Consider the following 115,343-nt stretch of genomic DNA (forward strand, 5'->3'; position numbering starts at 1 on the left):
CTATCCCGCTCCGGCGCCCTCGGACGCCGACGACGCGATGGCCCGCGCCACCCGGTGGCGCGCCGTCGTCACCAGTGACATGCCCCCGGCGGCCCGCCGCGCCGCCTTGCGCGTGCACAACGGGTACGTCCGACTATGGGAGCGGATGAGCAGTGCCGGTCTCTGAGCCCTCGGACGTACCGACGGCCGACACTCCCGACGCGGCAGGTTCGGCGTCGGGCACCGGAACCGCCCGATCCGCCGAACCCGGCTCACCGGCCGACGGTGGTCCCGCCGTGGACGCCGGAACTGTGCGCGCCCTCTCGCCGGAGGCCGAGGCGGTGGTGGCGCGGTGGAATCCGCAAGGTTTGGCGCTGCTGGGTGCGGTGCACGGTTCCGGCGCCGCGAGGACGGTCACGGTGATCGGTCCCGCAGATATCAACACCACACTGCTGCGAACCGAGCTGGCCCGGTTCGAGCCGCGCATCACATTGTCCGAGCCGATTCCCGACGCGCGTGCGGCCGTGGCGACGACCTCGCCGTCCATCGGCGCGCTGTCGGCGCCGGCGCTGGTTCTGCTCGACGCGGGCACCACCATCGGCGCGGACCTGCTGGAGATGATCGGCAGGATGCGCGCGGACGGGACGCGCGTTCTGCTGGCCATGAACGGCATCCACGCCTACCAGGACTGGCGTGCGGTGCGGGCGCGGAACCTGGAGCTGCTGGCCGCCCAGGGCGCCGCCGAGCTGAACATCGTGCCGGTCTCAGCGCGGCTCGCCGCGGCGGCGCGCACGGCGGGCGACGCCGGGCTGCTCGATCGCTCCGGTCTCGGTGCCCTGCACGCGGAGTTGACCGCGGCGAGCTCGGGCGCCGCGCCGACCGGCGATCGGTTGGCCACGGTCACCGGCCGAGTCCTGGCCGATACGCGCCAGCGAGTGATCGAGCAGGTGGCCGCGCTGCGCTCCGGCGCCGAACTGGCACGGCTGCGCGAGGAACGTGCGGTGCTGCTCGCGGGCCGTGACGGCGGACGCGCCACCGCCATGTCCACCCTGCGCGGGCAGTTGCAGCTGGCGCGGGTCGACCTGATGACCGATATCGGCGCGCGGATTCGCGCACTGCACACCGCGGCTCGCGCCGAGTTGGATCGCGTGCGTCCCGCCCAGCTTCGCGGCTATCCCGACCGGCTCCAGCAGGCCGTGACCGAGCTGACCGGTGCTGTCGACCACACCATCGACCACCGCTTGGCCCAACTCGGGGATCGGATCGAAGACGTGGACCGCGCTGTGCCACCGCGACGGCGTGATCCGGCTCCGCGGGTAGGGCCGGATCCGGAGCCGAGGCACCGGGGTGTCGAAGATCACCTTATGATCGCGCTCGGCGCGTCGGCGGGTGTCGGCATCGGTCGCCTGCTGGTTGCTCCGCTGGCGCTGGTGCCCGCGCTCGATGTCGCGAGCGTCCCGGTCACCCTGCTACTCGGCGGTAGCGTTGCGGCCTGGGTGGTTCGTGCCCGCGGGCAGCTGGCCGATCGAGCGCACATCCGGCAATGGGTGGCCGACGCGTTGGTCAATGTGAAAGCCCAGCTCGAGCAGCGGATGGCGACCACGCTCGTGGAAACCGAGACCGCTTTGGCCGATAACGTGGTGCAGGCAAGCACCGCGCGAATGGTGGAAACCGATCGTCGCGTCGCCGAACTGGAGGTGAAGCTGCGCCGGATGGCGGCCGAACAGCCCGGTCAACTCGCCGCATGCGAGCGGGATATCCGGATCCTCGACCGCTGGATCTCACCTGTTGAAACGAGCGACCAATTGGGTACATAGTGAGGAACCCGATGCCGTACGGGTCGTCACATGGCGTTAACCTCTATTCAGGAACTTGGGCGTTCCGCTGAGTCCTGATCTGCCGCCCGGCTGGGCGCGCTGACGACCGGTCGGAGCGGGCGCCTTCCCGCCAACGGTGGCGCTGGGTGCATTCGCGCTGGTCATGGGCCTCGGGCCAGGCGGCGAAGCATCGAGTGGCCGCCCATCTCAGGAGAGTTTTCATGACGTCAGCGACCATTCCTGGTCTTCGTGGATCCGACGGCAAGGCGCCGACCGAGCACAGCGAACTACTCGCCTGGGTACAAGAAGTCGCCGAACTCACCCAGCCGGATCGAGTGGTGTGGGCGGACGGCTCGGACGAGGAATGGGACCGGCTGACCAAGCAGCTCGTCGCGGCGGGAACGTTCAAGCGCTTGGATGAGAAGAAGAAGCCGAACTCCTTCCTCGCCCTTTCCGACCCCTCCGACGTGGCCCGGGTGGAGTCCCGCACGTACATCTGTTCCAAGACCGAGGCCGACGCGGGCCCGACCAACAACTGGGTCGACCCGGCGGAGATGCGCGCCACGATGACCGAGCTGTACCGCGGTTCGATGAAGGGCCGCACCATGTACGTGGTGCCGTTCTGCATGGGCCCGCTGGGCGCCGAGGACCCGAAGCTGGGCGTGGAGATCACCGACTCCGAGTACGTCGTCGTGTCGATGCGCGTGATGACCCGCATGGGCGCCGCCGCGCTGGAGAAGCTGGGCGACGACCGCCCGTTCGTGAAGGCGCTGCACTCCGTGGGCGCGCCGCTGGCCGAGGGCCAGGCCGACGTGCCGTGGCCGTGCAACGACACCAAGTACATCACCCACTTCCCCGAAGACCGGGAGATCTGGAGCTACGGCTCCGGCTACGGCGGCAACGCGCTGCTGGGCAAGAAGTGCTACTCGCTGCGAATCGCCTCGGCGATGGCCCATGACGAGGGCTGGCTCGCCGAGCACATGCTGATCCTGAAGCTGATCTCCCCGGAGAACAAGGCCTACTACATCGCCGCCGCGTTCCCGAGCGCCTGCGGCAAGACCAACCTCGCGATGATCCAGCCGACCGTGCCGGGCTGGCGCGCCGAGACCCTGGGTGACGACATCGCCTGGATGCGCTTCGGCAAGGACGGCCGCCTGTACGCGGTGAACCCGGAGTACGGCTTCTTCGGCGTCGCGCCGGGCACCAACCGCAGCTCCAACCCGAACGCCATGGCCACCATGGAGGCGGGCAACACGGTCTACACCAACGTCGCGATGACCGACAACGGCGACGTGTGGTGGGAGGGCTTGGAGGGCGAGCCCGATCACTTGATCGACTGGAAGGGCAACGACTGGTACCACCGGGAGACCGAGACGCTCGCCGCCCATCCGAACTCGCGCTACTGCACGCCGATGGCGCAGTGCCCGATCCTGGCCCCCGAGTGGGACGACCCGCAGGGTGTGCCGATCTCGGCGATCCTGTTCGGCGGTCGCCGCAAGACCACGGTTCCGCTGGTCACCGAGTCCTTCGACTGGCAGCACGGCGTGTTCATGGGCGCGACGCTGTCCTCCGAGCAGACCGCGGCCGCCGAGGGCAAGGTCGGCACGGTGCGCCGCGACCCGATGGCCATGCTGCCGTTCATGGGCTACCACGTCGGTGACTACCTGGGCCACTGGATCAACGTGGGCAAGAACGCCGACGCGGCCAAGCTGCCGAAGATCTTCTACGTCAACTGGTTCCGCCGCGGCGACGACGGCCGCTTCCTGTGGCCCGGCTTCGGGGAGAACTCCCGCGTGCTGGAGTGGATCATCGGCCGCATCGAAGGTTCCGCCGAGGCGGAGGAGACCGCGATCGGCAACGTGCCGACCGCCGCGCACCTCGACCTGGACGGTCTGGACGTCGAGCCCAAGGACGTCGACGAGGCGCTCGCGGTGAACGCCGACGACTGGCGCAAAGAGATCCCGCTGATCGAAGAGTGGTTCGAGTTCGTAGGCGACAAGCTGCCTTCCGGCGTGCGCGACGAGTTCGAGGCGCTCAAGCAGCGTCTGGGCTGACACTCCACCAAAACTAGCACCGCCCGCACCATCTGGCCGATGGTGCGGGCGTTTTGCTTGCGCGCCAAGCCTTTTCCCGCTTCCGAAGCCTGGCTTTCGCTGGGCGGCGCTATTCGTCGAACGGTGCCATCCGGACCATCGTCAGGAAGCCCGCGCCGTTGAGCCAGCGCACCCTGCCCTCCGGCACGGCCTTCGTCTCCGCCTCGAATGCGGCGATCACGTGCCGTTTGAGGTCGTGGCGCGGGTGCCGTCGCAGCAGGTCGGCGACCCAGTCCCGGTCCAGTTCCGCCAGCCGCGCGCCGATCACGTCCACCGATGCGCCCGCGGAGACGAAGCCCCCGGGGTCGCTGAGATCATCCGCGACCCCGGGCGTGATGTGGGCGGCGATGGCCGCGCCGATTGCGTCGGCACGTGCGGGGTCGGCGCCGGCTTCCCGAGCGAACGCGGCGGCACGCTCCCCGCCGGTGACCGCGAAACACCGTCCCGGCGTTGGGTGTTCGAGCTGGAGGTCGTGCAGCAGGCACGAGACGTAGACGAGTTCGTCGTCATAGGTGGCGCCGTCGAGATCGGCCAGGACTCGTCCGAAATAGTAGGTGCGCAGCGAATGATGCAGCACGTGCGGGGAAAGCGATTCGCGCGCTTCGGTTTCCGCCGCCACGGCCAGCGCGGAATCGGGCAGCCGCAGACCGGCGAAGTCCAATTTGCCGCGTCCGCGCCGACCCAGCGCGAGGCGGACCCGGTTGGGCACCGTGGCGGGAAGCGTTCGCGCCGTCTCGACGGCCAGTCTGCGGCGTTGCTCCTTGGTCAGAGCGCCACCGGTGCGGGTGGCCCATTCCCAGTCGAGGCCCGTTGGTGCGGCCACGGCGTTCTCCTTCGTCGTCGAAACTCGCTGCGCGCTTCAGTCAAGCGCGCACCATGGCCCGTGACGAGTGGCAGAAATGACAGTAATACTCGGATTCATGCCAAACTGGTGCGTGATGAAGAAAGTGGTCGCACTCGCGCTGGACGGCGTCATGGCCTTCGACCTGGCCTCCGCCGTGCAGGCGTTCCGGCACGGACCGGGTAAGACCGGCGAGCCGCGCGGGTTCGAGATGCGCACGTGCGGACTGCGCCCGGGACCGGTGTGGACGCCCAACGGCTTCGAATTGCGGGTGGAACACGGGCTCGCGGCGCTCGAGGAGGCCGATATCGTCGTCGTTCCCGGGATCGGCATTCCGACACTGCCCACTCCGCGGGAGGCGCTCACCGCGCTGCGCGATGCGGCGGAACGCGGCGCGACGCTGGTGAGCATCTGCGTCGGCGCGTTCATCCTCGCCGAGGCGGGTCTGCTGGACGGGCGGCCCGCCACTACGCACTGGGCCTACTGCGACGAGTTCGCCGAGCTGTATCCCGGGGTGAAAGTGGACCCGACGGCGCTGTATGTGGACGACGGCGACGTGCTCACGTCGGCGGGCCTCTCGGCCGGTCTCGACCTGTGTCTGCACATCGTCCGCAGGGAACTCGGCGCGCATGCGGCGGCGGAGCTGGCCAGGTGGAACGTCACTTCGCCGCACCGGGAAGGCGGTCAGGCGCAATACATTCCGGAGGGACCCAGCGCTCGCGGTGCCGATGGCGGCCTCGCCGCCACGCTGGCCTGGGCAGTCGCCGAACCGGCTGCGGCGGTGGATGTTTCGGCGCTCGCCGCGCACGCGCTGATGAGCGAGCGCACGTTCATCCGCCGGTTCAAAGCGGAGGTGGGCACCACGCCGCGTCGCTGGCTCGACGCCCAGCGCACCGCACGTGCCCGCGAGCTACTGGAAACTACCCGTTTGCCGGTCGAAGTCGTCGCGGCCGAGGCGGGATTCGGCAGCGTCACCGCCCTGCGGGTGCATCTGCGTGCGGCGACGGGCGCAACGCCGGCCGCGTATCGCCGGTCATTGGGTCGGTGACCAGGACTCGACTCAGCGGTTCTGTGCGAATGGGATTGTGGCGCAGTTTAATCGGATCCCCAAGTGAAGGTTTTTGACACGCATTGCTTCCGCGTAATCCGTCACGGCCGGGCGTAGGTTACTGAATTCACTTGATCCAGTAGGTTTATCAACCGGCACAATGGGGTAAGAATCTTGTTGAGAGATCTTATGTAGTCGTAGCTTATGCTTGAAGTGTTGTTCCTGCTACATACACCGCCCTGATTACTGGCGGTTAACTGATCGACTGACCTACTTCCCTATCGACATCGGACCGCGATCCCGCGGTGCACGGCGAGATCGAGGCGCGAGAGAGGCGGTTGGAGCATGGCCGATCTGGAGACGACGGCGTCCATTCCCCGGATGGGTGCCGAATTCGAGTTCGCGACCGCGAGCACGCCGCTGCGCCGGGCCGCGGGACGGCTGCGGTCGGTGCTGCCGCCAGGGTGGCGCGTCGAGATCGTCGACGCGCCGACCTGGCTCGGCGACCGTGCGCCCGTACTCCGGGTGGTCATGCCGCCGGACTGATCACCCGGTCCAGCCGAGTGGCATGAGCAGCGACTTCTGCTCGCAGAAGGAATCGAGGCCCTCCGGGCCGTTCTCCCGTCCGAGTCCGGAGGCCTTGTAGCCACCGAACGGCGAGCTCGGGTCGAACGCGTACCAGTTGATCGCGTAGGTGCCGGTGCGCACCCGCGCCGCGATCTCGGCGCCGTGCTCGATGTCGGTGGTCCACACCGAACCCGCGAGGCCGTAGACCGAGTCATTGGCGATCGCCACGGCCTCGTCCTCGGTCTCGTACGGGATGACCGACAGCACGGGGCCGAAGATCTCCTCCTGGGCGATGGTGGACTTGTTGTCCACGTCGGCGAAGATCGTCGGCTCGACGAACCAGCCGCGACCCAGCCCCTCCGGCCGGCCACCGCCGAGCGCCAGCCGCGCGCCCTCGGCCTTGCCCTTGGCGATGTATCCCTCCACCCGGTCGCGCTGGCGTTCGGAGATCAGTGGGCCCAACTGCACGGTGGGGTCGCTAGGGTCGCCGACCTTCATCGTCCGCACATGGTCGACCAGCGCGTCGAGGATTTCGTCGTACCGGCTGCGCGGGGCGAGGATGCGCGTCTGCGCGACGCAGCCCTGCCCGCTGTTCATCAGGCCGGAGAACGCGAGCACCGGGATGCCGGCCGCGAGGTCCATGTCGGGCAACAGAATCGCCGCGGACTTGCCACCCAGCTCGAGCGAGACGCTCTTGAGCTGTCCGGTGGCGATCGCGCCGATCTTCCTGCCGACCGCGGTGCTTCCGGTGAAGGTCACCTTGTCCACGCCGGGGTGCGAGACGAGGTACTCGGCCGCGTCGGGCTCGGCGGGCAGCACCGAGAGCACGCCTTCGGGCAGCCCGGCCTCGGTGAAGATGTCCGCGAGCATATTGGCCGTGATCGGTGTCAGCGGGGCCGGCTTCAGCACCACGGTGCAACCTGCCAGCAGGGCCGGAGCGAGCTTGTTGGCCGCGAGGAACAGCGGGACGTTCCACGCGGTCACCGCGGCGACGACGCCGCGCGGCTCGCGGGTCACCCGCGTGGTGCCGAATCCGCCGACCCGCGTTTCGCGCCAGGGGAAGGACTCGGCCAGGGCGGCGTAGGCGTCCAGCGCGGCGACCGCGGGGATCTGGTTGAGCGTCATGGCGATCATCTGCGGCGCGCCGACCTCGGCGGTCAGCGCGGCCAGCAGGTCGGCGGAACGCTGCTCGATCAGCCGTGCGGCCCGGGTGAGCACCGCGGCACGCTCCTGCGGTGGCGTTGCCGGCCACGGGCCGTGGTCGAAGGCGTGCCTGGCCGCGGCGACCGCGGCGTCGACGTCGGCCCGGCTCACCGCGGGTACGCTGCCCACCGGCTCGACCGTGACCGGCGAGATGACCTGGAGGCGCTCGGCGGTGGCTGGCGCGGTCCAGCGCCCGCCGATGAACAAGCTGTCGTAATGCATGAGAACACGTTACAGTTTGCCCCGAATTTTGTCTGTAACGTGTTCCAGTTTTGCCTCCGCTCGACACCCTCGTGAGTGTGAATTCCGACCTCTCGGTTCGCTTTTCGCCGAACGCACTATTGCGTTCTGTTGCTGGAAAGGTCATGCTGTAGCGACAGATCAGCTCGCTCCATTCACCAACCGTTACCGCAAACTGGGGAGTCCGAGTCATGGCGGTGCAAGTGATCGGCCGGTCGCTGATGACCAGTGATCAAACCGAGCATCAGGCGAAGTGTGTCGGCAGCGGAGGATGGGTGGTCTCCTTCCTACCCGGCCGTACCCTGACAATCGAGCAGGCAACCGCGGCTATGCAGGCCGCCGAGGCGGTCGCCGCAGTCGGGATGCTCGCCGATCTGGTCGGTCTCACCACACTGGAAACCGTCGGGTTGGCCATGCGGGAGTCGCCGTGGAGCGAGCCCGTGCACGCACCGTGCGGTAAGCGGCACTGGCGTCGCGGATGGCTGGAGCCTTAGTTCAGCTAACTTTTAGTTGCCACAACGACCAGATTGCTCACGAGTAACTCGCGCACCACTGGTATCCGCACCAGCCACCAGGCCCAGCGCGGGTGATACCGTGGGAAGACCGTGTGGACTTCGGCTGGAGTGCCCGCCGCCCAGCGCAATCCGTCCGCGGCGCGCACCGCGAACAGCGACCTGCCGAACCGGTTCTTGGGTTCCCGCCCGTGCTTGCGCCGATACCGGCGCGCGGCGTACTCACCACCGAGGTAGTGCCACGGCCCGGTCTCGTGCCCGCCGAACGGGCCGTGCCACACCGTGTACGAGAGCACGATCAGTCCACCCGGCCTGGTCACCCGCACCATCTCGTCGGCCATCAACCACGGCTTCGAGACGTGCTCGGCGACGTTCGACGAGAAGCAGATGTCGACCGCGTCGTCGCGGAACGGCAGCGCCATCCCGGACCCGCGAACGGCACCGGCCACCGAACGGCCCGCCGCGTGCATTTCCGACGGGTCCGGCTCCACCGGGATATAGCGCGCTCCGGTGCGGATGAACTCGTCCGCGAAGTACCCCGGTCCGCCCCCGACGTCGAGAATCGTCGCGCCGTCCAGCGACCGGCCGGTGAGGTCGTCGTAGAAGTCGGCGATCATGGCCGCGCTGTCGGCGGCCAGACCGCCGTAGAACAGCGCCGGATCGGTCTGCTCGAACCGGAAACTGCCGAGCAGCCGCAGCGACCGCCGTAGCGTCGCCCGCTGGGCGAACCGGGGCGAGCTGCTGCGCGCGGGCGTTGTTTCGGCTTTGAGCACGGCGCCGAGTTTCGCACAACCCCGATGGTCGGCGTACTGGGCGGGTGCTCGGTTAGGGTGTAGCGCGACATCCGACGTTCCCACCGGGACCGACCGAGAGAAGCTCCACCGTGCGCGAAGTCCTCCTGCTCTGCTGGCGTGACACCGGACACCCGCAGGGCGGCGGCAGCGAGCGGTACCTCGAGCAGGTCGGCGCGCAGCTCGCGGCGCGCGGGGTCAAAGTAACCCTGCGCACGGCCCGTTATCCGGGGGCGGCACGGCGGGAACACGTCGACGGCATCGACATCAGCCGGGCGGGTGGCCGCTACACCGTGTATCCTCAGGCGCTGGCCGCGCTCCTGCTCGCGCGGATCGGACTCGGCCCGCTGCGCGGCGTGCGCCCGGACGCGGTGATCGATACCCAGAACGGCATTCCCTTCTTCGCCTCCGTCGTCACCCGGGCGCCGTCGGTGGTGCTGGTGCACCACGGCCACCGCGAGCAGTGGCCGGTGGCTGGTCGGCTGGTCGGCCGGATCGGCTGGTGGATCGAATCCCGGCTGTCGCCGCGCGTGCACCGGGACAATCAGTATCTGACCGTGTCACTGCCTTCGGCCGAGGAACTGGCCATGCTCGGGGTCGACCGTTCGCGAATCGCGGTGGTTCGCAATGGAGCTGAACCGGTTCCACTCGACGCGCCCACGGGAGCCGCGGAAATGCGGACCGGCGCGCCGACCGTCGTGGTGCTCTCCCGCCTGGTGCCGCACAAGCAGATCGAGGACGCGCTCGCCGCCGTCGCCCGGCTACGCGGCCGCATCCCGGGGCTGCGTCTCGACGTGATCGGCGACGGCTGGTGGGCCGCCAATCTGAAGGACAATGCCCGAGACCTCGGCATTGCCGACGCCGTCACTTTCCACGGCCACGTGGACGAACGCCGCAAACACGAACTGCTCGCCCGGGCGTGGGTGCACGTGCTGCCCTCGCGCAAGGAGGGGTGGGGACTCGCGGTGATCGAGGCCGCCCAGCACGGTGTGCCGACCGTCGGCTACCGGAGTTCGCGCGGGCTCACCGATTCCATCGTCGACGGCGCCACCGGCGTCCTGGTGGACGACGTCGCGCAATTGGCCGACACCGTCGGCGAGCTGCTGGAGGATCCGGCGGCGCGGACGGTCATGGGTGAGAAGGCCCGCGCCCGTGCCCGCGAGTTCTCCTGGGAGCAGACCGGAAACGGTGTCTATGCGGTGCTGGCGGCCGCTGCCCGCGGTGAGCACACCGCGGGCTTGATTGCGGCGCCGCCGGGCGACTGATCTCGTTTCCGGCGCTGGGTAGACCAGCCGCCACCGTGATGTGGCAATCGACTCGGCTCCGTGCGGACTGCGCTTGGCGGCTACACGTGTCTATGGCGATCAGTAACCCGGGGTCGCGCCGTTGAGCGGCGGTAAGTCCGGCCGGGGTTGCGTTGATCGAAGCTATCGCCGGATTTTCGCCCGGGATCGTGCACGCATACCGATAACGACGAGCGGCCCAGCGATAAGTATTGCGCCCCAAAGCGAATGGGCTGCATAGGCGAAGGCGCGCTGTTGTGTTGTCGATTCGCGTCGCTCGATGACGCCGGGCACGCGATACAGCGCGAGGTCGGCGTCCGCATAGGTCGGCTCGAGCTGGGCGAGGGTGGCCGCCGATTCGCCGAGGGGGCCGGGGGTCGTTCGTTCGACGAGCACCCAGCCGACGCCGAGGCGCGCCAGATCCACGGCCGGATCGCCGTGCAGCAGAAGGGCTTCCACTTGTCCGGCGCGGGCTCCTTCGCCGGATACGGTACGGCCATGCACCGGGAGCTCACCGGTCTGCAAGACGTCGCCGGGCAGCATTCGCGGCGCCGGGTCCAGTACCGGCGCGGCGCCGCTGTAGGGGAACTTACGGAACATCCCGCCTGGTAGTACCGCGATGTCGGTGGAATCGTCGACTCGTTCCGCGACCCGCTGCCACCCGTCCGGATAGCGCACGGCTCGAACCGCTGCGCCGACGCCCCAGGCGAGGTCGTAGAGCGGCAGCACGAGCAGCGCGACGAATACGGCTGCGATAGTGGATGTCACGGCCCGGTGCGCCGGCACGGGTTGGTCTGCTGCCGCAGGCTGGGTTGCGGAGAAGCATCCAGCCAGCACACCGCATCCGGCCGCGGCGCACAGCGCATAAGCGGGCATGGCCAAGGCCACGTACTTCTGGGTGTCGCGCAGCAAACCCGCGCCGGGCACGTGCGCGACCAGCCACTCCAGCGCATGCATGCCCCACGGCGTCGCGCCGAGCGTCGGAAACAGGACCGCGACGGCCGCGAGCAGCAGCAACATGCGGCGAACGTGGCGACTGTCCGGATCGTCATCGCCTTTCGCGACGGCACGCAGGCCCAGCGCGACGATCACGAGCAGCGCGACGGTGCCGATCGCGGCGAGCGGCGTGGTGCGCGAGTCCGGCACGGCCTCGGAGTTCCAGATTCCGCCCAGCCCGGCCACGCTGCCCAGCGTGCCGAGCCCGGGTTCGGCACGCGCGGCGAAGGATGCGATACCCGCGGGGTCGGAGGGCTCGCTGCCCGCGCCGGAGAGTGCGGTCGCCGTCAGCCACGGCGCCGACGCGGCCACCCAGAGGGCGACTGTCGCGGGGAGTTGCCGCACGCGGACGAGGGCGATTGCGGTGCAGCCGGCCAACAGCGCGCCGGTCGGCGTGAGGCCCGCCGCTGCCAACGCCACCGCCAGCGCCGCCCACGCGCCCGTCGCCCGGCTGTGCGCGGACGCGATCTGCCGAAGACCTCGGCGTTGTTCTGCCCCGTGGGTTGATGCGGTGCTGCGCAGGCGTCCGGTTGTATCGGCCGCTCGAGCGCTGTGCGGATGCCCTGGTCCAGCGGGTGTCGAGGTGCCTGCTGGCGATTCGAGCGTGTCGACTGGTTGGGCAGTGCTGGTTGGTCCGGCGTGTTCCGGTGGCTCGGCTGTGTCGGCCCAGGTGCCCATGCGCTTCCGCGCCGCGGCAGCGTATCGGAGCCGATAGGCGGCCAGCACCGTCCACGGCAGGGCGGCATAGCCGGTCAGCAGACTCCAGTGGCCCTGCAAAAGACGCTCGGCCACGAAAGGATTCCACAGCGCGACCGTGGCGGCGACCAGTTGTGCGCCGAGCGGCGCTCGCAGCAGTTCGCGCGCGAGGACCGAGCCCCCGTATGCCGCGGCCCACAGCGCGACGACCAGGATCGCCTTGACGATCAGCCCGCCGTCCATGATCGGCGACAGGACCGCGAGCAACGCGTCCTGCGGCACCGCCCGCGGCGCCGCATCGCCCAACCCGAGCGCCGAGTCGGTCGGATAGCTGCGCGGCGTGCTCACCGCATCCCGCAACAGCAGGTACCCCGGTCGCAGCAGCGGCCCGGCCACGAGCAGCGCCACAGCCGCGCTGTAACCCGCGGCCACCACTCGATCCCGACGGCTCACACCCACGCCTGAGCACTGTACGTCCCGGACACCGCCGGCGCGGAGCGGAGCGGAGAGCAGGACGTTCAGTTCGGTACGTCGCGCGGATGCTCGTCGCCGATCCTGCCGTTTCCCAGCATGGCGGTTCCGCCGTTGATCGGCGGGACTCGGCGTCGGCTGGGTGCTCGTCGCCTCTCGCGCGCCCGCTCGGCCGATCGGCGACGACCCTTGCTCAGCTCCAGCTGGCTTCCCCGGGCGCCGACCTGACACTGTATTGTGTGCCGAGCGTCCTCGAGTGCGGCGAGTTCAACGACAGTGCGGCCGGCCGCCCTCGCGCACGGAGGGCATGCGACAACAACTGCTTTCGTGAGCACATGGGTAACTCACCGGGTACGCCCAGAACAAGAGCGCAACCCGACGTAGGACCTGAACGCAAATCTTGCGTCACCCGACTGGTACGGCCTGAAGATTCGGAGAGGCGGGGGAGCGTGTCTGCTGTCCGTCGATTACTTGTGGTGGCGGATTTGACGTGGGTGACGGCCGGGGCGATGACCGCCAACGTCGCCGGATATCTGCTGCAACTGCTGGCTGGTCGATGGCTGGGGGTTACCGGGTACAGCGAGTTCGCGAGTCTGCTCGCGGTGCAGTTGCTGTGCGCGGTGCCCGCGCTGGCCTTGCAGAACGTGGTCGCCCGCGAGCTGGTCCGGGGTGCCGGTGCGGCGGCGCTGCGCGGGTTGCAGTGGCGGTGCGCGCTGATCGTCGCCGTGGTGGCGGCGGTGTTGGTGCCGCTGGTCTCCCTCACGCTGAACGTCGGGGTGGCCGCCACCGCGGCGGCACTGGGTGCCGCGCCCGCGCTGGTGCTCTTGTCCGGCGAGCAGGGGGTCTTGCAGGGAACCAAGCGGTTTCGGGCTCTGGGTGTGGTGCTCGGCGCGGCGGGAATCGCCCGGGTCGCGCCCGCCCTGGTGGTCTTGGCGTTGAGCGGCGGCGCCGCGCTCGCGTTGTGGGCCGCGGCCGGTGGGATCGCGGCGGCGGCGCTGCTGGCCAGGATGGTCGCCGGCTCGCCGTCCAAGCGGATCCGGGCCGGAATCGAGGCGGGCGCGGACGCGGCGGCCACGGGAGTGCTGCCGGTGCTGCTGGCCGCCCAGGTGCAAGCGGCACTGATGGCGCTGCAATCGGCGGACCTGATCGTGGTCCGGATCGTGCTCGACGACGTGGACGCCAGCCGCTACGCACTCGGCACCATCGCCACCAAGATCGCGTTCTGGCTGCCGCAGGCAGTTGGCGTGGTGCTGTATCCGCGGATGGCCCAGCCGACCCAGTCGGCGGGCGCGATCCGGGCCGCGCTGGCAGTGCTCAGCGGCATCGGTCTCGTCGCGGTGCTCGGGGCCGCGCTCGCCGCCCCGCTTGCCCCGTTGCTCGCGGGTGAGGACTACGCCCCGATTCAAGGCCTGCTGTGGCTGTTCGCGCTACACGGAGCGCTGCTGGCCGTGCTGCAGGGCGCGGTGCTCTCGGCCATCGCCGTCGACCGCACCTCGCTCGCGCTGGTCACCTGGCTGGGGCTGGCCGTCGAAGTCACGTTGATGTTGTCGCTGGCCCGCTCGGTCCCGGCCCTGATCACCACGGCTGTGTCCGTCGCGGCCGCTACCACGCTGCTGGTTGCCGTCATCGTCTTGCGCGCAGCCGACAGCACGACACGCCCCGAACCGCTGCGCCCGGTCGGTTGACGAACCACTCCCACGAGCCTGACCCTGCGAACGAATTCGGCTCCCCAGCCGGAAGGCGGGGGAGCCGAATTCAGTGACGTGAGCCGGATCAGGGTTGCTTGTTGATCCGGATCTGCTCGGTGGGCGCGTCATCGCCGCCGCGACCGGCCGGACCCCGAGAAGTGGTGCCGCCCGGACGCTGGCCCGGGGTGCCGCCGGCGCGCGCGGGCGCCGGGGCCGGTCCACCGCGGACGCCGAGGAACACGCCGACGATCAGCGCGATCACACCGAGGACGCCCAGGACGATCGGCATGATCCGGCCGTACAGTGCCAGCTTGTCGATGTTCTTCTTCGCCACCGAGATCTGCGACTCGATGGTGTTCTCGTCGAACACGATGTGCGACTTCAGCGCGGTGACCTCCGGCTTGTCCGCGGTGCGCGAGTAGTACAGGTGCAGCTGCTCGCCGCCCTTGACCACCGTGCCGGTCTGCGGCTCGACCCACAGGTCACGGGTGTTGGTGTAGTACCGGTTCATGGTTACCGGGGTCTCGCCGCCCTCGACGCCCCATTTGGCGGCGGGCAGGTTCAGCCGGTTGGTCGGCGACTGCACCACATCCGACAAGTTGGTGGCGGGCACCGACATCTGGAAGTGGTAGACCTTCATGTTGTTGATCTCGGTCTCTTCGACGAAGGCGGCGTCGAAGGTCTTGCGCACGTTGAGATCGAAGTACGGGTAGGTCTTCTTCTCGGTGCCGATCGGGAACCGGTACTGCAGCCCGGTGTGCTGCACCGGGTCGGCGATGTTCTCGCCTTCCTTGGTGGTGGTGACCGCGATGGAGCCGTTGGGCTCGGTGGAGACCGGCATGCCGGTCACCCGGTCGATGGTCACCCGGTCGATGACCGCGGTCAGCAGGCCGGTGTCTCCCTGCTTGTCGATGCGCCGCAGCGTCTGGCCGGCCTGCACCGTCATCTTCTCGGCGTCGGCCGGGTCCTCGACGGTGAGGAACCGCTGCGAGACCAGCGGGACGTTGGTGTCGACTTTGGCGGAACCCTCCGGCGCGGTCAGCGACCGGGAGTCGAGCACGAGGCTGTCCTCACCGGGCTGATTCGTCGCGATCGTGGTGATCTCCAGATCGAGGGGAGTCTTCGCCAGTTTGTCGACGGTGTAGGTCGGGATCATCAGTGCGGCGACGATCAGCAGCGCGCCGAGACCCACGAGCAGGCAGGCCACCGTCCTTCTGGTACCGGCACTCAGTGCCATGCAAACTCTCCTCGTCGTAGAACACAGGTCGTTCCGGCGAGCACTGCGGGCCGCCCGCGGCACTCGTGAGCCCCGACACTAACAGTCCGATGTCGTACTATGCGGCGTCGAGGCCGGAAACGGCCGAGAAATCGCCCGAGTTTAGCGCGAAATCTGAAACGTCGGGTTATCAACTGTGAATTCGCGAGGCAGACTGGAGCCTGATGACCGCGACGCTGCCCACCACCGCACCGGCCACTGCGCCGGCCACCGAACGGGTGCGCCCACGGGCGTTCGTTCCCGCGCTGGAAGGTATGCGCGGAATGGCCGCTCTCGGCGTCCTGCTGACCCATGTCGCCTTCCAGACCGGAGCCTCCGGCTCTCCGGTCATCGGGCGGGTGTGGGGACGGTTCGACATGGCGGTCGCGGTGTTCTTCGCACTGTCCGGATTCCTGCTCTGGCGCCCGCACGCCGCGGCCGCGCGTGGGCTCGACACCGCCCCGCCAACCGGCTACTACCTGCGGCATCGCGCCGCGCGCATCTTGCCCGCGTACTGGGTGGTGGTGTGTGTGGTCCTGGTGCTGCTGCCCAGTGCGGCGGGGACCGCGGGACTGCGGGTGTGGGTGTCGAACCTGGCGCTGCTGCAGGTGTTCGTGCCGCTGACGCTGACCGACGGGCTGACCCAGATGTGGAGCCTCTCGGTAGAGGTCGCCTTCTATCTGGTGTTGCCGTTGTTTGCCTTCGCACTGGTTCGACTGCGCGGCCCGGCGGCGCGCCGGCGGATCCCGGTGCTGCTCGCCGTGGCCCTGATCAGTCTCGGTTGGAACTTCATTCCGGTGCCGACACCGGACGCCATCCACGCCGACAACTGGCTGCCCGGTTATTTGCCGTGGTTCGCCGCGGGCATGCTGCTCGCCGAACTCGCCGACCATAGCTTACGGCTATCGCGGTGGTGGAAGGTGGCGGGGAACCAGCCGTTGATGTGGACGGTCGCGACCGTCGCTTTTCTGCTCGCCGCGACCGATCTCGCGGGACCGGCCGGGCTGACCCGCGCCGAACCCTGGCAGTACGTGGTGAAGATGGGCTTGGGCGCGATCATCGGGTTCACCTTGCTCGCGCCGCTGGTGCTGCGGGACCCGGCGGCGCGGCCGCACCGCTGGCTGGAATCGCCGGTGGCCGCGACGCTGGGACGCTGGTCCTACGGCATCTTCATCTGGCATCTCGCGCTGCTGACGATCGTGTTCCCCGTGTTCGGCATCCTGCCCTTCTCCGGGGACTTCGGCTATGTCCTCGTTCTCACGATCGCGATCACCCTCCCGGTCGCCGCGGCCAGCTACGCGCTGGTCGAGGAGCCGGTGCGGCGCTGGGTCCGCAAGCGGGATCGGGTGAAGCGGGACCAAGAGCCGCAGCCCGCGCCCTGATCGGCGGCGCGGGTACTGCGTCAGCCGTCCAGTTGCCGGTGCATATCCAGCAGGTGGTGGCGCAGTTCGTGCAAGGTGTGCACCGCGAGCCAACGCAGCGAGCGATCCGCGGGCTCGGGATAAGGGAAGCTCAGGGTGCGTTCCCAGTCCTCGCCGCCGAGTCGCTCCAGCACGTTGGCGAACAGCAGCGCGGCGTCGCGGATCTGGCGGGCCACGTCCGGGGGAGCCTGCTCGGCATAGCCGTCGTGTTCGACTCGCTCCTCCCGGCCCATCGGCGTGACGAGCGGATTGTCCAGGCGGCGGGCGGCCAGCACGCGCTCACGCTGGGCCAGCAGCACATCCCGCATGTGGCAGGCGTATTCGAGCGGCGACCACACGTCGGGCTTGCCGCGCTGCCGTAACTTGTCGATGTCCGCGCCGAGCAGGTCGGCGTACTCCACGGCGTGTTCCCGCGCCAGCGACGGCACCTCGGCCGCCGAAGCCAAATCGTAGACGAAACCGCATTCGGCACAGGTGTTCACGCGTGGTCACGTTAGCAACGAGTGCCGTTGCGGCGCACGGCGAATCCGCGCCTTCGCGATCCCGTGGGTGGCGAGGGTAGTTGTCAGCAGGCCGATCAGTCGGCCGGTCGGCCGAGCTCGTCCCCGGACTCGGCGGACCGCCTCGGGCGCGGCTCGTCGTCGCGCTGGGGCAGCGCCGCGATCCCGACCGCGATGATCGCGATGAGCGCCGGCAGCTGCACCAGCAGCGACCCACCCATATAGCCCTCGGGCGAGCGCCATGGGCCGGTGGACAGCGCGGCCGCGGACAGCGCTGTACCCACGCCCGCCACGACGACGAGTGCCCGAGGGGCCACGCGAGGCCGGAAACGAGCCGCGATCAGTGCGATCACCGTGGCGACCCCACCCACCGGGCCCGCGATCACCGTGGTCGCACCGGCGAGCCCGGCCGCGCCCATCCATCTCCGGCCCCAGCTGCCCGGAGCGGATCCGCCACGCGGAGCTGCTTGCGCGGCAGGCGAATCGGCGACGGCTCGCGTGTTGTCGGCGGCTTCCCGTCGCTTCGCCGTGCGGTCGCGACGGGGAATGGCGAGAACGGTGAGCGGGATGAGCAGCAGCAGGCCGCCGAAGATACCGAGGCGGTACCAGCGGTCGACCGGGAACGAGACGGTGACCGGGCCGGTGGCGTCGGCGGGCAGCAGCCAGGCTTGCTGCCAGCCGTCGACCACCACCGGTTCGAGGACGCGCCCGTCCGCGGTGGTCGCGTGCCAACCGACGTTGGTGCTCAGGGGCAGCACGAGCAGCTGTGTTCCGGCGTCGGACGGGTGCGCGGGGGAAGGCTCCGTCCCGCTGGAGTCCAAGCGCAGGCGGTCGACGAAGAACAGATCGGTCGGCCCGACCGACACGTCGACCCGGCCCTGCGGCAGCGCGAGCTCGCCCGGCGTCTCGGCCGCGTCGTCGGTGCAGACACGAGCGGGAACCGGCGCGCCGGACCGCAATTCGGTGGCGGTCGCGGTGACGGTGGTGGCCAGGATCCGGCCGCCGACCTCGATCGTCGGTCCCAGCGCGCACGGGACGGTGAGCTCGCGGTCCAGCGGCGCGGGCTCGGGGTACTCCGGTCCGAGCACCGTCACCTCCGCCAGGCCGGACGGTTGGGTCTGGGCGAATCCGAGCGCGGTCTGGTCCAGCACCGGCCGCCAGGTGCGCATGCTGAGCTCGATCCGGTCGGTCACGGTGGGATGCAAAGAGACGCGCACCGGCGTACCCGGGTCGGTTTCCTCCAGCTCGCGTACCTGCGGACCGTCGCCGAGATTCACCGTCACCGAGGTCGGCGCCGCGGGCAGGCCGCCGAGCGAGGGGGTCAGCTCCAGGCCGGTCACCAGCGCGGGTTCGGGCAGCTCGATCGTGAGTGTCGGCCTGCCGCCGGTCGGATTACGGACCGAGTCCTCCACGGCGGTCCAGCTCGTGCGCGGATCGCCGTCGGTCGCGGCGAAGGCGGCCCCGCGCAGGTCACCGACGTCGGCCTTGCCCCTGGCTACCGGGCGGGCGTGGTCGGTCAGCAGCGCCTCCAGCGCGGGTCCCTGCCTGGTCCGGACAGTCAGCTCCGGAGTGACCGTCATCGGCTCCGGGACCATCACCGTGCGCTGGAACGTTCCCGGCTCCTCCGGCGCCAACGCGAGGCCCTTGCTGCAACGCACACGGTCGGGCGCGTCGAAACAGGCACTGCGACCGGGGAATTCCTGGCCCAGGTCCCACCCGCGCACCTGAGCCCCCACCGGTGTGGGCGGCAACACCGTCCGATGCCGGATGTCGACGCGGACCGGTGCGTCACGGTCGGAGTAGTCGTTCAGGGCCAGTTCGCTGATGCCGAATTGCCCACCGCGGGAACCGCCTTCGGTGCGGATGGCGGTGATGGTCAGCCAGTCGGTCTTACCCGCGGGCAGCGAAACCGAAACCGTCGCACCGGGTTCCGGCACCCGGACCGAGACGGTGCCATTGGCGGTGCGCACTTCGATCCACTTGACCGGATCGCCGATGGCGGCCGAGCTGGTGGTCAGACTCAGTTGCCCGGTCTTGACCGGGCGATCGAGGTCGAGCCGCAACCACTGTCCCAGCGCGCGTTCGGTGCCGTTGCTGATCCAGGCGGTGGCGGGATCGCCGTCCACGACGGCCGCGGTCGAACTCCCTGGCGCCGCACCGCCGAGCTGGGTGGCGTCCGCGGCCGAACTGGACGCGGTGATCGTCGCGCCGGACCATTCGCCGCGCACCAGCTCCGCGCCGGGCACCGGATAGTCGGGGACCAGGTTGTGCGTGCGGCGCGCGTCATCGGGAGCGCGCAGCGCCGAATTGTGGTTGTCCACCCGGCCGAAATCGGCTTCGCGATCCATCGGGGTGTCGGTGACCGTCACCGGGCCGATCGGCAGCCCGGCTCGCGTCGCGTCGGCGGCCAGCAGGGTGGGAGTCTCGGTGGCGGCGTGGTCGCGGTGCAGTCGTTCGAGCACTTCCGGTGCGCCCTGCACGACCGGAACGTCGCCGAGCGGGACGGTGTACGCCCCGGGGAACGCCTCCGGCGCGCCGGTGCCGCCGCGCACCTCGGCGGGCATTCCCGGACCACGTGCGTCCACCCGGTAGATCTCGATCGCCGGGTACGGCGGGCGCAGATCACCGTCGGCTACCAGGCCGTCGGCGATCACCAGCGATTCGATCGGGTCGCCGAACTCGGCGACCTTGGTCAGCCCGGGTGAGCCGTCCAGCGCTTGGTGGGCCAGCATCGGCCGCGTGGAGCGGGAGGTTTCCGGGTCCAGATCATTGCGCAGCACCACGATGCCGATGCCTTGCGCCGCCAGCGTCGGAGCCAGCCCCGTCGAGGGCCTGCCGTCGGCGATCAGCCGCTGTACCGAATCCATGGCGCGGATGGTGCCTGGCGGGTTCAGCGGCACCGCGTCGCGAATCGCCCACGGCGTGCCGGCCAGCGCTTGCAGGGGTTCGTCGCGGGTCAGTCCCCAGACCTGGCTGCCGAATGGGGCGCCGGGCACTACCAAGGCGCGGGTGTCGGCGGCATTGTGTCGCAGCCAGCCCGCGGTCTGCTGCCAGTAGGCGGGCACCCGATCGTAGGCGCCGCGCGGCGCGAGCTTGCCGGTCCAGGCCAGTGAGGTGGACAGGGCGAGCGCGGTGAGGATCAGCGCGGCGACCGCGACCGCGCGGTCCCGCTCCGGATGGGCGAACGCGCCGCGCCAGACCGGCATCGGCACCGAGCCGGGCAGCGGCACCCGAGCCAGCAGCTGAGCCGAACCGAGCACGAGCGGGATGCGGATCAGTGGCTCCAGCTTGTGCACGTTGCGCAGCGGAGCACCGCCGGAATCCAGGAAGACGCGCACCGACTCCGCGAACGGCCCGCCCAGCTCGCCAACGAACCCCGCGCAGATGCCGACCAGCCCGACGCACAGAATCAGCGCCAGCCTGCCCCGGTACGGCATGGACCGCAGGGCCAAGCCCGCCATGCCCGCCGCCGCGACCAGGCCGGTCGCCAGGACCGCCGCGGGCTGGGTCACCAGCACCGCGCCCGCGATGCGTTCCGGCGAGACGAACGGCGTCCAGCTGTCGGTGCCACGCAGCACCTCGCCAAGCGAGGCCCACTGCGTGGTCACGCCCGAGGATTCGATGTAGTCCAGGAACGGCGGACTCACCTTGCCGAGCAGCAGCAGTGGCACCACCCACCAGAACGTGGCGAGCACGAGCAGCGGAATCCACGCCGCGGTGAAGCGCCACCAGCGCCGGTTCGGCCGGTAGGAACCCCACCAGAGCAGCGCGGGTAGGAAGGCGGCGACTGTCGCCACCGCGTTGACCGAGCCCATCAGGGCCAGGGCCAGCGCACTACCCGCGGGCGATGCGGCTCCGCCGCGCCGCCGGTCCCGTTGGGCGATGCCGAGGGCGGCCGGCGCGAGCAGTACCCAGGGGGCCAGCATCATCGGCAGCGTCTCCGAGGAGATCGAGCCGAGCGTGGTCAGCACCCGTGGCGACAGCGCGAACGCGATCGCCGCGACGACGCGCGACCCGCGCGTGCCGATACCGAGTGTCTCGCACAGCCGGATGATTCCCCAGAATCCGGCGAGCAGCAGCAGCGCCCACCAGATCCGCTGGGTCATCCAGGCGGGCACGCCGAGCACATGGCCCAGCGAGAAGAACGCGCCGTGCGGAAAGAAATATCCGTAGGCTTGGTTCTGCACCTGGCCCATCGGCGCCTGGCTGCTCCACAGATGGCTCGCGCGTTCCAGGAAGCCGAGCGGATTCTGCGCCAGGTCGTATTTCGTGTCGGCGACCGTGCGTCCGGGCGCCTGTGCGAACGTCAGCAGGAACGCCGCGACGACCGTCGCGGCGAACCAACGTCTACCGAGCGGCGCGGTGCTGTGCTGCCCCGGCGCCGCGGAGGATCCGAGCGAGTCGGCAGGTGAAGGTGAGGTCAGCTTGTCAGCGGCTGCCGTACTCAACGTTGTTCAGCAGCGAGGAGTCCTTGTCGCCGCTGCGGTCGATCTCCGGTCGCGTGTTCTGCTGCACGGCCACGGTGATGAGGAGAACACCGATCACGCCCAGTACGGCGCCCGCGACCGCACTCGCAATACCCGGGACAGCAAACTTCATCGCGGCAACTCCAATACGTCGATGCAGGCACGTTCCCGGTCAACCTAGCAGGACGTCCGGTATTTGTATGCGTTCAGGCCGCGGAATCTCGATCGACTTGTCCCGCGGACCGGCGCCGCGGACGCGCTGACCAGCATGTGACCGGCCACACAGTCCGAACCGGCAGCTGGGGAAATCAGTGTCCGGGGAGCGTGCAGTGCAGCGCGCCGAGCAGGGTGCGCAGCTTCGCGGTGGTCTCTTCCAGCTCCGCCTGCGGGTCGGAGGCCGCGACGATGCCGCCGCCCGCGTACGCGTGCACCGTGCGTCCGTCGGCCGAGAGCTCCGCACTGCGGATAGCGACCATCCACGCGCCGTCGCCGTCCGCGTCGCACCAGCCGACCGCTCCGCCGTAGAACCCGCGGTCTTCCTCGATGTGCGCGATGGTGTCCAGGGCGAGGTGGGTCGGGGTGCCGCAGACCGCCGGCGTCGGGTGCAGCAGCACCGCCAAGTCGAGCGCGGTGATCGAGGTGTCGCGCAGGCGTCCGGTGATCGGCGTCGCGAGGTGCCATACTTCGTGCGTGCTGATCAGCTCCGGGCTGTCCGGAATGGACAGTTCGGCGCAGATCGGCCCGAGTCGATCCCTGATCCAGTCGATCACGAACGCGTGCTCGTCGCGATTCTTCGTGCTGGCCAGCAGTTCTCGGGCCTGCGCGGCGTCGGCGGCCGGGTCGGGCAGCCGCGGCAGGGTGCCCGCCAGCGGACGCAGCGTCACGGTCTCGCCGTTCCGGGCGATCAGCACTTCCGGCGTGGCCCCGACCAGGGTCGCCCCGGGGCGTCCCGCGGGCGTCAGGTCGACGGCGAAGACGTTCGCGTGCGGATGCCTGGTCAGCAGGTGTCCGGCGACGAGTTCCGGATCCAGCGTGAACTCCGCCTCCACCAGCACCGATCGTGCCGCGACGACCTTGCGCAGCGGCTGCGCCGGATCACCCAGCTGCTCGACCAATTTCGTCACCCGCGCGACATGCTCTGCCGGGCTGGGTATTTCGGCGACCACCCGGACCGCGGGCAGATCGGGCAGCGCGGCGGGCCGCCACGGACCGGCCGTGTGCTCGGCGCGTTCGGGCACACTCAGGGCTGCGGGCCTGCGCGGATCGAAGGGCAGCGCACCCACGACCAGCTCCGCGCTGCCGTCCCGCAGCGCGGCCACCGCCCGCTGCGCGTCATCGAAGACGACCCGGCTCCCGTACCCCCGAACAACTCCGTCGGCGCGAGCAAGCAGGAACCCATCCATGGGACCAAACTAACCCCGTCATCGGTGTCCCATAGCTGTCGAGCGATCCAAGTCTCACCTGTCAGGGATTCTTCCCGGGCGGCACGAGCAGCACGGGCCGGTGGCAGTGCTTGAGGACGGCGTCGGCCACGCTGCTGTGCAGGAGCGCGCGGATACCGGTGGCGCCGCGAGTGCCGGCGACGATGATGTCGACGTCCAATTCGTCGGCACAGTCGACGATGGCGTTCCAGATGGTCGAAGTGCATTCGGCGGTGCGCGCCTCCGCGTTCAGGCCCGCCAGCTCGGCCAGCCGCGCGCCCTCGGAGTTGATGGCGCGGGCGTCCACGTAGGCGATGTCCTCGATCTCGTCGTCGGGCACCCATTCCGGTTGCATGACACCCGACAGCCCGGAGAGACGGGCGGCTTGCCGCACCATCGGTTCCCACGCGGTCAGCACGATGGCTCGATTCGCGGTGAGGAACCGCCCGGCGTATTCGACGGCGCGCTTGGCGTTCTCGGAGCCGTCGTAGGCGATGAGCATCAGATCGCAGGGCACGGTGACCTCCTGAGGGAGACGCACGGTGATACCAAGAGACTACCCCGCTCGCCCTGTCCGAATCAGCTTGTACACCGTCCCGACCTGCGCGAACGCAGTCGAGTAGCGCGAGATGGCGCCGCGCGGGCTCCCGAGCCGAGTCGGCCTTGGCGAGGATCGCACGAGCGGCAGCGTGCTGCGTCGATCCGAGCAGCCTGGACGAATTGCCCACGAGGCCAACAGCATTGCCCTGTGTTGGACCGACCCCGCATGCCGCTCGATCGCCGTCGCCTCCGAGCCCGCGAGTTGCCCGCCCGGTAGGCACCCAGCGGGTGCGGTCGTCCACGCCGCGGCGAGTACGGTTGACCTCTATGCGGAAGACGCCTCTGCTCGTCCTCGCCGTTCTCGCCGCCATCGTGAGCGCCTGCTCCAACGGCGGTTCCTCCGATTCGGCGTCGCCGAGCAGCACCACCCCGGACCCGGCCACCGCCGCGGTCCCGGTCACGTCCGCGGCGCCGCCGGATTGCACGGCCGGGTACCTCGCGCAGTTCACCACCCGCGAGAAGCTGGCACAGCTGCTGACGGTCGGCGTCACCGGCACGGCCGACGCCACGAACGTGGTGCGCAGCGAGCAGATCGGCGGCATCTTCGTGGGCGGCTGGACCGACCAGGCGATGCTCGGATCGGGCCAGATAACGCAGGTCAAGGAGGCGGCCAGGGTTCCGCTCATGGTGACCATCGACGAGGAGGGCGGCCGCGTCTCCCGCGTTCGGGACCTGATCGGCCCGGCGCCATCCGCGCGGGTGACGGCGCAGACCATGAGCCCCGAGGAGTTCTACAGCGCGACGCTGGACCGAGGGCGTGCGCTGAAGGACGTCGGCGTGACGGTGAACTTCGCTCCCGACGTCGACGTCAGCTCCCAGCCTGACGACACGGTCATCGGCGACCGTTCCTTCTCCGACGATCCCGCCGTGGTCACCCGCTACGCGGACGCGTACATCCAGGCGATGCGTGAGGTCGGTGTCGGCACGGTGATGAAGCACTTCCCCGGTCACGGGTCCGGCTCCGGCGACTCGCACACCGGCGCGGTGCGCACCCCGCCGCTAGCGCAGCTGCAGACCGTGGACCTGGTGCCGTTCCGCGAGCTGATCGGCTCGGGCGCGGCGGTCATGGTCGGCCACTTGGACGTGCCCGGCCTGACCACTCCGGATGTCCCGGCCAGCATCAGTCCCGAGGTGATGGCGCTGCTGCGCGAGGGCCGCGGCTATGGCGCCGCGCCGTTCCAGGGACCGATCTTCACCGACGACCTGGGCGGGATGGCGGCGATCACCAGCCGGATGTCGATCGAGGACGCCGTCGAGGCCGCACTCGTCGCCGGCGCCGACAACGCCCTGTGGATCACCACCGACGCGGTGCCGCGGGTGCTCGACCGGCTGGAACAGGCGGTGTCGAGTGGACGCCTCCCGATGGCGCAGGTGGATGGATCGGTGCTGCGGATGGCCGCTTTCAAGGGTGCGTTGCCGCGCTGCTGAGGTAGCCGCATAGGGCCGAGCGAAGGCTCGAGGCAACTGCTCGAGCGCCGGGGCGAGGGACGGCTCGAGGCGGCCGCACGGCCGAGTCGGGGCGACCGGTGGGCAAATCGGGCCGCCCGAACTTACCTTGGAGTAATATATGAGATTCACCTGTGGTAGGAGTGTGGATGGCGGGCGGAACGAAGCGACTTCCGCGGGCGGTACGCGAGCAGCAGATGCTCGACGCCGCGGTGGAGGTTTTCTCGCGTAAAGGCTTCCACGACACCTCGATGGACGCGATCGCCGCCGAGGCGAAGATCTCGAAGCCGATGCTGTACCTGTATTACGGCTCCAAGGACGAACTATTCCGCGCCTGCATCCAGCGCGAGGGGATGCGCTTCATCGAATCCGTCGCACCGGCGGGCAACCCGTTGCTGTCGCCGCACGAGCAGGTTCGCACCGCGCTGGAGGGTTTCCTCGGCTTCGTCGACCGCAATCGCCGCTCCTGGCAGGTGCTCTACCGGCAGGCCATCGGTCAGCAGGCGTTCGCGTCGGAGATCGAGAACGCGCGCGAGCGCGTCATCGAATTGACTGCCAAACTGCTGGAGTCCAGCGCCAAGCACGCCGAGCCCGGGACGAATTTCGACGTCGTCGCGGTCGCCGTGATCGGCGCGGGCGAGGCCATCGCCGACCGGTTGGCCAGTGGCCGGATCGAGGTCGCGGAAGCAGTCGACCTCCTGGACGACCTCGCCTGGCGCGGTCTGGCCGGCCGCAAGAAGGCCGAGTAGCCCGGCTTTTGCCCAGCCCGGTTGCTTCCGCGCCGCTCTCCTGCCAGAGTGCGTGAGTTCGACAAATGCGGACCGGCTCATTCGGTCGAGCCGGGGGAACGGGGCGGAAGTGTTCGGGTTGCTCAGGCCGTGCGCGCACGGCGCTCAGAAGTATGGAATCGACACCACGGAGTGGCGTGCCCATCTGTGCGGGTTATGTCTCGGGCTGCGGGACGGGCACGGTCAGCTCGCCCGCGCCACGACCAACAAGGACGCGCTGGTGCTGAGCATGCTCACCGAGGCGCAGTCCGGTGCGGCGCCGCGCACCACGGCGGCACCGTGCCCGCTGCGCGGAATGCGACGGGCCTCGGTGGCCACTGCGGACTCGCCCGGCGTGCAGCTGGCCACAACGGCCTCATTGCTGTTGGCGGCAGCCAAGATTCGCGATCACGTGGATGACGGTGAGGTGGCCGCGCTCGCGCGTGGACCGCTGGCGAAAGCGGCGACGCGGTGGGCGCGGGAAGCACGCGCGGGCGCCGCGCGGATCGGTCTCGATGTCGAACCCCTCGTCGCCGCGCTCGATGCCCAAGTGCAACTGGAGCAGGAGGTGAAAGAGCTGGTCGCCGTGGGCGGCTCGAGTGCGGCCGCGCCGCGGGCGGGTGGGTTCGTGCCGGAATTGCTTGCTGTGTCCTCGCATTGGCAGTCGGCGATGGCGCCGTCGGCCGATCCGCTGGATCGGCTCACCGCACCCACTCAGCTGTGCGCGTCGGCGTTCTTCGCCCACACTGCCGTGCTGGCCGATCGCCCCGCCAATGTCGAAGCCCTGCGCGAGGCGGGGTGGCAGTTCGGCCGGATCGCGCATCTGGCCGACGCCGTCGCGGACTATGACGGGGACTTGTCCGGTGGCAGCTTCAACCCGCTCGCGAGTACCGGGACTACCATCTCGGAGGCGTACGATCTACTGCGCCAATCGAATTCGCGCCTGCGCGCCGCAATAGCCGCAGCCGAGCTGAGCCGGGTGCCGACCGTACGCTGGATGCTGCTCGACCCGCTCACCTCGGTGCTGCGGCGGATCGGCAACGGCCTCGGGACGTTCGCCGCGCACACCTGCTCGGTGTCGCGTGACTCCGCCGGACTGCCGCACGCCGAGGTCCGCCCCCACATGCACCGCACCGGTCATCGTCCACCGACGCGTCGCCCCGGACTAGGTGGATCCCTCGCACTCATCCTGGGCGGGTACTGCACCGGTTATGCCTGCTGCGCCGACCACACGCAACCCTGCACCGGCGAACGCAAGGACGCCTGGATAAAGAACTGCGATTGCAGCAATTGCGATTGCGGCGAGTTCGATTGCAGCTGTTGCAATTGCGGCGACTGTGGCTGCTGCAATTGCGATTGTAGCTGCGACTGCTGAACGCGGCCAAGGCCGACATCGTGAAATGCGCGAAGCCGCTGCCGGATTCGCCCGAATCCGGCAGCGGCTTCGGTTGCTCAGCGAAGGGTCGCCGTCAGATGCGGGTAGCCCTTCTTCGGGTGGCGCAGCGCCAGATCCCAGCCGCCTTCGACTTGGTCGGCGTACACGTTCACGGTGGAGGGCAGCAGAATCGGCTTGCCGAACTTGACCGCGTACGCGGTCTTCTCCGGAATGCGGCCCTCGATCGAGCCGAGGACGGCCGCCGCCGACCACATGCCATGCGCGATCGGCCTGCGGAAGCCGAATGCCTTGGCGCCCAACCCGGACGTATGGATCGGGTTGTGGTCACCGGACGCGGCCGCGTACCGGGTGATCGTCTGCTGCTCCACCCGCAACGTGCGCAGCGGCGGAGGCGGGACCTCTTCCGGCTTCGGCTCCGGCTTCGGCCCGCCCGACAACGAGGTGCGCTGCTGGTGCAGGAACGTGGTGACCTGGTGCCACACCAGCTCACGCCCCACCTTCACGTCGCTGATCGCGTCGACGAGCAGACCCTTCGGGTGCTCGCGCAGATTCTCGATGTGCGTGCGGATGTCCAGCGGCTCGCTCACCGAGATGTCGCGACTGCGCTCGATGACATTCTCCGCGTGCACCGCACCTACCGCGACGAACGGAAAGTCCCGTGCCACCACCAATTGCATGGCAAGCGGGAAGGTGAGGATGAACGGGTAGGTCAGCGGCAGCGCGTCGCCGAAGCGCAGACCGGTCGCCCGGCAGTAGGCGGCCAGGTGATCGGGGTCGACCCGCAGACCCTCCAGTTGCACGGCCCGGTCCGGTAGCGTCGGCTTGCGCGCCGACAGCAGCGGCACCGCGCCGAGTGCCGCCTTGGCGAACAGCCGGCTGTTCTTCGGTGGTTCGGTGAGCGTGATCACCTGTGTCTGTTCCCCCGCTGCTGCGCCGTGGGACATCATGCTCCGATCAGGCTCTGCCCGCAGACCCGAACGACGTTGCCGGTCACCGCGTTCGAGGCCGGGCTCGCGAAGTAGGCGATGGTCTCGGCGACGTCGACGGTTTGTCCGCCCTGCTGCAACGAACTCATCAACCGGCCCGCCTCACGGGTGGCCAGCGGGATGGCGGCGGTCATCGCGGTTTCGATGAAACCGGGCGCGACGGCGTTGATGGTGATGTTCTTCTCCGCCAGCTTCGGCGCCTCGGCGGCGACCATGCCGATGACGCCCGCCTTGGATGCGCCGTAGTTGGTCTGGCCGCGGTTGCCCGCGATGCCGGCGATCGAGGATACGTCGATCACGCGACCGCCCTCTTTCAGCGCACCCCGGGCCACCAAGCCCTCGGTAATGCGATGCGGCGCGGCGAGATTCACGTTGATGACCGAGTTCCAGCGACCCTCGTCCATGTTCGCCAGCAGCTTGTCGCGGGTGATGCCCGCGTTGTGCACGACGATGTCGATGCCGCCGAAGCGCTCGGTGGCGAATTCGGCCAGCTTCTCGGCTGCGTCGGGGGCGGTCACGTCGAGCGCGAGCGCGGTGCCGCCGACCTTGTTCGCGGTCTGCGACAGCGCCTCGCCCGCGGCCGGGATGTCGGCCACGATCACCTGGGCGCCATCGCGGGCGAACACCTCGGCGATGGTCGCGCCGATCCCGCGCGCCGCGCCGGTGACCACAGCGACCTTGCCCTCCAGCGGGCGGTCCCAGTCGGCGGGCGCGGTCGCGTCGTCCTTGCCGACGCGGATGACCTGGCCGTCGACGAACGCCGACTTGGCCGAGAGCAGGAAGCGCAGGGTGGACTCCAGGCCGGTCGCGGCGGCCGCTGCCTCGGGGTGCAGATACACCAGCTGGGCGGTCGCGCCGCGCCGCATCTCCTTGGCCACCGAGCGGGTGAAGCCCTCCAGCGCCCGCTGCGCGATCTGCTCGTCCACGCTGGACGCCAGCTCGGGCGTGGTGCCGATGACCACGACGCGCCCGGACGGGGCGATATTGCGCATGGCGGGCTGGAAGAACTCGAACAGTTGCGAGAGGTCCTCGATCGTGCCGATGCCGGTGGCATCGAACACCAATGCGCCGTACTTGGTTTCGGGGCTGAGCGCGTCGGCGAAGGTGTAGTCCGACAGCAGCGCGCGGACCGGCTCGGCGACCCGGCCCTTGCCGCCGAGCAGCACCGGACCGGGCAGTGGCGGCTGGCCCTTGACGTAGCGACGCAAAGTCTCCGGCTGCGGCAGGCCGAGCTTGCCGGCCAGGAACGCGCCGGGAGCGGAGTGTACGAACGATCCGTAGAGGTTGGGAGCACCCTTGTTCTTGCTGGCTGCCACTATTCCTACCTTTTCTGAGTTCTGGCTCTCTGGTTGGAGGTCGCCCCGGCGTGGTCTGCTGGCGCACTTTTGCGGGGTACGTGTCGACATTAAACTTACTCCAGAGTAAGTTTAATGTAAACAACCGCGACGGTGCGCCGATCTGCGTGGATTCCGCCACGCCGAACCGGGCCGCCGGGGACATCCATCCACGAGACCTTGGAGACTCGAGTGACCAGCAAAGCCAGTTCGGCGAAGAGCGCCGCCAAGACCGGTAAGACGACCCGCCCGGTCGCGGTCGTGGGCGGCAACCGGATTCCGTTCGCTCGTTCGGACAAGGCGTACGCGCACGCCTCCAACCAGGACATGTTCACCGCCGCGCTGGACGGGCTGGTCAGCCGTTTCGGCCTGCAGGGCGAACGGCTCGGCATGGTCGTCGGCGGCGCCGTACTGAAGCGGGTCGGCGAGCACGGCCTGATCCGGGAGAGCGTGCTCGGCAGCACGCTGAGCCCCTACACCCCCGCGCACGATCTGCAGCTGGCGTGTGGCACCGGCCTCCAGGCGATCGTCACCGTCGGTGACGCGATCGCCGCCGGTCGCATCGAGGCGGGCGTCGGCGGCGGCACCGACACCACATCCGACGCCCCGATCGGCGTGAGCGAAGGCCTGCGCGAGTGGATGCTGGACGCCAACCGCGCCAAGACCAACAAGGACCGTCTCAAGCTGGTCGGCCAGCTGCGCCCGAGCATGCTCGGCATCGAGATCCCGCGCAACGCCGAGCCGCGCACCGGGTTGTCCATGGGTGAGCATGCCGCCATCACCGCCAAGGAATTCGGCATCGCGCGCGAGGCGCAGGACGAGCTGGCCTACCTGTCGCACAAGAACATGGCGGCCGCCTACGACCGCGGTTTCTTCGATGACCTGATCACGCCGTTCCTCGGCCTGACCCGCGACGACAACCTGCGGCCGAACTCCTCGATCGAGAAGCTGGCCACGCTGAAGCCGGTCTTCGGGGTGAAGGCGGGCGACGCGACCATGACCGCGGGCAACTCCACCCCACTGACCGACGGCGCCTCCGCCGTGCTGCTGTCGAGCGAGGAGTGGGCCGCCGAGCGCAAGCTGCCGGTGCTGGCCCACCTGGTCGACAGCGAGGTCGCCGCGGTCGACTACATCCACGGCCCCGACGGCCTGCTGATGGCGCCGACCTACGCGGTGCCGCGCCTGCTCGCCCGCAACGGCCTGACCCTGCAGGACTTCGACTACTACGAGATCCACGAAGCGTTCGCCTCGGTGGTGCTGGCCACCCTGGCCGCGTGGGAGTCCGACGCCTACTGCAAGGAGCGCCTCGGCCTGGACGGCGCGCTCGGCTCGATCGATCGGAGCAAGCTCAACGTCAACGGCTCGTCGCTGGCCGCGGGCCACCCCTTCGCCGCCACCGGCGGCCGCATCGTCGCCTCGACAGCGAAGCTGCTCGCCGAAAAGGGCTCCGGCCGCGCACTGATCTCCATCTGTGCGGCGGGCGGCCAGGGCGTCGTCGCCATCCTGGAGCGCTGACCGCGCCGAGCGCCGGAAGTGCTCGACGCACAACCGTGGCCCCCGATCGGAGTTTCCGATCGGGGGCCGCGTTGTGATCGCCTAATTACCTGGAAGCTCGTGGTGACCGCCGAATGCCTTCCGCATCGCCGAGAGCATCTTGTCCGCGTAGCGGGCCTCACCCCGGGAAGAGAACCGCCCGAACAAGGCGGACGACAGCACCGGCACGGGCACGCCGATATCGATGGCGGCATCGATCGTCCAGCGTCCTTCGCCGGAATCGGACACCCGGCCGCTGTAGGACTCCAGGTCCGGGTCGGCGTGCAGTGCCGCCGCGGTGAGGTCGAGCAGCCAGGAGGCGACCACCGAACCCCGCCGCCACACCTCGGTGACCTCGGGCACGTCGATGTCGTACCGGTAGTACTCGGGATGCTCCAGCGGGGTCTCCTCCGCGGAGAACTCGCCCGCGTGCTCGGCGCCGTAGTTGGCCTTGTGCAGGATGTTCAAGCCTTCGGCGTAGGCGGCCATCGCACCGTACTCGATGCCGTTGTGCACCATCTTCACGAAGTGGCCCGCCCCGGCCGGTCCACAGTGCAGATAGCCGAGCTCGGCCGTGGACGGCTCGCCGGTGCGTCCCGGCGTCCGCTCGGCCGCCTCCAGGCCCGGGGCGATGGATTTCAGCAGCGGGTCCAGGTACTTCACCTGCTCCGCCTCGCCGCCGATCATCAGGCAGTAGCCGCGCGTGCGGCCGAATACCCCGCCCGAGGTGCCGATGTCCAGGTAGTGGATGCCCTTGGGCCGCAGCCGCTCGGCGCGCTCGATGTCCTCGTGGTAGCGGCTGTTGCCGCCGTCGATGACGATGTCGCCGGGTTCGAGCAGTTCGGCCACCTGGTCGATCACCGCGCCCGTGGCGCCGGCCGGGATCATCACCCAGACCACGCGCGGCGTCTCGAGCGTCTGCACGAACTCGGCGAGGTCGGTGCTGCCCTGGAAGCTCGCCCCGAGCTCGGCGCGCAGTTCCTCGATGTGCTGGGCGCGACGCTCGTACCCGACGGCGGTGTGCCCATCCGCGACGATCCGACGCACGATGCCGGCGCCCATTCGGCCGAGGCCGATCATTCCCAGCTGCATGCCATCCATCTCCCTCGTGTGCGAAGTCCTGCGGCGTCCAGCGCGAGCCGCCCGGGGCGGTCCTTCTCGATTGTCCCGCGTTGCATCGATCACGGTCTGTCCGGCGCGTGTAACGCCATCTGCGATCCCCCGATAAACAGGTCGGCTCCGCGCAGTTGCCAGACCCCCGACCCGGCAACTGCGCGGGCCTCTTTGCGTGCTGTACCCGGCTCTTTTGCGCGGGATTTGCTGCTGTTCCGTGCTGTGCCGACCCCGGTCGGTAAGGGCCACTATCGTTGGTGGGGACTCGTGTCGTGCGAGTCCACAATTCAATCGAACGTGGAGGACGGTTCGTGACGAGCCAGCCGAGCACCGGAGACCGCGGCCCTGGAGCGGGTGGCGACGTCGAATGGCGCCAGCTCCTCGGGGCGGATCGACCCCAGGAATCAGACCAATCCGGCGGGTGGCGTGGCGATGCAATGCCCACCCAGCCCATGCACACCAGCCCGCGGCGGCCGTCGCCTCCGCCGCCGCGTCGGGCGCCCGGACGTCGTCCGATTTCCGGCCCGCCGCCGAACCGCCCGGATGCCGCCGTGCTGCGCCGGGTGGGTATCGCGGTAGGCGCGGTGCTCGCTCTGGCAGGTCTCGGATACGTCGTGGACTGGGCGCTGTCCTCGGGCGAGGTGCCCCGCGGCACCGTCGTCGCGGGCGTCGACGTCGGCGGCATGGACAAGTCCGCGGCCGATGCCCGCTTGCGCGCCGAACTCGAGCCTAGAGCGAGCCGGGAACTGCCGCTGCGCATCGGCGACGTGCAGACAAGTATCGTGCCGAGTTCCGCCGGACTCGCCGTGAACTGGGACGCCACCTGGTCGCGGATCGGCTCTCAGCCGCTCAGCCCGTTCACCCGGCTCGCCTCCTTCTTCACCACCCGCGACGTCGCGATCGTCAGCGCGGTCGACGAACCGGCGTTGGACCGCCAATTGACCGACTTGCGGGTGCACGACCGCCCCACGGTCGAGGGCACCATCACCTTCGACAACGCCAAACCCGTTGCGGTGCCGCCGGTCCCGGGGCGGGTGCTCGACCTCGGGCCCGCACGTGCCGAACTGGTCGGTAACTGGATGACCAGTGGGCCACTGGATCTTCCGGTCGTGCCCGCGCCGCTGAGCGTGCGCCCTGAGGCGGTGGACCAGGCGCTGCGCGAGATCGCGCAGCCTGCGGTGCAGGCGCCGATCACGTTCGCGGGCAAGGGCGCCGCCGCCAGGCTCGACCCGGAACAGATCGCGTCCGTGCTCACCTTCGCGCCGGACGGACAGGGTGGTCTGGCCGTGTCGGTGAACCAGGACGCCGCGATCGGCCTGCTCGCCCCGCAGCTCGCGCCCACGGAAGTCGAGCCGAAGGACGCTACCTTCGCTGTCTCCGGCGGTAGACCCGCGGTCGTTCCCGCGGTGGTCGGTGACAAGATCAACTGGCCGAAGACCTTCGAACAGTTCAACGCGCTGCTGGTCGCCCAGGGCGAGCGGACCGGTCAGGCGGTCTACGAGCGAATCGAACCGAAAGTGACCACCGAGGCGGCGCAAGGTCTCGGCATCGTCGAGACCGTGGGTTCGTTCACCACCAGCGGCTTCAGCGGCCCCTCCGGCGTCAATATCCGCACCGTGGCCAGGAAGGTCAACGGCGCGATCGTGAAGCCAGGAGACACATTCTCGCTCAACGAATTCACCGGCCCGCGCGGTACGGCGGAAGGATATGTCGAGTCCGGCATCATCGACCACGGGCGCCCCAGCACGGCCGTCGGCGGTGGCATCAGCCAGTTCGCCACAACGCTCTACAACGCCGCCTACTTCGCCGGTATGGAAGACGCGGGCCATACCGAGCACAGCTACTACATCTCCCGCTACCCGGCCGCCCGTGAGGCCACCGTCTTCGACGGCGCGATCGACCTCAAATTCCGCAACAACAGCCAAACCGGCGTGTACATAGAGGCTTTCGTCACCGACTCGGAGGTAACCGTCCGCCTGTGGGGCACCAAGACGGTGGACGTCGAATCCATCACCGGCGAGAAGGCCAAACCGACCGACCCCAAGACCATCACCTTGCCCAAGGGCAAGGACTGCATCGCCTCCGAAGGCGCTCCCGGCTTCACCATCTCCGACACCCGCGTCATCACCGACCGCAAAACCGGACGTGAAGTCTCCCGCACCACCCGCACGGTGAAATACGACCCGATCCCGATCGTCAAATGTGAGTGAGCGAGGGTTTCGCGGCCACGGCGCATTCCTCTCAGCTTCACACTGCAGTGCCGAAGTCGCCGTCCTGAAGGGAGCCGCGGCAGCGCTGGGGGTGGCAATCGGTGTCGACGCGGCACACCGAATCCTGCACGGCACCGCGACATTGTGCGTTGTGGTGCTGACTTCCTGGGCCATGGGGGGTGGACACGGTGCATGCCGTCGTCGAATACGCCGAAGTGGCGATCGAATCCGCGGTCAAGGGTGCGGCCGGTTCGCGCTGCGCGTGAGTCACCGCGCGGGTCCGCTGGACCCGCGCGGAAATCCGTTCGCTGGGTAGAGCAGCTGTCCGGGACATCGGAATCCTTGGAGGCCCAAGCCGCAGACGACAAGAAGCGATTCCGCGACGCCATCCGCCTGATCCGCGCACTCCAGCACCATATCGACGAGCTACGCGGATTCCTCCGCCTGCACGTACCGGGCCAGGAACCCTGGCCGCTCGCGACAAGATCCCGGCCTCGCTCCAGGAAGAGATCTAGGCGTCCGGGAAACCGTTTCCCACTGTCACAGCGGCGTTCGCATCAGCACAACGTTGTACTGGGTGTGCTGGGTGACCAGGAAGTAGAGGTCACGGCCGGTTTGGTACGGGAAGATCATCGGTGCGTACGCGGTGGGCAGGGCGCGGGCCTCGATGAGGACCCTGGGTTCGCTCCACGGTCCTTCGGGGGCGGCGGCGGTGCGCATGACGACGCTGTTGAACGGATCGGTGGTCAGCATGACGAACTGACCGAGGTGGTCGTTCCACATCACCGACAGTTCGGCTACACCGCCCAGGATGGGCGCCGCGGTCTTGGCGTCGCCGGGCTTCCACGCTTTGCCGTCCCAGTATTCATACGCGTCGATGTTGGCGATATCGGATTCTTTTGCGCGGGAAACGAATCCGGGATTATTGCGCCCGGAAGGCGTGCCGTACCGGTAGATGTAGCCGCCGGCCTTCAGGAAGGCGTTCTGCTGAAAGTTCTCGTGACCATCGACGTTGGCGCGGCGGGTGTGCGTGAGCGGCGTCCACGTGGTGCCGCCGTCGTGCGAGGAGGCCAGCGTGGCGAAATTGGTGTGCCACTTGCCGTGGTCGCCCCATTCCCGGACCGACATCAGGCTCATGTACTGCACACCGCCCACCGAGATGCCCGCCGTGGGAATCAGACTGATCTCGATGCCGGGGATCTTCGGGCTGGGCAAGGGGTTCGGCACCACGTCCTCGAAGAGGATGCCGTTGGCGGGGTCGTGTGTCGAGCTGCGGAACAGCACGTTACTGGTCCAGGCCCAGATGCTGCCCGCCAGCAGATTGGGGAAGCCGAGCCCCGCGCTGTCGCCGAACGCGGTGATCATGCGGCCGTTGCCGTCGTCCCACATGATGCCGAGATCGGTGCCGAGCACGTTGAAGTTCTGCGTGCGGTTCGGGCTGTCCATGCCGGTCACCTGGAAGACGGCCTTGGTCGGGCCGGGAAGGTTCGGCAGTCCGTGGATGCCGTTGAGGGCCGGGATCGGTATGACGTTGTTGGGGTCGGCCCCGGCCGGCGCGGCGGCGGCGAGGGTGAGAACCGTGGCGAGCGCACCGGCACCGGCGAGTGCGGACAGCGATCGAGTCATCCGGCAATTCCCTTCTTCTGGGACGCAGTCTGCTCGCTCATTGTGCCTGTTCGCGGCCCCGATGTCGCTTACATCGGCGCATGCGCGCCACGCGTTCGGCCGATGGTCACCAGTCGGTAAAGCCACCAAGGCCGTTCGGGAAGTTCCGGGCTGTAGACGCGCATGCTCATGGTGCGTACCCGGCGCGTGGCGAGGTCGCGCACCAGCAGCCTGCCGCGCGGGATGTCTGCGGAGCGCACCTCGCTGGTCCACATGCGGTCCCAGTCCGGGGAGCGGCGGCAGCGCTCGGCGATCTCCTCGACGCGCTCGCGCGGCGCGAGTGGGGACAGCATGCGAAACGCGTCGACCAACAGGTGCGCCTCGACGGCCCACTCCACGATCACCCGTTTGGCGGCCGAGTCCAGAAACATCCACTCCAGCATGTTCGATCGGGCCGCGGCTCCCGGAAAGGTCCGTTCGTAGGCGGAGTTCGCCGCCACCAGATCCTGCGTCGGCATTCGCTGATAGCAGGCCGGATCGGGCAGGCTGTCCAGGTCGTCCAGGTCGTCGGGAGTCGGCACCCCCGGTCCGGGTCCGTAGGCGGCCTCGAAGAAGTTCGGCAAGGTCAGCACGACAATGTGCCTGCGGTACCAGGTCGGCACTTCGAGCGCGTCGAAAAGCCGTTCGAGCAGTGGGTAACTCGGCGTGATCGCACCCGTTTCGACTCGGTCCAGCACCGGCTCGGCGAGCCCGGCTCGTTCGGCCAGATGCGCGGGGGTCAATCCAGCGGCGAGTCGTCGTTCGCGCAAATAAGCGCCGATGCCAGTCGCGTTGCGCATCACCTCGGGCACCTTTGCCGACACCTTCCGCGCCGAAACGTGGGAGTCGGGAGGTTCCTGCAGCCTCCCGGGAGCACGCAATCTACCGGAGAGCATCGGCGTCGAGCGCTGATCGGACGTCACGAATCGACAACCGTAGACGACAAAACGGCCCGGAGATCATCTCCGGGCCGTTTTTGTCGTGTGCGCGTTATGAAGATGTGTCAGAAGGCCGCTTCGTCCAGCTCCATGATGTCGTTGTCCAGGTTGGACAGCACGGCGCGGGTGGCGGTCAGCTCCGGCAGGATGTTGCGCGCGAAGAACTGCGCGACGGCGATCTTGCCGTTGTAGAACGCCTGGTCGGCGCCGGTCGCGCCGTTGTCGAGCGCCGCGATGGCGATCTCGGCCTGACGCAGTAGCTGCCAGCCGATGAGCAGGTCGCCCACCGAGAGCAGGAAGCGCACCGAACCCAGGCCGACCTTGTACAGCTCGCTCGGCTGCTCCTGGGTGCCCATCAGGTGGCCGGTGAGCGTGGCGGCCATGGCCTGCACGTCCTCCAGCGCGGTGGCAAGCAGCTTGCGCTCGCCCTTGAGGCGGCCGTTGCCGGCTTCGGTGTCGATGAACTCCTGCACCTGGCCGGCCACGTGGGCCAGCGCGACGCCGCGGTCGCGGGCGATCTTGCGGAAGAAGAAGTCCTGCGCCTGGATGGCGGTGGTGCCCTCGTACAGCGAGTCGATCTTCGCGTCCCGGATGTACTGCTCGATCGGGTAGTCCTGCAGGAAGCCGGAACCACCCAGGGTCTGCAACGACTCGGTCAGGTACTGGTAGGCCCGCTCCGAACCGACACCCTTCACGATCGGCAGCAGCAGGTCGTTGACGCGGGCGGCCAGGTCGGCGTCCGCACCGGAAACATGCAGGGCCACATCGGCATTCTGGTGAGCGGCGGTGTACAGGTAGACCGCGCGCAGGCCCTCGGCGTACGCCTTCTGCACGGCCAGCGAGCGCCGCACGTCCGGGTGGCGGGTGATGGCCACGCGAGGCGCGGCCTTGTCGGTCATCCGGGTCAGGTCGGCGCCCTGCACGCGCTCCTTGGCGTAGTCGCGCGCGTTCAGGTAGCCGGTCGACAGGGTCGCGATGGCCTTGGTGCCCACCATCATGCGGGCGTGCTCGATGACATCGAACATCTGCGCGATGCCGTTGTGCACCTCGCCGACCAGCCAGCCCTTGGCGGGGATGCCGTGGCCGCCGAAGGTGACCTCACAGGTGGCCGAGACCTTCAGGCCCATCTTGTGCTCGACGTTGGTGACGAAGACGCCGTTGCGCTCACCGAGCTCGCCGGTCTGGTGGTCGAAGTGGAACTTCGGCACGAAGAACAGCGACAGGCCCTTGGTGCCCGGTCCCGCCCCCTCGGGGCGGGCCAGCACCAAGTGCATGATGTTCGGGAACAGGTCGTCGGCGTCGGCGGAGGTGATGAAGCGCTTCACGCCCTCGATGTGCCAGGAGCCGTCTTCCTGCTTGATTGCCTTGGTGCGGCCTGCGCCCACGTCGGAACCGGCGTCGGGCTCGGTGAGCACCATGGTGGCGCCCCAGCCCTGCTCGGCGGCGATCGTCGCCCAGCCCTTCTGCTCTTCGGTGGCGTTGTTGTAGAAGATGTTCGCGAAACCAGGACCCGCGGCGTACATGAAGGCGGCCGGCTGCGAGCCGAGCAGCAGTTCCGCGATGGCCCAGTAGGCCGCGCGCGGGATCGGCAGGCCGCCGAGCTCCTCGGCGACGCCCAGCTTGTCCCAGCCGCCGTCCTGCAGCGTCCGGTAGCTCTTCTTGAAGGATTCGGGCAGCGCGACCGTGTGGGTCGCGGGGTCGAAGACCGGCGGGTTGCGGTCCGCGTCGGCGAACGACTCACCGAGCGGGCCCTCGGCAAGGCGACGAACTTCGTTCAGCATCTCCTTGACGGTGTCCGCGTCGAGGTCGCCGTAGGCGCCGCTGTCCAGGATGGAACCAAGGCCCAGGACCTCGAAGAGGTTGAACTCCAGGTCGCGGACGTTGCTCTTGTAGTGACCCATTGTCAGTACTCACTCTCCGTTGAGTTTGGTGCGGTCGGTTGGTGCCGTTCCCGCCCGTTGTTCGCTCCACCGGGTAGTCGTGCCGGTTTTCCGCATGCTACTCGCGGGTAACTTATGCGCCATATTACCGATCGGTAATGAGGACGCAAAGAGCTGAGCAGGCAATGTGACGCGTTTTACAGCGTTTGATGGGCGCGCCGCCGGCGCGTCGTGCACGGAAGCCGCCAGGCGTAGCGAACGCGCAGCGCGCCGGGTGCCAAAATAAGCACAATGCGCATCGAGACTAGTGCCGGACCGGCCGAGGTCGAGCTCGAGCAGCCCCGCAGGCCCGCGTTCCTGCTGCTGCTCACGCATGGTGCGGGCGGTGGGGTGGACACGAAAGACCTTCTCGCCGTGCGCGATTCGGCGCTGCGGCTGGGTGGCGCCGTGGCGCGGGTGGTGCAGCCCTATCGGGTCGCTGGGCGCCGGGCGCCTGGTTCGACGGTCAAGCAGGACGAGGCGTGGCTGGAGATCGTCGCCCGGCTACGCGGCCGCAAGCGTATTCCCCTGATCCAGGGTGGGCGCAGCAATGGGGCCCGGGTCGCCTGCCGCACCGCCGTCGCGGCCCGGGCTCGCGGCGTACTCGCGCTCTCGTTCCCGCTGCACCCGCCGGGCAAGCCGGAGAACTCCCGCCGGGACGAGCTACTCGCCCCCGGAGACATCGAGGTGGTGGTCGTCAATGGCGCCAACGACCCGTTCGGCATTCCCGATCCCGCCGACGCTGCCGAAGTGCGGATCATTCCCGGCCAACCGCACGCTTTCCGCGCCGGGTTCGATCTGATCGCCGAGACCGTCACCCCGTGGTTGCAGCGCTGGTCCTGAACCGGGCTCTCGGCGCCGCAGGTGGGCGGGCTCAGCCGAGTCCGTCCAAGCCATGATCGCGGCACACGGTTCGGGTGCTCGTCGGGCAGATGCCGGTGTGCGTGCTCCTGCTCGGGTGTCTCACTCGGTCGGCACATACTCGGCCGGGCGAGTGGCGATGACCAAGGCGTCGATGGCTTCGCGGGTCTCGGTCGGGCGGTAGACGCGGTCGGCGACGCGGACGCGGATGCGGTTGGCGGCGATCACGGGGCCGAGGTCGGCGACGATGTCGTCCGGGGTGAAGAGGATGGCGGGATCCTGTGGCCCGCCGCAGCCGTCGGTGAGGTTGGTGGTGTCGTGGCCGAGGACGAGCAGGGTGCCTTCGGGAGCGAGCAGGGCGGCCGCCTTGCGAACCACCGCGCGGCGCTGCTGGGTGGGCAGGTGCAGGAAAACCATCAGCACCAGCTCGAACGGGCCGGTGATACCCGCCGCGTCCAAGTCGGTGACGTCGGCGCACTGCCAGGTGATGCGACCGCGGACCGATCGGGCCAGCCGTGACGCCACGGTGCGCCCCTTATCGATGCCCACCTGGGAGTAGTCGACCGCGTGTACCTGCCAGCCGTGCGTGGCCAACCAGAGGGCGTTGCGGCCCTCACCGCACGCCAGATCGAGTGCGCGGGGGAACTCCGGTGGCTCGCCGTCGGGCGTGGCGGGCTGCAGCGGCGTCCGCCGCTCCAATCCGTAGACATGTTCCACCACGGTGTTGTTCGGCGGTGCGCCCCAGACCAATTCCGTTTGCGCGTAGCGCTCGTCCCAATCGGCCGCATCCATATCGTGAGTCTATTGATCCGCGATCGGGAGTTCGCAAGGTTGCCAGAGGTAGGTCCAGGCGCGGCAGATCACACATCGAGCCAGTGCACCGGCGTGGTCTCGCGCACGTGGATCAGGACGTCGAACGCGGCGGCGAGGGATGCCAGCTGGATGTGCGCCTCGCCGTCCGCGGCGGGGTCGTAGACGCCGCTGATGGTGCGCACCTTCGCGGGACCGGCCAGCCGGTCGCGGACCGATTCCGGTGCCTCGGCGTGCAGGTCCACGTAGTACGCGGGCAGTTCGACGTCGCCGAGCGCGGCGTCGACCAGGTCGGGGCGCGGATCGGGCGCCACGGCCATGCCGAGGTCGCCGTGGTGGAAGCCGATGCCGACCGACATGTACGCATCGCCGAAGTGGTCGCGCAAATGACTTCCCACGCCACGGAATTGCGCTGTTCTGAAGACAATCGGGATATTGGTGGTGTGGGCGAGCCCGTCCCAATAGATGATCGCGGCGCCGGTGGCGCGCTGGTGATTCAGCACCGTCTCGGCTGACGGTCGCTCATCGCGGGCGAAGCCCTGGCCCGCGACGCTCTGCCGGTGGAAATCGAGGATCAGGCGGGCATGGACGAGCGCGGTGGCGCGTTCCTGCGTGTCCGGCAATGCCTCGAGCAGGGCGATGGCCTCCTCGGCGTGTTCGGCGAACGGGCGGCCGGGGTGGATGCCCTGGTGCCGCTGAACGTGTTCGTCGACCTGATGTGCGGTGCGGATCGGCGCGAGGTGCGCCTCGATCGCGGCCCACCGCTCGGGAGCCGTGTCGCGCACGCAGGCCAGCACCGCGTCGTAGTCGCTCGGCTCGGCGTGCGGAGGTTCGACGCCGAAGATCCGCACCGGGTCGTCCGGATGGGCCAGGTTGTACGCGCGAATCCAGCGCAGCGCCGCCACCGATTCCTCGGTCCGCCACGGCCGCCATGCACCGGCGAGCACCGTTTCCGGCTCGCCCTCTCCAGCGGTGGCGAACCGGTCCCAGCGTTCGCCGGAACGCGCACTGTCCTGAATCGCCAACGCGCGGAAGCCATGCCGCTCGACCAGGGCGCGGAATATCCGCTCGCGGATTCCGAAGGTTTGCCGGGAGAACCGAGTCGACTCGCCGAGTCCGACCACCGTCGCGGTGCCCAGCCGCGCGATCAGGGCGTCGAGGTCCCGGCCGGTTGAGCCGGGGTCGGTGCTGTCGATCGCGACGGCGTTGTCCCGCAGCCAGGTGCGCATGTCGGCGGTGGCGGTGACCATGAAGCCTCCCGAAACGTGAACGATCCAACGCGGTTCAGCCTCATACATGAACCATTGTTGAGGTCAAGCCGCGTTGGATCGGTACGCCGCGAGCTACAGTGTCGTTCGCATCAGCACGACGTTGTATTGGCTGTGCACGGTGGTCAGGAAGTAGAGATCGCGCCCCGTCTGGTACGGAAAGATCGATGGCGCGTAGGCGGTGGGCAATTCGCGCGTGTCGATCAGCACTTCGGGTTCGCTCCACGGGCCGGCCGGAGACGACGCGCGGCGCATCACCACGGAATTGAACGGGTCGGTGGTGAGCGAAATGAACTGTCCGAGATAGGAGTTGTACATCACCGACAGCTCACTGACACCCCACATGATGGGTGCCGCGGCATTCACGTCGTTCTTACGCCAACCGTTGCCGTCCCAGTATTCGTATTCGCTGAGATCGGCGATGTCCTGCGCCCGGACCCGAGCCAGATGGGCGGTGTGGTTGCGTCCGGAGCGGGTGCCGTATTCGTAGATGTATCCGCCGTCGGCGAGAAACGCGTTCATCTGGAAGTTGGCGTTCCCACCCTCGTTCGGGCGCCGGGTTTCCGGCAATTCCGCCCAGGTCTCGCCGTTGTCGCCGGAAACGGCCAGGCCGGAGAAGTTGGTGCTCCACCGTCCGACATCGTCCCAGCTCCGCACCGACATCAAGCTCATGTATTGCACGCCGCCGACCGAGATGCCCGCGGTGGGAATGCGGCTGATCTCCAGGAAGGGAATCTTCGGGCTCGGGATGAGATCACGCGCCTGGCCGAACATGTCGCGGACCACGCTGTCGAAATAGATACCTTCGGCCGGATTGGTGGTATGGCTGCGGAGCAGGATATTGCTGCGCCAGGCCCACATGCTGCCCGCGAGCAGATTCGGGAAACCGAAACCGGCGGTGTCGCCGAACGCGGTGAGCATTTCGCCGTGCCCGTTGTCCCACATGATGCCCAGGTCGGTCCCGAGCACGTTGTAGTTATGGGTGTTGTTGGGACTGGCCATACCCGTCACTTGGAAGACCGCCCTGGCGCGGCCGGCCAGATTGGGCAGTCCGGTCGTGCCGTTGAGCACAGGAATCGGGTTGATGGCGTTCGGGTTGGCGATGGCGGGGGTAGCCGCTGGGCAGAGCAAGGCCGATACACCCGCCAGCGCTGAGAGCAGCAAGGATGCGGTCTTGATCAAGGTCTGTGAGCCCTCCGGTTTCTTGCCGGGAGCGGTGCGAGAAACACAGACGTCCCGCGATACACAGACTCCTTCGCAGGGTACCTCGCACCGCTAGTTCGACTGGCTGGCAAATCGTGCAAATGGTAGCAGCGGAACCGGCGGATTCGGGGCTTCTGTCTCAGACTGGTTAGCTTTCAGCTACCTTGCTGTTAGGTTGCTGAATGCTTTCCGCAAGATCAGCGGAAGTTGGGTGGCGCGCTCAACGGCGAAGGTGCGCCGCGGCGAGGTATGCCAGGTCTTCTCGAACAGCCGCTTGGCGGCCGCGACGGCGTGCCGCGGCCGGGCCGCGATCTGGTCGGCCAGTTTCTCCGCCTCGGCGACCGGGTCGGCCGCCACCTCGGTGACCAAGCCGATCTTCGCCGCGTAGGCGGCGTCCACGGTGTCCGCGGTCATCGTCAGCAGGAGTGCCTTGTCCATGCCGACCAGCCGAGATAGCGTCGCGGCGCCGGTCATATCGGGGACTAGGCCGTGCTTGGCTTCCATAACGGAGAACTCCGCCTCCGGGCTGGCGAAACGGACATCGGCGGCGAGTGCGAGCTGGAGTCCGCCGCCGTAGCAGCGCCCGTGCACCGCCGCGATCACCGGGACGGGCAGGCGGCGCCACGCCCAGCACGCTTCTTGGAAGGCGTTCGTGCCGCGGCCGGGCAGCGGCAGGAAGTTCCGTACGATTGCCAGTGGATCGCTGGAAGCCGCCGCGATGTCCATGCCACTGCTGAAGCTGGGTCCGTTGCCGGACAGGATTACCGCGCGCACTCCCGGGCGGCGAGCCACGTTTTTCGCACTGGCAATCAGTCCGCTAATCATGTCGATGGTCAGGCCGTTGTGTTTGTCCGGCCGGTCGAGCGTGACGTAGGCGCGGTCGTTGTCGAATCGCAGCGCGATGTTGGTGCCCATTCTCGTATCTTACTCGTGAGTCAGTTTCGCTGGAAGCTGTTGTGGTGCGCGCGCCGACGCTCGCGTGACCCCGCATACTGGTCCGGGCGTCGGATACCGGCACCACCGTGGCGGGCCATCTGCTCCCTCCGGACGCCGATGTCGCCGCGGATACGTTCACCCTGATCACCGAGAGGAGCGCCCGATGACCGACCTGGTAGGTGTCGAACGGCGCGATGCGATCACCGTGCTGACGGTCAACCGTCCCGAGGCACGCAACGCGATCAACCTGGCCACCGCGCAAGACATCGAGGCCGCGGTCGACGAGTTCGAAGCCGACGCCGGCGCGCGCGTGCTCGTTCTCACCGGTGCGGGCGGAACCTTCAGCGCCGGAATGGATCTCGTCGCCGCCTCGAAAGGCGAGATGCCGATCACCCAGCACCGCGGTCCGCTCGGCATCACGGCGAAGCCTCCGGCGAAGCCGATGATCTCGGCGGTCGAGGGCTTCGCGCTGGCCGGTGGTTTCGAGCTGGCTTTGTCGGGCGATCTCATCGTCGCCGCGCGGGACGCGCAGTTCGGCATCCCGGAGGTCAAGCGCGGTCTGGTCGCCGCGGGCGGGGGCGTGCTGCGGCTGACCCAGCGGCTGCCGCGCAGCATGGCCGCTGAATTGGCGCTCACCGGCGGACGGGTCGGCGCCGAGCGGCTCTATCAGCTCGGCTTGGTCAACCGGGTCACCGAGCCCGGCGCGGCGCTGTCCGCCGCGCTGGAGCTGGCGGCCGAGATCGCCGCGGCCGCACCACTCGCGGTGGCGGCGAGCAAGCGGATCATCGACGAGTCACCGGATTGGCCGGTCGCGGAGGCGTTCGCGAAGCAGGGCGAGATCGCGTTGCCCGCCCTGTTCTCCAAGGACGCCGCCGAGGGTGCTCTGGCGTTCGCGCAGAAGCGCGAGCCCCAGTGGCAGGGCCGCTGAGCCGAACGTCTACCGCGCCCGCCCGATCGTCTCGAGCAGGACCTGTGCGCAGGCCGCGGGGTCGTCGGGGAAAGGACTGTGCCCGCTGCCGTGCAACGTGACGTGCTCGGCGGCCGGCAACGCGCGACGCGCCCTGCGGCTCTGGGTGGCGTAGGTGAGCAGGATGTCGCGGCTGCCCCATGCAATTGTCACCGGAATGTCGGTGAGCGAGCCGATTTCGTGCAGTCGCGCGTCGTCGAATGAGGCGAGCGCCTCGTCGAATCCGGTCGCCTCGACCGCGCCGATGGCCGTCTCCAGCGCCACCTGGGCGTCCAGGCCCCAGGGCTTGCCGAAGATCAGCGAGAGAAAGACGGTCCGCCCCGCGGCGTTTCCGAGGACGAACGGCAGTGTGGGCCGGAGCAGCCGCGCGAGCGCCCGCGACTTGCCCAGCGACTGCTGGCACCACACGCGACCGGCAGTGTCCCAGAAACCGATCGGCGAGTACGCGGTGACCGAGCGGGCCAGACCGCGTGCCCCCAGATTCAGCGTGATCAGGCCACCCATCGAATTACCCGCCAAATGCGGCTGTTCGATTCCTTGTACCGCGAGGAATTCGCTGAGCGCGTCGGTGAGATTGTCGACCGTGTTGTGCGCGAGCGGGCCCGATCCACCGAAGCCGGGCAGGTCGACGGCGATCACGTCATACGACGCGGCGAGGGTGTCGACGATCGGTTCCCATATTTGCCAGCGGCTTCCGACCCCGTGCACCAGCACGAGCGGTTCCCCGGAGCCCACTCGGTGATGGTGCAATGTCGTCATGCTCGTCATCTCCGTTCATCCTCGCCCTGCGCCAACCCTAACAGCAGTCACTAGCCATCAGTTCGCGTCGGCCGAGCCCCGCTCCGTACCGTGGCTCTGGCTGGATGCCGCGCGTGCTGGGAAAACGAGTCTGGCGCCGGTCGCAGCGCGGCCGGTACGATAATTGGTATGGCAACCCGTAAGGTGACCCTTTCGCTGGACGAAGCCGCTTGGTCGTACGCCGAGCAGGCGGCGGCCCGCGCCGGTATGTCGCCCTCGGCGTGGATATCGAAGGCCGCGCGGCGGGAAGCCGTGCGTACCGGCGTCGGTCCGGTGTCGGATGTGACCGCCGAGGCCGCGGCGGACGCGGCCGAGCTGGCGGCCGCCGAGGAGGCGATGCGTGCGTCGGGGTGAACTGTGGATCTACAACCCGCATGATTCGCCGCGTCGCCGAACGGTAGTGCTGATCAGCAGTGATGGCATCAACGAATCGCCGCGTCCGTGGCTGATCGCCGCCGAGGTGATCGAGGAGGATCCGCGGGACATCCTCGCGGTTCCGGTGCAGGACCACGGTTGGGTGCACGCGGGCAATATCGGGCGCATCTTCCGCGGATGGCTGGCCGAGCGGGTCGACGTGGTGGATACCGACACCCTGGAGCGGCTCGACACCGCGTTGCGAGCGGCGATGGATCTGTGAGTGCCGCTCCCGTAAATCGTTGTCCGGCAAGGTATCCAACGCTGGTGGGCGCGTGCGACTACCGCGGCTCGCCGCGGGGCATTATGGTTGCCACGCCACTGACGGTGGCCAGTCGAGGAAGAGGAGTCAGGTGCGGATCTGCATGATCGCCGCAGCGCTGATCGCGCTGCCGGTGCTCGCGGCATGTGGCAGCGACAAGGACACGGCGGCGCCCACGGTGACGCAAGCCGAACTCGCACAATCGCTGCAGGACAAAGGCCTCAAGAACAAGCAACTGGCCGACTGCGCCGCGAAGGTGTTCGTCGAGCAGGGTATTTCGCAGGCCGGGCTGCGGGTCATGGTCAGCGACGAGTACGACGTGAAGGCTCCCAACCAGGAAACGCTGGGAATGACCAAGGAAGACGCGGACAAGGCGCGCTCGGCCAGCAGTCGCATCGCCAGCGAGTGCATGTCGGCGGCGCAGCCGCGCTGAGTCGGCGGCCCGGTCGCGGGCGCTGACGGCGTCGACCGGCCTGTTTTATCGCGGCAGACCAGCGCCCGGTGGCAACCGACGCTTCGCGTAGCGGGGCCGGTAGTGCCCGCCGTCTGCGTCGCGCGGCCCCGGCGTTTCACAGCGCGACAGTAAGTTCCACCCGCGCGGCCGAGCCCGCCTCGAGCGCTTCCGCGACCCGCACCGCCTTCTTCATCGGCAGCACGTAGGTCGCCCGGGATTTGTCCGGGAACAACGACGTCGACCATCGACTGTTGCCGACGACCACATGCACGCGCACGGCCCTGAACCCACCCGCCCGATGCGCGTACCGCTCCTCGATCTCGTCGGCCACGTCTTCGGGTACCGACACGAAATACCATGCAGCATCCCCTTGGTGCTCCCACACCTCTGCCGTGAATGTGTACCGCGATCCAGCCACGTCGCGACTGTATCGGTAGGCACCGACACTCCGACCTCGACCGCAGAGGACTTACCACAGCTGGACATCAGCTGTGCGCACTTCAGCCGCAGGGGCTATCGGTGGGTGCTCACATGTGGGTTCGAGGGCCTCGGACTTGGTGGCTCGGCAGTTTCGCCGGAACCCACTGCCTCGACTCCACCTCCCATGTCAGGACCTCGCCTTGCAGTGACGGCTCGGCGAGATCCAGATCGAGGAGCGCGAGCCGGGCTTCGTCGGGAAGATCGTCGGTTACAAGGATGGCGGCGGACGGCCGGTCCTCGAGGTCGAGGACGGCTTCGACACTGCGGACGCCACGGCGGAACCAACGCTGGCGCAACTTGCCGGGCAGCGCGGTGAGGCCGGTCGCGCTCCGCTCGCCAAGGGCTTCCAGGAGAGCCTTGCCGTATAACGCCGCCATCGGGGCCACGGCGGTGAACACCCACTCGCCGAGCTCCGGCGGCCCCCCTGGATCCAGCGGAGGGGGCGAAGTGCCAGTCGTAGGCGCGACTGGCTGCGGAGGCAGCGCATCTTCCGAACCACCCATGAGCAATCCCCACTCCTGTTGCGCTGCACGATCATACGCGAGCGCATGGTACGAGACGACTGGCGGCGCCCGGTCGAGCCGCACGGGATCGTCGCCGGGGTCTCGGTAACCCGGATTGCGAGCCAGACCGCTACACCGGGCCGCCAGCGTCCCGACCAGCGCAAGCCGTGCGAACCCACGCTGCAGGTTGTACGGGGACCAACACAAGTCCGAGGGCGACCTGGCCGCCCATTCGATCGGCGCGAGATCCGGAAGACTGCGCGATGACGCCGCGGACTTGCTCGCCAGGTTCGCGCCAGCGGGCAGGTTCACCAGATCCACCCACTCGAACGCGCTCGCCGGCGCCTGATCCCATCGCGCAGATTCAAACCCTCGTCCTGGCCGGGGCACGGTGCTGGAGTGGAAGGAGCGCCGGACGCATGCGCGGCGTCCGGCCTCTGATCCAACGGCTACCCCCGCAAAACCATGGAGCAGCTATGACCACGGAGAAGATCGCCGAGCAGATCGCGCAAGCCGCGCAGCGGCCCGTCGCGGCGGTGAGCTAATGACCGCGGTCGCCGCCGATCGCATTCTGTCGGCGGCACAGGCGTTTTCGGTCGCACAGCGACTCGGCGCGGACTTCGCGCCGACGGCGGGCGCGCGGGACCGGGCGACCTACACCGGTCTGCTCGAGCTGTTCCTCGAACAGTTCGACGGTGGAACCGGACTCGCGGGCGTGCTCGCGGTGCCGGTGATGCTCGGCGCGGGATCGGCCCACGCCCTGGCGCCGGATCTGCTGCTCGAGCCCGTTCTGGTCGAGCTCGGGGCTACCGCGGCGCTGCCGGGGCTCTACCTGTCCGACCGCATATTCGCCGAGGACGGCGTCATCGACCGGTACAGTGGTCGGTGGCGTTCGGTCGCCCAGGCACTGATCCACAGCTCGAAGGCTGCGAACCATGCATGACCTGTTCGAATTCCCCGCCGACGGAGCCGGTCTGCGTCGCGCGTTCGCCAACTTCCCCAGCGGTGTCGTCGCGGTATGCGCGGATATCGACGGCACTCCCCACGGCCTCGCGGTCAGCACGTTCGTCCCCGTCTCGCTCGATCCGCCGTTGGTCTCGTTCTGCGTACAGAATTCCTCGGCGACCTGGCCCAAGCTCGCCGCCGCGAGCCACCTCGGCCTGAGCCTGCTCGGCACCGACCAGCAGGCCGCCGCCCGCTCGCTCGGCACCCGCGACGGCGACCGCTTCCGCGACATCCACCTGCACCGCGGCTCGGGCGACGCCGTCTTCATCGACGGCGCCTCCGCCTGGATCGAGGGCGTCCAGGAAGCCAGCGTGCCCGCCGGTGACCACGCCGTGGTCATCCTCCGCATCCACCGCATAGCCACCCGCACCGATGTCGACCCTCTGGTCTTCCAGGGCAGCCGCTTCCGCCGGTTGCACGAGGAACCCGCCAACGGGGCGGCCTGAGGGCGAGCTGACCCGAACGAGGCGATCGGCCGGCCACAAGGCTGCTCGCCACCTCGCGCCTGACGCCGGTCGGGTCGGTTTGGTCCCGTGCTCTGCGCTGTGCGAGACTCGGGTCTCTCTCCTCGGAAGGGGCCCGGCGATGACACTCGGCATGGTTCTCGGTGATCTCCCGCGCACTTCGGCGCGGGCGTAGACAAGCTTTTCTCTGATTTCTGTGCGGTAGCCGGACGGGCCTTTTCGCAACCCCTCGTCGAAGTGCTTCTCGTGCCCTTGCACGTTCCATCACGAGGAGTACGCGGTGTCCACCGTTTTCTGGACCGAAGACAACACATTCCGAACCGCTTGCTGGCATTCCGAAACTGCCGCGCCGCCCCCTGATTCGATCGTGCCGGTGGAAGACCGGACGACCGCCGACACCGCCTATCGGCTGGCGCGGGCGGGGAACGGTCTGCTGTGGCGCGGGGATTTCCACAATGGCAGGCAACTGTTGCGGGCGATGGGCAGGCGGGTCGATCGAGACGTTTCGCTGGTTGATGATCCGGCCGAAGCATTCCGGCGGTACCGCGCGGCGCGCCGCCGCCGCGCGCGCGTGCTCGGCAAGCTGCTCGTCCTGTTGGAGGACGACAACTCGCTGCGGTTGCGCCGCGCTCCCGACGTGCGGCGCGCGTGCACGGAGGCGTACGGGCTGCCACGCGGTCGCACGGTGGTGGCGCTCACCGAGTTGCTCGGTGTGCTCGGCGCGGCGCAGTGGCGGGAGAAGGGCGTGTACGTGCCCGCCCTCGGCGACCGCATCCATCCGCACTACGGCGTGTTCTCACCGGTCCGCGGTGAGTACGTGGACCTCGTCGCCCGCGCTCCACTGCCCGCGCACACAGATATCGCCTTCGACCTCGGTACGGGCACCGGCGTGCTGGCCGCTGTCCTGGCCCGACGCGGATACACCCGAATCACCGCCACCGACAAGAGCTCTCGCGCCCTGGACTGCGCCCGCGCCAACCTCGATCGACTGGGCCGCACATTCGTCGACGTGCAAGGCCCGACCCTCTTCCCGGACGGCAAGGCCGACCTCGTCGTCTGCAATCCACCGTGGATCCCGGCCACGCCGACCTCAGCACTGGAAAGCGGCGTCTACGACGAGAACTCGTCCATGCTCCACGCATTCCTGTCCGGCCTCCCCGCACACCTGCACCCCGGCGGCGAGGGCTGGCTCATCCTCTCCGACCTCCCCGAACTCCTCGGCCTCCGCACCCACCGCGACCTACTCGACCACATCGCCGACGCGGGCTTGGTGATCGCCGACCAACTCGAAACCCGGCCCGTCCACCCTCGGGCTCACAATCCCACCACGCCCCTCCACGCCGCGCGCGTCGCGGAAACGATCACGCTCTACCGTCTTGTCCCGGCCTGAAGGACGTCTCCGGCTGGCCGGACGACAGTCTGGACCGACTTCGCAAGGTACTTCCCGGCCTCGCGCACTGCCCGACGTACGCGAGGCCGGGACCGCGTATGCGAAGGGGCCAGCAGGCACGAAAAAGCCCCGCACCATGGGGTGCGGGGCTGGGAGAGCCGATGACGGGAATCGAACCCGCGCTGTCTGCTTGGGAAGCAGAAGTTCTACCATTGAACTACATCGGCCTGCGTACCGAGATACATCGGAGACTGTAGCAGAGTCGCCGGTGGCGCGGTAAAAGTGCTGGTAGATGCTCCTGACCTGCGGCTATGCGCTCCGGGTCGGCCGGTCTGCGGGGGACAGCTCCCGCCCGCATTCGATCTTGCTTTCAGCCCCGGTCGGTGGGGTTCGGGGCGCTTCCCTCCCAAAAGGGCTCCAGGCTCCCGGGCGAGCGCCGACAGAGACCGGGGAGCGAAGGCGATTGCTGCCGCATTGCAGACCAAGCGGTCGCTCGGACGACGTAGTCTGGTCATCGGAGGAATCCGACGATGACCGTAACCCTCGACGATCCTCATACCGTTCCGACCAGGCACTGGCACCGGCTCGACGACGGCAGGCTGCAGTGTGACGTCTGCCCGCGCGCCTGTAAGTTGCGCGAGGGGCAGCGCGGGCTGTGCTTCGTTCGGGGCCGCGTCGACGACCAGATCGTGCTCACCACCTATGGCCGCTCCAGCGGGTTCTGCGTGGATCCGGTCGAGAAGAAACCGCTCAACCACTTCCTGCCCGGCTCGGCGGTGCTGTCTTTCGGGACCGCCGGTTGCAATTTGGCGTGCAAGTTCTGCCAGAACTGGGACATCTCCAAGTCGCGCGAGATCGACACTCTGTCCGGCCGCGCCGAGCCCCGCGAATTGGCAAGCGCGGCGGAGAATCTCGGCTGCCGCAGCGTCGCGTTCACCTACAACGATCCGACCATCTTCTTCGAGTACGCGGCCGATATCGCCGACGCCTGCCGCGACCGCGGCATCAAGGCGATCGCGGTGACCGCTGGTTACATGTGCCCCGCACCGCGCGCCGAGTTCTACTCCCACATCGATGCGGCCAACGTCGACCTGAAGGCGTTTACCGAGGACTTCTACCGCCGCGTGTGCGTAGGACACCTGGACGACGTGCTGGACACCCTGCGATACCTGCGGCACGAGACCGACGTGTGGTTCGAGATCACGACCCTGCTCATCCCCGAGCACAACGACAGCGACGCCGAGATCGCCGCCGAGTGCGCATGGATCCGCGACGAACTCGGCGACGACGTGCCACTCCATTTCACCGCGTTCCACCCCGACTACAAGATGCGCGACATCCCGCCCACGCCACCCGCGACGCTCACCCGAGCGCGCGACATCGCCCTCGCCGAAGGCCTGCGCTTCGTCTACACCGGCAACGTGCACGACACCGACGGCGGCACCACCTCCTGCCCGTCCTGCGGCACCGCCGTGGTCACACGGGACTGGTACCTGATCCGCCGGTACGCGCTCACCGCCGACGGGCGTTGCGCGAAATGCGGCACACAGCTGCCCGGTGTCTACGACGGGCCGGTCGAGCGGTGGGGGAGCAGGCGGTTGCCGGTGCTCATCGTGTGAGCCCGCCGAGCACGCCTTACGGGCAACGGGGGCAGACGGTGCTGTCCCCCGTTCAGCGAAGACGCATCAACAAGCCTGTTCTGTTTCGCTCATCGCCTGCACCACCGCCCAGTGTGGTCAGTGAGCCGGACTCTCGCAGTTGGCGCAAACCCGCTGCGGTGTAGCCGCGGACCTCGGCGAGCCTATGCGCGGCAGACTCGCGTGCCGATACGGTCGCCAGTGTTTGCCGCACTCGCCAGAAGTCCGCGATGGCAAGGTGGGCATAGGTGCTGTGCAGCACGCCTTCGATAGGCCGCGGATGCGTGGAACACGGCGGATGGTAGCGCGGCTCGGTATCCGAGCGGTCGTACAGTTCGAATGCGTCCATCATCGCACCCAGCTTCACATGCTGAAATTCGTGCACCAGCAGTTCGGCGAGGGCGATCGGATCCAGCCGCAGAGCCGCGATGCCGACAGCGCCGAATGCCAATCTGGCCGAGGCACTTCGATCTGCCGGGCCGTTCACTTGCAGCGGCAACACGGTGCGCAAACCAGCGCGAAGACCGGCAGCGTATGCGGCAGATGGGTTTCGATGAAGTCGATAGCTCCAGCGAAGACTGCTTGCCACTGCCGCGCCTCGGCATCGCTCAGCCGCCCGGTGGGGTGAATCTCGCTGCCGAGGTACGGGAGCACGCGATAGGGGTCGGTGTCTTCCAGAGTGACAGTCGGTCCCGCGGCGGTCAGCCGACGCAACGGCTGTGCCATGGCGAGTCCCTCGACCTCACCGGTCTCGATCCATACCTGTTCCACCGCACCGGCTTCCAGCGCCCCGAACATCGGCAGCGGCGCCACTCCGTCATGAACGGGCACCGGTAACCGCATATCCGTGCCTGCCCGCAGCGCCGCACTCGCAGCGACCGCTTCCAGGTGATGGACGTCCGCAGGCGCGAACTCACCGTCGGCGGCTGGGCTGAGTTACGTCCGCCCGCGGTCAGATGCAGTCGCGACGTTATCGGGTCCCACTCCATGGCGGCCCGGTCGAGGCACGGACGAGTCGGATTCCGAATCTTCTCCGGATTCTCCGTCCATATCGGCGAAATCCTCCTGTCTGCTTCTGGCCGCGAAATCCTCCTGGACAGGCTCGAAGTAGCGGTAGATGGTCAGGCAGAGGATGAGCCAGAGGGCGCTGATGCACCAGCCACCGAGGATGTCGGTGGCCCAGTGGACGCCCAGGTAGATGCGGGACACGCCCACCGCGGCGACGAACGCGGCGGCGGCGGTCGCGGCGAGGATACGGCGGGAAGGGCGCACGCTGGGCAGGGCGATTACCGCGACGATGCCGACCACGACGAACGATCCGACGCTGTGGCCGGACGGGTAGGACAGGTTCTCCACGGAGATGAGATGGTCCTCGACGGGTGGGCGGGCACGGCCGACGAGGTTTTTGCCGCCGCGGACCAGTACGCAGGCGCCGATGCCCGCACCGGCGACGAGTGCCGCCGCGGGCCAGCGTCGCTGCCAGGACAGAACGAGGCACGTCAGGGTGGCCAGCACCGTCATGGCGACGGTGCCGCTCACCGCACTGACCGTTACCGCGATGGGTGTCAGCACGCCGTTGCGCCGCGCGATGGCCCAGTCGGTGATTGTTCGGTCGATTCCGCCGTGGCCGTCGTCGCCGAGTGCGACCACGGTGAGAGCCGCGATGCACACCATCAGCAACGCGGTGAGCACCCCGATTGCGGTGGGAATCCGGCGGGAGGTCACCCCTCCACGGTGCCACTACCGGTGCTGAGGGGTAACCGGGGGCCTTCACACTGCCGGGAAGTGCCGGATCATCGTGCCGATGTCGGCAGGCTGAAGAGCCGCGGCGAGCAGGCGCTACGCTCGTCGGCGTGCTGCTTTCCGATCGTGACATCCGTGCGGAGATCGCCGCTGGGCGTCTCGGCGTCGAGCCGCTGCTGGAGAACCTGATCCAGCCGTCGAGTATCGACGTGCGTCTGGACCGGATGTTCCGGGTGTTCAATAACACCCGCTACACCCACATCGACCCAGCGCAGCGGCAGGACGAACTGACCAGCCCGGTCGAGCCGGCAGAAGGTGAGCCGTTCGTGCTGCACCCCGGCGAGTTCGTGCTCGGCTCCACGCTCGAGGTGTGCACGCTGCCGGACGACCTGGCCGGACGGTTGGAGGGCAAGTCGAGTCTGGGCAGGCTCGGCCTGCTGACCCACTCGACCGCGGGTTTCATCGACCCCGGCTTCAGCGGTCACATCACGCTGGAGTTGTCCAACGTGGCCAATCTGCCGATCACGCTGTGGCCCGGCATGAAGATCGGCCAGCTCTGCCTGCTCAGGCTGACCAGCCCCGCCGAGCATCCGTACGGCAGCGCCGTGGCGGGCTCGAAATATCAGGGCCAGCGCGGACCGACACCGTCGCGGTCCTACCTCAACTTCCCGATTCCTGCGGCCGCGATCGACGCTGCCGAATCGTGCTGAGCCGGGGCCGGGTCCGCCTCGTCGACTGTGCGGAAGCGGCCCCGGCGGACGGCGGCGGGAACTGATCGCGGAGGTGATCAGTCCCCGCCGCCCGCTCCCACCGCGAGCGCCGTAGTAAGGATGACGGACAGCGGCGGAAGCGTGTCACCGCGGCCCGGCGGGCTGACCCAGAAGCACCCTTCCCGGGTCCAGCGGCCTAGGCCGGTCGGCAACATCACGGCACTGCCGATAGCGGGCAGTCCGATATCCAGCCGATTGAGCACCTCGAGCACCTGGGGTCCCGGTCGGCTGTCCGGCTCGGCGAGGAAGCTCCATCGGATCTGTCTGGCCAACATGGGACCCCTCATGCCCTGTTGTTCCAGTGCGGTGCGCACCTTTTCGGCACGTGCGGTCGGCAGGTGAACGACGCAGACGCGCCCGGTGACCGGGAGCATGGCGAAACCACCACGTTCGGTGACCGGCAGCCCGAACTCGTGCCGATAGAAGGCCACCCAATCGTCCACGGTCCTGAGCTTCTCGACATTCACGGCGAACTCCTTGCCTTCCCTCTCAATGGTCCCGTCGTGCCCGCTGATTCGGCATCGCCCGAGAGGCCGCCTTCCGCTGCCCTTCCGCTGCCTTTGATAGAGCACGTATTTCAACTGTGGCTCTGCTCACAAACGCCTCGTACTCTGGAAGGAATCCGTTCGGAAGGGATGAACCGTGGTCAGGCATTGGTCAGGCAGAGAGGCCCGAGCCCTTCGCGATGCCAAGCGGATGAGCATCAGGGAGTTCGCCGCCCATCTGGGGGTGCACGAACGCTTGGTGTCCAAGTGGGAGGCCGGGGGCGTCCGGGTCCACCCACGACCGATCAATCAGGCCGCTCTGGACACGTCCTTGGCCAGGTCCGACGAAGTGGTGCGGGCGCGGTTCGCGGCAATGATCGATCAGCCCGTGACCGATCGAAGCGTCCCGCCGGGTAACGATGCGCGGGGCGGCGCCTCGGCAGGCGGCCCGTATTCGACCGACGCGGATCTTCTGGCTCTCATAGACGCCGGTGCGATGAGAGGTGCTGCGCTAGCAGCGATTTCGGAGAGGGATCTGATCATGGCGGCTGCCCACGAGGCCAGCGAGCACGCCGGCAAGGCCGAGAGCACCAATGTGGGTGCGACCACCCTGGAACAACTCGACGCGGATGTCGCGCGGATCGCGAACGATTACGTGCACATCCCGCCGGTTCCGATGATGGTGGAGATGTTGCGGGTGCGACGCCGGGTGTACCGGCTGCTAGAGGGCCATCAGCGGCCCGCTGATACCAGCCATCTGTATCTGCTGGCGGGCACGCTCTCGGGCCTGCTCGCCAACGCGAGTACCGATCTCGGCTATTACGACGCCGCGGGCGAACAGGCCAGGGCAGCTTGGGCTTATGCGGAACTGTGCGGGCACAACGGACTTCGCGCCTGGACCCGCGGCATGCACGCGCTGATCGAGTACTGGTCGCAGCGCCCCCGCCGGGCGGTCCAGCTCGCGCAGAGCGGGCAGGAGTTCGCCGAGTCCGCGACCGCGCATGTGCGACTGCTCAATATCGAGGCGCGGATCTGGTCCGCGCTCGGCAGCGCCGCCGACACCGACCGATGCATCCGGGCCGCCGCCGACGCCCGCGAAATCGGCGCGACCGACGCCCTGCACGACGAGGTGGGTGGCGTCTTCGGTTTCAACGACGCCAAGGCCAACTACTACGCCGGAGCCACCTACATCCACCTCGGTGAGGCGGAGCCCGCGCTGAACGCCACCAAGCGGGCCATCGAGCTGTATGCGAAAGGCCCCTCCGAGCAGCGTTCCTACGGCGCGGAGTCCTTGGCGAGGGTGGACTGCGCGGCAGCTCACCTGATCAACGGCAGTCTGGACGGGGCGGCCGAGGCGCTGCATCCGGTGCTCGACCTCGACGAGGACAAGCGCATCGCGCAGCTGGAAGAGCGGTTGAACGGCGTGCGCAGACGGATCGCGACCCCGGCCTTCAAGGATGCGGTGGAAGCGCGGCATCTGGACGAGCGGATCGAGGAGTTCTGCGGCTCCACGGCGGCCAAGGGCATCCCGCCGGGCAACCCCTGTTGATGTATGACGCGTCACATTCAACCGCGCCGGAGCCGCCGTCGCGGCCACTGCTACCCGATGCTCGCTCGGACACGCGATTTATCCAGTTGCGACGGATGGCACCATGGGACGCGTGAGTCCTAGTCATCATCCGCACCGCCCCCCGCGTGTTCTGGAGCAGTCCACGAAGCTGCAGAACGTCGTCTACGAGATCCGTGGACCGGTACACGCGCAGGCGGCACGGCTGGAGGCCGAGGGCCATCGCATCCTCAAACTCAATATCGGCAATCCCGCCCCGTTCGGGTTCGAGGCTCCGGACGTGATCATGCGCGACATCATCGCCGCGCTCCCGTACGCGCAGGGCTACTCCGAATCCAAGGGCATCCTGTCGGCGCGGCGCGCCATCGTGACCCGCTACGAACTGGTGCCCGGCTTCCCCGAACTCGACGTGGACGACGTCTACCTCGGCAACGGCGTCTCCGAGCTGATCACCATCACCATGCAGGCGCTGCTGGACAACGGCGACGAGGTGCTGATCCCGGCGCCGGACTACCCGCTGTGGACCGCCATGACGAGCCTGGCGGGCGGCACCCCGGTGCATTATCTGTGCGACGAGTCCAATGGCTGGCAGCCGGATATCGCCGACATCGAATCGAAGATCACCGACAAGACCAAGGCGCTGCTGGTGATCAATCCGAACAACCCGACCGGCGCGGTGTACTCCGCGGAGGTGCTGCAGCAGCTGGCCGATCTCGCGCGCAAGCATCAGCTGTTGCTGCTGGCCGACGAGATCTACGACAAGATCCTCTACGACGACGCCAAGCACATCTCGTTGGCGACCATGGCGCCCGACCTGCTGTGCCTGACCTTCAACGGGTTGTCCAAGGCCTACCGGGTCGCCGGCTATCGATCGGGCTGGCTGGCGATCACCGGTCCCAAGGAGCATGCGGCCGGCTTCCTGGAGGGCATCGACCTGCTCGCCTCGTCGCGGTTGTGCCCGAATGTGCCTGCGCAGCACGCGATTCAGGTAGCGCTCGGCGGACATCAGAGCATCGAGGACCTGATCCTGCCCGGCGGCAGGCTGCTCGAGCAGCGCGATGTCGCCTGGGAGCGGCTGAACATGATTCCGGGCGTGTCCTGTGTGAAGCCGAAGGGCGCGCTGTACGCGTTCCCCAAACTGGATCCGAATGTGTACGAGATCTACGACGACTCGAAACTGATCCTCGATCTGCTGCTCCAGGAGAAGATCCTGATGGTGCAGGGGACCGGCTTCAACTGGCCCGACCACGACCATCTCCGGATCGTGACGCTGCCATGGGCGCGGGATCTCGCGGTCGCCATTGAACGCTTCGGCAACTTCCTTTCCAGCTATCGCCAGTAAGGACGGGTGCAGGGTAGGGCACGATAGACGCCCCGCTTCGAGCCGGTAAACCAAACCATATGTACGAATATCTGTCGGATTTGGCGACCGCCTAGCGCAAAAGAAGTACTTTTGTGTACAGTGGTCCTCGGCACCACAGAGTGCCTGGTCGGATTGCCTACCCCCCTGGGCACATCCGGCCTCGGGTTCGGCCGCCTACCCCCCTGGGCCGCCGGCCCGCGGGCGGCGGAGACATCCCCCTGCTCTCCGCCGCCCCCTCCAAAATCTCCCTTTTTCTTTTTCCGATCGGATCGCTTCGCCTGTGTATCGTGGCCGCTGCTCCGATCTTGAAAATGAGATCCTTTAGGCTCGGCCCGGGCAGAAACACGTCTGACAGGTAGGAGCGCGGTGAGCGACCACCACCATCACCACGATCACTCGGGACCGATCGCGATCGGTGCCACCGCGGCGCGCGTGGTCATCGGGTTACTCACCGTGATCGGCGTCGGCGTCGTCATCGGTGCGATCGCCATGTGGCCGAGCAAGCAGCACGTCGATATCCCGCTGCCGATGCAGAACGCCGGTGGCGGCGCGGTACAGACCGAAGCGGGCACCGTGGTGATGCAGGACATCGGCCCGTGCGGCAGCCCGTCGCTGGGCAAGGTGTTCCCCGACAAGCCCGAGCCGCCACGCACCAACGCCTACACCTGCCAGCGCAGTGTGATCGCGATCGAGTCCGGCCCGCACAAGGGCAACCGCACGCTGTTCGAGATCGCGCCCGGCCCAGGACAACCCGATCTGCGCGCGGGCGACGAGATCCGGGTGGTCCGCCAGACCGATCCGAGCGGAACGCCGCTGTACTCGTTCGAGGACTACTCGCGCGGGCTGCCGCTCACGCTGATCGCCCTGGCTTTCGTGGTGGTGATCATCGTGGTGGCGCGCTGGCGCGGCGTCCGTGCGCTGCTGGGCCTGGTATTCGCATTCGCGGTGCTCGTGATGTTCCTGCTGCCCGCGCTGCTGGACGGCAAACCCGCGATCCCGGTCGCGTTGGTCGCCGGCTCGTTGATCCTGTACGCCGTGCTGTATCTGGCGCACGGCGTGAACCTGCGCACGAGTTCGGCGCTGCTCGGCACGCTCACCGCGATGCTGCTCGCCGCGGCGCTGTCCTGGCTCACGATCGAGTTGACGAATCTGACCGGGCTTTCCGAAGAGCAGAACACCAACGTCGCCACCTACATCCAGCACGTCAGCATCACCGGGTTGCTGCTGGCCGGGTTCATCATCGGGTCGCTCGGCGTGCTCAACGACGTCACCATCACTCAGGCGTCGGCTGCTTTCGAGCTCGCCGCCATCGACGAATCCGCCACCCGGCGCGAGGTTTTCGCCGCCGCCATGCGGGTGGGCCGCGACCACATCGCCAGCACCGTCTACACCCTGGTGCTCGCCTACGCCGGTGGGGCGCTGCCGCTGTTGCTGCTGTTCAGCGTGGCGGGGCGGTCCATTCGAGACGTGCTGGCCGGTGACGCGGTCGCGATCGAGATCGCGCGCTCCGCGGTCGGCGGCATCGCGCTGGCGCTCTCGGTGCCGTTGACCACCGGCATCGCGGTGCTGCTCGCCCGCCCGTTCGGCGCCAAGGAGCCGAGCCCGCCGCCGCGGGCGCGGCACGCCCGGCACGCGCGGGTCTGAGCGGGCGTTCTCGGCAACGTGTTCCTCGGGCCTGCCATGTGAAGGCGCACAGTCGTGCAGCCATCGACACCTATGGAAACCGCCACGGCCCTGACGACTGCGGACCATGCGCTAGGTGCCCGTCGGCGGTTCGTGGTGGGGCCGCTGCGCACCAGTCAGCCCCGGCGGGATGCGGCACTACGTGCTGTGGCGTCGATCACCAAGCCAGGCCGGATCCGATTCAGCGTGGCGGCGGTGGTGGGAAGGGAAAGACCCCCGGTGGGATCGTGGGAACCACGATCGGCGGAAGGCCGGGCACCACAATGGTGTTCGGGCCGGGCGTCGGTGGCGCTTCGCTGGTGGTCTGGCGCCGATTGGGCGGCGGTGCGGCGACCGACTCGTGCGCGGATGGTTCCGTCGTGCCCGGCGCGACCGCGATCTGCGGATCGAGGATCGTGGTGCGCGGCGCGGTGGTCGGCGATAACGAGGGCGAACCCTCGTTGGTGTGCGAATCGCGTTCCAGCACTTGCGGTCCGTAGCCGAGGCCGAGCCCGATCGCGGCGACCACCGCGAGTGCGCTGACCGTCAACACGGCGCCGCTGATCTCGCGTTTGCCGCGCTGGGACGGCGCGGATAACCAGGCGGGCGAGAGTTCGTCGTCCAGTACCGGGCTAGCGGCGGGCGTCTCCTTGCGGACCGGCCGGGCCAGGAGCGCGGCGCCGCGGGCCATCACGGTCTCCGGGCTGTCCGGCACGATGACGGGCACGCCCATCCAGCGCTCGAGCACCTTGGCCACCAAGGGAATTCGGGCGCAGCCGCCGATGGCGAGTACCCCGTGCACCGGGCGGTCGGAGCGCACGATCACGTCGCGCGCCATCCGCGCCGACGACTCGATCGCCAACATGATCAGCGACTCGAAGTTCTCCTGCGCCAGCAGCACCAAGCCCTGCCCGCTGGGCAGCGCCACCGCCGTGTTGCTACTCAGCTGCTCCTTGGCTTCCCGGCACAGCGCGTCCAGTTCGGCCAGACCCGCCGCGTTGGGCGGGTGGGCGATCCGGCCGGAGGCGATCTGCTGCTCGCGAATCAGCGAATCGAGATAGTCGCCGCTGATGTCGCTGGTGCGTTCACTGTGCCGGACTTCACGGGTCTGCGTGTCGACCACGCTCACCGACAGGCCCGAGCTGCCGAGGTCATAGACGACCAGCGAGGAGATACCGCGAATATCGCCGGTGGCCTGCGCGAACTCCAGCGCGGCGATGATCTCCGGCACGAGTTCGTAGTTGGTCAGCTGCTGACGCGCCATGGCCGCGCGAATGGCGCGGGCGTGCTGCTCACTGCGGTAGGCGATCGCGGTGGCTCCGATTCCCGGCGCGGCTTCCAGAGTGACCCCAATGGCTTCGGCCGCGAGTTCTTCCACGCTCTGGCCAGCAACCGGAATGGTCTGCAGGTCGAAAGAATGCGGGGAGACATGCCCCTGGGGGTTGCCGGCATGCGGTCGCGCCATTCGGACAGCGCCGGCCCCCACCGAAACTCCCAGTACCGAACTCATCAGCTGCCCATCTCGTTAACACTTCACGACATGCGAGCTCGCACCGCACGTCGGCGGAGGAGGCGCGCTGGACGGACCCTACCGCCGGCGATCAGCTGTGCTTAAGGCGGACTGGTCATCTGTCTGGCAGTAGTCCGCCTCGCTCCGCAACTCTACGGTGTGCCGAGTCCCGCGTACACCCATCCGGCGTCTCTCCAGGTGGCACGATTGAGACAGTTCCGGCCGTCGATGATCGAGCGCGCCCGCACCACCCGGTCCAGATCCTGGGGGTGCAGCGCGGTGAACTCGTCCCACTCGGTGAGAACGAGCACGACATCGGCACGTTCGCAGGCCTCGGCGACCGAGGTCGCGTAGTTCAGCGTCGGGAACACCCGGCGCGAGTTCTCCAGTGCCTTCGGGTCGTACACGGTCACCACCGCTCCGTGCAGCTGGATCATGCCCGCCACGTTCAAGGCGGGGGAGTCGCGGACGTCGTCGGATTCCGGTTTGAACGCCGCGCCGAGCACCGCGACGTTGGCGCCGAGCAGCGAGCCGCCGCAGGCGCGGGCGGCCATGTCCACCACTTTGGTGCGGCGGCGCATGTTGATGTTGTCGACCTCGCGCAGGAAGGCCACGGCGTGGTCGGCGCCGAGTTCGCCCGAGCGGGCCATGAACGCGCGGATGTCCTTCGGCAGGCAACCGCCCCCGAAACCCAAGCCCGCATTGAGAAATCGGCGGCCGATGCGCGCGTCGTAGCCGAGGGCGTCGGCCAGCATGGTCACGTCGGCCCCGGTCGCCTCGCACACCTCCGACACCGCGTTGATGAACGAAATCTTCGTCGCCAGAAACGCGTTCGCGGAGACCTTCACCAATTCGGCAGTGGCCAGGTCGGTCAGCAGGAAGGGGATCTCGGCGGCGAGCAGGTCTGCGTAGAGCTCGCGCACCAGCTGTTCGACCCACCCGGCTGCGTCGCGGTCGCGGTCGACGCCAAGCACCAGCCGGTCCGGACGTAGGGTGTCCTTGACCGCGAAGCCCTCACGCAGGAATTCCGGATTCCACGCCACCTCCACGTCGGTGGAACTCAACGTGCGGGCGCGGTCCCCGAGCGCGGCCGCCGTGCCGACCGGAACCGTCGACTTGCCGACGATCACCGAAGGACGCTCCAGCATCGGGGCCAGCGTATCGACCACCGCGTGCACGTATTTCAAATCGGCGGCGTACTCCCCCTTTTTCTGTGGCGTGCCCACGCCGAGGAAATGCACCTCCGCGTGCGCGGCCGCCTCAGCATAGGAGGTGGTGAACCGCAACCGGCCTGCGTCGAGGTTGCGGCGCAGCACATCCTCGAGTCCGGGTTCGTAGAACGGCACCACTCCGTCGGACAGCTTCGCGATCTTCCCCGGGTCCACGTCCACCCCGATGACGTCGTGCCCGAGTTCAGCCATGCACGCCGCGTGCGTAGCCCCGAGGTACCCGGTTCCGAAGACTGTGCATCGCATGATCGATTGGTAAGCCCCGACAGTGGCCACGCCACGTCACCGAGGCAAGTGTCCGGGCAACAGCAGATGTACATGCGGCGACATCGGCAAGTGCGGCCCATCGACCCGGTCGAATCTGCGCCACGCCCGGCTAGCATCGGCGTGGTGCGACGTCATCGGTGGGCCTTGGCCCTGCTCGGTGCTGGTCTGGTGGTCGCGGTTGCCGTGGTCGCGCTCTGGCCGGTCTACGTGCGTCCACGGACCGACTCACCCGCCCCGGCGGACGCGATCCTCGTTCTGGGCGGCGCGCACGACGGGCGCGAACAACTCGGCCTGCGCCTCGCGCACGAGGGATACGCGCCGCGCGTTGTGTTCTCCGATCCTTATACCAACAGCGCGATGCTGAACCGCATCTGTCACGGCGGCTACAGCTTCGAGGTCCTGTGCTTCGATCCCGCGCCGCGGACCACCCGCGGTGAGGGCCGAGAACTCGCCCGCCTCGCCCGCACGCACAATTGGCGCCGGGTCATCGTCGTCACGTTCACGCCGCACATCTCCCGATCCCGCTACATCCTGCACAAGTGCTGGGACGGAGAACTTCTCTTCATCGACCCGCAACCCCGCCTCTCCGTGCCCCGCTGGGCTTATGACTACGCCTACCAGTCCGTGGGCTTCGCGAAGGCATTCTTCGAGGACTGCTAGCCGCCGGTCAAAGTGGTGGCGGGCGACATCAGTTTGACTCGATGAGAGAATTGACCGTACATTCTGTCGCGTGGCGGGATGTCGCCACGGAAGTGATCGGCGGACCCTCCGGGAGGGCAGATGGAATACGACTGGTCGGCGGAGGATCTGGCGTTTCGGGACGAGGTGCGCGCGTTTCTCGCCGCGAAACTGACGCCGGAGTTGCGGCGGGCCGGGCGCTTGGCGACGAGCGTGTATCCCGACCATGAGGCGAGCATGGCTTGGCAGCGGATCCTGCACGCGCGCGGCTGGGCTGCGCCCGCTTGGCCGGTGGAGCACGGCGGATGCGACTGGAGCCTGACCCAGCACTACATCTTCCATCGGGAATCGGCGCTGGCCGGGGCGCCGGCACTCTCGCCGATGGGGATCAAGATGGTGGCGCCCGCGATCATCGCATTCGGCACCGCCGAGCAGAAAGCGTTCTATCTGCCGCGCATTCTCACCGGCGAAATCTTCTTCTGCCAGGGCTACTCCGAACCCGAGGCCGGATCGGACCTGGCCGCGCTGACCATGGCCGCCGTCGACGAGGGCACCGACTTCGTGTGCACCGGCAGCAAGATCTGGACCACCCATGCCACCGAGGCGAATTGGATCTTCTGTCTGGTGCGCACCTCGCGCACGGGCAAGAAACAACAGGGCATCACGTTTGTGCTGATCGATATGACCTCGCCCGGCATCGAGATCCGGCCGCTGGTGATGACCTCCGGTGAACAGGTGCAGAACCAGGTCTTCTTCGACAACGTGCGGGTGCCCGAGAGCAATGTGCTCGGCCGCATCGATGACGGATGGACGGTGGCGAAGTACCTGCTCGTACACGAGCGCGGGGGAGCGGCGGCGCCCTACCTCCAGGTCATGGCACAGGACATCGCGACGGCCGCGGCGCGCCAGCCCGGCCGGGACGGCAATCCGCTGATCGATGACCACGCTTTCGCAGCGAAACTGGCCGACCTGCGGATCCGCACCGAAGTGCTGGAAATCCTGGAATACCGCACTATTTCCGCGATGGCGCGGGGCAAGAACCCGGGCCCAGCGTCGTCCATGCTCAAGATCCTCGCGACCGAACTCAGCCAGAGGCTCACCGAGCTGGCGTTGGAAGCCGCCGGTCCGCGCGGGCGCGTGTACCAGCCGCACGCGACCGAACCGGGCGGCCCGATCGCTCGATACGTTCCGCCTGCCGATGGATACCTCAGTGGCGCGGACTGGCAGGCCGTCGCGCCGCTGCGCTATTTCAACGACCGGGCGGGCTCGATCTACGCGGGCAGCAACGAGATCCAGCGAAACATTCTCGCCAAAGCAGCATTGGGGCTCTGATGGACTTCACACTTACCGAGGAGCAGGAAATGCTCCGCTCCGCGATCGCCGGATTCCTCGGCGTCCGCTACGACCTGGAAGAAAGCCGCGCGGCGGCGAAATCCGATGTCGGCTGGCAGCCTGCGATCTGGCGGGGGTTCGCCGACGAACTGGGGATTCTCGGCGCGACCCTGCCCGAGCGGGTGGACGGATCCGGCGGAGATCCGGTCGAATTGATGGTGATCGCCGAGGAGCTCGGCCGGGCGCTGGTGGTCGAGCCGTTCATCGACACGGTGGTCGTCGGCGCCGGGCTGTTGGAACGCTGCGGTGGCGACCAGGCCGACGACGTGCTGCGCCGAATCGTCTCGGGTGACGCGCGTGTCGCCTTCGCCGCCCTGGAGCCGACCTCCGGACACGCGCTGTACGACGTGTCGACCACCGCCTACCGCGACGGCGATTCGTGGGTGCTCGACGGCGCGAAGGTGGTGGTTACCGGCGCACCGCTGGCCACACACCTGCTGATCACGGCGCGCACCTCCGGCGAGCGCCGCGACAAGGCGGGGATCTCCTTGTTCCGCCTGGAATTCGACGCGAGTCGTCCGCCTGCCGGAGTCGAGGTGCATTCTTATCGGACCGTCGATGACCGGGTCGGTTCCGACCTCGTGTGCACCGGCCTGCGCCTGCCCGCCGACGCACTGCTCGGCACGGAGTCGGATGCCTGGGCGGTGATCGAGCCGACCATCGCGGAGGCGACCGCGGCGATCTGCGCCGAGGCCGTCGGATGCATGCGGAAAGTGCTCGCCGACACCGTCGACTACACCAAGCAGCGGCAGCAGTTCGGTCAGCCGATCGGCGGCTTCCAAGTCTTGCAGCACCGCATGGTCGATATGTATATCGAACTCGAACAAGCCATTGCCGCTGTCTATCTGGCGATCCATTCGTTGCGCGCCCCCGCCGTGGACCGCGCGCGGGCGGTGTCGGCGGCGAAAGTCACCATCGCGCGGGCGGCGCGGTTCATCGGGCAGAACGCCGTGCAACTCCATGGCGCGATGGGCATGACCGAGGAATTGGCCATCGGCCACTATTTCAAGCGCCTCACCGTGATCGAGCACGAATTCGGTTCCAGTGACGAACATCTCGCCCGGTATGCCGCGCTGACGAGGCCGTAGATTCCGACACCGGGGGCTCGATGGCGCTGGCCACCCTCGATCGCGGGTGCTGCGCCGGCCTCGGGTACGCCAGCCCGTCTCGCGCAGGATTGGTCCGGGGAACGAGAGAGCCCGGGTCCGAAGGGACCCGGGCTCTCGTCGTCAGTGCCGTGTCAGTTCTTCCGGCCCGGCGCCTTGGCGCCGGACTTGAAGCCGAGACCGCCCGGCTTGGCGGTGGGCGGGGCAACCTGGGGTGCGCCGTTGCCGCTCGTGCCGTTCGTGGCCTGCTCGGTCTCGGCGACGGATTCGGTCTGCGCCGCGGGAGCTTCCGAGGCGGGGGCCGCATCCGTCGAGGCGGGTTCGGCGGGAGCCGGAGCCTTGGCGCCGGGCGCCTTGGGGCCGGGGCGCTTGAAGCCGGATTTCATGGCCAGACCTTTGGCGGGGACCGTCGGCTTGGTCTCGGCCGGCGCCGTTGCCGTCTGGGCGGCGGGCGCCTCTTCGGCCGACGGTGCCGCGGCGGACGCGTTGGCAGCCGGAGCCTTGGCGCCGGGCGCCTTGGCCGCACCCTTCATGGCGAGACCACCACCGGGCGCCTTGGCGCCACCCTTCATCCCCAGACCACCGGGTGCCTTGGCCGGACCCTTCATGGCCAGGCCCTTGACGGGCGCGGCGGGAGCCTCGGCCTCAGGCGCCGATTCGGCGGCGGCAGCGGCCTTGGCGCCGGGCGCCTTCGCGGCGCCCTTCATACCGAGACCGCCGGGTGCCTTGGCCGGACCTTTCATGGCGAGACCGCCGCCACCGGGCGCTTTGGCCGGGCCCTTCATCGCCAGGCCGCCGCCGGTCGGCGCCGCCTTGGCGGGGCCAGGGGCTACGGCCGCAGGAACGGGTTCCGCCTCCGGTTCCGGCTCGGCCTCGGGCGCCTTCGGCTCCTGGATGACGGTGAGGTTCTCGGTCAGCACCGACGGCTCGACGCGCTCGATGGCGTCCAGCATCAGCTGCGCGACGTCCACCACCTCGACGCCTTCGCCTTCGCCCTTCTCCTGGCGAGCGGTGACGCCGTCGGTGAGCATCACGCGGCAGAACGGGCAGCCGGTGGCGATTTTCGCCGGCGACGTGGTGAGCGCCTCGTCCACCCGGTCGATGTTGATGCGCTTGCCGAGTTGCTCTTCCATCCACATCCGCGCGCCACCGGCGCCACAGCACATGGACCGCTCGCCGTGCCGCGGCATCTCGACCAGGTTCGAACCGGACGCCGCCATCAGCTCACGCGGCGCGTTGTAGACCTTGTTGTGGCGGCCGAGGTAGCAGGGGTCGTGGTAGGTGACGTTCTGCGACACCGGGGCGACCGGGATCAACTGCTTCTGCCGCACCAGGCGGTTGAGCAGCTGGGTGTGGTGCACCACTTCGTAAGTGCCGCCGACTTGCGGGTACTCGTTGTTCAGCGCGTTGAAGCAGTGCGCGCAGGTGACGACGATCTTCTTCTTGCGCTCCTCGACGCCCTCGAACACCGAGTTCAGCAGCTCGATGTTCTGCTGCGCCAGCTGCTGGAACAGGAACTCGTTGCCCGCACGGCGCGCCGAGTCGCCGGTGCAGGTCTCCTCGGCGCCGAGCACCATGAACTTCACGCCCGCGGTGGCGAGCAGCTCGGCGACCGACTTGGTGGTCTTCTTGGCGCGGTCCTCGTAGGCGCCGGCGCAGCCGACCCAGAACAGGTACTCGTAGCCGTCGAAGCTGTCGGCGTCCTGGCCGAAGACCGGGATCTGGAAGTCGAGCTCGTTGATCCAGTTGAGCCGGTCCTTGGCGTTCTGGCCCCACGGGTTGCCCTTGTTCTCCAGGTTCTTGAACAGACCGGCGAGCTCGGACGGGAACTCCGATTCGATCAGCACCTGGTAGCGGCGCATGTCGATGATGTGGTCGACGTGCTCGATGTCCACTGGGCACTGCTCGACGCACGCGCCGCAGGTGGTGCAGCTCCACAACACCTCGGGATCGATGATGCCGCCCACCTCCGCGCCGCCCACCAGGGGACGCTCCGCCTCGGCCTTGGCGGCCTCGGAGATCTCGGCCAGCTTCGCTTCGTTCGGGTTGCCCTCGGCGTCGACCAAGCCGACCTCATCGCCGCCCATGTCTTTGCGGCCGCCCGCCAGCAGGTAGGGGGCCTTGGCGTAACCGTGGTCCCGAAGGGACATGATCAGCAGCTTCGGCGACAGCGGCTTGCCGGTGTTCCAGGCGGGGCACTGCGACTGGCAGCGCCCGCACTCGGTGCAGGTAGTGAAGTCCAGCCAGCCTTTCCAGGAGAAGTCCTCGATCCGGCCGGCGCCGAAGGTGTCGGTGTCCGGGTCCGCGGTCTCCATGTCGACCGGCTTGCCCTTCGACATCATCGGCTTGGCCGCGCCGAGCGCGACGCCGCCGTCGTCCTCGCGCTTGAAGTAGATGTTCGGGAACGCCGAGAACCGGTGCCAGGCCACGCCCCAGGTGATGTTGCGGCCGACGTAGTAGAGGAACGCCATACCCGACATCAGCTTGATGAAGGCGAAGATCGACACCATCACCGGGCTGGCGGGCAGCAACTTCGCCACCTGCATGGTGAAGAAGTCGGTCGCGGCGTTGGAGTGGTGGTAGGTCGCGATCTTTCCGGCCTTGACGAAGATCATGCCGAGGCCCTCGAGCAGCACGATCGCCTCGATGACGTAGGCCGGGCCGAACTTGGAACCGCTGAACCGGGACAGCCGCTCCGGCACCCGCGGGTGATTGAGCTGACGCAGGATGATCAGCGTGGTGATGCCGACCACGGTGCCGATGCCCAGGATCTCGTCCCACAGGTGGTAGATCGCCAAGTTGCCGATGAGCGGCCAGTGGAACGCCGGGTCGAACGTCTGCCCGTACGCCTCGAACCACAACATGGCGCCGCCGAGGAACCCGATCATCACCAGCCAGTGCGCCCAGCCGACGGTGCGGAATTTGTTCATCCGCGTGTGCGCGAGGAACTCCACGATCATCTGCTTGAACCGCGGGAAGAAGGGCCGCCAACGATCCGGTGCGGGCTGTCCGATCATGATGGCGCGCGCGATATTGCGGACGCCGCCTATGAACGACGCCCAACACAGGAGGCTGAGCGCCGCCCCAATCGTGCCCAGCGTCACTGTCAGGGCATTCATGTCGCGACCTTTCTTTAGAGGCACCACGAGCGCGGCCGGTCTGTTACCGCGTCGGTTGGCTCGTATCTTAACTGGCAGTAAGTTACCCGCCAGTAACAACCCCGTCCATCGTACGATCGGCTTTTGGGCTATAGCCCCACATCCTGGGGCTCGACCCATTATTTACCTGTGATCAATCTCACAGGAGATTCCGCCTATGCCTGCCGCTGGTCCGGTGACCACCACGCTAAACGGCGAAGCATTCCGCCCAGTCGGTAAGGATTGGCTTAGTCCCCATGACTGATAAGGCATGTCGCTTAAAACGCGGTGTTCCATTAGGCTCACGACGTTCAAATAGCTGTGCCCGTCTTCACACCGCTCGGGGAGGATCCGGAGCCGACCACCCGGATTTGATGGAAAGAGCTCTCGCGTGCTGGAGATCAGCCGGTGACGACGACCTGATGATGGATTGGAAACTGAATGAAACTCCGCAGAACCACCGCGGCGGCTGCGATGGTCATCGGTGCGATGACCATCGGTATGGGGACCGCACATGCCGACGAGCCGGCCGCCACGCCTGACCCGATCCGGTACTCGGTCAAGCTGGTGGAGAAGACCGTCGTGACGACGCTCAAGGGGGGAACGTTCGAGCTGGCGAAGTCTTCTGAGGATGTCGAGGAAGACGACATCTACAAGATCAAGGACGCGCAGGGCAACACCGTGCTGGCGATGCCGATCGCCTTCAAGGTCGCCGACACCGTCGTGCCGGTGAAGCCGGTCGTCAAGGACGACAGCACCGTGCTCGAGCTGACCCCGGACCAGGGTGTCACCGTGCCCAAGGACAAGCCGGTCAACACCGTCAACGTCGTCGCGCAGCCGATCGCCTCGCCGCTCGAGAACCAGCGCGCGCAGAACGAGTTCGCCAGCCAGTTCGGCATCGCGACGGCGGTCGGCGGCTTCCTCGGCACCGCTGTGGGCGTCGTGCTCGGTGGTGTGATCGGCTGCATCCTGGGCCTGCCGTTCCTCGGTGTCGGCTGCATTCCCGCCGCGATCGCGGGTGCGGGCATCGGCGGCATCCTCGGCACCGTGGCCGTCGGCGGCCCGGCGCTGCTGATCGCGGGCATGGACCTGATCAACACGCTGCAGGCGCCCGATGGCACCACGAAGTGGGCGGATCAGCCGAAGTAAACCCTTCGGCCCGAACACTTCTCGCTAGATCCCCGGCGGCCCGCTCTCTTCGGAGGGCGGGCCGTCGCTCGTCAGGAGGTCAGATCGAGCATCCCCCGGACGACTACCTCGCCCAGATCCTGCCCCAGAACGCCGAACGAGCGTTCGACCATCTCGAACATGCCGTCCTCACGTACCAACAACACCGTGCTCGCCCTGGTGCCGTGCACGCTGTGCGCGATGAATCGGGCCGACAGCGCCCGTTCCATCTCGTACGGGACTCCGGTATGCGGTAATGCCTCATCCGGTGCCTCGGTGCGATCGGCGAGCACCGCGAAGTAGCGGTCCACCGCACCGGGATCGGATCCCACGACCTTGCGCAGCTCGGTCATACCGGCCCGCACTTTGGGCCAGATGGGCTGTGGGGCAGCCAGATCTACGTTCGGCCGGGTTGTACCCGTGGAAGTGACGAACGTGCCGTTGGAGAGACCGTGGAAGCCCGGAGCCAGCTCCCTCGGCTCCGCGGCGCTGCGGTTGGAATGCCACCACAGCGTTCGCAGGTCGGTTACCACCAGGTTGTAGCCGTTGTAGTCGTCGGGCGCCGCCGCGACATCGAGCACGTACTTTTCGGGGCCGGGAAATTCTCCCGCCGGGTGGCGGTCCGAGGCGCCGCGCAGGAAGTCCATCAGCAGCGCGCCACGGGAACGGGCGTCGGAGCGCTCGTCGTTGGGATTGCGCACATTCGTGACCGCCGCGAAGCGATTGCTGCCCTGCGGCTGTGCCGTGAGGCCGAGCCACGTGCCGGGAGGTTCGCCCGCGGCCCGGCCGACGGCTCCGGTGTCGCGCCCGGCGATCAGGCCGGGCACTTCCGGCCACCGGCGCATGGACTCGGTCGGCCGGGTGTAGAACTCATCCCGGTTGGCGGCAACGATCAACCGGTATTCCGGGTGGGCGCGCCAGCCGATCAACACCAAACACATGCAGTCCAGAATGCCCGACCGGCACGGCACCCCACGCGGCGTTTCCACCACCGAAGGCCGCGTAAGGGCAGCGGAAAGGGCCGAAGACGGCGAAAAGGCCGACAGCCCAACGGCTGCCGGCCTTTCGCGTCCTGCTGTCAGTTGGTGCGCACGCGGAGCCCAGGGTTGTCCGAGAGCACAACGTGCACCGGCTGCGCGAACAGCTGCGGCACGTTACCGGTGAGCGCGCCGATCAGGTTCGGGATCTCGCAGATCGGGTAGTCGGCCACCGACGACGCACTGGAGATGCCCAGCGCCAGCCTGCCGGTCACGATCGGGCCGCCGCTGTCGCCGGGCAGCGCGCAGATGTTGGCCGAGAAGCTCTGGGTGAGTTCCCGCTCGCCGACCTGCACGGTCTGGTCGACCGCGTTGACCACGCCGCAGCTGAAGCCGGTACGCGCACCGGACTTGCACACCGGAGCGCCGACGACCGGGGTAGCCACGCCCTCGACCGGGATCGGCGCCGCGCCGGGAGCACGGACGCCGTTGTTGGCGAAGCGGTCCTTGGCCTGGTCGTTGATCCGCACGATCGAGTAGTCCTGCTCGCCGAGCACCGACTTCTGGAACACGCCCAGCTGGGCGCCGGCCCGGTCGCCGTTCAGCTCGTAGACGCCTGCGGCGTTGCCGGTGCCGGCCGAGCCGAGGTCCGGGTTGCAATGCCCAGCGGTGATGTTGACGGTATTGCCATTGCGGTCGGTGCCGTTGAAGCCGAGCGAGCAGCGCAGCGAGCTGCGTCCGGCGATCGAGGCGTAGCCGTCGCCGCCAGCGAGGGGACCGCGCGCCTCTCCGGCGATGTCACCCGCCTGCAGGGTGGCCTGTTCGCCGGCCACCGGCGGCGCCATCACGATGACGCGCGCCGGATCGATGAAGTTCGGCATCGGCAGGCCCGCCTGGTCGACGCGCACCGCGATGCTGTTGTTCACGGTGTCGACCACCGCGCCGCGCACCAGCGCCCGTACCGCCTCCGGCTGGCCCTCCAGCCAGCGCTCGAACGCGCTCTTCTCGCCGCGCAGGGCGGCCTCGCTCTTGGCGACATTGCGGACTTCGAATCCGGCCGACTCCGCCGCCTTCTTGGCCTCCTCGGCGCCAGGGCCCTGCGCCAGGGCCACGACCGCTTTGCCAGCGTCGTCGAGCCAGGAGCCGCCGAACACGGACGGGTACTGCCGCTGGGCGGTGGTGGCGAACGCGGCCACCTGCTGCGCGACTTCCGCGCGGTGCAGATACTCGTCGGGCGAGATCTTCAGATCGCGGACCACCGCGGCCACCAGTTCGGCGGGCAGGCCGGGCGCCTGATCGGGTTGAGCCGTCGCTACTGCCGCCGTGGGGCCGAACAGCAGGATCGCCGCCGAGGCGGCGATCACTGTTTTTCGGATTCCGGTCTGTCGCGCAGCTGATCGGGGAGGACCTATACGTGGCAGGAGCATGAGCAGACTATATGGGGTTCTGCCCGGTATGCCTACTCATCTTGTGTTCTTGGTTGCCTCGATAGCCCGTCGGCCGAGATATGTCTGTCGCCACATGCGCGGAGGGTGAATTCAGCCCGCGTTCGGCCGGGTGCGCACCGTGATGCCGCTGCCGATTCCGCCACCGGAAGAGGCTTCGATGTCGGCCAGGATCGCCCGGATCGGGATGCCGAGCGAGGCGGTGCCGCCGTACTGCGCCAGGCCGATATTGGCCTCGCTGCAATTCGGCGCGTCCGCGGCGTTGGAACCGCTGGTGATGCCGAGCGCTAGCGTGCCGGACACGATCGCGCCGCCGCTGTCACCGCCGAGCGTGCACGCCGAACTGGCGAACCCGCGCACGGTCTTGCTCTCGCCCTCCGCGGTGTAGAGCTGGGTCTCCACCCGGTCGGCCACGACGAAGCCGCAGGTGAACGTGGACGACTGGCCCGACTTGCAGACCGGTGCCCCGGTGATCGGATCGGCGGTGCCGGTGATCCACAGCGTGGTGCCGTTGGCGCCACGCACCGAGGGCTGATCCATGCCCGCCCGCACCGCGCGCTCGTTCAGCTTGATCACCGAGTAGTCCAGCGCGGACGGGCCACCCAGCGAAGCGCGCACGAAGGTGCCCAGTTCGGGGCTGGCCGGAATGTCGCGCACGTTGGGGAAGTAGACGGTGGCCTCCTGATTCCCCTTGCTCACGTTCGGATCGCAGTGGCCCGCACTGATGTTCAGCGCGTTGCCCGACGCGTCGATGCTGTTGAACCCGAACGAGCAGACATCGACCGCGCGCAGCGACGCGTCTTGCAGCGAACCGGGAGTGCTGATGTACGTGTCGCCACCCATCGGCCTGCGCTCGACCGGGCCCCCGCCGTTCGGCGACAGGATGACCTTGATGTTCGCCAGCAGGGTCGGCAGATTGAGCAGGTGGCCCGCGGGGGTGTTGGCGACGCTGAGCACCAGCTGGCTGTTCAGGAAGTCGATCGCCACCGAGTTGATCCCCTGCGAAATCTCCCGTGGCAGACCGGTGATCCACTGGTTGAGCTGGACCAGTGAGTTCTCCAGGCTGTCCGCCGAGACCGGGGCCAGGCTGGTGTGATAGCCGTCGGCCGCGGCGATCTTGGCGGCGTCCAGCGAGGTGACGGCCACGACAGGCTTGCCGTCGGCGCCGATCCAGGCGCCCGCGTAGGAATCCGGTCGCTCCGAACGGAAGTCGCGCGCGTAGTCACGCAGCTGCTGGGCGCGCGCGGCGCGGTCCAAGTACTCGGTCGGGGTCATCTTCAGATCCCGCGCGATGGCCTGCACGAGTTCCGGTGGCAGATTGTCCACGCCGAGCTGTGCGGGGGCCTCGGGTACCGCCGAGGCGGCGGTCGTGCCGAACAAGGGAGCCAGGAGAACGGTCGAGGCGATGGCGACAGCTTTGACCGCGGCGCGACGCGCCACCAACTTGCGCATGAAGTCCCTTCGTCGGCACGCACGTGCCAGCTAAATCCGTGGCCACGGACGTAATCCATTGGCACACAGTCTTCGTCCAGCAACCGACCGCTGTGGCGAAATTCATCCGACAACAGGGTCAGCGCAACACTCTAGGGCACAAACTCCGAAAGGGCGCTACTAATCACCGACTACCCGGTATTCCCATTCCGGGGATGGTCGGGAGCGGCGGTAGCTGCCCGAACGGGTTGCGGGTGGTCGTGGTGGTCCGCGTCGTCGACGGAGTGGTGGTGGGTGGAGTCGTAGTGGGCGGCTCGGTGGTTGTCGGGGTCGTCGGCTCGGGCGTTGTCGTCTCGGGGATCACTACGGGCGGCTCGGGTTCCTCGGTGGTGGTGGGCACGGTGGACGACACGATCGATGGGGACGGTGGAGGGGGAGCCACCGACGTCTGCTCGGACTTGGCGTCCGGCAGCGGTGGGACCGGTGTCGGCTCGCCGTCGCGGAACAGTAGCGCCACCACGATGCCGCCGAGCACCAGTCCGAGCGCCGCGGCCCCGGCGATCAGCAGCGGCGTTCGCCTCGGGGCCTTCGCGGCAGCAGGCGCCTGCGCGTCTTTCTCCGGCGAGGCCGGTTCGGTGGCCGCCACGGGTTCGGCGATCGGGATGGCCGCGGAATACGCCTGCGGTGGCGCGTCGGCGGCGGACACGGCGGGGATGACGATGGTGTCCACCGTCGAGTTCTCGGCGGTCGACGGGTCCGGCGGGGTGGCTCCGGCCGGAGTGGCGAGCACGGCCGCCAGTGCGCCGCGCGCCGCGTCGTGGGCGAACGAGCGTGGGTGTGCGCCGGTTTCGGCGCTGGGCAACTCGCCCTCACCGACCAGCAGCACCGAGCGCAGGCCGAGGTAGTCCAGTGCCTCGCGCAGCGAACGCACGTGCTCGGCGGGCCAGTCCGCCGGATGCGTCGCATAGAACTCGGCCGGACCGTTCAGATGTTCGGCAGCCAGATTGATCAGGCAGAACAGGGCGGTCGCGACCAGATCCTCGGCGCGGTACGCCTCGCCCTCGTCGACCGAGATGCCCGTGGGGTCCCCTATGGCGCGCACGAATCCGGCGATCGAGTGGGAGTGCCCGGCGGGCGCGGCGCCGCCGAGGACGGTATCGCCGTCGTCGGACATGTGCAGGATCGACTCCCGGACGATGTACCGCGGTTCCTCGTCGCCGTCGGTGACGATGACCGCCGTGCACTCGTCCTCGGCGACGCGCAGGCCCACCCCAGTGGCCATCTTCTTCTACCTCGCTTCGGCGTGCCCGCTGACGGAACCGCACCCGGTTACACCAGAAGCGAGCCGTGTCCCATGGCGCGGAGCATCGACAATAACTCTGAACGGGAGCGAGCACCGACCCGGCGTCGAATGCGGGCGACGTGGTGCTCGACCGTCTTGGCGGAAATGTACAGGCGGGCGCCGATTTCCCGATAGGTGAGTCCGAGCAGGACCAGTTCGGCCACTTCGCGTTCGCGTTCGCTGAGGATCGCGGCCTGCGGCTTCGCGGGCGGCGTCGAGGCCGCGTCGCTGCTATCGGCGGCCGCGGGTGTGGACGGCCGCGGCGGCATGTCCTGCGGGCGCGCTTCGGCGCGGACTGTGCGGGCCAGTTTGAGCAACGCGGTGGCCGTCGCCGAGTCGGGCGCCGCGAGCGCCGCCTCGCTGGCCAGCCGGGCGCCGTCCCAGGTCATGCCGATCTCGGTCAGCGCGGCGACGGCCGCCTGGACCGGTGCGGTGGCGACCTGGCCACGCAGCACGAGCACCCAGGTGCGGCCCGCGTCGGCGAGCACGGCCGCGTGCCGGTCGCCCGCCTCGGCCGCCGCCTTCAGTGCGCGCGCGTGCGGCAGCAGTTCCTCGGGGCTTTCGTGCGCGATCGCGGCTTGCACGCCGTACCAGTGGAAGGCGTTGGACCAGGCAGGTGGCTCGTCCAAGCGGCGAAGCAGCGTGAGCGCGGCGTCCACCAGCGGCGCGATCCGGCGCTCGTCGCGCATCCGGATGGCCGCCAGCCACAGTTCGCCGATCGGCAGCAGCGACAGCAGATCGGCCTGCACGTCGTCGAACAGCGGATACGCCGCCTGCCACGCGCGGGCGAGCGCGGTGTGATCGCCACTGCGTCGGGCGAGACCGACCGTGACGCCGTGCGCGAGCAGCCGGTCGCGGACGTCCAGCTCGGCGTGGTCGAGCGCGGCCACCGTCGCGGCGGCGGCGCGCTCGTCGCCGCCGAGCATCGTGGTCCAGGCCGCGAGCACGTCGAGCTGATGACAGCGCAGCCCGCTCGCGGTGGCGCGCCGCAACGCGTCACCCGCGCGGCGCGGCTCACCGGTGCCGAGCGAGAGCAGGGTGGCGATCGAGGCCGCCGTGCACGGCAGGAAGCGTTCCACGCCCGCGTCCGCGTGCGTCGCCTGCACCAGCGCCGATACCGCGGCGGCAGTGCCGTTGCCCGGTTCGATGGTGTCGGTGAGCGCGGTCGCGATCAGCCGCGCGTGCGCGTCGGCCTCGGTGGGCGGCCACTGCGTCGCCGACGCGGACATCTCCTTGGCGCCCGCGGCGTCGCCCGCCAGGCACAGCACGGTCGCGCCGAGCGCCCAATCCGGGCCGACCCGGTCCGGCCCGAGCCAGGTGTACAACTGCGCCGCGCGACCGACAAGGCCACGGCGGGTGAGCACCGCCGCGCAGATCCGCACGGCGGTCGCGAGATCGGCGCCAGGGCTGCCCGAACGCGCAAGCATGGGCTCGGCCAGCCGCATGGCCGTCTCGCCGTCGCCGGCGCGTGCGGCCGCCTCGGCCCAGCGCAGCGCGATCAGATCCAATTCCGCGCCGGCGGAAGCCGCGGCGGCGTAGTAGCGGACCGCGTCGCGACCGGCCTTCTCCGCGGCGGCGATGAGGAATTCGGCCAGGCGGACGTCGCGGACACCGGATTCGGCGAGTTGCACGGCGGTGCGGTCGCGCAGCAGGCCCGCCTCCAGCCGGGCGCCGAGCAACCGGCGTTCGACCGCGACGAACCTGCGGTCGCCGAGCAGCGTGCGCAGTGGCCCGACGGCGGGCTCGAGCAGCAGGTCGGCGTCGGTCACCAGCGCACTGGCCCTGGCTCGGTCGATGAGATCCTGCGCGACGGACTGGTCCACGCCGAGCACCTCGGTGAGTTCGCTGGAGTCGAGTCCGGTTCCGGTGGTGGCGACCACGAGCGTTTCCAGCAGGTCGGGCTCGAGGTTGTCCAGCAGCCCGCGCGCCCACGCGGCGACGGCCGTGTCGACGGCGGCGATGCCGGCGTCCAGCCGCGCCGAGCAGGCCGCGGTCAGCGCGGCGACCACACCGCCGCGGATACCGCCGGTCTGCAGGTGGATGTGCTGGGCGACCTGGCGCGGCACCATCATGCCCAGTTCCCTGGCGAACGGCGCCATATCCGCGACGCCGAGCGGGCGCAGATCGACCACGCGCCCCCGCCGGGCCACCGCGTCGGCGAGCATCCGCAGCCGTGTGTCGTGCGGGCGCGGTTGGGTGGCGACGACCACCGTGCGGTGCCCTGATTCGACTGTGGAGCAAAGGTATTCGAGCTCGAAGTGGCCGAGGGTATGGGCGTTGTCGATGACCAGGGCGGGGCGGGTGGTCTCGGTCGTCACCCCTGCGGTGCCGGTGACAACCGCGCCCGGCGCGTGGGACACCGCGTGTGAGCCATTGCCCGCGTGTGTGTGCTGCAGGGCGGCGGTGTCGTCCTGCAGTGGGATGCCCCGGGCACGCAGGCGAGCCCGGATCTCCGTGAGGAGGGTCGATTTGCCGGTTTGCGAGCGACCGCGGATCAGGTAGACGACCGGCTGCTCGTCGACGGATTCCAGGTCGCGGAAGATGTCGCGGGCGCAGGGGAGGGTGTCGAAGGCGATCTCAGCCACCGGAGCCTCCCAGGATCTCGCCGGGCGCGCGCAGCACCGTGCCGACCGAGTCGCCGACGCCGTCGATGGTGTCGTTCAGCACGCCGGTCGGCAGGCTCGGCGCGCTCGGCACCGTGGGCCGCGGCTGCTGCGGCGCGGGTTGCGGGTTGGTCGGTGCCGGTGCCGGGGCAGGGGACGGTTGAGGCTGGGGTTGTGGCTGAGGGGCAGGTTGGGGCGCTGGGGATTCTGCGGGGGCGGGCTGGCCGGGAGTTTGCTCGGTGTTCCCGACGGCGACGGTGGTGCCTTCCGCGGCGGCCGAGGGTGAACCTGCTGCTTGCGAAGCGCTGGTTGCCGGACGGCGCGTCGACGGCGCGGAGTCGGTGGCGGCGACACCCGTCGCGGGAGCGGACGGATCGCCCGGCTGCGCTCCCGTCGTCGCCGCGATCTGCGCCGCGCCGGTGGTCGACTGCTCGGTCGAGGCGGGATGGTTCGGACCCGACTGGATACCGGTGCCGATCGCGAGCGTCCCGCTGGCCAGCAGGCCGATGGCGACGGCGGCACCCGCGACAATGGCGACGCGCCGCCTGCTCGTCGGCGCGTGGCGGCGTGCCGGGCGATCGTCCGGCAGCTCCGGCAGCGCCGCGATTCTGGGGGCGGGGAGTGCTCTGGGCTGGGGCACGGTCTCGTCCTCGGCGTCCGGGGCGACCAGCGGAAGCTGATTGGTCTCGGCGGCGAGCAGATCGGCGGCCAGCAGCGCGGCGCCGCGAGCCGTGGTGTGCTCCGGGTCGGGGGCGGCGACCACAGGCAGCCCGAACTCGGACGAGATCAATTCCGCGACCAAGGGGATCGCACCGCCGCCGCCGGTGAGCAGGACCCGGCCGACATCACCGATCTCGAGGCCGGCACGGTGTACCGCGTCGCGGATCAGATCGATCGAACTGGTCACCGGTCCGCGCAGCAGGTCCTCCAGTTCACCGCGCACCAGCCGCACGGTGCTGCCGCGCGGGTCGGCGGGATCCAACCGGACCGGAACGACGGTCGCGGTATTTATGGAAAGCTCTTCTTTCGCTTTTCTGCAGCGCTCGCGCAAAGCCGACAATTCGCGCTCCACCACCGGATCGAACGGATCGAAATCCGCGGCGAGCGCGGCATTTGCCAAGACATAGCGCATGGTCAGCAGATCGAATTCCGCACCGGCCACATCGGTGTTGCGCAACGGACTGCCGAGCAGGCTGGCGTGCTCTCCGGTGCGCACCACCGAGACGGTCAGCCCGGTCGCGCCGAGGTCGTAGACGACCACCGCGCCGTCGCCGGTCGTGCCGTGCGCCGCGTCCAGCCAGCGGATCGCCGCGGTGGGTTCCGGAACCAGGGTCACGTCGCCGAGCCCGGCCCGCTCCAGTGCGTCGCGCTGGATCTCGACGGTGTGCCGCGACCACCAGGCCGGATGGCAGGCGACGATGGCCTCAGTGACGGATTGTCCTGTGTCGGCGGCGATCTCGTCGATCAAGCAGCCGATCGCGGTGGCGACCAGGTCGGGCGCGGAATACGAGGAGCCGTCCTCGGCGAGCATGGCCACCGGGTCTCCGACCCTGGCGAGGAAGCCCTCCAACAGGACGTCACTGGAATGGCGGCCGGTGGCCCGAGCATCCGAGCCGAATGTGGGCCCCATGTCCTGCGACAGCCGCAACACGCTCGGATGCGTGCGCAGGTAACCGCCGCCGGACGGGCCGATCCCGTCGTCGCCATCTTCCGTTGCCGCCACGGCGACAGAATTCGACGCCCCGACAGTGATGCCGAGCGCCAGGCGCTGTGTCATTCGAGAACCCCGTTCGGAAAAGCCTGTCTGGTCCGGTGTCGCTGCTGTGTAGTTCCGAGATGGTGCGCAGGCGTTGGAGCCACGCCGACGCAACCGGTCTTTCGGTTGCTGGTCATCAGCCGTTACTTCGCTAGGGGAAGGATTGGGGTAATTCCCCTAATTTCGCCTGCACCCCTACCGAGTACCCCCGGCCGGTCGTAGGGGTTCGCCCCGTTTCGGCGTAACGGGATGCGCTCCTAGCGTGATTTGCATTCCAACGACTGCGGATCATCGAGGTCCGCCGGATCTCAGGAGACGATTCTGATGACACCCAACGCGATTCTGGAGTTCATCCTCAATCTGCTGCGGAACGAAGAGGCCGCGGTCGCTTACTGCGCGAATCCCACCCAGGCGCTGGCCGCCGCGGGGCTGAGCGCGGTGACCCCGGAGGACATCACCCTCTGCGCTCCGATGGTTGCCGAGTCGGCGCTGGTCACCGGCGGTTCTCAGCTGCAGGCCATCGTGGCGGCGGGCGCGCAGACCGGTGCGGCGGCAGCGGTGGGCGCGGCTGGCACCGTTGGCGCGGCCGCGGTCGCGAACGCTGGTGTGGATCTGGGCACCGACCTGGGCGTCGACCTGGGCGTGGGTGCGGGTGGCGGCGCCGGTGTCGATCTCGGCGTCGGTACGGGCGTCGACGTGGGCGTGGGTCTGGACACCGGTCTCGATCTCGGCGTCGGCACGGGCGTCGACGTGGGCGCGGGTCTGGACACCGCCATCGACACCGGCCTCGAGATCGGCGCAGGTCTGGGTGCGGGGCTGGCCGCCGGTCTGGACACCGTGGTGAACGCGGGCGCCGACCTGTCCGCCGCCGTGGGCGGCCTGCTCGGCGCGGGCGCCCAAGTGATCAGCGGTATCGGCGGCGGCGCCGACCTCGACCTGTCCACCGGCCTGGAAGGCGCGGGAAACATCGGCGCGGGCCTGGAGACCGGCCTGTCCACCGGCATCGACGCGGCCATCGGCACGGGCGCCGACCTTTCCGCCGGCCTGGAGGGCGCGGTGGATACGACGACCGGTTTGACGACCGGCCTGGGTGCGGGTCTGGAAGGTGCGGTGAACGGGGCTGCGGGCCTGACCACGGGTCTCGGCGCCGGACTGCAAGGCGCCGTGGACGCGGCAACCGGTCTGACCACAGGTGTAGACGCCGCACTGGGCGGCGGTGCACAGGCGGGTGCGGATCTGAGTGCAGGCGTCGGCGCAGGTCTGCAGGGCGCGGTGGATGCGACGACCGGTTTGACGACCGGCCTCAGCGGTGGGCTCGAAGGCGCCGTCGGTGGTGCGGCAGACGTGACCACGGGCTTGGGCGCAGGTCTTCAGGGTGCTGTCGGTGCGGCCAGTGACATAACCGCGGGCCTCGGCGCGCAGGCGGGAGCCGGTCTGGGAGCGGGTATCGAGGGCGCGGCGGACGCGACGACCGGCCTGAGTGCGGGTCTGGACGGCGTTGTCGATGGAGCGGCGGGTCTGGGCGCCGGCTTGGAAGGGGCTGTCGACGGCGCGGCGAGCGTGACCACCGGTCTCGGAGCGGGCCTGGAGGGTGCCGTCGAGGGCGCCGCGGATGTGACCACGGGCGTGGGCGCGGGACTCGATGGTGCCGTAGGTGCGGCAACTGACTTGACCGCGGGTCTCGGTGCCGGTGGGCAGTTCGATGCTGGTCTGGACGGTGCCGTGGATGCCGCGGCCGGTTTGTCGACCGGGATCGGTGGCGTGGTGGAGGCCGGAGGCCAGGCAACGAGCGGGCTCACCGGTGGAATCGATACCGCCGCGCAGGGTTCGGGCAATCTGACCACCGGACTCGGTGGCAACTTCTCCTCTGCCATCGGTGGTGCGGGGAACCTGGGCACGCAGGCGACGGCGGGTCTGGAGACCGGGCTCGCGACGGGGCTCGGCGCGGCCGTAAGCACCGGCGCGGAACTGGGCGGCGGCCTGGATGGCTCGCTGAACACCGGAGGCCAGCTCGGGATGGGACTGGAAACCGGACTGGGCGCGGCGTTCGATGCCGCGGGCGACGCGACGACCGGACTGGAAACGGGTTTGTCCACTGGTCTCGGCGGCGGATTCTCCAGCGGTGTGGACGGCGTCGTGCACGCCGGTTCCGGTCTCGAGACCGGGCTCGGCGGCGCCATTGACGCTGGTGCGCAGGCTGGCGCTGGACTGGGTACGGGTCTGTCGGCTGGTCTGGACGCTGGTGCGCAGGCTGGTGCCGGACTCGGTACCGGTCTGTCGGCTGGTCTCGACGCGGGCGCCCAGACGAGTGCCGGACTCGGATCCGGCTTGTCCACCGGAATCGACGGCGCGATCGGGGCGGGGACGCAGGCGGGTGCAGGTCTGGAGACCGGCTTGTCCACTGGTCTCGGCGCCGCGGGCAATGCGAGTGGCGGCCTGTCCGGCGGGCTCGAGGGTGCGTCGAGCGCCGGTGCGCAGTGGGGCTCGAGCCTGGACAGCGGAATCAGCGGCGGTATCGATGCCGGTACGCACGCGACCTCCGGCCTGTCCGCGGGCCTGGACACCACCTCCGGGCTCGGTGGCGGACTGAACTCGACCGTCGGCGGCGCGGCGGACGCGGGCGCCGGAGTCGGCGGCTCGGTGAGCGGCGCCACGCAGGGTGCGGTGGACAGCGGGGCGGGTCTCGGCGGCAGCGTCGGTTCGACCGCGCACACTTGGTCCTCGCTGGACGTGTCGAGTGCCTTCGGTTCGGGTCTGGACGGCACCACGGGTGCGCAGACCGACGCGGGCCTGTTCGGCGACACGCACGCGAACACGGATCTCTCCGGTTCGGCGGGTGCCGACCTGACGGGCGACACTTTCCTGCACTGACAGTTGACCGGTTCGACGGAAAGAGGTCCATACCGCGATGGGGACGCCCGCGCCGAACGCCACACCACCGGCGGTACCGCTGTTATCGGTACTCGGTGAGACCATCGCGGCGGCGCGCGCCGCGGACCGCAACGATCTGGTCGGCCGCCTCGAGGTGGCGGCCGACCGGGTCCGTGACCCGCGCAGGCGCATCGTCGTCGCCGGGCAACTCGACCAGGGAAAGAGCCGTTTCGTCAACGCGCTGCTGAACCTGGACATCTGCCCGGTGGGCGACGACGCCACCACCACGGTGCCGATGCTGCTGTCGCACGGCCCCGAGCCGCGAGCCGAGCTGGTGCTCGCGGCGCACGGCGACTCCAGCGGCGCGGAGACCAGAGTCGCCGTGCCGATCGCGGAAATCGGTGCGATAGAGCCGCGATCACCGCTCGCGCAGGGGCGGCGGATCGTGCGGCTGGAAGTTCGGATTCCCAATGCGCTGCTCGCCGACGGCATCGTCCTGATCGACACCCCCGGCGTGGGCGGGCACGGCAACGCCCACGCCGCGGGTGTGCTCGGGCTGGTGCCCGCCGCGGACGCGGTGCTGGTGCTGTCGGACGCGTCGACCGAGCTCACCGAGCCGGAACTGGCCTTCCTGCGCCAGGTGCGCGAGCTGTGCCCGACGGTCGCGCTGCTGCTCACCAAGACCGACCTGTACCCGCACTGGCGCCAGGTGCACGAAGCCGACCTGGGCCATCTCGCGCGGGCCCGCCTCGACGTACCGATGATCCCGGTGTCGTCGCTGTTGCGCAGCCACGCGATGCAGTTGCAGGACAGCCAGCTGGGTGTCGAATCCGGGTTCGGCGTGCTCTACCAATTCCTGCGCGACCAGGTCGTGGCACGCGACCAATTGGCCACCCGTGCGGCGGTCGCCCGTGATATCCGCTCCGCCGCGGAACATCTCGCGCTCGCGCTCGGTAGCGAGCTGGTCGCCGTGCGCGATCCGGCCCAAGGCGCGGCGGCGGTGCGTGAGCTGCAATCCGCCCGCGCGGCCGCCGAGGAACTGCACCGCAGAACCGCCACGTGGCAGCAGACCCTCGCCGACGGCATCACCGACCTGGCCGGGGATGTCGACCACGATCTGCGCGACCGCTTGCGTACCATCGCCCGGACCACCGAGGAATGGATCGACGAGCACGATCCCGGCCGGCACTGGGATCGCATCGCCGAACACCTCACCGGCACGGTCGACACCGCGCTCGGGGACAACCTGCTGTGGACCCACGCCCGGGCGATCCAGCTCGCCGAACGGGTCGCCGAGCATTTCTCCGAGGTGGGCGCGGTCGACCTTCCGGACGTGCGGCCCGGCCTGCGCGCCGACACCGGCCGCGCCATCTCGGGCACACTCGCCGACCTGGAACCCGACATCGGCTTCGGCAGCAAGCTGCTCGTCGGCATGCGCGGGTCCTACGGCGGCGTGCTGATGGTGGGGCTGGCCAGTACCTTCGCCGGGCTCGCGCTGCTCAACCCGATCTCGATCGGTGCTGGACTCGTGGTGGGCGGCAAAGCCTTCCGGGACGACAAGCAGGCCAGGCTGGCCAAGCGGCGCAACGAGGCGAAGGCGGCGGTACGCCGCTTCGTCGACGACGTGGCGTTCCAGGCGGGCAAGGAGTCAAAGGATCGTCTGCACCGCATCCACCGTGCGCTGCGCGATCACTACGCCGGTGTCGCCGAGCGCAGCCTTCGCTCGATCGATGAGTCGCTGCGCGGCGCGCAGGAGGCGGCGACCATGGTCACCACCCGCCGCGCCGAGCGTGGCGCACAGCTCGAACAGCAGCTGCGCGTGGTCGCCGAGCTGCGCCGATATGCCGATGCCATGCAGACCGCACTACCGATGGGACCCGCCGGTACGGTAGCTCCGTGATACGTGAAGGTGGCACGGTGCCGAGCATCGTCGCCGAGGCGCATCGGCTGGTCGGAGCGGCGCAGGCGGCGCTGGCAGGCGAACCGCGGCCGCGCGCGCTGCTGGCCGACTGTGCCCGCCGACTGGACCAGCCGTTGCGTGTGGCGCTGGCCGGTTCGATCAAGGCGGGCAAGTCGACACTGTTGAATTCCCTTGTCGGGCAGGACATCGCCCCCACCGATGCGACCGAGTGCACCAGGGTGGTCACGTGGTACCGGTACGGCTCCACCCCGAGCGTGACCGCGTACGCCGCGGATGGCGCCCGCGCGCACGTCGTCGTCCGGCGCGGCAGTGGAACGCACGGGCTGACTTTCGACCTGGATCGGCTCAACTGGAACGCCCCGATGCCACGCGAGGTCGATCACCTCGAGGTCGAATGGCCCGCGGCGGCGCTCGCCCACACCACCATCATCGATACGCCGGGGACCTCGTCGCTGTCGCGGGAGGTGTCCCGGCGCACCGCGCGGCTGTTGACGCCGGGGGAGGACGACGAGCGGGCGGAGCGGGGCATCGCCATCCCGGGCGCCGACGCGGTCGTGTATCTGCTGCGCAGGCTGGACGCGGCGGATGTGTCGTTCCTCGAGCGCGTGGGTGCGGGGACCGCGGCGGCCAACGGTGGTCCGGGCTCGGCAGGTCCGCTCGGCATCGTCGGCGTGGTTTCCCGAGCCGATGAGATCGGCGCCGGCCGGATCGACGCGTTGCACTCGGCGCGGGAGGTCGCGGCGCGTTTCGCCGGGGAACTCGAGCGAACCGGCTTGTGCCAGGCCGTGATCCCGGTCGCGGGGCTGCTCGCGTTCGCCGCGGCGACGTTGCGTCAGCAGGAGTTCGCCGCGTTCGAGACACTGGCGAGCCTGCCCGTCGACGAGCTGAGCGCCGCGCTGCTGTCGGCGGACCGCTTCGCGCGCGCCGACGTTCCGCTGCCGGTGCCGCCGGAACTGCGCGCGCAGCTCGCCGAACGATTCGGCCTGTTCGGTATCCGCATGGCCGTCACCCTGATTCGCCTCGGCGTGCGCGATTCCGCCACGCTCGCCGCCGAATTGACCAGCCGCAGCGGGGTCGACGAACTGCGCTCGGTGCTCGACGTGCAGTTCGGGCAGCGCGCCGATCAGCTCAAGGCCCACTCCGCGCTCACGGCGCTGGCCAGCGTACTCACCGCCTACCCGGGCACACCGGCCGACCGCGTGCTGCCCCGGGTTCGCACGCTGCTCGCGGACGTGCACGGTTTCGCCGAACTACGCCTGCTCGGCCGCTTGCGCACCGATGAACTGGCCTTGCCCGCGGACGATCTCGCCGAGCTGCATCGCCTCATCGGCGGCGCGGGCATCGCGCCCCACCTGCGTCTGGGCCTGCCGATCGACGCGGCGCCCGCGGTGCAGCGCGCCCACGCCGTCGCCGCGGTCCGGAAATGGCGCGCCCGGGCCCGCCATCCCCTCGCCGATCAGTTCACCGTTACCGCCTGCCTCACCGCCGCACGCAGCGCGGAAGGCGCCCTGAGTCTGCTGCCGGAATAACACCTCCTGGCTGGCGCGCCGCGGCACCCACACCCCCTCCCACGGTGGGCTCCGGCGCACCGAGACGCCGGCTGGACGGGTGTTCGCGCGGACGGTGTAGCCGACGTGCCCGCGGGTATGCCGCCGATAGCGAGAGGAGGCCACGATGAGCCAAGAGGATGTCGTACACGAACTGCTCGTCCGGGCGGGCACGGGATACGCCGAGGAAGCCGGTATCACGCTAGAGGACAAACCGTCTGCGCTGTTCCAGCTGCTCATGCTGGCCCAGCTGCTCAGCACCCGGATCTCCGCGGAGATCGCGGTAGCGGCCGCACGGGAGCTGATCGCCAACGGCTACCGCACGCCGCACCGGGTCGCGGACGCGGACTGGCAGGAGCTGGTCGACGCGCTCGGCCGGGCGCACTACCGCCGATACGACGAGAGCACCGCGACCCGCCTGGGCGCCAATGCGTCGCGCTTGCTCGACCGGTACCACGGTGACCTGCGTGAACTCGCCAAGAAGGCGGACAACGACCCGAAACGTGCCGCCGACTTGCTGCAAGAGTTCCAAGGCATCGGCCCGACCGGAAGCGACATCTTCCTGCGTGAGGTCCAGGACATCTGGACGTGGGTGCGGCCCTACTTCGACGAGCGGGCCCTGCGCGGCGCGAAACGGGTCCAGCTGCCGGAAGATCCCGCCCGGCTGGGCGACCTCGCACCGGACCACCACACCGCGGATCTCGCCGCGGCGCTCGTGCGGGTAACGCTGGACGAGAAGATCGCCGACGACGTCCTCGCCTCCGCCCCGTGACGGGGCGAGCGCTCAGACCGGTGTGACGGCGGAACCGCGCGGGTCGATCAGTATCTTCGCGTGCCGGTCCGGGTTGCCGAGCGCGGTGAAGGCGTTCGCCACGCCTTCCAGCCCGACGGTTCCGGTGATCAGCGGGGTCGGATCGACTTTTCCGTCGGCGAGCATGTGCAGGGTGTCGCGGAACTCGCCAGGGTCGTAGCCGAGCACGAACCGCAGTTCGATCTCCTTGTTGATCGCCATCGCGGGATGGAAGCGGTCTGCCTCCATGCACACGCCGACCACGACGACACGCGACAGCGGCGGCGCCGCCGTGAGGATCTGATCGATGATCCCTGGCACGCCCACACATTCGAAGATCACCGGCCCGGCCGGTCCCGCGTTCAGCGTGTGCGCCAGCCGGAAGACATACCACCACGGCAGGCGGGGGACTCGCCGGAGCCGTTCCATGGCGTCGAAACCCAGGCCGAGGATGTCGGTGACGCCCTTGATCCGCCCCTTCTTCGGAGCGGCCTCCCACGGCGATTCGGTCGCCGGATCGACGACGACGTCGGCGCCGCACGCGGTCGCGAGTTCGCGACGGCGCGGCGAGAAATCGCTCGCCACCACGGTGTGCACACCCGCGGCCTTCAGCATGCTGATCACCGCGAGGCCGATCGGCCCGCAGCCGATGACGAAGGCGGTCTGTCCCTTGCCGACCCGGCCCCTGCGCACGGCGTGCCAGGCCACCGCCATCGGCTCGGTCAGCGCGGCATGTTCGGCGGACAAGCCGTTCGGCACCGGGATGGTCATCGATTCCTGGACCACCACCTGTTCGGCATAGCCGCCGGGCGCCGCGGCCGAAAGCCCGACCAGATGCGGTTGCGTGCCGTGCCGCACGATCGGCAGTGCCACGACGGGGGTGCCCGTCTTCCATCGCCTGCGGCAGTCGGGGCCGTAATCGACGATTGTTCCGCTGAATTCATGTCCGAGCACCACGCTCTGCTCCGAGCGCATGAAGTGCTCGTAACCGGTCGCCACCGCCAACTCGGCCAATTCGTCGGCGTGCATACGGGCGTGTAGGTCCGAGCCGCAGATGCCACAGCGCGACACGTCGATCAGCACCTGACCGGTCCCGGGGCGCGGCGCGGGCAGTTCGGTGACCTCGAACTCGGCGGCGGTGACGACGGCGGCCCTCATGGCGACTCCTCGGATCGGCGGCGCGCGGTGAGCGGCCCGCTCAGGCCACCCCGGTCGTCACCCTAGTGCGCGCGGACCGGCCGAGCTGGACCGTCACGCGCCGACCGCGGCTTCCTCGGCCGCGCGGCGGTCATAGGCGTCACGGGCCGAGGCGATTTCGTTCTGATGTGTCTCGGTCCAGGTGACCAGCGCCTTGATCGTGGTGTGCAGGCTCGCGCCGAGCGGGGTGAGCGCGTAGTCCACCCGCGGCGGGATGGTCGGGTATACGCTGCGCCGTACCAGGCCGTCGCGTTCGAGATGTCGCAGGGTCTTGGTGAGCATTCGCTGACTCACACCGTCGATAGCGCGCTTCAGCTCGGTGAACCGCAGGCTGCGCTGGTCCAGCAGCGCGATCACCAGCAGCGACCACTTGTCGGCGACTCGGTCGAGGATCTGGCGCACTTCGCAGTCCACTCTGGTGTCCCACTGCAGGACGTCGTAGTCGGCCTCGGCATCGCCGCAGTGTGTCGTGACTGGCGCGCTGTCGTCCATGGCGCCGATTCTGCCCAGTTCAGCGGTCGACGCGCCATTCGCCTCCCGGTCCGGGAATTATTCGCGTGGGTCGCCCGTTGAGCATGACAACAAGATTGAGTGTGATCGGCTCAAGTTTCGGTTGACTCCCGGCCTCCTGCCGATGCAGGATTGAGTCGACCACGCTCAGTGTTGCTGGGGCCGTGCTCCGTGAGGTGCGAGGGGCGAGGTCTCGCGGCGTCCGTTCCGGGCGCCACAGGGCGGTTGTTCGCCCAGCACCGACACAGATTTGTACGTCAACTAGGAGGAAACACAATGGCTCGTGCGGTCGGAATCGACCTCGGGACCACGAACTCGGTCGTCGCCGTTCTCGAAGGCGGCGAGCCGGTCGTCGTCGCCAACTCGGAAGGATCGCGCACCACCCCGTCGGTCGTCGCGTTCGCGAAGAACGGCGAGGTACTGGTCGGCCAGCCGGCCAAGAACCAGGCCGTCACCAACGTCGACCGCACCATTCGCTCCGTCAAGCGGCACATCGGCACCGACTGGTCGGTGGACATCGACGCCAAGAAGTACACCGCGCAGGAGATCAGCGCGCGCGTGCTGATGAAGCTGAAGCGCGACGCCGAGGCCTACCTCGGTGAGGAGATCACCGACGCGGTTATCACCGTGCCGGCCTACTTCGAGGACTCGCAGCGTCAGGCGACCAAGGAGGCAGGCCAGATCGCGGGCATGAACGTGCTCCGCATCGTCAACGAGCCCACCGCGGCCGCGCTCGCGTACGGCCTGGACAAGGGCGACAAGGAGCAGACCATCCTGGTCTTCGACCTCGGTGGCGGCACTTTCGACGTCTCGCTGCTGGAGATCGGCGAGGGCGTCGTCGAGGTCCGCGCCACCTCCGGTGACAACCACCTCGGTGGCGACGACTGGGACGAGCGGGTCGTCAAGTGGCTGGTCGACAAGTTCAAGGCCAGCTCGGGCATCGACCTGACCAAGGACAAGATGGCCATGCAGCGGCTGCGTGAGGCCGCCGAGAAGGCCAAGATCGAGCTGAGCTCCTCGCAGAGCACCTCGATCAACCTGCCCTACATCACCGTCGACGCGGACAAGAACCCGCTGTTCCTCGACGAACAGCTGACCCGCGCCGAGTTCCAGAAGATCACCTCGGACCTGCTCGACCGCACCCGCGCGCCCTTCCAGTCTGTGATCAAGGACGCGGGCATCAAGGTGTCCGATATCGACCACGTCGTGCTCGTCGGTGGTTCCACCCGCATGCCCGCCGTCACCGACCTGGTGCGCGAGCTGACCGGTGGCAAGGAGCCCAACAAGGGCGTGAACCCGGACGAGGTCGTCGCCGTCGGTGCCGCGCTGCAAGCCGGTGTGCTCAAGGGTGAGGTCAAGGACGTCCTGCTGCTCGACGTGACCCCGCTGTCGCTGGGTATCGAGACCAAGGGCGGCGTCATGACCAAGCTCATCGAGCGCAACACCACCATCCCGACCAAGCGCTCGGAGACCTTCACCACGGCCGACGACAACCAGCCGTCGGTGCAGATCCAGGTGTTCCAGGGTGAGCGCGAGATCGCCTCGCACAACAAGCTGCTCGGCTCCTTCGAGCTGACCGGCATTCCGCCGGCCCCGCGCGGCGTGCCGCAGATCGAGGTCACCTTCGACATCGACGCCAACGGCATCGTGCACGTCACCGCGAAGGACAAGGGCACCGGCAAGGAGAACACGATCAAGATCCAGGACGGCTCCGGCCTGTCCAAGGAGGAGATCGACCGGATGGTCAAGGACGCCGAGGCGCACGCCGCCGAGGACAAGGCCCGCCGCGAGGAGGCCGAGACCCGCAACCAGGCGGAGTCGCTGGTGCACCAGACCGAGAAGTTCATCAAGGAGAACGAGGACAAGGTCCCGGCGGACGTCAAGTCCAAGGTGGAGGCGGCCATCGCCGAGGCGAAGGAGGCCCTGAAGGGCACCGACATCGCGGCGGTCAAGGCGGCCGTGGAGAAGCTGGCGACCGAGTCGCAGGCGCTCGGCCAAGCCATCTACGAGGCCTCGGCCGCGGATGCCGCGGCATCCGGCAACGGCGCGTCGTCGACCGCCGCGTCGGAGGACGAGGTCGTGGACGCCGAAGTTGTGGACGAGCCGGTCGACACGGAGAAGAAGTGAGCGAGGGAAGCACCGAGAAGGAACCGATCACCTTCGTCGACAACCGGAAGATCGACCCGGAAACCGGGGAGATTCGCGAGCCGGCCGCGGAGAACGCCGCGGCCGGCCCGGCCCCGGAGTCGGGCAACGGCGCGGAACCGGGCAACGGCGGGGATGCTCAGGCGCTCGCCGACACTATCAGCGGCGAACTCGCCGAGCGCACCGCGGATCTGCAGCGGCTGACCGCGGAGTACGCGAACTACCGGCGCCGGGTCGAGCGCGACCGCAAGGCCACGATCGACGCCGCCAAGGCGTCGGTGGTCACCGAATTGCTGGGCGTGCTCGACGATCTGGACCGGGCGCGCGCGCACGGCGACCTGGAGTCGGGTCCGCTGAAGTCGGTGGCCGACAAGCTGGCGGCCGCGCTGCTGAAGCAGGGTCTCGAGGAGTTCGGTTCGGAGGGTGAGCCTTTCGACCCGACCCTGCACGAGGCCGTGCAGCATGAGGGTTCCGGCCATGATCCGGTGATCGGCATCGTGATGCGCAAAGGCTATCGCTTCGGCGATAGGGTGCTTCGGCACGCGCTCGTCGGGGTAACCGATGGCGTGGCCGATCTGACGGAAACCGCCGAGGCGGAGAACGCCGATCGGGTGACGGAAGAGGCATCGGACGTTGATGCCGGCGCGAACGACAATTAAGGACGCGAGAGGAGGAGATGCTCGGTGAGCCAACGGGAGTGGATCGAAAAGGACTTCTACAAGGAGCTGGGTGTCTCCTCCACTGCCTCGCAGGACGACATCAAGAAGGCCTACCGCAAGCTCGCACGGGACTTGCACCCCGACGCCAATCCCGGTGATACCAAAGCCGAGGAGCGGTTCAAAACCGTCAGCGAGGCGCATGCCGTGCTGTCGGATCCGGCCAAGCGCAAGGAGTACGACGACACGCGCAAGCTCTTCGCGGGCGGCGGATACACCCGGGGCGGGTTCGGTTCCGGCGCGGGCGGGTTCTCGCAGGAGTTCAACCTCGGGGACATCTTCGGCGGCGCGACCGCCGGCGACGGTGGCCTCGGCGACCTGCTCGGCGGTCTGTTCAACCGGGGCGGTACGCGGACCTCGAGCCGCCCCCGGCGCGGTTCCGACGTGGAGACCGAGACGACCCTCGGCTTCCGGGAGGCGGCTCAGGGCGTCACGGTTCCGCTGCGGATGACCACCCCCTCGCCGTGCACCACGTGTCACGGCAGTGGCGCCAAGCCGGGGACGAGTCCGCGAGTCTGCCCGGTCTGCAATGGAAACGGCGTGGTCAGCCGCAACCAGGGCGCGTTCGGCTTCAGCGAGCCGTGCGACGAGTGCCGGGGCAGCGGGTCGATCATCGACGACCCGTGCGCCGACTGCCGTGGCAGCGGTATCCAGAACCGCACACGCACCATCACGGTGCGGATTCCCCCTGGAGTCGGTGACGGGCAACGAATCCGGCTGGCCGGTCAGGGCGAGGCGGGGCTGCGCGGGGCGCCCTCGGGCGACCTCTACGTTACCGTTCACGTCAGCCAGGACAAGGTCTTCGGCCGTAGCGGCGACGACCTGACCCTGGTGCTTCCGGTCAGCTACAGCGAATTGGTGCTCGGCACCACAGTTTCGGTGCCCACGCTGGAGGGCCGGGTCGGCGTCAAGGTGCCGCCGGGAACGGCCGACGGTCGTATCCTTCGGGTGCGCGGCCGTGGCGTGCCCAAGCGCGGCGGCGGCGCGGGTGACCTGCTGGTGACCGTCAAGGTGGCGGTGCCGCAGAAGCTGGACAGTGACGCCGTCGATGCGCTCGAGCGCTACCAGGAGGCGGAGCGGTCCAGTGGATTCGATCCACGTGCGGGATGGGCGGGTGCGTGATGTCCTCTGAACCGAAGAACGCGTCCGGCGGGTCGCGCGCCGAGTTCTTCATGATCTCGGTGGCGGCCCAGCTGGCCGGCATGCATGCGCAGACGCTGCGCACGTATGACCGTCTGGGGCTGGTGACGCCGCAACGCACTTCGGGCGGCGGGCGGCGCTACTCGGCCAGGGATGTGGAGCTGCTGCGCGAGGTGCAGCGGCTGTCCCAGGACGAGGGCGTCAACCTCGCGGGCATCAAGCGCATCATCGAACTGACCAATCAGGTGGAGGAGCTGCGCCAGCAGGTCGCCGAGCTGTCGGCGGAGCTGGAGCGGATGCGGGCGGGGTACCGTCCCGATCTCTCGCCTCCGCAACGCAGTACCGCGCTGGTCGTCTGGCAGCCGCGCAATCGCCGCGACGACAGCCGGCACCGACGGTAACGGCACACCATCAGGCCCCTGGCCTCCGGTCGCGCATCGCGATCCGAGTCCGGGGGCCTTGTCGTTCCTGGTGTAGCCGCCGCTCAATTTGCTGACGGTAAACCACGATATGTTCGACGTACGTTGTACAAATCGCGCCATTTCCGTGTCGAGTCACCTGGGCTTTTTCGCTATAGATTGGTCGACGGTATCGGCGGCGTCCGGATGTTCCGCGATCAGATTGGCAGGTTCAATGTTGCCCTGCGGTCGCTGGAACAGACCGATCGGGACGGAATTTCCCAAGGGGGCCTTGGCAATTCGGCGGGAATCCGACCGATTTTGCGCCAGATCTGCCGTCTTGCAGTCGGTTTCTCTGGCGTGTCTCGCTTTAGGCCCTCGTTTTGCCGAAATTGCACGCGGGAGGTTCCATCGAAAGATTCCGTAGCTGGCAAACCTCGCCTACACTCCTTGCCATCGGCTGCTGTCGAGTGGCCCCGCAGCACCTCACTCGCCGGCACGGTTCGTGTACGAGTGCGAAATGAGGTTGTGATATCAATGGATTCGCGCACTGTCGCTTTGATCAGGACTACATTCAAGGCGGTTGCTGCGGAGGATGGGGGACCGGAGAAACTGGCAAGATCGTTCTACGCGATCTTGTTCACCGATTACCCGCACGTCCGCGATTTCTTTCCGGCCGCGATGGACTCCCAGCGCGATCGCCTGGTCAAGGCGATCTCCTATGCGCTGGACCGGTTGGAGGAGCCCGACAAGCTCCTGCCCTTCCTAGCCCAGTTGGGCAGGGACCACCGCAAATACGGCGTGCAGCCCGCGCACTACACCGCCGTGGCCACCGCGTTGAAGACGGCCGTCAAGGTGTTCGCGGGGACCGAGATGTGGACCGACGAGGTCGACCGGGCCTGGGACGAGGGCCTGAAGATCATCTCCGACACCATGATCGGCGCGGCGGAGAAGGAGACCACGCCGCCGGTGTGGACGGGCACCGTCGTCGAGCGGCGCGAGGTGCTGCGCAACCTGCTCATCGTCCGGCTGCAGCTCGACCAGCCGATGCGCTACGCCGCCGGCCAGTACCTGAGCGTGCAGATCCCGTCGCGGCCGCGCATGTGGCGCTACCTTTCACCCGCCGTGCCCGCGAACGCCAACGGTGAGATCGAATTCCACGTCCGCGGCGTGCTCGGCGGCTGGGTCAGTTCGGCCATCGTCGGCCAGACCGCAGTCGGCGACCAGTGGCTGCTCGGCTCCCCGCTCGGTGGACTCGGTATCCCGCGCAACACCAAGCGCAAGATGCTGATGGTCGGCTGCGGCACCGGCCTCGCGCCGCTGCGCGCGCAGCTCATGGCGATGGCGCAGCGGCGAACCAATCCCAAGGTGCACTTGTTCGTCGGGGGCCACCATCCGTGCGACCTCTACGACCTGGACACGTTGAACGACTTGGCGGTGGCCAACCGCTGGCTCACCGTCACGCCGGTGACCGAACACGAGGACAATCCGTGGTGGCACGTGGAACCCGACGAGCCGCGCGGCCCGTGGCCCGCCCTGGAACCGCGGGTGACCGGGCAGATCGGCAAGGTCGTCGCGAGCTTCGGCGCCTGGGCCGACCGCGACGTGCAGATCGTCGGTTCGCCCTCGATGGTGCAGACGACGAAGTTCCGCCTCATGGCGGCAGGGACGCTGGCCAAGAACATCCGGCACGACCCGCTATTTTGAGTCCGGGGCGCCGGGCCGTTTCAGAGTCCTTCGAATTGGATCAGTTCCGCCGGTGTGCCGGTTTCGAGCAAGCGCTCGACGGTGGTCTGGACCATCGCGGGGGAGCCGCAGACCAGCACTTGGTGGTTCAGGAACGCGCCGTGCGAGCCGACCACGTCGGCGAGCGTGCCGTACAGCAGGTCGTCGGGTGGGAAGCCGATGTCGACGCGGGACTGCTCGTACCACTCGTCCGCCCAGTCCGGGTCCTCCGGGCTTTCCACCACGGGAATCACGGTGAGCCAAGGCAATTCGCCGGCCAGCAGGTACAGCATGTCCTCGGCGTACAGGTCGCGTGGGTATCGCCCGCCGACAAACAGATAAGTGCGCGGCGGCTCCGGCTTACGAGCCAGGTCGAGGATCTGCGCGCGCATCGGCGCCAATCCCGTGCCGCCTGCGATCATGACTACCTCGGCGCCGTCCGGGTCCACCCAGAACCCGCCGAGCGGGGCGCCGATCCGCCACTCGTCGCCCGGCTGGGTGTCGGCCACGATCGCGCCGCTGCACCAGCCGCCCGGCACCGTGCGCACGTGGAACTCCAATTTGCCGTCCAGCGAGGGCGGCAGCGCCGGGGAGAGCCTGCGCCGCACATCGGGGTGCTGCGGCACCCGCACCTCGACAGACTGGCCCGCGGCGAACGGCACGAACTCGCCGATCAACCGGATCACCGCGAGGTCGTGCCGCAGCCGATGATGGCCGACTACGGTCGAGGTCCACTCCGGCGCCTCATGCGAACCGTTGCCGAGCATGCTCGGATCCCCCACCGGGGCCTCCTTCATTTACACAGGGTCGCAGCTGATGATCTGCTCGGGTGTACCGACGGCGATGAGCGCGCGTCGGGTGTCCGCGATCATGCGCGCCGATCCGGCGATCTGGATCTGCCGGTCCGCCCACGCGCCGAAGCTCGCGACCACGGCGCCCAGGTTACCGATCAGGCGCCGGTGCATGCCGTACGGTGCGTCCTGCGCTGGATGCGGGTACCACCACGGGTTGGTCTTCTCCTCGCACACTGGCACGACGGTCAGCCACGGGTTGCTCTGCGACAGCTGCCACATGTTCTCCACGTCGTACAGATCGCAGGGGTAGCGGCCGCCGATGAAGAAGTGCACCCGCGGGTTGATACCGCGCTGGCCCATCTCGATCAGCTGTGCGCGCAGCGGGGCGATGCCGGTGCCCGCGCCGATCATCAGCACGTCACGGCCGCTGTCCCGGTCGACGTGCAGCCCACCCAGCGGTCCGGCGATCTGCCACCGGTCGCCGACCCTGGTCTCGTTGACGATCGCGGGGCTCACCCACCCGCCGCGGATCTTGCGCACGTGGAACTCGATCTCGCCATACGGATTGGACGGGATCGCCGGGGAGAGGTAGCGCCACATCTTCGGGCGCTGCGGCACGCTGACCGGTACGTACTGCCCGGCCTGGTAGGGCACCGGCCCCTCGGACTGCAGGCGCACGATGGCCAGGTCCTCCAGCACGCGGCGATGACCGACCACGGTCGCCTCCCAGTACGGCTGGGACTTGTCGGAGTTGGCGCCGATCGCCATGGACGCCGAGATCAGGATGGTGATGTCGCGCCAGCCTTCCTCCAGACCGCGATGCCAGGCGGCGCCGTTGTAGACCCGGAACGCGGCCAGCAGGGCACGCCCGGCGATGTCGTAGTGCGCTGCCTCGACGCCGAATTTGCGGTGGTCGCGGGCGAGTTGTTCCAGGAACTTCTGTGCCCGGTCCCAGTCCTCCAAGTGGTCGAGCACGTACTGGATGGCCGTGGCCAGCCGCTTGGCTTGCATATCCATGGCAGGCGGGAACAACTCGCGCAGCCGGGGGTTCTCGGCGAACAAGTGTCCGTAGAACGCACTGACCAACCGCTCGGGTCCATTCGGCGATTCGATCACCGAACGAAAATTGGCGCGGACCAGCGCAGCAGAACGCGCATCCACGACGTCGAGCTTCCTTTCCCTCGGTTCTGCCCGGGGACATACCCGTTACCGGCGGTCTCCCGCCGACAAGTATCCCCGAAAATGCCGTGGTCGTGTGGTGTATAAGGCGTACCTCCGCCTTCGCTCCGGCCGTGCGCGGCTGAAGACGGACTTCGTCCGGCTGCGCCATTGAAGCGTTCGACCCGGCCAAACGGTAATCGGTGGGCAAACGGCGGATGTTGCTGACCCGTTCTGCGGGGCGCCGCGGACGAGCCGCACCGAAACCCTCGCCGCGTCGTCGCGATGAGACGGCCGGTCAGGCCCCGGCGGCAGCATGGACCGCGGGCACGACCTGCTCGGTATAACGACGGATCTGCTCGACCGGTTCCCCGTCGGTGGGCCAGAACACGAATCCGTCGATCCGCTGCTCGCGGTGCAGTGCCAGCAGGTCGTCGACCCAGCGCTCGGGCGGGCCTTCCAGGAAGCCGTGGTCGGCTCCGTCCGCGGTGATGGTGCCGGACACGTTGTAGACCCGCCGCACCGCCCGCGGGTCCCGGTCGGCCGCCGCGGCGGCGTCGTCGATGCGCCTGCCCGCCTCGGCGAGGAACTCCGGCGGCGCCCATGCGGCCGAGGGCACCCAGCCGTCGGCGAGGCGTCCGGTCAGCTCGAGCATGCGCGGTCCCTTCGCGCCGACCCAGATGCCGGGACGGTGGCGCGGACGTGGGCCCGGATGCGTGCCCGCGAGCGAGTAGAAGACGCCGGGCACGCGGACCGATCGTTCGTCGCTCCACATCGCCCGGATCACCGCGATCGCTTCGGCCAGGGCTCGCACCGCCTCGCCGCCGCTGCGGCGCGGCCCGCCCATCCCGGCGACGGCATCCCAGAAGGCGCCTGCGCCCAGGCCGAGATGGATCCGGCCGTCGCTGATGATGTCGAGGGAGGCCACCGACTTCGCCAGAATCGCGGGGTCGCGCAACGGAAGGTTGGCCACGTCGGGGAAGAAGCTCACCCGCGTTGTGCGCGCCGCGAGGGCGGTGATCAGTGTCCAGGTGTCCAGGAAACGGCGCTGGTAGGGGTGGTCCTGGATGCCGATCAGGTCAAGCCCGGACACGTCGGCATACGTGCTCAGCTCGGTGAGCTGCCGGTAGTTGTCGGCTTCGGGGATCAGGAACAGGCCGAACTCGGGCGGTCGGGTGCTCACGCACACCTCCGGGCGGTCTCGCGGGACATCGATCCAGCGCTGGGCCGGGGCAGTGCTCAAATGGCGAGCACGGTCTTACCACGCGCGCCGGGCGCGCCGATGACCGCGGGACCCTCCGCGAGCGGAACGGTCGCGTCGATCGGCACCACCACGTCGCCTGCCGCGACCCGCTGGATGAGGCGGGCCAGTTCGGGTGCTCTGCCTTTGGATTCGATGTTGCCGCCGTTGATGGACCGTGCGCGCAAGGCGTTCTCGTCGGCGGCGAAGGTAGTGGAGTAGACCGTGCCGCCGTCGCGGACGATGGTGGTCAGCTCCGCGAGCGCCTCGGGAGCGCTCACCAGGTCGAACAGGACATCGATGCCCTCGGGATGGGCGGCGAGGACTTGGTCGCGCACCGGGCCCGCGGTGTAGTCGACCGTCTCGGCCGCGCCGAGCCGGGTCATCTGGTCGGCGGAGTCGCCACGCGCCGTCGCGATGACATGCGCGCCCGCGATATTGGCCAGTTGCACCAGGAACGAGCCGACGCCACCGGTCGCGCCCACGATCAGCACGGTCTGGCCGGGTTGGATGTGGGTGGCGTCCACGAGATCCTGCGCGGTGACACCCGCGGTCGGCAACGCCGCCGCCTGGACGGTCGGGACGCCGACCGGGATCGGCACCAGCGTGCCGCCTTCGGGCAGCACCGCGTACTCGGCGAAGCTGCCGTGGCCGACCGGCGGTGTGAGGAACTTGCCCACCACTCGGTCGCCGACCGCGAACCGGCTGACGCCCGGGCCGAGCGTGGCCACCGTGCCCGCGCCGTCCACCCCGAGGATCATCGGAAAATCGTGCGGCAGTTTGCCGTCCAGCACTCCGGAGGCCATTCGCTGGTCGAAGGGGTTCACCCCGGCCGCCTGGAGTTGCACCCGCACGGTTCCCGGCCCCGGCTCGGGTATCGGCATCTCGGCTAGCTCCGGTGTCGCTCCGAACTTCCGTACCACGATCGCGCGCATCCGTTGGCTCCTCGACTAGGGCTGAATAGTGATGCATCGACTGACGGCCGTGGTCATCGTAGGCACCTGAAGCCCGCCGACGTGCGCAATCACCGCATTCGGCGGTGTCGGATTCATCGCTTTCGGGTAGGCGGGAGCCCGAGCGCCGGCGAGATGCGGGCATGAGCGCCGAGCTTGGCTACTCGTGTAACCACGCAGGGCCCGGGCATGCCGAGTAGTACTGGACATACGCGTCGGAACGGCTCGACGAAATACCAGACTTGAGCGGAACAGACTCAACCTTTTCGACGTTGGACGGTTAGGAACGGTGCCGAGCCGGATGGAGGTCGTGGATCGCTGGGCGCCGTGCGTATCGACTAGTAGGAAGGTGACTCGTGGACTCGTTCAATCCCACCACCAAGACCCAGGCGGCCCTGACCGCCGCACTGCAGGCGGCCTCCGCCGCGGGCAACCCGGAGATCCGTCCGGCGCACTTGCTGGTGGCGTTGCTGGATCAGACCGACGGCATCGCCGCGCCCTTGCTGAAGGCGGTCGGAACGGATCCGGCGACCGTGCGACGCGAGGCACAGGACATCGTCGACCGGCTCCCCCGTGCCACCGGCGCCACCACCACGCCACAACTGGGCCGGGAGGCGCTGGCCGCGATCACCGCAGCCCAGCGCCTGGCCACCGAACTCGGTGACGAGTACGTCTCCACCGAGCACGTCATGGTCGGTCTCGCCGAGGGCGACTCCGACGTGACGATGCTGCTCGAGAAGTACGGCGCCACCGCGGAGGCGCTGCGTTCGGCGTTCACCGCGGTGCGCGGCAGCGCCCGGGTGACCAGCCCCGATCCGGAAGGCAGCTACCAGGCGCTGGAGAAGTACTCCACCGACCTCACCGAGGCCGCCCGCGCCGGCAAGCTCGACCCGGTGATCGGCCGGGATACCGAGATCCGCCGTGTGGTCCAGGTTCTGAGCCGCCGCACCAAGAACAACCCGGTGCTGATCGGCGAGCCCGGCGTCGGCAAGACCGCGATCGTCGAGGGCTTGGCCCAGCGCATCGTGGCGGGCGATGTTCCGGAGTCGTTGCGCGGCAAGTCCGTCGTGGCGCTCGACCTCGGCGCGATGGTCGCCGGCGCGAAGTACCGCGGTGAGTTCGAGGAACGGCTCAAGGCCGTGCTGGAGGACATCAAGAACAGCGCGGGCCAGATCATCACCTTCATCGACGAGCTGCACACCATCGTGGGCGCAGGCGCCACCGGGGAATCGGCGATGGACGCGGGCAACATGATCAAGCCGATGCTGGCGCGCGGTGAGCTTCGCCTGGTCGGCGCGACGACGCTGGATGAGTACCGCCAGCACGTCGAGAAGGACGCCGCTCTGGAGCGGCGCTTCCAGCAGGTGCTGGTCGGGGAGCCGTCGGTGGAGGACACCATCGGCATCCTGCGCGGCATCAAGGACCGCTACGAGGTGCACCACGGCGTGCGCATCACCGACTCCGCGCTGGTCGCGGCTGCCACACTGTCGGACCGCTACATCACCTCCCGGTTCCTGCCGGACAAGGCGATCGATCTGGTCGACGAGTCCGCCTCGCGGTTGCGCATGGAGATCGACTCCCGCCCGGTGGAGATCGACGAGGTGGAGCGTGCGGTGCGGCGCTTGGAGATCGAAGAGGTGGCGTTGAGCAAGGAGACCGACGAGGCCTCCAAGCAGCGGCTGGACAAGCTGCGCGCCGAACTCGCCGATGGGCGCGAGCGGCTCAACCAGCTGACCACCCGCTGGCAGAACGAGAAGAACGCGATCGACCAGGTGCGCGCGCTGAAGGAGCAGTTGGAAGCGCTGCGCGGTGAGTCGGAGCGCGCCGAACGCGATGGAGACCTCGGCAAGGCGGCCGAGCTGCGCTACGGCCGGATCCCCGCGCTGGAGAAGCAGCTCGCCGAGGCCGAAAAGACCTCCGCGGCAGCGGGAGACGGCGATGTCATGCTCAAGGAGGAGGTCGGACCCGACGATATCGCCGAGGTGGTGTCCTCGTGGACCGGCATCCCGGTGGGCCGGATGCTGGAAGGCGAGACGCAGAAACTGCTGCGCATGGAGCAGGAGCTGGGTCGTCGCGTGGTCGGGCAAGCTCAGGCGGTGCTGGCGGTGTCCGACGCGGTGCGCCGGGCGCGCGCCGGTGTCGCCGACCCGAACCGCCCGACCGGCTCGTTCATGTTCCTTGGCCCTACCGGTGTCGGCAAGACCGAGCTGGCGAAGGCGTTGGCGGACTTCCTGTTCGACGACGAGCGCGCCATGGTCCGCATCGACATGAGCGAGTACAGCGAGAAGCACTCGGTCGCCCGGCTGGTCGGCGCGCCGCCCGGTTACATCGGCTACGACCAGGGCGGCCAGCTCACCGAGGCGGTGCGCCGCAGGCCCTACACGGTGGTGCTGTTCGACGAGATCGAGAAGGCACACCCGGACGTGTTCGACATCCTGCTGCAAGTGCTCGACGAGGGCAGGCTCACCGACGGCCAGGGTCGCACCGTGGACTTCCGCAACACGATCCTCATCCTCACCTCCAACCTGGGTGCGGGTGGCGATCGCGAGTTCGTGATGAACGCGGTCCGTTCGGCGTTCAAGCCGGAGTTCCTCAACCGCCTCGACGACGTGGTCATCTTCCGCGCCCTCGACGAGGAACAGCTGGAGCACATCGTCGACATCCAGCTCGACCAGCTGCAGAGGCGGTTGTCGCAGCGCAGGCTGAAGCTGGATGTCAGCGATTCGGCCCGATTCTGGCTCGCGGTCCGCGGCTACGACCCGGCCTACGGCGCCCGCCCGCTGCGCAGGCTGATCCAGCAGGCCATCGGCGACACGCTCGCCAAGGAACTGCTCGCGGGAGAGGTTGCCGACGGCGACGTGGTCAAGGTGACGGTCAGCCCCGATGGGGACGGTCTTATCGTCGGGCGATAGGCAGGCGGTGGACGCGCGGAGCGTCAGCTCCGCGCGTCCCGTTGCTGCGCGGGTGTGGCCATGCGGCTCCCTGCGACCGCGATGACGAACATGGCGCACGTCAGCAGCACGCCGGTGCCGGTCGTGCCGAACCAGCTCAGGAGCTAGCCCGCCAGCAGCGTGCCGATCGCGGCGGCACCGTCGATCACCATGGAGAGCGTGCCGACCGTCCGGCCGAGGGTTTCCTCTGGGATGACTTCCACGCGGAAGATCGTCAGCAGGACGTGGTCATGACGCCGACTCCGCCGACCCCGAACCACGCCACCGCGAGCACCACGGGGTCCGAACTCAGCGAGATCAGCAGCAGCAGCGTCGTCCACGCCCACAGCGCGCTGCGGTAGACCCGCTCATCCGCGCGCCACCGCGGGGATATCGGCTCTGACCCTGGGTTCGACGTGGCGGATCAGGTTTTTGTCGGCGCAATAGACCGAACGGTTCTGGAAGCCCGGGCCGTGACGATAGCGGTGGGCGTAATAGCCTGTGCCGCAAAGTTTCTGCCCCGGGCAGGACCGGCAGACGTCGCTCAGTGCCTCGACGCGAATGCTCGGACGTCCCGCGCTCCCGCCGCTGGATCGCTGGAGTGCAACCCGATCGGGCCTTCCAGCACAGCGAGCAGTTCTCGCGTCCCGGACCGAGGCGGAGTGTTGTTCCTCGACACGACCATGCGGCATGACGCCGAACGATGGCGTACCGGTCGGCGCGTGGCCAAGGTCACGAGTGGGGTTGCATCGAGGTTGCATCGCACGGCACGCAGAGCCGTAGACGCCGCAAAGCGAACACCACCTACGCTGGAACGCATGACCAACCCGAACGATCCGTGGGGACAGCGGCCGGAGGATGCGCCGACCGAGCACCTCGGTCCGGCGGGGAAGTCCGGGTACGGGGACCCGGCGCATACCGCGGAGTACACCGAGGCGTACGGCGTCGGCGCGCCCTCGGAATATCCTCCCACCGAGCAGTACGGGGCGTGGGCGCCGCCAGGACCGAACGCCACGCGAGAGTTTCCGTCCTACGACGCTCAGTGGGCCGCCTACCAGGGCGGGGGTGACAACCGGTGGGCGGGCACGGTGCCGCCCGGCGGGGGCGCTGCGCCGGAACAGCCGCGGCCACCGCGGCGTAATACCGGCCTGTGGATCGCGCTCGGTCTCGGCGTCGTGCTGTTGATCGGCGCGGTCGGCGTGGTGGCGGGCATGTTGCTGGGTGGCAGCGATTCCGGTTCGAGTGACACGGCGGCGGTTTCGTCGGCGCCCGTCCCGACCAGGTCGGTTCCCGGCACCAGAACCGGTGCTCCGACTCCGCCGAGCGGGTTGCCGAGCGTGCCCGGCCTCGGCGACGTCGATGGCCTCGGCACGACCATGGGGACCATCACCGGCAACGATGGAGCCACCCTGACGGTGAACACCGTGCTCGGCAACACCGTCACCGTGCGCACCGACGCCGGCACCCAGGTGATCTCGCTGTCGGGCACCAAGGTGTCCGATCTGCCCACCGGCGAGCTGGTGCTGATCCAGGGCGACAAGGCGGCGGACGGATCGATTCAGGCCAAGGTCATCATCGGCACCTCGCTGCCCGGCGGCGGACGATGATCCCTCGGCCCGGCGCGGGGCCAATGACGGACTATGTCCGGCTGGGACTATTAGGCTAGGCGGCGATGACGGCAATCTGGTTCGGACTGGCGGCGATCGCGCTTGTGGGCGCGATCGTATTGCTGTATTTCGATCGGCTCCAGCGGCAGCGGACCGGTCACGCGCGACAGGTCTGGGCGAAGTCCCAGGGCTATACCTACGTGTCCGTCGAGCCCGCGCTGCCGTCCACATGGCGGCGTGGCGCGATGGCCAAACTGGGCTATCTGTCCGCGGTCGACGTGGTCTCCGGCATCCGTAAGGGCGAGAAGTTCGTTCTGTTCGACCTGGAGGATGCCGCGACCCTGGTCGCCGTCCGCAGGCAGATCGGCTCGGACATCGACGTGGACATGCGGCTGAAGACCGCCGCACCGCCCAAGGACCATGATCTGGAACTGCTCGGCGCCATCGGAGGCCGGGTGGTCTTCGCGACCAACCCCGAAATCGCCAGGCACGCGGTCGATCAGCGCATGGTCGCATTCATCGAGAACCTGCCGGACACCGTGCAGATGCTCTGGAGCGAGGGCAACTGGACGCTGGGCATGCTGTCGGTCGGCACCTCCTCGAAGGACTGGGAGGGTGGGATCGACGCGGTACTGCGCCTGTCCGGCCTGCTGCACGTGTTGCCGCCGGTCAGCGAGCCGCGCTTCGACGACGGCGGGCACGACCCGGGCCGTCCGCGCCCACGCGAACGTCAGCGGGATGCCGAGGACGACGAGGCGGGCGGTCCGGCCAGGCCGCAGCCGCCGCGGGTGCGCGGCGAGCCGGAGAGCGACGACGAGGTCTACGCGAACGAACGAGCGCCGCTGACCGCGGCGGACGAGTCCAGGCCAGAACCTCCGCGGCGCCCTTCGCTCGCCGTGGTGCCGGACGCGCGCGCCCGCGTCCGCGAAGACGGCTGGGCCCGCGAGGACGACCCGGCCCGGGAGGAGCGCGACGCGCGGCCCGCCGCGGAGAACCGGTCCGCTGTGGGCGATCGGCCCGCCGACCCGCCCGGCGGCCCGTTCCACCCAGGATTCCGGCCCTATCAGGGACCCGTGCCGAAGTGACCGGCCGCGCGCCCAGCGCAGTCGGCTCCGCACGGCTGCGACCGCTCGCGCTGTCACGACGTATTCGGCGTCCAAGGCCTACGTCGTATCCTTCACGGAAGGGTTGGCAGGCGGATTGGCCGGAACCGGAGTGCGGGTCCAGGCCCTGTGTCCGGGATTCGTGCACACCGAATTCCATGCGCGTGCCGGTATCGAGATGTCGTCGCTGCCGAAAGCGCTGTGGCTGAGCGTCGACCAGGTAGTCGCCGGCTCGCTGCGTGATCTGGAGAAGGATCGGGTGCTCAGCGTGCCCGGTATGCAGTACAAAGCGCTCACTACCGTCGCCGGAATGATCCCGCGAACCCTGGCGGCCCGACTGAATCGCGGGCTGTTCAACGCACGCGGAAGGACTTAGACATGATCGACCAGGTGATTACCAACGACAGGGACAGATTGGCCGCGCTGGTGCGCGAGCTCGCGGTGGTGCACGGCCGGGTCACGCTGTCCTCGGGCAAGGAGGCCGACTACTACGTCGACCTGCGCCGCGCCACCCTGCACCACGGCGCGGGCCCGCTGATCGGCAAGCTGCTGCGCGAGCTGGTCGCGGACTGGGATTTCGACGCGGTCGGCGGCCTGACCATGGGCGCCGACCCGGTCGCGCTGGCCGTGATGCACGCGCCGGGCCGTCCGATCGACGCCTTCGTGGTGCGGAAGGCCGCGAAGTCGCACGGCATGCAGCGCCAGATCGAGGGCCCGGACGTCGCGGGCAAGCGGGTTCTGGTCGTCGAGGACACCACCACCACAGGCAATTCACCCCTGACCGCGGTGCGCGCGTTACGCGCGGCAGGCGCTACCGTTGTCGGCGTCGCCACCGTCGTCGACCGGGAAACCGGCGCCGACCAGGTGATCGCCGCGGAGGGACTGGAGTACCGGTCGATCCTCGGCTTGAAGGACCTCGCCCTGGGATAACCTGGTCGATGGTCTGAGTTTCGAGAAGGTGAAGGGTCGCGTGAGTCACCAGTGGTGAGCATTGCAGTCAATAGAAGTCGCGAGAACGTTGCGATGCTCGGAATCGGTGCTTATCGACCCAAACGCCTGGTCAGCAACACTGAAGTGTGCGAGGTCCTCGATTCCACGGATGAGTGGATCTACGAGCGCACTGGTGTCCGCAACCGCCGCTGGATCAGCGGTGACGAGACGCTGCGGTCGATTGCTGCCGCCGCGGGCGAGCGCGCGATCGTCAACAGCGGCATCGACCGGTCCCAGATCGGCGCCCTGATCCTGGCCACCTCCAGCTGGCTGACGCTCACCCCGCACGGCGCGCCGCAGGTGGCCTACGACATCGGGATGAACGGCATCCCCGCCTTCGACCTGACCTCCGGCTGCGGCGGCTTCGGCTACGGGCTCGGCGTGGCCGCGGACATGATCCGCTCCGGCTCGGCCGAGTATGTCCTGCTCATCGGCGCGGAGACGATGACCGTCGGGCTCGATCCCACCGACCGCGGCACCGCGATGATCTTCGGTGACGGCGCGGGCGCGGTGGTGGTGGGCCCGAGCGAGGAGAACGGCATCTCGCCGACCGTGTGGGGCAGCGACGGTGAGAACGCCGCCGCGATCATGCAGGACATCGACTTCCTGGAGTACATGCACCGCGCGCAGTCCATGCAGGGCCTCGATCCGGAGCTCGAGCCGGTCGGCCGGATGTCGCTGCGGATGGAGGGACCGCGGGTGTTCCGCTGGGCCGCGGTCACCCTGCCGCGGGCGCTGTCCACCGCGCTGGAAGTGTCCGGCGTCGCGAAGGAGGACATCGAGGTCTTTGTCCCGCATCAGGCGAATGCCCGCATCAACGAGCTGATGAAGAAGAACCTCGGCCTGGCCGACGATGTCCCGATGGCGGGCGACATCGAGAACACCGGCAATACCTCGGCCGCCTCCATCCCGCTTGCGATCGAAGAGATGCTGGTAACCGGCAAGGCCAAGGGCGGCCAGACCGCGCTGCTGCTCGGTTTCGGCGCGGGCCTGAGCTATGCGGGCCAGGTGGTCACCCTGCCGCCCGCGCCGGCCGAGCCGAGTTTCTAGCCGATGCGCCCGTTCCGAGCCGGGTTCCTCGTCGCGGCGGCGGTCACCGTCTATGGTGCCGTCACCGGGCGGGAGAAGGCGCAGTGGATCGCGAAGCCGCTGCTGATGCCGCTGCTCGCGGCCGACGTGGCGACCCAGGGCACCGAATTGCCGCCCACCGACCGCAAAGTGCTGATCGGGTCGCTCGGCGCGGCGACGGTCGGCGACATCTTGCTCATCGACCCGGACGACGACCGCAGGCTGATCGCGGGTGCGTCGGCATTCGCGGTGATGCAGGCCGGATACTCGGCGCTGTGGTGGCGGAAGGGCGGCAGGCCCACCGCGGGGGCGGTCGTGCCTCGCGTAGCCGCCTGGCTGGGTGCGATCGGGTTACTGCGGGCGAATGCGCCGTCGGTGGCCGCGCCGCTGGCGGCTTACGGCGTCACCTTGGGCACCGCGGCCGTGCTGGCTTCCGATCCCGCGCTGGCGCCCGCCGCGAAAAACATTGCGGGCGTGAATGTTCCCGGTGCCGATCCGCGCAGCCGCCTCGGTCTCGGCGCGCTGCTGTTCACCGTCTCCGACGGGCTCATCGTGCTGCGTCGGTTGTTCGCGCGCGGCGAGCGGGCTCGCCGGGTGACCGAAGGTGTCATCCTGGCGACCTACGCCGCCGCACAGTACCTGCTCGCCGATCCTGAGGCGCAGGTGAAGGCCGTGGTCAAAGCACCAGAATGATGCGGTCCCGGTTCACGGGATCGACGCGGATCGAGAGGACCTCACCGACCGCGAGGCGGGGTTTGTCGGCCGGGGTGACGTCGAAAACGATGGTCCCCCGGTAGCTCTCCGATCCGGGCACGGTCAATTCGAGATCCAGTTCGGTGAGTTCGGTGGAGTGGTCGGTGCGCTCCAGCGGATGTACACCCTCGACGGTCGCCCACCCTTCCAGGCCGTGCCGCCACAGCTTCCGGTCCGCCTTCGACGGTCGCGCCGCCAGGATCATCCCGATCCCAGCGCATGAGCCGAACAATCCGACCAACGCGACGATCTGATAAGGCACGGTCCCCGGCGGCGTCCGATGCACCACCCACCCCAGCCACAACGCCAGCAGCACCAGATACCCGGCCGTTACCCCGAGCACCGTTCGCAGTATCCGCTCGTGATCCATGCCAGCCTCCGCCCCGAGTGCCAGACTTCCAGGATAGGTCTGTCGCACCCGGTGCGGAGGACTATTGGCCGACGCGACTGCTGGTGAGCGCGGCTATATCGAGGGTGACCGGTGTTCCGGCGAGGTCGAGCGTCACCTGGCCGGATTGCTCTGCGACCAACTCGTAGTCGCGGTCGATCAGGTGATAGGCGGCGAGGCTTGTCGGCTCGTCGAGATCGATCAACCAGTAGTAGCTGATGCCCGCCTCTGCGTACTCGAAGAACTTGGTGACCCGGTCGGTGCGTCGTGAACCGGGCGACAGGATTTCGACGGCGAGCAACACGTCGGCGGCATCCCAGCGCGGTGGGTTGGTGTTGATGCCCGCTTCGGGCACCACGATGATGTCCGGAACCCGAATAGTCGGCAGTCTGCCTGCGTCGATCAGCACTTCCGTGTCGGCGAGTACACCGAGCGTGGGCGGTAGTTGTGGTTCGAGCTGCGCGGCGAGCCGCCAGAACGCGCGCTGATGTTGCGACACCGGCTTCGGTGACACGACCAGAACCCCCTCGACAAGCTCGTAACTACGGCTGTTGTCCTCTGGCAGCGCGATCCAGTCCTCCAGGGTCAGCAGATGATCAGGCCAGTGCATTTCGACGGTCATCGCTTCCTCCCTCCCCGCACGGTTACCGCGTTGTGGCCAGTCTTGCACAGGAAACCGACGAATCAGAGCGTCGTCACCCTTTGAGTCGCAATACCGCCAGCACCCGGCGGTGGTGCGTATCCGACGGCGGCAGATCGAGCTTGGTGAAGATGTTGCCGATGTGCTTCTCCACCGCGCGTTCGGTGACACTGAGGGCGGTGGCGATGGCGTTGTTGGACAGACCCTGAGCCATCAGCTCGAGCACCTCGCGTTCCCGCGGGGTCAGGCGGGCCAGCGAATCCTGCTGACGTGAGGCGCCCATCAATTGGCTCACCACCTCCGGGTCGAGTGCTGTGCCGCCCGTGGCGACACGGTGCAGCGCGTCCACGAATTCCCTGACATCGGCGACCCGGTCTTTGAGCAGATAGCCGACGCCACTCGCGCCGCCCGCGAGAAGCTCTGTGGCGTAGCGGGTTTCGACCCATTGGGAGAACACCAGCACGCCGGTCATCGGGTACTTGCGCCGCAGTTCGATGGCGGCGAGCAGCCCTTCATCGGTGTAACTGGGTGGCATTCGCACGTCCACCACGACAACGTCGGGGTTGTGCGTGCCGACCACGTCGGCCAGCGTGCTCGCGTCGCCGACCATGGCGACCACCTCGTGACCGCGTTCGGCGAGCAACCCGGCGAGGCCGTCGCGCAGAATGGCGCTGTCCTCGGCGATCACGACACGCAGTCCGTCGTTCATCCCTGCACCTCGCCGGTGCTCGGCTTCATCGTGTGCGACGGGCGCTGGGTTGTCGACTCGCTCATTCATCGCGACCCCGCCAGCGGCAACAGGATGGTCAACACGGTCGGCCCGCCCGCCGGGCTCTGTACGGTCAGCGTTCCGTCCACGGTCCGGGCCCGTGCCGCGAGGCCGGACAGCCCGCTGCCCGCGCCGATCGCGACGTCCGTGGGCGGCACCACGCCACCGATTCCGTTGTCACGCACCGTCACCGCAATGGTCCGCGCGTCGCTCGGCAGCACCGACACCCACGCACCGGTGGCGTGCGCGTGCCGCACCACGTTGGTCAGCAGTTCGGCGACCGAGAAATACGCGATCGCCTCGATGGCCGGGTTCGGGCGCTTGGGCAGGTGCACCCGAAGCTCCACCGGCACCGAACAGCGGGCGGTCAGCGTCTCCAAGGCCGGCTCGAGGCCCAGTTCCAATGCGGGCGGGTGAATTCCGCGTACCAGCTCGCGCAGCTCGGTAAGCGCCTCCTTGGCACTGGCGTGCGCGTCGGCGATCAGGTCGCTGGGATCGCCGCCCGCGGCGAGCCGGTCCTCGGCCCGGCCCAGTGCCATCGCGATGGTGACCAGTCTGGCCTGCGTCCCGTCGTGCAGGTCGCGCTCCAGCCTGCGCAGCGTGGCCGCGGAATCCTCCACCGCGGTCCGCCTGCTCTCCTGCAACTCGATCACCCTGCGGTCGCGCGCCGTCGCGCTGAGCAGGGCGATGGTCAGCAGCCCGTGCACCAAGCAGACGCCGCGCAACAACCACGGCAGCACCAGGCAACCCAGAATGCCCAGCAGCGCGAACCCGAGCACCTTCGGCCAGCTGTCGATGGAGAAATCACCGAACTGGACCATGGATTGATGCTCGACACCGTGCTCGTCGACATTGGTCGGGTGGACCAGCGCCCACGGGATCGGGGAGATCGCGGTGAACATGGTCATCGCCATCGTGACGAGTACCAGATACCCCACCGCCACGCCGAGCACCGCTTGCGCGAGCAGGAACAGCGCCGACCGCCAGCTCACCCGATCGGTGAACGCGCCCTTGAGAAATCCGAACACGCCGGGCGCGGGCGCGAACTGTGGTGGCGGCGTGACGGTGACCCCGAGCAGATCCTTGGCCAGCGCGCGGTAGACCCGTCCCCATACCCGTCCACCGAGCAGCACCAGCGCGAGCACCGGCAGGCCGATGATGGTGATCGCGAGGTACAGCCCGCCGCCGAAGCCGAAGAACAGATAGGCGACGGCGGCGCAGCCGAGCACGAAAACCGTGAGGACGTAGACGAGTTCCTTCCAGAACCGGGCGCGCAACGGCGCGAGCAGCACGGTGCGCAGCATGTGCTCAGCCGGTTCGGGCTCGCCGGATGGCGGGTCGAGCACGAGGGTCGATTCGTGTGTCTCGGTCATGGGCTCCATGGTTGTCGCGGGGGCGCGAACGTTCGATAGAGCGTGCCCGCCGAATGGTGGTGTAGCCAGCAACACCGCTACCATCCTGCGGATGAGCTACCCGCCGCAGCAGCCGCCGTACGGCTACCCAGCCTATGGTGCCTACGGACCGCCGCCGGACCATCCGCAAGCCACGACGATCCTGATACTGGGCATCCTGAGTCTCGTGCTATGCCAGATCATGGGCCCCTTCGCCTGGGTGATGGGCAAGCGCGCGCTCAACGAGATCGACGCGTCCGGCGGTGCCATCGGCGGTCGAGGGAACGTCAACGCGGGCTACATCTGCGGCATCATCGCGACGGTGCTGCTGTGCCTCAGTCTCTTGATCGTCCTGCTTTTCGTGGTGCTCGGCTTGATCGGCGCGTTCGCGGGAAGCTCGTCCAGCTACTGAGCCGAGCCCCCGGCCACCCGTCGCAGGCGTGGTGGCCGGAATTAGCATCGTCGGCGTGAGCTATCCAGTGCCGGACGCAGCGGACCAGGACCTACCCGGGCCGACGGAGTGGGGTGCGCACTCGCACGGCGTCGGTCCGTGGGCCGTCGAGCACGCGGAGCCGCCGCCGGAGGACCCGCGTTTTGATCCGGAGCTGCTGGCGGGCGGCGACCGCCGCAACGTGGTGGACGCCTACCGGTACTGGAGCCGGGAGGCGATCGTCGCCGACATCGATCAGCGCAGGCACCCGTTCCATGTCGCGATCGAGAACTTCGGGCACGACGCGAACATCGGCACGGTGGTCCGCACCGCGAACGCCTTCGCGGCCGCGGCCGTGCACATCGTGGGCAGGCGACGCTGGAACCGGCGCGGCGCCATGGTGACCGACCGCTACCAGCACATCGAGCATCACGCGGATATCGGCGAGCTGCTGGCCTTCAGCGAACGCGCTGGCCTCACCGTGGTCGCCGTCGACAACGTGCCGGGTTCGGTGCCGCTGGAGACGGTCACGCTGCCGCGCGAGTGCCTGCTGCTGTTCGGCCAGGAGGGTCCTGGGGTCACCGAGCACGCCAAACAGGCTGCCATGATGACGGTGTCGATCGCCCAGTTCGGTTCCACCCGCAGCATCAACGCGGGTGTGGCGGCGGGAATCGCGATGCACGCGTGGATCCGGCAACACGCCGATCTCACGACAGCATGGTGAGCGCGACAAGCGCCTGAACAGGAGATCTTGCGGGCACAGAGTTGAACCGCCACGATTTCACATCGCTTTTGTAACAAATCGGACGCATAAAGGCGTTCAATCCTGGCACCATTGAGTCATGACCTCGCGGAGCGACGATCTCGACGTGCCGCACGCGGAGCACGCCGAACCGGCCTCTGCGGCACCGCACCCGCCGGCCGGTCCTTCCCGGGCGGGCCGGGACGCCGTCGCTCCCGCGACACTGTGGTCCGAACGCGCCGACATGGCCGAGTCCGCGATCGTCTCGCGGCACCTGCGCGCGGTGTGGGCGCTGCCGGGCACGGCGCTGGGCGTGGTGGGCTGGCCGGCCACCAAGCGCGAGCGGATGTTCGGTTCGTGGCACTACTGGTGGCAGGCGCATCTGATCGACTGCGCCACCGACGCCGCCAACCGTGTGCCGACTCCATTGCGCCGCAAGCGACTTGCCGCACTGGCGCGCTCGCACCGCATCCGCAATCTCACCGGCTGGACCAACCGCTATTACGACGACATGGCCTGGCTGGCGATCGCGCTGGAACGTGCCGAGCGTACCCAGGGCACCAACGTGCGCAGGGCGCTGGTCGCGTTGGAGAAGACCCTCTACGAGGGCTGGGAGCCGCAGATCGGCGGTGGACTCCCGTGGCGCATCGGCTCAGACTACTTCAACGCGCCCGCCAACGGTCCCGCCGCCATCGCGCTGGTGCGCCTCGGGCGGATTCAGCGTGCCCAGGAGATGGCCGACTGGTTGGACGCGACATTGCGCGACCAGGAGACCGGGTTGATCCTGGACGGTATCCACCTGCCCTCCGGCGAGATCGAGCGCCCGGTCTTCACCTATTGCCAGGGCGTGGCGCTCGGCTTGGAAACCGAGCTGGCCGTGCAGTCCGGCGAGGCCAGGCACATCGAACGCGTGCACCGGCTGCTGGCGGCGGTCGAGGAGCATATGACCACGGACGGTGTCGTGCACGGTGGCGGTGGCGGTGACGGTGGACTGTTCAACGGCATCCTGGCCCGCTACCTGGCGGTGGTGGCGGTAATGCTGCCCGGCGAGGACCCCGCACGACTGGCCGATCGCCGTGCGGCGGCCGCGATCGTGCGCGCGTCCGCGACGGCGGCCTGGGCCAACCGGCTCGAGGTCGAGGGCGAGCCACTGTTCGGGCACGACTGGAACCAGCCCGCGCAACTGCCCGGTGGCAGCGCCGGAGCCGGATACTTCACCCCTGGCGGTTCGGTGACCTCGTCGAAGGTGCCCGAGCGCGATCTGTCCGTGCAGTTGTCCGGCTGGCTGCTGATGGAGGCGGCCTACCAGGTCAGCGCCGCGGGTCTGTGATCCTGGAGCAGCGCTCGGCCTCCAGCACCACGGTCGGCGCGTCGTCCAGGTCGAATTCCTCGGCGGGCCGGGACATCTCCTGCCGGTAGTGCCGCACGCCGAGCACCGTTCCGATGATCAGCCCCACCACGAGCGTGCCGATCACGATCGGCATCAGCCACGGCACCCGTTCCAGGAAGCTGCCCGCGTAGTAGCCGATGAGCAACAGCACCGGTGCCCAGACGATCGCACCGATGGTGCTGGCCACGGTGAACTTGCGGTGGTCCATGCGCGCCGCGCCCGCGACCGACGGGCACAGCGTCCGCACCCACGGAATCCACCGCGCGACCAGCACTGCGACGAACCCGTGCCGATGCAGCAACTCCGCCACCCGCTGCAGGTTGCGGACGTTGATGTACCTGCCGTCCTTACGGGCGACCAGGTGGTGTCCCGCGCGATGGCCGATCACGTATCCCACCTGGTTGCCCGCGATCGCCGCGACCATCGCGCCCAGCGACAGCGCCCACACGTGTGCCTCGCCTGAGGCGTGCGACGCCATCACAATGCCGGCGGTGATGAGCATGGAGTCGCCCGGCAGGAACAGCCCGAGGATCACCGCGCATTCCAGGAAGACGAAGGTCAGTACTACTGTCCAGACGAGCGCGGGGCCCGCCGACATCAGCGGATCGAAACTGCCCACAGCTAGGGCCGGGTAAGCCGTCGACACCGGCTCAGCGCGAGGGCTCGCTCGTCGAAGCGGTCAGCTCGGCCTCCGACGCTTCGGCCTCCGGCGCGCCCCGGTTGAGCAGCTTCTTCGCCACCGCGGTGATGCCGGGCAGGATCGACACGAACACGATGAGCAGGAAGATCGCCTCGATGTGGTCCCGGATGAACGCGACGTTGCCCAGGAAATAGCCGAGCACCGTGACGCCACCGCCCCAGAGGAGCGCGCCGACGATGTCGAACGCGACGTACTTGCGGTAGTCCATCTTGGACACACCGGCCAGCACCGGCATGAAGGTACGCACGATCGGCACGAAACGAGCCAGGATGATCGTCTTGGGTCCGTGCTTCTCGAAGAACTCGTGCGTTTCCGTCACGTAGTGCTTCTTGAAGAACCGGGTGTCCTCCTTGTGGAACAGCGCGGGCCCGATCGCCCGGCCGATCCAGTATCCGGACTGGTCACCCAGGAACGCGACCAGGACGGTGGCGGGCACCAGCACCCAGATCGATACCGGCGGATTCGGCTGCGCCGCCAGCAGGCCGCCGGTGAACAGCAGCGAGTCGCCGGGCAGCAGCGGGAACAGCAGGCCGGTCTCGATGAAGACGATCACCAGGATGGCGGGGAGCACCGCGTTCTTCAGCCACGTCTCCGTGAGCAGGTGCATCGGATCGAGCAACTCGGTAAGTGCGAGGTTGCTCGTCACCGATTCTGTCGCTGCCTGCAGAATCACGTGGCCTCCTGTCCCGATACGGCTGGCCTGCATCGCTTGCCACCGCGTCGGAAGCTGCCAGCGCAAATTACCGGCCCCACAGTACCGGCTTCCCCGGAGAATGCTCGCGCTGTGCGCGAAATTACTCGCGAGTCAAGTTTCCACTCCATCCCTGCATACCAGGCGAAACAGCGCTGCCTTAGGGTGAACACTGACAAAATAGGTCTTTGCCGCAACAACACGGAGGTCTTACTGTGCCCATCGCGACTCCGGAGGTCTACGCCGAGATGCTCGGTAGGGCCAAAGCCAACTCCTTCGCCTTCCCGGCCATCAACTGCACGTCGTCGGAGACGATCAACGCGGCCATCAAGGGTTTCGCGGACGCGGGCAGTGACGGCATCATCCAGTTCTCCACCGGCGGTGCGGAAT

General features: G+C 68.6%; 98 protein-coding genes, 1 tRNA gene and 1 pseudogene (2 of these 100 cut by a window edge). 51 read left to right on the forward strand and 49 right to left on the reverse strand.

The features are described from left to right. From AB0M45_RS00550 to AB0M45_RS00560, 3 genes are all read left to right on the forward strand, one after another. Nucleotides 1-166, forward strand: the final stretch of a protein-coding gene (locus tag AB0M45_RS00550; RefSeq protein WP_364320941.1) for a hypothetical protein. 968 nt of this gene lie to the left of the window's left edge; 166 of the gene's 1,134 nt are visible here — the last part of the coding sequence; its start codon lies beyond the left edge, outside the window; its stop codon occupies nt 164-166. Continuing rightward, a complete protein-coding gene (locus AB0M45_RS00555; RefSeq protein ID WP_364320944.1) occupies nt 153-1,796 on the forward strand; it encodes a hypothetical protein in 1,644 nt (547 codons plus the stop codon). The genes AB0M45_RS00550 and AB0M45_RS00555 overlap by 14 nt, the downstream gene beginning before the upstream one ends. Nucleotides 1,797-2,017: 221 nt before the next feature. Beyond that, a complete protein-coding gene (locus AB0M45_RS00560; protein WP_364320947.1) occupies nt 2,018-3,850 on the forward strand; it encodes a phosphoenolpyruvate carboxykinase (GTP) in 1,833 nt (610 codons plus the stop codon). A 109-nt stretch (nt 3,851-3,959) separates the two neighbouring features. Here AB0M45_RS00560 and AB0M45_RS00565 read toward each other — a convergent pair whose 3' ends face one another. Further along, nucleotides 3,960-4,712 carry a phosphohydrolase gene (locus tag AB0M45_RS00565; RefSeq protein ID WP_364320950.1) on the reverse strand — a complete coding sequence of 251 codons (753 nt, stop codon included), beginning with the start codon at nt 4,710-4,712 and terminating at the stop codon, nt 3,960-3,962. 115 nt (nt 4,713-4,827) lie between these two features. Here AB0M45_RS00565 and AB0M45_RS00570 point away from each other — a divergent pair, with 115 nt between their 5' ends. After that, nucleotides 4,828-5,778 carry a helix-turn-helix domain-containing protein gene (locus AB0M45_RS00570; protein WP_364320953.1) on the forward strand — a complete coding sequence of 317 codons (951 nt, stop codon included), beginning with the start codon at nt 4,828-4,830 and terminating at the stop codon, nt 5,776-5,778. Nucleotides 5,779-6,123: 345 nt separating this feature from the next. After that, nucleotides 6,124-6,324: a hypothetical protein gene (locus tag AB0M45_RS00575; protein WP_364320955.1), complete on the forward strand. Its 201-nt coding sequence runs from the start codon at nt 6,124-6,126 to the stop codon at nt 6,322-6,324. Here the strand turns inward: AB0M45_RS00575 and AB0M45_RS00580 are convergent, their stop codons facing one another. Continuing rightward, complete coding sequence (locus tag AB0M45_RS00580) at nt 6,325-7,770, reverse strand: aldehyde dehydrogenase (RefSeq protein ID WP_364320958.1); 1,446 nt, start codon at nt 7,768-7,770, stop codon at nt 6,325-6,327. It lies immediately after the preceding gene. A gap of 209 nt (nt 7,771-7,979) precedes the next feature. Here AB0M45_RS00580 and AB0M45_RS00585 point away from each other — a divergent pair, with 209 nt between their 5' ends. Next, complete coding sequence (locus AB0M45_RS00585) at nt 7,980-8,282, forward strand: hypothetical protein (protein ID WP_040784748.1); 303 nt, start codon at nt 7,980-7,982, stop codon at nt 8,280-8,282. A gap of 5 nt (nt 8,283-8,287) precedes the next feature. Here AB0M45_RS00585 and AB0M45_RS00590 read toward each other — a convergent pair whose 3' ends face one another. Then, on the reverse strand, nt 8,288-9,073 hold the full coding sequence (locus tag AB0M45_RS00590) for a class I SAM-dependent methyltransferase (RefSeq protein ID WP_364320962.1): 786 nt from the start codon (nt 9,071-9,073) through the stop codon (nt 8,288-8,290). A 110-nt stretch (nt 9,074-9,183) separates the two neighbouring features. On the opposite strand from AB0M45_RS00590, the gene AB0M45_RS00595 reads away from it, so the two are divergent. Next, the gene (locus tag AB0M45_RS00595; RefSeq protein WP_364320965.1) at nt 9,184-10,356 is read left to right on the forward strand and encodes a glycosyltransferase family 4 protein; all 1,173 of its coding nucleotides are present in this window, start codon (nt 9,184-9,186) and stop codon (nt 10,354-10,356) included. 162 nt (nt 10,357-10,518) lie between these two features. On the opposite strand, the gene AB0M45_RS00600 is transcribed toward AB0M45_RS00595, so the two are convergent. Continuing rightward, nucleotides 10,519-12,525, reverse strand: coding sequence for a hypothetical protein (locus AB0M45_RS00600; protein ID WP_364320968.1), 2,007 nt, complete (start codon nt 12,523-12,525; stop codon nt 10,519-10,521). Between the two features lie 521 nt (nt 12,526-13,046). Here AB0M45_RS00600 and AB0M45_RS00605 point away from each other — a divergent pair. Next, nucleotides 13,047-14,222: a polysaccharide biosynthesis protein gene (locus AB0M45_RS00605; protein ID WP_364321741.1), complete on the forward strand. Its 1,176-nt coding sequence runs from the start codon at nt 13,047-13,049 to the stop codon at nt 14,220-14,222. 88 nt (nt 14,223-14,310) lie between these two features. On the opposite strand, the gene AB0M45_RS00610 is transcribed toward AB0M45_RS00605, so the two are convergent. Beyond that, a complete protein-coding gene (locus tag AB0M45_RS00610) occupies nt 14,311-15,462 on the reverse strand; it encodes a DUF3068 domain-containing protein (RefSeq protein WP_364320971.1) in 1,152 nt (383 codons plus the stop codon). 203 nt (nt 15,463-15,665) lie between these two features. Here AB0M45_RS00610 and AB0M45_RS00615 point away from each other — a divergent pair, with 203 nt between their 5' ends. Further along, nucleotides 15,666-16,862, forward strand: coding sequence for an acyltransferase (locus AB0M45_RS00615; RefSeq protein ID WP_364320974.1), 1,197 nt, complete (start codon nt 15,666-15,668; stop codon nt 16,860-16,862). 20 nt (nt 16,863-16,882) lie between these two features. On the opposite strand, the gene AB0M45_RS00620 is transcribed toward AB0M45_RS00615, so the two are convergent. The 5 genes from AB0M45_RS00620 to AB0M45_RS00640 form a co-directional block, all read right to left on the reverse strand. Continuing rightward, the gene (locus AB0M45_RS00620) at nt 16,883-17,383 is read right to left on the reverse strand and encodes a DinB family protein (RefSeq protein WP_364320977.1); all 501 of its coding nucleotides are present in this window, start codon (nt 17,381-17,383) and stop codon (nt 16,883-16,885) included. A gap of 95 nt (nt 17,384-17,478) precedes the next feature. Further along, a complete protein-coding gene (locus tag AB0M45_RS00625) occupies nt 17,479-21,714 on the reverse strand; it encodes an alpha-(1->3)-arabinofuranosyltransferase (RefSeq protein WP_364321744.1) in 4,236 nt (1,411 codons plus the stop codon). Between the two features lie 115 nt (nt 21,715-21,829). Continuing rightward, the gene (locus AB0M45_RS00630; RefSeq protein ID WP_364320980.1) at nt 21,830-22,000 is read right to left on the reverse strand and encodes a DUF2613 domain-containing protein; all 171 of its coding nucleotides are present in this window, start codon (nt 21,998-22,000) and stop codon (nt 21,830-21,832) included. 175 nt (nt 22,001-22,175) lie between these two features. Next, entirely contained in the window at nt 22,176-23,270 is a 1,095-nt protein-coding gene (locus AB0M45_RS00635; protein ID WP_364320983.1) for an isochorismate synthase, read from the reverse strand. Nucleotides 23,271-23,331: 61 nt separating this feature from the next. Beyond that, nucleotides 23,332-23,805, reverse strand: a complete 474-nt coding sequence (locus AB0M45_RS00640) for a universal stress protein (RefSeq protein ID WP_364320986.1) — start codon at nt 23,803-23,805, stop codon at nt 23,332-23,334. 350 nt (nt 23,806-24,155) lie between these two features. On the opposite strand from AB0M45_RS00640, the gene AB0M45_RS00645 reads away from it, so the two are divergent. From AB0M45_RS00645 to AB0M45_RS00655, 3 genes are all read left to right on the forward strand, one after another. Further along, entirely contained in the window at nt 24,156-25,316 is a 1,161-nt protein-coding gene (locus AB0M45_RS00645; RefSeq protein ID WP_364320990.1) for a glycoside hydrolase family 3 N-terminal domain-containing protein, read from the forward strand. A 167-nt stretch (nt 25,317-25,483) separates the two neighbouring features. Beyond that, a complete protein-coding gene (locus AB0M45_RS00650) occupies nt 25,484-26,083 on the forward strand; it encodes a TetR/AcrR family transcriptional regulator (RefSeq protein ID WP_195127634.1) in 600 nt (199 codons plus the stop codon). A gap of 109 nt (nt 26,084-26,192) precedes the next feature. After that, on the forward strand, nt 26,193-27,476 hold the full coding sequence (locus AB0M45_RS00655) for a DUF5685 family protein (RefSeq protein WP_364320993.1): 1,284 nt from the start codon (nt 26,193-26,195) through the stop codon (nt 27,474-27,476). A gap of 77 nt (nt 27,477-27,553) precedes the next feature. On the opposite strand, the gene AB0M45_RS00660 is transcribed toward AB0M45_RS00655, so the two are convergent. Both AB0M45_RS00660 and AB0M45_RS00665 read right to left on the reverse strand, forming a co-directional pair. Then, on the reverse strand, nt 27,554-28,444 hold the full coding sequence (locus AB0M45_RS00660; RefSeq protein WP_364320996.1) for a MaoC/PaaZ C-terminal domain-containing protein: 891 nt from the start codon (nt 28,442-28,444) through the stop codon (nt 27,554-27,556). After that, nucleotides 28,441-29,799, reverse strand: a complete 1,359-nt coding sequence (locus AB0M45_RS00665) for a 3-oxoacyl-ACP reductase (RefSeq protein WP_364320999.1) — start codon at nt 29,797-29,799, stop codon at nt 28,441-28,443. Before AB0M45_RS00665 ends, AB0M45_RS00660 begins: the two co-directional genes overlap by 4 nt. Before the next feature lie 198 nt (nt 29,800-29,997). On the opposite strand from AB0M45_RS00665, the gene AB0M45_RS00670 reads away from it, so the two are divergent. Then, a complete protein-coding gene (locus AB0M45_RS00670; RefSeq protein ID WP_364321001.1) occupies nt 29,998-31,332 on the forward strand; it encodes an acetyl-CoA C-acetyltransferase in 1,335 nt (444 codons plus the stop codon). Between the two features lie 81 nt (nt 31,333-31,413). On the opposite strand, the gene gnd is transcribed toward AB0M45_RS00670, so the two are convergent. Continuing rightward, nucleotides 31,414-32,442 (reverse strand): phosphogluconate dehydrogenase (NAD(+)-dependent, decarboxylating), encoded by a 1,029-nt coding sequence (gnd, locus tag AB0M45_RS00675; RefSeq protein ID WP_364321004.1) that lies wholly within the window; start codon nt 32,440-32,442, stop codon nt 31,414-31,416. A gap of 458 nt (nt 32,443-32,900) precedes the next feature. Here gnd and AB0M45_RS00680 point away from each other — a divergent pair, with 458 nt between their 5' ends. Continuing rightward, a complete protein-coding gene (locus tag AB0M45_RS00680; protein WP_364321007.1) occupies nt 32,901-34,673 on the forward strand; it encodes a VanW family protein in 1,773 nt (590 codons plus the stop codon). A gap of 540 nt (nt 34,674-35,213) precedes the next feature. Here the strand turns inward: AB0M45_RS00680 and AB0M45_RS00685 are convergent. The 3 genes from AB0M45_RS00685 to AB0M45_RS00695 all read right to left on the reverse strand — a co-directional run bounded on the left by AB0M45_RS00685 (nt 35,214) and on the right by AB0M45_RS00695 (nt 39,156). Next, entirely contained in the window at nt 35,214-36,299 is a 1,086-nt protein-coding gene (locus tag AB0M45_RS00685) for a DUF4185 domain-containing protein (RefSeq protein ID WP_364321010.1), read from the reverse strand. 68 nt (nt 36,300-36,367) lie between these two features. After that, nucleotides 36,368-37,117, reverse strand: coding sequence for a helix-turn-helix domain-containing protein (locus tag AB0M45_RS00690; RefSeq protein ID WP_364321013.1), 750 nt, complete (start codon nt 37,115-37,117; stop codon nt 36,368-36,370). Nucleotides 37,118-37,320: 203 nt separating this feature from the next. Further along, nucleotides 37,321-39,156 carry an acyl-CoA dehydrogenase gene (locus tag AB0M45_RS00695; protein WP_364321016.1) on the reverse strand — a complete coding sequence of 612 codons (1,836 nt, stop codon included), beginning with the start codon at nt 39,154-39,156 and terminating at the stop codon, nt 37,321-37,323. Nucleotides 39,157-39,426: 270 nt separating this feature from the next. Between AB0M45_RS00695 and AB0M45_RS00700 the strand changes: the two genes are divergently transcribed. Then, a complete protein-coding gene (locus AB0M45_RS00700; protein WP_364321019.1) occupies nt 39,427-40,017 on the forward strand; it encodes an alpha/beta family hydrolase in 591 nt (196 codons plus the stop codon). Between the two features lie 120 nt (nt 40,018-40,137). On the opposite strand, the gene AB0M45_RS00705 is transcribed toward AB0M45_RS00700, so the two are convergent. From AB0M45_RS00705 to AB0M45_RS00720, 4 genes are all read right to left on the reverse strand, one after another. Continuing rightward, nucleotides 40,138-40,827: a class I SAM-dependent methyltransferase gene (locus AB0M45_RS00705; RefSeq protein WP_364321022.1), complete on the reverse strand. Its 690-nt coding sequence runs from the start codon at nt 40,825-40,827 to the stop codon at nt 40,138-40,140. A 68-nt stretch (nt 40,828-40,895) separates the two neighbouring features. Next, nucleotides 40,896-42,095: an erythromycin esterase family protein gene (locus tag AB0M45_RS00710; RefSeq protein WP_364321025.1), complete on the reverse strand. Its 1,200-nt coding sequence runs from the start codon at nt 42,093-42,095 to the stop codon at nt 40,896-40,898. Nucleotides 42,096-42,188: 93 nt separating this feature from the next. After that, entirely contained in the window at nt 42,189-43,295 is a 1,107-nt protein-coding gene (locus AB0M45_RS00715; RefSeq protein ID WP_364321028.1) for a DUF4185 domain-containing protein, read from the reverse strand. Between the two features lie 180 nt (nt 43,296-43,475). Continuing rightward, nucleotides 43,476-44,231: a crotonase/enoyl-CoA hydratase family protein gene (locus AB0M45_RS00720; protein WP_364321030.1), complete on the reverse strand. Its 756-nt coding sequence runs from the start codon at nt 44,229-44,231 to the stop codon at nt 43,476-43,478. 184 nt (nt 44,232-44,415) lie between these two features. Here AB0M45_RS00720 and AB0M45_RS00725 point away from each other — a divergent pair, with 184 nt between their 5' ends. Continuing rightward, a complete protein-coding gene (locus tag AB0M45_RS00725) occupies nt 44,416-45,180 on the forward strand; it encodes a crotonase/enoyl-CoA hydratase family protein (protein WP_364321033.1) in 765 nt (254 codons plus the stop codon). 9 nt (nt 45,181-45,189) lie between these two features. Here AB0M45_RS00725 and AB0M45_RS00730 read toward each other — a convergent pair whose 3' ends face one another. Next, the gene (locus AB0M45_RS00730) at nt 45,190-45,987 is read right to left on the reverse strand and encodes an alpha/beta hydrolase (protein ID WP_364321036.1); all 798 of its coding nucleotides are present in this window, start codon (nt 45,985-45,987) and stop codon (nt 45,190-45,192) included. Between the two features lie 159 nt (nt 45,988-46,146). On the opposite strand from AB0M45_RS00730, the gene AB0M45_RS00735 reads away from it, so the two are divergent. The 3 genes from AB0M45_RS00735 (at nt 46,147) to AB0M45_RS00745 (ending at nt 47,126) form a co-directional block, all read left to right on the forward strand. Next, nucleotides 46,147-46,371, forward strand: coding sequence for a hypothetical protein (locus AB0M45_RS00735; RefSeq protein ID WP_063016531.1), 225 nt, complete (start codon nt 46,147-46,149; stop codon nt 46,369-46,371). Beyond that, nucleotides 46,358-46,654: a hypothetical protein gene (locus tag AB0M45_RS00740; RefSeq protein ID WP_364321040.1), complete on the forward strand. Its 297-nt coding sequence runs from the start codon at nt 46,358-46,360 to the stop codon at nt 46,652-46,654. Before AB0M45_RS00735 ends, AB0M45_RS00740 begins: the two co-directional genes overlap by 14 nt. A 142-nt stretch (nt 46,655-46,796) precedes the next feature. Next, nucleotides 46,797-47,126: a hypothetical protein gene (locus tag AB0M45_RS00745; protein WP_364321043.1), complete on the forward strand. Its 330-nt coding sequence runs from the start codon at nt 46,797-46,799 to the stop codon at nt 47,124-47,126. 136 nt (nt 47,127-47,262) lie between these two features. Here AB0M45_RS00745 and AB0M45_RS00750 read toward each other — a convergent pair whose 3' ends face one another. Together AB0M45_RS00750 and AB0M45_RS00755 are read right to left on the reverse strand one after the other, a co-directional pair. Beyond that, a complete protein-coding gene (locus tag AB0M45_RS00750; protein ID WP_364321046.1) occupies nt 47,263-47,565 on the reverse strand; it encodes a DUF1905 domain-containing protein in 303 nt (100 codons plus the stop codon). A 109-nt stretch (nt 47,566-47,674) separates the two neighbouring features. Beyond that, entirely contained in the window at nt 47,675-48,442 is a 768-nt protein-coding gene (locus tag AB0M45_RS00755) for a hypothetical protein (protein ID WP_364321049.1), read from the reverse strand. A 232-nt stretch (nt 48,443-48,674) separates the two neighbouring features. On the opposite strand from AB0M45_RS00755, the gene AB0M45_RS00760 reads away from it, so the two are divergent. The 3 genes from AB0M45_RS00760 to AB0M45_RS00770 all read left to right on the forward strand — a co-directional run bounded on the left by AB0M45_RS00760 (nt 48,675) and on the right by AB0M45_RS00770 (nt 50,989). Further along, nucleotides 48,675-49,073, forward strand: a complete 399-nt coding sequence (locus AB0M45_RS00760) for a hypothetical protein (protein WP_364321052.1) — start codon at nt 48,675-48,677, stop codon at nt 49,071-49,073. Next, nucleotides 49,066-49,581: a flavin reductase family protein gene (locus tag AB0M45_RS00765; protein ID WP_364321055.1), complete on the forward strand. Its 516-nt coding sequence runs from the start codon at nt 49,066-49,068 to the stop codon at nt 49,579-49,581. Before AB0M45_RS00760 ends, AB0M45_RS00765 begins: the two co-directional genes overlap by 8 nt. Before the next feature lie 298 nt (nt 49,582-49,879). Next, nucleotides 49,880-50,989, forward strand: coding sequence for a class I SAM-dependent methyltransferase (locus AB0M45_RS00770; RefSeq protein ID WP_364321058.1), 1,110 nt, complete (start codon nt 49,880-49,882; stop codon nt 50,987-50,989). Between the two features lie 156 nt (nt 50,990-51,145). On the opposite strand, the gene AB0M45_RS00775 is transcribed toward AB0M45_RS00770, so the two are convergent. Continuing rightward, nucleotides 51,146-51,216, reverse strand: a tRNA-Gly gene (locus AB0M45_RS00775). A gap of 303 nt (nt 51,217-51,519) precedes the next feature. On the opposite strand from AB0M45_RS00775, the gene amrS reads away from it, so the two are divergent. Continuing rightward, nucleotides 51,520-52,608 carry an AmmeMemoRadiSam system radical SAM enzyme gene (gene amrS / locus AB0M45_RS00780; protein ID WP_364321061.1) on the forward strand — a complete coding sequence of 363 codons (1,089 nt, stop codon included), beginning with the start codon at nt 51,520-51,522 and terminating at the stop codon, nt 52,606-52,608. Nucleotides 52,609-52,660: 52 nt separating this feature from the next. On the opposite strand, the gene AB0M45_RS00785 is transcribed toward amrS, so the two are convergent. From AB0M45_RS00785 to AB0M45_RS00795, 3 genes are all read right to left on the reverse strand, one after another. After that, nucleotides 52,661-53,128, reverse strand: coding sequence for an HEXXH motif-containing putative peptide modification protein (locus tag AB0M45_RS00785; RefSeq protein ID WP_364321747.1), 468 nt, complete (start codon nt 53,126-53,128; stop codon nt 52,661-52,663). Then, nucleotides 53,110-53,457 (reverse strand): hypothetical protein, encoded by a 348-nt coding sequence (locus AB0M45_RS00790; protein WP_364321064.1) that lies wholly within the window; start codon nt 53,455-53,457, stop codon nt 53,110-53,112. The genes AB0M45_RS00785 and AB0M45_RS00790 overlap by 19 nt, the downstream gene beginning before the upstream one ends. A 105-nt stretch (nt 53,458-53,562) precedes the next feature. Continuing rightward, nucleotides 53,563-54,351, reverse strand: a complete 789-nt coding sequence (locus tag AB0M45_RS00795; RefSeq protein WP_364321067.1) for a phosphatase PAP2 family protein — start codon at nt 54,349-54,351, stop codon at nt 53,563-53,565. Between the two features lie 128 nt (nt 54,352-54,479). Here AB0M45_RS00795 and dcd point away from each other — a divergent pair, with 128 nt between their 5' ends. Then, entirely contained in the window at nt 54,480-55,079 is a 600-nt protein-coding gene (dcd, locus tag AB0M45_RS00800) for a dCTP deaminase (RefSeq protein WP_364321070.1), read from the forward strand. 77 nt (nt 55,080-55,156) lie between these two features. On the opposite strand, the gene AB0M45_RS00805 is transcribed toward dcd, so the two are convergent. After that, entirely contained in the window at nt 55,157-55,606 is a 450-nt protein-coding gene (locus AB0M45_RS00805) for a hypothetical protein (protein WP_364321073.1), read from the reverse strand. A gap of 229 nt (nt 55,607-55,835) precedes the next feature. On the opposite strand from AB0M45_RS00805, the gene AB0M45_RS00810 reads away from it, so the two are divergent. The 3 genes from AB0M45_RS00810 (at nt 55,836) to AB0M45_RS00820 (ending at nt 60,198) form a co-directional block, all read left to right on the forward strand. Continuing rightward, entirely contained in the window at nt 55,836-57,173 is a 1,338-nt protein-coding gene (locus AB0M45_RS00810) for an XRE family transcriptional regulator (protein ID WP_364321076.1), read from the forward strand. A 103-nt stretch (nt 57,174-57,276) separates the two neighbouring features. Continuing rightward, the gene (locus tag AB0M45_RS00815) at nt 57,277-58,533 is read left to right on the forward strand and encodes a pyridoxal phosphate-dependent aminotransferase (RefSeq protein ID WP_364321079.1); all 1,257 of its coding nucleotides are present in this window, start codon (nt 57,277-57,279) and stop codon (nt 58,531-58,533) included. 387 nt (nt 58,534-58,920) lie between these two features. Further along, nucleotides 58,921-60,198 (forward strand): YibE/F family protein, encoded by a 1,278-nt coding sequence (locus AB0M45_RS00820; RefSeq protein ID WP_364321082.1) that lies wholly within the window; start codon nt 58,921-58,923, stop codon nt 60,196-60,198. 220 nt (nt 60,199-60,418) lie between these two features. Here the strand turns inward: AB0M45_RS00820 and AB0M45_RS00825 are convergent, their stop codons facing one another. Together AB0M45_RS00825 and AB0M45_RS00830 are read right to left on the reverse strand one after the other, a co-directional pair. Beyond that, nucleotides 60,419-61,681 carry an Hsp70 family protein gene (locus AB0M45_RS00825; RefSeq protein ID WP_364321085.1) on the reverse strand — a complete coding sequence of 421 codons (1,263 nt, stop codon included), beginning with the start codon at nt 61,679-61,681 and terminating at the stop codon, nt 60,419-60,421. A 197-nt stretch (nt 61,682-61,878) separates the two neighbouring features. Further along, entirely contained in the window at nt 61,879-63,201 is a 1,323-nt protein-coding gene (locus tag AB0M45_RS00830) for a UDP-glucose/GDP-mannose dehydrogenase family protein (RefSeq protein ID WP_364321088.1), read from the reverse strand. Between the two features lie 144 nt (nt 63,202-63,345). Here AB0M45_RS00830 and AB0M45_RS00835 point away from each other — a divergent pair, with 144 nt between their 5' ends. The 3 genes from AB0M45_RS00835 (at nt 63,346) to AB0M45_RS00845 (ending at nt 66,380) form a co-directional block, all read left to right on the forward strand. Beyond that, nucleotides 63,346-63,882 carry a YdcF family protein gene (locus tag AB0M45_RS00835; protein WP_364321091.1) on the forward strand — a complete coding sequence of 179 codons (537 nt, stop codon included), beginning with the start codon at nt 63,346-63,348 and terminating at the stop codon, nt 63,880-63,882. A gap of 120 nt (nt 63,883-64,002) precedes the next feature. Continuing rightward, nucleotides 64,003-65,232: an acyl-CoA dehydrogenase family protein gene (locus tag AB0M45_RS00840; RefSeq protein ID WP_364321094.1), complete on the forward strand. Its 1,230-nt coding sequence runs from the start codon at nt 64,003-64,005 to the stop codon at nt 65,230-65,232. Beyond that, the gene (locus AB0M45_RS00845) at nt 65,232-66,380 is read left to right on the forward strand and encodes an acyl-CoA dehydrogenase family protein (RefSeq protein ID WP_364321097.1); all 1,149 of its coding nucleotides are present in this window, start codon (nt 65,232-65,234) and stop codon (nt 66,378-66,380) included. The genes AB0M45_RS00840 and AB0M45_RS00845 overlap by 1 nt, the downstream gene beginning before the upstream one ends. 152 nt (nt 66,381-66,532) lie before the next feature. Here AB0M45_RS00845 and AB0M45_RS00850 read toward each other — a convergent pair whose 3' ends face one another. Next, nucleotides 66,533-69,517 (reverse strand): (Fe-S)-binding protein, encoded by a 2,985-nt coding sequence (locus tag AB0M45_RS00850; RefSeq protein WP_364321750.1) that lies wholly within the window; start codon nt 69,515-69,517, stop codon nt 66,533-66,535. Between the two features lie 459 nt (nt 69,518-69,976). Between AB0M45_RS00850 and AB0M45_RS00855 the strand changes: the two genes are divergently transcribed. After that, nucleotides 69,977-70,684, forward strand: coding sequence for a hypothetical protein (locus AB0M45_RS00855; RefSeq protein WP_364321100.1), 708 nt, complete (start codon nt 69,977-69,979; stop codon nt 70,682-70,684). A 71-nt stretch (nt 70,685-70,755) separates the two neighbouring features. Here AB0M45_RS00855 and AB0M45_RS00860 read toward each other — a convergent pair whose 3' ends face one another. The 6 genes from AB0M45_RS00860 to AB0M45_RS00885 all read right to left on the reverse strand — a co-directional run bounded on the left by AB0M45_RS00860 (nt 70,756) and on the right by AB0M45_RS00885 (nt 80,277). Then, nucleotides 70,756-71,643, reverse strand: a complete 888-nt coding sequence (locus AB0M45_RS00860; RefSeq protein WP_364321103.1) for an NRDE family protein — start codon at nt 71,641-71,643, stop codon at nt 70,756-70,758. Between the two features lie 137 nt (nt 71,644-71,780). Then, nucleotides 71,781-73,106 carry a S1 family peptidase gene (locus AB0M45_RS00865; RefSeq protein ID WP_364321106.1) on the reverse strand — a complete coding sequence of 442 codons (1,326 nt, stop codon included), beginning with the start codon at nt 73,104-73,106 and terminating at the stop codon, nt 71,781-71,783. A gap of 111 nt (nt 73,107-73,217) precedes the next feature. Continuing rightward, nucleotides 73,218-74,576, reverse strand: a complete 1,359-nt coding sequence (locus AB0M45_RS00870) for a S1 family peptidase (RefSeq protein ID WP_364321109.1) — start codon at nt 74,574-74,576, stop codon at nt 73,218-73,220. A 163-nt stretch (nt 74,577-74,739) separates the two neighbouring features. Further along, nucleotides 74,740-75,837, reverse strand: coding sequence for a hypothetical protein (locus AB0M45_RS00875; RefSeq protein ID WP_364321112.1), 1,098 nt, complete (start codon nt 75,835-75,837; stop codon nt 74,740-74,742). 47 nt (nt 75,838-75,884) lie between these two features. After that, nucleotides 75,885-78,482 (reverse strand): LuxR C-terminal-related transcriptional regulator, encoded by a 2,598-nt coding sequence (locus tag AB0M45_RS00880; RefSeq protein ID WP_364321114.1) that lies wholly within the window; start codon nt 78,480-78,482, stop codon nt 75,885-75,887. Beyond that, complete coding sequence (locus AB0M45_RS00885; RefSeq protein WP_364321117.1) at nt 78,475-80,277, reverse strand: Hsp70 family protein; 1,803 nt, start codon at nt 80,275-80,277, stop codon at nt 78,475-78,477. The genes AB0M45_RS00880 and AB0M45_RS00885 overlap by 8 nt, the downstream gene beginning before the upstream one ends. Nucleotides 80,278-80,580: 303 nt before the next feature. On the opposite strand from AB0M45_RS00885, the gene AB0M45_RS00890 reads away from it, so the two are divergent. The 4 genes from AB0M45_RS00890 to AB0M45_RS00905 all read left to right on the forward strand — a co-directional run bounded on the left by AB0M45_RS00890 (nt 80,581) and on the right by AB0M45_RS00905 (nt 87,367). Continuing rightward, nucleotides 80,581-83,127, forward strand: a complete 2,547-nt coding sequence (locus AB0M45_RS00890) for an IniB N-terminal domain-containing protein (RefSeq protein ID WP_364321120.1) — start codon at nt 80,581-80,583, stop codon at nt 83,125-83,127. A gap of 37 nt (nt 83,128-83,164) precedes the next feature. Beyond that, nucleotides 83,165-85,027: a dynamin family protein gene (locus AB0M45_RS00895; RefSeq protein WP_364321123.1), complete on the forward strand. Its 1,863-nt coding sequence runs from the start codon at nt 83,165-83,167 to the stop codon at nt 85,025-85,027. Further along, complete coding sequence (locus AB0M45_RS00900; RefSeq protein WP_364321126.1) at nt 85,024-86,577, forward strand: dynamin family protein; 1,554 nt, start codon at nt 85,024-85,026, stop codon at nt 86,575-86,577. Before AB0M45_RS00895 ends, AB0M45_RS00900 begins: the two co-directional genes overlap by 4 nt. Nucleotides 86,578-86,722: 145 nt before the next feature. After that, complete coding sequence (locus tag AB0M45_RS00905; protein WP_364321129.1) at nt 86,723-87,367, forward strand: endonuclease; 645 nt, start codon at nt 86,723-86,725, stop codon at nt 87,365-87,367. Between the two features lie 12 nt (nt 87,368-87,379). On the opposite strand, the gene AB0M45_RS00910 is transcribed toward AB0M45_RS00905, so the two are convergent. After that, nucleotides 87,380-88,543, reverse strand: coding sequence for a zinc-binding dehydrogenase (locus AB0M45_RS00910; RefSeq protein ID WP_364321132.1), 1,164 nt, complete (start codon nt 88,541-88,543; stop codon nt 87,380-87,382). Nucleotides 88,544-88,636: 93 nt separating this feature from the next. Further along, the gene (locus tag AB0M45_RS00915; protein ID WP_364321135.1) at nt 88,637-89,074 is read right to left on the reverse strand and encodes a helix-turn-helix domain-containing protein; all 438 of its coding nucleotides are present in this window, start codon (nt 89,072-89,074) and stop codon (nt 88,637-88,639) included. Between the two features lie 294 nt (nt 89,075-89,368). Between AB0M45_RS00915 and dnaK the strand changes: the two genes are divergently transcribed. The 5 genes from dnaK to AB0M45_RS00940 all read left to right on the forward strand — a co-directional run bounded on the left by dnaK (nt 89,369) and on the right by AB0M45_RS00940 (nt 95,198). Further along, nucleotides 89,369-91,219, forward strand: a complete 1,851-nt coding sequence (gene dnaK / locus AB0M45_RS00920; RefSeq protein ID WP_364321138.1) for a molecular chaperone DnaK — start codon at nt 89,369-89,371, stop codon at nt 91,217-91,219. Continuing rightward, the gene (gene grpE, locus AB0M45_RS00925; RefSeq protein ID WP_364321141.1) at nt 91,216-91,896 is read left to right on the forward strand and encodes a nucleotide exchange factor GrpE; all 681 of its coding nucleotides are present in this window, start codon (nt 91,216-91,218) and stop codon (nt 91,894-91,896) included. The genes dnaK and grpE overlap by 4 nt, the downstream gene beginning before the upstream one ends. A 24-nt stretch (nt 91,897-91,920) precedes the next feature. Beyond that, nucleotides 91,921-93,075: a molecular chaperone DnaJ gene (dnaJ, locus tag AB0M45_RS00930; protein ID WP_364321144.1), complete on the forward strand. Its 1,155-nt coding sequence runs from the start codon at nt 91,921-91,923 to the stop codon at nt 93,073-93,075. Further along, nucleotides 93,075-93,494 carry a helix-turn-helix transcriptional regulator gene (locus tag AB0M45_RS00935; protein ID WP_040784612.1) on the forward strand — a complete coding sequence of 140 codons (420 nt, stop codon included), beginning with the start codon at nt 93,075-93,077 and terminating at the stop codon, nt 93,492-93,494. Before dnaJ ends, AB0M45_RS00935 begins: the two co-directional genes overlap by 1 nt. Before the next feature lie 534 nt (nt 93,495-94,028). Further along, the gene (locus tag AB0M45_RS00940) at nt 94,029-95,198 is read left to right on the forward strand and encodes a globin domain-containing protein (protein WP_364321148.1); all 1,170 of its coding nucleotides are present in this window, start codon (nt 94,029-94,031) and stop codon (nt 95,196-95,198) included. Nucleotides 95,199-95,218: 20 nt separating this feature from the next. Here the strand turns inward: AB0M45_RS00940 and AB0M45_RS00945 are convergent, their stop codons facing one another. The 4 genes from AB0M45_RS00945 to AB0M45_RS00960 form a co-directional block, all read right to left on the reverse strand. Next, on the reverse strand, nt 95,219-95,983 hold the full coding sequence (locus AB0M45_RS00945) for an FAD-binding oxidoreductase (protein ID WP_364321753.1): 765 nt from the start codon (nt 95,981-95,983) through the stop codon (nt 95,219-95,221). A 30-nt stretch (nt 95,984-96,013) separates the two neighbouring features. Further along, a complete protein-coding gene (locus tag AB0M45_RS00950; protein ID WP_364321151.1) occupies nt 96,014-97,171 on the reverse strand; it encodes an FAD-binding oxidoreductase in 1,158 nt (385 codons plus the stop codon). A 295-nt stretch (nt 97,172-97,466) separates the two neighbouring features. Continuing rightward, nucleotides 97,467-98,351, reverse strand: coding sequence for an LLM class flavin-dependent oxidoreductase (locus tag AB0M45_RS00955; RefSeq protein ID WP_364321154.1), 885 nt, complete (start codon nt 98,349-98,351; stop codon nt 97,467-97,469). A 56-nt stretch (nt 98,352-98,407) separates the two neighbouring features. After that, nucleotides 98,408-99,343, reverse strand: coding sequence for an NADP-dependent oxidoreductase (locus tag AB0M45_RS00960; RefSeq protein ID WP_364321157.1), 936 nt, complete (start codon nt 99,341-99,343; stop codon nt 98,408-98,410). Between the two features lie 374 nt (nt 99,344-99,717). Between AB0M45_RS00960 and clpB the strand changes: the two genes are divergently transcribed. The 7 genes and pseudogenes from clpB to AB0M45_RS00995 all read left to right on the forward strand — a co-directional run bounded on the left by clpB (nt 99,718) and on the right by AB0M45_RS00995 (nt 107,752). Continuing rightward, nucleotides 99,718-102,273 carry an ATP-dependent chaperone ClpB gene (gene clpB, locus AB0M45_RS00965; RefSeq protein ID WP_364321160.1) on the forward strand — a complete coding sequence of 852 codons (2,556 nt, stop codon included), beginning with the start codon at nt 99,718-99,720 and terminating at the stop codon, nt 102,271-102,273. An 836-nt stretch (nt 102,274-103,109) separates the two neighbouring features. Next, nucleotides 103,110-103,898, forward strand: a complete 789-nt coding sequence (locus AB0M45_RS00970; protein ID WP_364321163.1) for a DUF5666 domain-containing protein — start codon at nt 103,110-103,112, stop codon at nt 103,896-103,898. Between the two features lie 65 nt (nt 103,899-103,963). Continuing rightward, complete coding sequence (locus AB0M45_RS00975; protein WP_364321166.1) at nt 103,964-104,983, forward strand: hypothetical protein; 1,020 nt, start codon at nt 103,964-103,966, stop codon at nt 104,981-104,983. A 55-nt stretch (nt 104,984-105,038) separates the two neighbouring features. Then, nucleotides 105,039-105,377: pseudogene (locus AB0M45_RS00980) on the forward strand (SDR family NAD(P)-dependent oxidoreductase); the annotation flags it as partial. Nucleotides 105,378-105,379: 2 nt separating this feature from the next. Further along, nucleotides 105,380-105,931, forward strand: coding sequence for an orotate phosphoribosyltransferase (pyrE, locus tag AB0M45_RS00985; RefSeq protein WP_364321168.1), 552 nt, complete (start codon nt 105,380-105,382; stop codon nt 105,929-105,931). Between the two features lie 51 nt (nt 105,932-105,982). Further along, nucleotides 105,983-107,041, forward strand: coding sequence for a beta-ketoacyl-ACP synthase 3 (locus AB0M45_RS00990; RefSeq protein ID WP_364321171.1), 1,059 nt, complete (start codon nt 105,983-105,985; stop codon nt 107,039-107,041). Nucleotides 107,042-107,044: 3 nt separating this feature from the next. Then, nucleotides 107,045-107,752 carry a lysoplasmalogenase gene (locus AB0M45_RS00995; protein WP_364321174.1) on the forward strand — a complete coding sequence of 236 codons (708 nt, stop codon included), beginning with the start codon at nt 107,045-107,047 and terminating at the stop codon, nt 107,750-107,752. Here the strand turns inward: AB0M45_RS00995 and AB0M45_RS01000 are convergent. The 4 genes from AB0M45_RS01000 to AB0M45_RS01015 all read right to left on the reverse strand — a co-directional run bounded on the left by AB0M45_RS01000 (nt 107,736) and on the right by AB0M45_RS01015 (nt 110,982). Next, nucleotides 107,736-108,182 (reverse strand): hypothetical protein, encoded by a 447-nt coding sequence (locus AB0M45_RS01000; RefSeq protein WP_364321177.1) that lies wholly within the window; start codon nt 108,180-108,182, stop codon nt 107,736-107,738. The genes AB0M45_RS00995 and AB0M45_RS01000 overlap by 17 nt on opposite strands. Before the next feature lie 61 nt (nt 108,183-108,243). Further along, nucleotides 108,244-108,822, reverse strand: a complete 579-nt coding sequence (locus AB0M45_RS01005; RefSeq protein ID WP_364321180.1) for a Uma2 family endonuclease — start codon at nt 108,820-108,822, stop codon at nt 108,244-108,246. Nucleotides 108,823-108,895: 73 nt separating this feature from the next. Beyond that, nucleotides 108,896-109,549 (reverse strand): response regulator transcription factor, encoded by a 654-nt coding sequence (locus AB0M45_RS01010; protein ID WP_364321183.1) that lies wholly within the window; start codon nt 109,547-109,549, stop codon nt 108,896-108,898. Between the two features lie 65 nt (nt 109,550-109,614). Then, complete coding sequence (locus AB0M45_RS01015) at nt 109,615-110,982, reverse strand: sensor domain-containing protein (RefSeq protein WP_364321186.1); 1,368 nt, start codon at nt 110,980-110,982, stop codon at nt 109,615-109,617. A 91-nt stretch (nt 110,983-111,073) separates the two neighbouring features. Between AB0M45_RS01015 and AB0M45_RS01020 the strand changes: the two genes are divergently transcribed. The 3 genes from AB0M45_RS01020 (at nt 111,074) to AB0M45_RS01030 (ending at nt 113,502) form a co-directional block, all read left to right on the forward strand. Beyond that, entirely contained in the window at nt 111,074-111,412 is a 339-nt protein-coding gene (locus AB0M45_RS01020; protein WP_364321189.1) for a DUF4190 domain-containing protein, read from the forward strand. 55 nt (nt 111,413-111,467) lie between these two features. Continuing rightward, nucleotides 111,468-112,154: a TrmH family RNA methyltransferase gene (locus tag AB0M45_RS01025; protein WP_364321192.1), complete on the forward strand. Its 687-nt coding sequence runs from the start codon at nt 111,468-111,470 to the stop codon at nt 112,152-112,154. Nucleotides 112,155-112,416: 262 nt separating this feature from the next. Next, nucleotides 112,417-113,502 (forward strand): glycoside hydrolase family 76 protein, encoded by a 1,086-nt coding sequence (locus tag AB0M45_RS01030; RefSeq protein ID WP_364321756.1) that lies wholly within the window; start codon nt 112,417-112,419, stop codon nt 113,500-113,502. On the opposite strand, the gene AB0M45_RS01035 is transcribed toward AB0M45_RS01030, so the two are convergent. Both AB0M45_RS01035 and AB0M45_RS01040 read right to left on the reverse strand, forming a co-directional pair. Continuing rightward, nucleotides 113,483-114,160 (reverse strand): DedA family protein, encoded by a 678-nt coding sequence (locus AB0M45_RS01035; protein ID WP_364321195.1) that lies wholly within the window; start codon nt 114,158-114,160, stop codon nt 113,483-113,485. The two genes, AB0M45_RS01030 and AB0M45_RS01035, sit on opposite strands and share 20 nt — an antisense overlap. Before the next feature lie 52 nt (nt 114,161-114,212). After that, a complete protein-coding gene (locus AB0M45_RS01040) occupies nt 114,213-114,869 on the reverse strand; it encodes a VTT domain-containing protein (protein ID WP_364321759.1) in 657 nt (218 codons plus the stop codon). A gap of 299 nt (nt 114,870-115,168) precedes the next feature. On the opposite strand from AB0M45_RS01040, the gene fbaA reads away from it, so the two are divergent. Continuing rightward, nucleotides 115,169-115,343 carry the 5' end (the start) of a class II fructose-bisphosphate aldolase gene (gene fbaA, locus AB0M45_RS01045; RefSeq protein ID WP_364321198.1) on the forward strand. Its footprint extends 860 nt past the window's final position, so the window shows 175 of its 1,035 coding nt (coding positions 1-175); it begins with the start codon at nt 115,169-115,171; the stop codon falls past the right edge of the window.

Source organism: Nocardia sp. NPDC051787 (genome assembly GCF_040681325.1).
GTDB lineage: Bacteria > Actinomycetota > Actinomycetes > Mycobacteriales > Mycobacteriaceae > Nocardia.

What these genes read in the sequence shown, in the direction of transcription:
- AB0M45_RS00745 (WP_364321043.1), top strand. Translation starts at nt 46,797, where the DNA reads ATGATCGCCGCAGCGCTGATCGCGCTGCCGGTGCTCGCGGCATGTGGC.
- pyrE (WP_364321168.1), top strand. Translation starts at nt 105,380, where the DNA reads ATGATCGACCAGGTGATTACCAACGACAGGGACAGATTGGCCGCGCTG.
- AB0M45_RS00570 (WP_364320953.1), top strand. Translation starts at nt 4,828, where the DNA reads ATGAAGAAAGTGGTCGCACTCGCGCTGGACGGCGTCATGGCCTTCGAC.
- AB0M45_RS00995 (WP_364321174.1), top strand. Translation starts at nt 107,045, where the DNA reads ATGCGCCCGTTCCGAGCCGGGTTCCTCGTCGCGGCGGCGGTCACCGTC.
- AB0M45_RS00830 (WP_364321088.1), bottom strand. Translation starts at nt 63,201, where the DNA reads ATGCGATGCACAGTCTTCGGAACCGGGTACCTCGGGGCTACGCACGCG.
- AB0M45_RS01000 (WP_364321177.1), bottom strand. Translation starts at nt 108,182, where the DNA reads ATGGATCACGAGCGGATACTGCGAACGGTGCTCGGGGTAACGGCCGGG.
- AB0M45_RS00840 (WP_364321094.1), top strand. Translation starts at nt 64,003, where the DNA reads ATGGAATACGACTGGTCGGCGGAGGATCTGGCGTTTCGGGACGAGGTG.
- amrS (WP_364321061.1), top strand. Translation starts at nt 51,520, where the DNA reads ATGACCGTAACCCTCGACGATCCTCATACCGTTCCGACCAGGCACTGG.
- AB0M45_RS00695 (WP_364321016.1), bottom strand. Translation starts at nt 39,156, where the DNA reads ATGGGTCACTACAAGAGCAACGTCCGCGACCTGGAGTTCAACCTCTTC.
- AB0M45_RS00860 (WP_364321103.1), bottom strand. Translation starts at nt 71,643, where the DNA reads ATGTGTTTGGTGTTGATCGGCTGGCGCGCCCACCCGGAATACCGGTTG.
- AB0M45_RS00760 (WP_364321052.1), top strand. Translation starts at nt 48,675, where the DNA reads ATGACCGCGGTCGCCGCCGATCGCATTCTGTCGGCGGCACAGGCGTTT.
- AB0M45_RS00650 (WP_195127634.1), top strand. Translation starts at nt 25,484, where the DNA reads ATGGCGGGCGGAACGAAGCGACTTCCGCGGGCGGTACGCGAGCAGCAG.
- AB0M45_RS00710 (WP_364321025.1), bottom strand. Translation starts at nt 42,095, where the DNA reads ATGGTCACCGCCACCGCCGACATGCGCACCTGGCTGCGGGACAACGCC.
- AB0M45_RS01005 (WP_364321180.1), bottom strand. Translation starts at nt 108,822, where the DNA reads ATGACCGTCGAAATGCACTGGCCTGATCATCTGCTGACCCTGGAGGAC.
- AB0M45_RS00645 (WP_364320990.1), top strand. Translation starts at nt 24,156, where the DNA reads ATGCGGAAGACGCCTCTGCTCGTCCTCGCCGTTCTCGCCGCCATCGTG.
- AB0M45_RS00605 (WP_364321741.1), top strand. Translation starts at nt 13,047, where the DNA reads ATGACCGCCAACGTCGCCGGATATCTGCTGCAACTGCTGGCTGGTCGA.
- AB0M45_RS00960 (WP_364321157.1), bottom strand. Translation starts at nt 99,343, where the DNA reads ATGCGCGCGATCGTGGTACGGAAGTTCGGAGCGACACCGGAGCTAGCC.
- AB0M45_RS01010 (WP_364321183.1), bottom strand. Translation starts at nt 109,549, where the DNA reads ATGAACGACGGACTGCGTGTCGTGATCGCCGAGGACAGCGCCATTCTG.
- AB0M45_RS00975 (WP_364321166.1), top strand. Translation starts at nt 103,964, where the DNA reads ATGACGGCAATCTGGTTCGGACTGGCGGCGATCGCGCTTGTGGGCGCG.
- AB0M45_RS00915 (WP_364321135.1), bottom strand. Translation starts at nt 89,074, where the DNA reads ATGGACGACAGCGCGCCAGTCACGACACACTGCGGCGATGCCGAGGCC.
- AB0M45_RS00940 (WP_364321148.1), top strand. Translation starts at nt 94,029, where the DNA reads ATGGATTCGCGCACTGTCGCTTTGATCAGGACTACATTCAAGGCGGTT.
- AB0M45_RS00615 (WP_364320974.1), top strand. Translation starts at nt 15,666, where the DNA reads ATGACCGCGACGCTGCCCACCACCGCACCGGCCACTGCGCCGGCCACC.
- AB0M45_RS00690 (WP_364321013.1), bottom strand. Translation starts at nt 37,117, where the DNA reads ATGCGCAACGCGACTGGCATCGGCGCTTATTTGCGCGAACGACGACTC.
- AB0M45_RS00560 (WP_364320947.1), top strand. Translation starts at nt 2,018, where the DNA reads ATGACGTCAGCGACCATTCCTGGTCTTCGTGGATCCGACGGCAAGGCG.
- AB0M45_RS00895 (WP_364321123.1), top strand. Translation starts at nt 83,165, where the DNA reads ATGGGGACGCCCGCGCCGAACGCCACACCACCGGCGGTACCGCTGTTA.
- AB0M45_RS00890 (WP_364321120.1), top strand. Translation starts at nt 80,581, where the DNA reads ATGACACCCAACGCGATTCTGGAGTTCATCCTCAATCTGCTGCGGAAC.
- AB0M45_RS00910 (WP_364321132.1), bottom strand. Translation starts at nt 88,543, where the DNA reads ATGAGGGCCGCCGTCGTCACCGCCGCCGAGTTCGAGGTCACCGAACTG.
- AB0M45_RS00875 (WP_364321112.1), bottom strand. Translation starts at nt 75,837, where the DNA reads ATGGCCACTGGGGTGGGCCTGCGCGTCGCCGAGGACGAGTGCACGGCG.
- AB0M45_RS00635 (WP_364320983.1), bottom strand. Translation starts at nt 23,270, where the DNA reads ATGGATGGGTTCCTGCTTGCTCGCGCCGACGGAGTTGTTCGGGGGTAC.
- AB0M45_RS00700 (WP_364321019.1), top strand. Translation starts at nt 39,427, where the DNA reads ATGCGCATCGAGACTAGTGCCGGACCGGCCGAGGTCGAGCTCGAGCAG.
- AB0M45_RS00870 (WP_364321109.1), bottom strand. Translation starts at nt 74,576, where the DNA reads ATGCGCAAGTTGGTGGCGCGTCGCGCCGCGGTCAAAGCTGTCGCCATC.
- AB0M45_RS00815 (WP_364321079.1), top strand. Translation starts at nt 57,277, where the DNA reads ATGGGACGCGTGAGTCCTAGTCATCATCCGCACCGCCCCCCGCGTGTT.
- AB0M45_RS01015 (WP_364321186.1), bottom strand. Translation starts at nt 110,982, where the DNA reads ATGACCGAGACACACGAATCGACCCTCGTGCTCGACCCGCCATCCGGC.
- AB0M45_RS00970 (WP_364321163.1), top strand. Translation starts at nt 103,110, where the DNA reads ATGACCAACCCGAACGATCCGTGGGGACAGCGGCCGGAGGATGCGCCG.
- AB0M45_RS01035 (WP_364321195.1), bottom strand. Translation starts at nt 114,160, where the DNA reads ATGTCGGCGGGCCCCGCGCTCGTCTGGACAGTAGTACTGACCTTCGTC.
- AB0M45_RS00855 (WP_364321100.1), top strand. Translation starts at nt 69,977, where the DNA reads ATGAAACTCCGCAGAACCACCGCGGCGGCTGCGATGGTCATCGGTGCG.
- AB0M45_RS00685 (WP_364321010.1), bottom strand. Translation starts at nt 36,299, where the DNA reads ATGACTCGATCGCTGTCCGCACTCGCCGGTGCCGGTGCGCTCGCCACG.
- AB0M45_RS00580 (WP_364320958.1), bottom strand. Translation starts at nt 7,770, where the DNA reads ATGCATTACGACAGCTTGTTCATCGGCGGGCGCTGGACCGCGCCAGCC.
- AB0M45_RS00850 (WP_364321750.1), bottom strand. Translation starts at nt 69,517, where the DNA reads ATGAATGCCCTGACAGTGACGCTGGGCACGATTGGGGCGGCGCTCAGC.
- AB0M45_RS00720 (WP_364321030.1), bottom strand. Translation starts at nt 44,231, where the DNA reads ATGGGCACCAACATCGCGCTGCGATTCGACAACGACCGCGCCTACGTC.
- AB0M45_RS00735 (WP_063016531.1), top strand. Translation starts at nt 46,147, where the DNA reads ATGGCAACCCGTAAGGTGACCCTTTCGCTGGACGAAGCCGCTTGGTCG.
- AB0M45_RS00945 (WP_364321753.1), bottom strand. Translation starts at nt 95,983, where the DNA reads ATGCTCGGCAACGGTTCGCATGAGGCGCCGGAGTGGACCTCGACCGTA.
- AB0M45_RS01020 (WP_364321189.1), top strand. Translation starts at nt 111,074, where the DNA reads ATGAGCTACCCGCCGCAGCAGCCGCCGTACGGCTACCCAGCCTATGGT.
- AB0M45_RS00585 (WP_040784748.1), top strand. Translation starts at nt 7,980, where the DNA reads ATGGCGGTGCAAGTGATCGGCCGGTCGCTGATGACCAGTGATCAAACC.
- dnaK (WP_364321138.1), top strand. Translation starts at nt 89,369, where the DNA reads ATGGCTCGTGCGGTCGGAATCGACCTCGGGACCACGAACTCGGTCGTC.
- AB0M45_RS01030 (WP_364321756.1), top strand. Translation starts at nt 112,417, where the DNA reads ATGGCCGAGTCCGCGATCGTCTCGCGGCACCTGCGCGCGGTGTGGGCG.
- AB0M45_RS00765 (WP_364321055.1), top strand. Translation starts at nt 49,066, where the DNA reads ATGCATGACCTGTTCGAATTCCCCGCCGACGGAGCCGGTCTGCGTCGC.
- AB0M45_RS00725 (WP_364321033.1), top strand. Translation starts at nt 44,416, where the DNA reads ATGACCGACCTGGTAGGTGTCGAACGGCGCGATGCGATCACCGTGCTG.
- AB0M45_RS00730 (WP_364321036.1), bottom strand. Translation starts at nt 45,987, where the DNA reads ATGACGAGCATGACGACATTGCACCATCACCGAGTGGGCTCCGGGGAA.
- AB0M45_RS00885 (WP_364321117.1), bottom strand. Translation starts at nt 80,277, where the DNA reads ATGACACAGCGCCTGGCGCTCGGCATCACTGTCGGGGCGTCGAATTCT.
- AB0M45_RS00845 (WP_364321097.1), top strand. Translation starts at nt 65,232, where the DNA reads ATGGACTTCACACTTACCGAGGAGCAGGAAATGCTCCGCTCCGCGATC.
- AB0M45_RS00865 (WP_364321106.1), bottom strand. Translation starts at nt 73,106, where the DNA reads ATGCTCCTGCCACGTATAGGTCCTCCCCGATCAGCTGCGCGACAGACC.
- AB0M45_RS00660 (WP_364320996.1), bottom strand. Translation starts at nt 28,444, where the DNA reads ATGATGTCCCACGGCGCAGCAGCGGGGGAACAGACACAGGTGATCACG.
- AB0M45_RS00575 (WP_364320955.1), top strand. Translation starts at nt 6,124, where the DNA reads ATGGCCGATCTGGAGACGACGGCGTCCATTCCCCGGATGGGTGCCGAA.
- AB0M45_RS01040 (WP_364321759.1), bottom strand. Translation starts at nt 114,869, where the DNA reads ATGCACCTGCTCACGGAGACGTGGCTGAAGAACGCGGTGCTCCCCGCC.
- AB0M45_RS00810 (WP_364321076.1), top strand. Translation starts at nt 55,836, where the DNA reads ATGAGCATCAGGGAGTTCGCCGCCCATCTGGGGGTGCACGAACGCTTG.
- AB0M45_RS00935 (WP_040784612.1), top strand. Translation starts at nt 93,075, where the DNA reads ATGTCCTCTGAACCGAAGAACGCGTCCGGCGGGTCGCGCGCCGAGTTC.
- AB0M45_RS00825 (WP_364321085.1), bottom strand. Translation starts at nt 61,681, where the DNA reads ATGGCGCGACCGCATGCCGGCAACCCCCAGGGGCATGTCTCCCCGCAT.
- AB0M45_RS00610 (WP_364320971.1), bottom strand. Translation starts at nt 15,462, where the DNA reads ATGGCACTGAGTGCCGGTACCAGAAGGACGGTGGCCTGCCTGCTCGTG.
- AB0M45_RS00705 (WP_364321022.1), bottom strand. Translation starts at nt 40,827, where the DNA reads ATGGATGCGGCCGATTGGGACGAGCGCTACGCGCAAACGGAATTGGTC.
- AB0M45_RS00905 (WP_364321129.1), top strand. Translation starts at nt 86,723, where the DNA reads ATGAGCCAAGAGGATGTCGTACACGAACTGCTCGTCCGGGCGGGCACG.
- gnd (WP_364321004.1), bottom strand. Translation starts at nt 32,442, where the DNA reads ATGCAGCTGGGAATGATCGGCCTCGGCCGAATGGGCGCCGGCATCGTG.
- AB0M45_RS00630 (WP_364320980.1), bottom strand. Translation starts at nt 22,000, where the DNA reads ATGAAGTTTGCTGTCCCGGGTATTGCGAGTGCGGTCGCGGGCGCCGTA.
- AB0M45_RS00680 (WP_364321007.1), top strand. Translation starts at nt 32,901, where the DNA reads ATGCCCACCCAGCCCATGCACACCAGCCCGCGGCGGCCGTCGCCTCCG.